Source organism: Phyllobacterium myrsinacearum (assembly GCF_002980555.1).
Taxonomy (GTDB): Bacteria; Pseudomonadota; Alphaproteobacteria; order Rhizobiales; family Rhizobiaceae; genus Phyllobacterium; species Phyllobacterium myrsinacearum.
Map to the genome: position 1 here is coordinate 112961 of NZ_PVBT01000008.1, position 114795 is coordinate 227755.

Sequence of the window (114795 nt, forward strand, 5' to 3'; positions counted from 1 at the left end):
CCATGGCTTGCGCGTCCGCACGCTGACTTTGCCGGACCTCTATCTCGATCATGCCAAGCCGGAAGCCATGTATGCACGTTCGGGGCTCGACCGGGCTGGCATCGTCCGGACCGTTTTCGGAGCGCTCGGCCGCGACGATCTGGCAGCACCGGCCAGGGCATAGGCGGCAATGCGGCTGGATCAACTGCTTGTCGAAAAGGGCCTGTTTGCCAGCCGTTCGCGGGCAAGAGACGCAATTGTGCGCGGCACGGTCACCGTCGACCATTCGGTTGTCACCAAGCCCGGAGCAACGTTTTCCGATGCCGCCGTCATTGGCGTTGACGACCCGGCAAGCGGTTACGTCTCACGTGCAGCATTGAAACTGATTGCCGGTCTTGACCAGTTTTCAATCGATGTGCGTGACCGCAGTGCTCTGGATATCGGTGCGTCCACCGGCGGTTTTACCCAGGTCCTGCTGGAACGCGGTGCAGCGCACGTCATTGCCGTCGATGTCGGTCACGACCAGCTGCATGACAGCCTGCGCACCGATGCGCGTGTCAGCAATCTCGAAGGCTTGAATGCACGGGTGCTGTCCCGCAACCATCTGGGCGGGCAAAGAATCGGGCTGGTGGTGTCGGATGTCAGCTTCATCTCGCTGAAACTCGCTTTGCCGCCCGCATTGGAACTGGCAGAGCCCGGCAGTCACTGCGTCCTCCTCGTCAAGCCGCAGTTCGAGGCCGGCCGCGAGGCAATCGGCAAGGGTGGCATTTTGCGCGATCCAATGGATGGCGAACGTGCCGCAAATGATCTAAGGAACTGGCTGGATGGATTGCCGGGCTGGAAAGCCCTGGGGCTGTGCCCTTCGCCCATAGAGGGCGGCGATGGCAATCGCGAATATCTTCTGGCCGGTTTGAAGAGAAAAGATTGAAGAGCTGATGAGCACGCGCGTAACAATTGAGCGGATGGGCGCCGGTGGCGATGGCATTGCCGCAACCACGGCAGGCAGTGTCTATGTACCATTCTCGCTGCCGGGCGAGATTGCCAATGTCGCGCTGGAAAATGGCCGTGCGACGATGATGGCGCTGCTCGAGGCATCGGCGGAGCGGATCGATCCCGCCTGCCGTCATTTCGAGGAATGCGGTGGCTGCGCGCTCCAGCATTGGCAGGAGAGTGCCTACCAGGACTGGAAGCGTTCCCTGGTGCAGGAGGCGCTTGGCGGGCGCGGATTGCAGTTCAAGCTCGATCCGCTCATCCCCTGCGCACCGCAGACCCGCCGCCGGGCAGTCTTTGCCGTGCGCACGAGTGACCATGGCGCCGTTCTCGGCTTTAACCGGCACCAGAGCCACGAACTCATCGACATCAGCGAATGTGCGGTCACCGTTCCGGAAATCGTTGCACGGCTGGATGATCTGCGCGAGATCGTTGCGGTGCTGGGCGGCGGCATGAAGCCGTTCAAGCTGACCGTGACCGCGACGGCATCCGGCCTCGACATCATGGCCTCGGGCTGCGGTGCCCCGGATGCAGCCAAGCGTCACGCCCTGACCAATCTTGTGCTGAAGAAGGGGTTTGCCCGGCTGAGCTTCGAGGGTGAAATCATCGTCGAGCCGAAAAAGCCGCTGGTGCATTTCGGCAAGGTTCCGGTCTATCTTCCGGCCGGCGGGTTCCTGCAGGCAACCGTCGAGGCGGAAGAGGCCATGGCTGCGCTGGTGACGGGGCATCTGGCAAAGGCAAAGAAATCCCTCGATCTGTTCTGTGGCTCCGGCACGTTCGCGCTGCGGATGGCGGAAAAGTCAGCCGTTCATGCGGTGGAGAGCGAGCAGGTCGCGCTTGATGCACTGGACCGTGGCGCACGTCATGTTCAGGGCCTGAAGCCGGTCAGTGTCGAGCGCCGCGATCTGTTCCGCCGGCCGTTTCTGGCGCGTGAGCTTGCGCCCTATAGCGGGCTGGTCTTTGATCCGCCGCGTGCGGGCGCCGAAGCGCAGGCCATCGAGATTGCAAAATCGAATGTGCCGAAAGTGGCAGCCGTCTCCTGCAATCCGGTGACGCTCGGGCGCGATCTGAGCATCCTCGTCAAGGGCGGCTACAAGATTGACCGCGTCGTGCCGATCGACCAGTTCCTCTGGTCGTCGCACGTCGAAGCGGTGGCGCTGCTCTCGAAGAAATAGACAAGAGAAAACGGCGGATCAGACCGCCGTGCCGCCCACGGTCATCTGGTCCATGCGCAGATGCGGCTGGCCGACGCCGACCGGCACCCACTGGCCGCCCTTGCCGCAATTGCCCATGCCCGTGTCGAGCTGCAGATCGTTGCCGATCATGGAAATGCGCTGCATGGCGTCCGGGCCATTGCCGATCAGCATCGCGCCCTTGACCGGCGCGCCGATCCTGCCATTCTCGATCATGTAGGCCTCGGTGCAGCCGAACACGAACTTGCCCGACGTGATGTCCACCTGGCCGCCACCGAACGACACCGCATAGATACCGTTCTTGACCGAAGCAATGATCTCTTCCGGTGTCTTGTCGCCATCAAGCATATAGGTGTTGGTCATGCGGGGCATCGGCGCGTGCGCATAGGATTCGCGCCGTCCGTTTCCGGTGGGTTGCATGCCCATCAGGCGCGCGTTCTGCCGGTCCTGCATATAGCCGACGAGAATGCCGTCATCGATCAGAACAGTCTTGTTGGTCGGCATGCCTTCGTCATCGACGGTCAGCGAGCCGCGGCGCTCGGAAATCGTGCCGTCATCGACCACGGTGACACCTTTCGACGCCACCCTCTGGCCGAGCAGGCCGGCAAAAGCCGAGGTCTTCTTGCGGTTGAAGTCGCCCTCGAGCCCGTGGCCGACGGCTTCATGCAGCATCACGCCGGGCCAGCCATTGGACAGGACAATATCGAATGTTCCCGCCGGGGCAGGGATGGCCTCGAGATTGACCAGCGCCTGGCGCAGCGCTTCATCCGCTGCATGCTGCCATTTCTCGGTGGTGATGAACGCGCCGAAACCGCTGCGTCCGCCGGTTCCGTAGCTGCCGCTTTCCTGCCGGTCGCCATCACCGGCGACAACGGACACGTTGAGCCGGACCATGGGGCGGATGTCGCGGACAAAATGCCCGTCGGCACGCAGGATCTCGACCTGCTGCCACGATCCTGCCAGCGAAACGGACACCTGGCGGACCTTCGGGTCCTTGGCGCGCAGATAGGCGTCGATTTCCTGCAGCAGTTTGACTTTGACTTCGAAGCTGGGCGAGCCAATCGGGTTTTCATCGCCGTAAAGGCTGCGGTTGGTTCCGGGAGGAGCCGCGGTATAGGCGCCGGCATAGCCGGCGCGCACGGCCGAGGCTGCATCGGCAGCGCGTTTGAGCGCGCCAAGCGAAAGCTCGCCCGCATGCGCATAGCCGACGGCTTCACCGGCAACGGCGCGCAGGCCAAATCCCTGGTCCTGATGGAAGGTCCCGTTCTTCAGGCGGCCATTGTCGAAGGTAAGGCCTTCCGATTCCCGATATTCGATGAAAAGCTCGCCGTCATCGGCGCCATCAAGGCTTTGCTTGACGGTTTCGAGGATTTTTTCGCGCGGCGCGTCAAAACTGTCGATGAGGCTTTTCATGATCATTCATCCGTTCAGGTGATTATGAAGCGGATGTAGGGCCTCGCCCGGCCCGCTACAACAGAAAACTTATGGCGCGATCAGGGAAGGGCGTCGAAACCTTCGCCGAATCCATTGAGTTCGACGGGAATACCGATGCCTTCTTCCGGCGTCTGGAAGACGATGAAGGTTGCAGCCTTGCCAGTCTTGAAGGTCTGGACAAGCTGATCTTCCAGGATGACTTCCGCATAGCAGCCGTCTTCGAAGCAGCGGACGAAATAGGCGCGGCCGATATCCTTGCCATCCACGTTCAGGCCGAGACCGTTGGGCAGAAGCACGCCGAGCGGCGCGAGCACGCGCAGGATCTTGGCCTTGTTGTCGGCGGTTTTGAGAACCACGACCGAAAGACCCATTTCCGGGCGATCCGCTGCGACGACATTCTGAATGAGAGCGCACTGCTCTGATTTTGCGCCTGCCGGCGTGTCGCACAGGATCGACCATGCGCCGTGAGTGGATTTGACCGTGCCGCTCTGCTGTGCTGCCATGGCACCGCCGGAAAAACCGGCAATGGACAGGGAAAGCAGACCGAGGGCGATGCTACGTAGCGCGAAAGAGGACATGTAGGCTCCAAAACGAATCATCCAGACGTTAAACCGCCACGGCCCGGATGAAAAGAATACCGCTCAAACACTCCCCAGCATACAGCGGCTCTGTCATCTCTGGTGTAATGCAAAAATGGCCGGATTGTGAGCCCACCCCGTGTCGCGGGCCAAAATCGTCGGGAAAATGAAAAAAGACACGTCTTTACAAGATGCTGTCATCCACAGGCAGCGCGCTGCGCGCAAAAATGCCGCACGGCATCACGTTCGCCTTCCTTGCGATGTAGGCTAATGTGTGATTTGAACGCGGCATATCTCCGGGCCAGTCATGAAGCCCGGTCTTAACGTATGGAATTGAAGCTTCATTCGGGAGATTTCTAGGTGAAGAAGAACATTGTCACGCTGATGGGTGTCCTGGGGGGCCTGTTGAGTGCCGGTACTGCATATGCTGCACAGCCCGAGCCTTGGCAGATGACGTTCCAGCCAGCTGGATCTGCCATTATGGAGCAGATCATCTGGTTCGAGCACTATACATTGTGGTTCATCGTCCCGATTACACTGTTCGTGATGGTCCTTCTGGGCTGGGTCATGATTCGCTACCGCGCCAGTGCCAATCCGGTTCCGTCCAAGACGAGCCACAACACGGCGGTGGAAGTGGTGTGGACCGTTGGTCCGGTCGTTATCCTTCTGTTCCTGGCAATTCCTTCCTTCCAGCTTCTGACCGCGCAATATTCGCCTGAAGAAGCCAAGATGACCATCAAGGCGACGGGTTACCAGTGGTATTGGGGATATGAATACCAGGTGGGTGATGCGCCTGTCTCCTTCGACTCCGTCATGCTGAAAGATGCTGATCGCGCTGCCGCAGGCAAGGAAGACCGCAAGGCCTATCCGCGTCTGCTTGCTGTTGACAATGAAATGGTTGTTCCCGTGAACACGACCGTTCGTCTTCTGGTAACGGGTGCCGACGTGATCCACTCCTTCTCGATGCCGGCCTTCGGCGTGAAGATGGATGCCGTCACCGGCCGCAGCAACGAAACATGGTTCAAGGCGGATAAGGAAGGCATGTATTATGGTCAGTGCTCGCAGATTTGCGGCAAGGATCATGCCTTCATGCCGATTGCGATCCATGTGGTTTCGCAAAGCCAGTATGATGCGTGGTTTGCTGCTGCCGGGAAGGATCTTCCGGGCGCATACAAGACACTCACCGCTAAAATCGACGCAGACAAGAACATAAACGTAGCCGGCAACTAAGCTGGTTGACGCGAATTATTGAGGAACGGGAGCACTTTGATGGCAGGTTCTGCAGCTCACGAGGCCCATGACGCTCATAAGCCGACAGGCTGGACGCGCTGGGTTTATTCGACCAACCACAAGGATATCGGCACGCTCTATCTGATCTTCGCGATCGTTGCCGGCATCATTGGCGGTTGCCTTTCGATCGCCATGCGTGCCGAGCTTCAGCAGCCCGGCATCCAGATTTTCAGCGGTCTTGCATCGATGGTCTACGGCTTCCAGGGTGATGCCGCCATCGATGGTGGCAAGCAGATGTACAATGTGTTCTCGACGGCACATGGTCTGGTCATGATCTTCTTCATGGTCATGCCGGCGCTGATCGGCGGTTTCGCCAACTGGATGGTTCCGATCATGATCGGTGCACCTGACATGGCCTTCCCGCGCATGAACAACATCTCGTTCTGGCTGCTTCCGCCTGCGCTGCTTCTGCTCCTCCTGTCCATGTTCGTTCCCGGCCCTGCCGGCGGCTATGGCACGGGTGGCGGCTGGACCATCTATCCCCCCTATTCGACAACCGGCCAGCCCGGTCCGGCGATGGATTTTGCCATCCTGTCGCTGCACATTGCCGGTGCATCGTCGATCCTGGGTGCGATCAACTTCATCACCACGATCTTCAATATGCGTGCGCCTGGCATGACGCTGCACAAGATGCCGCTGTTTGCCTGGTCCGTGCTGATCACCGCATTCCTGCTGCTGCTGGCTCTGCCGGTTCTGGCGGGTGGTATCACCATGCTTTTGACCGATCGCAACTTCGGCACGACATTCTTCTCGCCGGAAGGCGGCGGAGATCCGCTGCTCTTCCAGCATCTCTTCTGGTTCTTCGGTCATCCTGAAGTGTACATCATGATCCTGCCGGCCTTCGGCATCATCAGCCACATCGTCTCGACTTTCTCGCGCAAGCCGATCTTCGGTTACCTCGGCATGGCCTATGCCATGGTTGCCATCGGCGTGGTCGGCTTCATCGTCTGGGCGCACCACATGTACACCGTTGGCCTGTCGCTCGACACACAGCGCTACTTCGTCTTCGCGACGATGGTCATCGCCGTGCCGACGGGCGTGAAGATCTTCTCGTGGATCGCGACCATGTGGGGCGGTTCCATCGAGTTCAAGCCGCCGATGGTCTGGGCAATCGGCTTCATCTTCCTGTTCACCGTTGGCGGTGTGACGGGTGTGCAGCTGGCCAATGCCGGTCTCGACCGTGCGATGCATGACACCTACTACGTGATCGCGCACTTCCATTACGTGCTGTCGCTGGGTGCCGTGTTCGGAATTTTCGCGGGCTGGTACTACTGGTTCCCGAAGATGACCGGCTACATGTACAACCACACCATTGCGCACACGCACTTCTGGGTAATGTTCGTCGGTGTCAACCTGGTGTTCTTCCCGCAGCACTTCCTCGGACTTGCCGGCATGCCGCGCCGCTACATCGACTATCCCGATGCATTCGCCGGCTGGAATGAAGTATCGTCCATCGGTTCCTACATCTCCGGTGTTGCCGTGCTGATCTTCCTCTTCGGTGTCTTCGAGGCTTTTGCCAAGAAGCGTGAAGCCGGCGCCAACCCCTGGGGTCCAGGTGCGACCACGCTGGAATGGCAGCTGTCTTCGCCGCCGCCCTTCCATCAGTGGGAACAGCTTCCACGCATCAAGTAAGAATACAACCGGGCCGCTGAACCCCAGCGGCCCGGGCATCTTCAAGTTGAAACGACTGAAACAACAAGACTGATCGAATGGCCCTGATTGAGAAAAACGCAACTGTAGATACCGCGATTGGCCTGTCTGAAGCCAATGCGTCGGACTATATTGCCTTGCTCAAGCCGCGCGTGATGTCGCTGGTGGTCTTCACCGCCATTGTCGGCATGATGGCTGCACCCGGCCATATCAATCCCATTCTCGGTGTTATCGCCATTCTCTGCATCGCCGTTGGCGCCGGAGCCTCGGGCGCGCTGAACATGTGGTACGATTCCGATATCGATGCCGTGATGAAGCGTACCGCCAATCGCCCCATTCCGGCCGGCCGGATCACGCGTGAAGAGGTGCTGACCTTCGGTCTGCTGCTGTCCGCGTTCTCCGTGGTCACGCTCGGCCTTTTCGTCAATCTTCTCTCGGCGTTCCTGCTGGCCTTCACCATCTTCTTCTATGCGGTGGTCTATACGATGTGGCTGAAGCGCTCGACGCCGCAGAACATCGTTATCGGCGGGGCTGCGGGTGCATTTCCGCCCATGATCGGCTGGGCTGCCGTGACCAATTCGGTCGGCATCGAAAGCATCGTGCTGTTCCTCATCATCTTCCTGTGGACGCCGCCGCATTTCTGGGCGCTGTCGCTGTTCATGTCGGATGATTACGAGAAAGCCAAAATCCCGATGATGCCCAACGTCATGGGTGAAGCGTCGACGAAATTCCAGATTTTCCTCTACACGCTGCTGGTGGCGCCGGTTGCAGTGCTGCCGTGGGTCATGGGCTTTGCCGGGATTGTCTATGGCGTGTTTTCCATTGGCGCCGGTGCACTGTTCCTTTTCTACGCCTGGACCGTTTGGCGCGCGCCGGTTGGCGCGCCGATGATCAAGCCGGCCAAGAAGATGTTCGCTTTCTCGATCTTCTATCTCTTCAGCCTCTATGCCGTGCTTCTCGGCGAAATCCTTGTGCGCAAAGCACTTTTCCTGGCAGGTGCATGACATGAGTGATGATCGCGTTACACTGACACCCAAACAGAAAAGGGCGCAGCGCAGCCGCTCCATCGCGCTTGCTCTTGCCTTGGCCGCGTTTGTCATCCTTGTCTATGTCGGCACGTGGGCCAAGCTTGGTGCCAGGATACTTGAACGGCAAATGTGATGAGCGCTCCTGTGGAAGATAACCAGATAACAGCGGCAAGCACGCCTGAATCCAAGCGCCGGGTTTCCGACCGGACAATTGCGATTTCCTGCCTTGCCTTCTTCTTCGGCATGGTCGGCATGGCCTTTGCCGCCGTGCCGCTCTACGCCATGTTCTGTCAGGTGACCGGTTATGGTGGTACGACCCAGCGGGTCGAGCAGATGTCCGATACGATCCTCGACAAGAAGATCACGGTTCGTTTCGATGCCAATACCTCTGACGGATTGGCATGGCAGTTCAAGCCTGTGCAGCGCGAAGTGACGATGAACATTGGCGAGACCAAGCTCATTCACTACGAAGCGATCAATAAACTGGACAAGCCGTCGGCTGGCCGCGCAGCCTTCAACGTCACGCCGCAGGCGGCAGGTGCCTATTTCAACAAGGTGGAATGTTTCTGCTTTACCGACACTGTCCTGAAGCCCGGCGAAGACATGCAGATGCCCGTCGTGTTCTTTGTCGATCCGGATATCGTCAATTCGGAAGAACTCAAGGGCGTCAACACGATTACGCTGTCCTATACATTCTTTCCGATCGCGATGCCGGCACCGGTTGCTGCCAGTGCGGATGTGAAGAAAGACAAGCCGTCGGGACAGCTTTGAACTTGCGCTGACATTTTGTCAGTGGCTAAACAGATGAATAGAACTTGCGGGGGTTAAAATGGCCGAAGCGCACACAAAGAACCACGACTACCATATTATTGATCCAAGCCCATGGCCGTTCCTTGGCTCCGTTGGTGCGTTTGTCATGGCTATCGGCGGTATCGCTTACATGCGCTACCACAGTGGCGGTGAGCTGCCGCTTTTCGGGCATAACCTGGCGCAGCCATGGCTGTTCTTCATCGGCCTCGTCATCGTTCTCTACACCATGTTCGGCTGGTGGTCTGATACCATCAGGGAGAGCAAGGAAGGGCACCACACCCGCGTCGTATCCCTGCATCTGCGCTATGGCATGATCATGTTCATCGCGTCGGAAGTGATGTTCTTCGTTGCCTGGTTCTGGGCCTTCTTCGATGCCAGCCTGTTCCCGGGCGAAGCGGAGCAGGTTGCCCGTGCGGCCTTCACCGGCGGCCATTGGCCTCCCAAGGGCATTGAAGTTCTCGACCCGCTGCATCTGCCGCTGTACAACACCATCATCCTGCTGCTGTCAGGCACGACGGTCACCTGGGCGCACCATGCGCTGATCCACAAGGACCGCAAGGGCCTGATCACCGGCCTGACGCTGACGGTCCTGCTCGGCATGCTCTTCTCGTTCGTGCAGGGTTACGAATACATGCACGCACCGTTCGCGTTCAAGGATTCGATCTACGGCGCGACCTTCTTCATGGCCACGGGTTTCCATGGCTTCCACGTGATCATCGGAACGATTTTCCTGCTGGTCTGCCTGCTGCGCGCCATGCGCGGTGATTTCACTCCGCAGAAGCATTTCGGCTTCGAGGCTGCCGCCTGGTACTGGCACTTCGTCGACGTGGTCTGGCTGTTCCTGTTCTTCTCGATCTACGTCTGGGCCTCATGGGGCGCGACGCTGGCCGTCGAATAAGCAAGCCGCTGCAAACAGAAATAAAGAGGGCGGTCATGGAAACATGGCCGCCCTTATTGTTTGGCATGATCTCAATGCGGGGCGGGTGCTTCAACTTATCGACTGGACAGGGGGAAGCAATGCCGTCACTAATCGCGCAATGGATGAAATCTGGACGCTGGTCCAGGATGGAACACCGATCGAGACCAACCCATGAGTGAAGACAGAGCCCTTTATCCGCCAGTTGACCCGTTCAGGGCAGGCGTCAAGGCGCGTTGCCCCCGCTGCGGACAGGGCAGGCTGTTCGATGGCTTTCTGACCCCGGCCCGGCAATGCTCCAGCTGCGGGCTCGATTATTCCTTTATCGATTCGGGCGATGGTCCGGCCGTGCTGGTGATGCTGCTGATCGGGTTTATCGTCGTCGGGCTGGCGCTGTGGATGGAAGTTACGCTCGATCCGCCGCTTTGGGTGCATTTCATCCTGTGGATACCGCTGGCGCTTGTGCTTTGTCTCATGGCCTTGCGCTGGATGAAAGGTGTCCTGATTGCCCTTCAATACAAGCACAAGGCTGCGGAAGGGCGCCTTGATAGTCCCGCTGCCCATGAGTGACGTCGCAATACCAGCAAAATCTGCCCGGTTTCCATGGATCACGCTGAGTCTCAGCGCTATCCTCTTTGTCATCCTGATCGGGCTGGGTACCTGGCAGGTGGAACGCCTGCAATGGAAGGAAGCGCTGCTGGCAACCATCGCCGCGCGCACCCACTCCGCGCCGCAACCCCTGGCTGAGATTGAAAAGATCTGGGCACAGGATCATGACGTCGAATACCGTCCCGTGACTGTCACCGGGCGTCTGCTCAATGACCGCGAACGGCATTTCTTTGCCACCTATGAGGGTTATTCCGGTTACTTCATCTATACGCCGCTGCAACTCGACGATGGCCGGGCGGTTTTCGTCAATCGCGGCTTTGTGCCCTACGACCAGAAGAATGCGTCGACGCGCCAGCAGGGTGAAGTGGCGGGACCGGTGACCGTTACAGGGCTTGCCCGCAATCCATTGGCTGGAAAACCGTCCTCCATCCTTCCCGACAATGATCTCGTCAAGAACATCTATTTCTGGAAAGACCTGTCTGTTATGGCGGCGCAGTCCAGCATCAATCCCGAACAGCTCGTGCCGTTTTTCATTGATGCTGATAAAACGCCCAATCCCGGCGGCTTTCCCATCGGCGGCGTCACCATCATCGATCTTCCCAACAGCCATCTGCAATATGCGGTCACGTGGTATGGTCTGGCGGCGACGCTGCTCGCCATCGTGATCATCTCGATGGTGCGGCGCAGGCAGGGCGACAAAGCAGAAACTCAACCTTCGGACTTGACTTCCCGTTGATTGCCGCCCAATTCCATGGGCACATCAAACGCTTCGACTTCCGCGAGACCTATGACCATGGCTGACAAGAAACCACTGACAATCCGCCTGTGCGGACCGCGCGGATTTTGCGCTGGAGTGGATCGCGCCATCCAGATCGTTGTCCTGGCGCTGAAGAAATATGGTGCGCCGGTCTATGTCCGGCATGAGATCGTCCACAATCGCTATGTCGTGCAGGGCCTGCAGGCGCGCGGTGCCGTTTTCGTCGAAGAACTCGACGAAATCCCGGCAGAACATCGCAGCCAGCCCGTGGTTTTCTCCGCGCACGGCGTACCGAAGTCGGTGCCGGAGGACGCGGAACACAAGAACCTCTTCTATCTCGATGCCACCTGTCCGCTTGTCTCCAAGGTGCATAAGCAGGCCATGCGGCATCAGCGGCTTGGACGCCATGTCATTCTGGTCGGCCATTCCGGTCATCCGGAAGTCATCGGAACGATGGGGCAACTGCCGGAGGGCGCGGTAACATTGATCGAAACCATTGAAGACGCGGAGACGTATCAGCCGGCGGACCCCAAGAACCTCGGCTTCGTGACGCAGACGACGCTGTCCGTCGACGACACCGCCGGCATCATTGCCACTCTGCAGAGCCGCTTTCCGGATCTGACCGCACCGGCGGCCGAATCCATCTGCTATGCCACGACAAACCGGCAGGATGCGGTGAAGGCGGCAGCGCCCGGCTGCGATCTCTTCCTCGTCGTTGGTGCGCCGAATTCATCCAATTCGAAACGGCTGGTGGAAGTGGCGGAGCGGTCGGGTGCGGTGCAATCGCTGCTGGTGCAGCGGGCGGCGGATATCGACTGGGATCTGATCGGCGATATTGCGACCGTCGGCCTCTCCGCCGGTGCATCCGCGCCTGAAATCATTGTCGATGAAATCATCCAGTCCTTTTCGGAGCGCTATTCCGTGTCGATTGACCTTGCCGAGACGACCATCGAAACCGAGAATTTCCATGTCATGCGCGATCTGCGCGATGTGGAACTGACCAGCGGCGACATGGCATTCGTCAACGGAAGTCACTGATTATGGCTGTCTATACCGATATCAACGAAATCGATCTCGCGCACTTCCTTCGGGATTATGACATTGGCGAACTGCTCTCCTACAAGGGCATTGCCGAAGGTGTCGAGAATTCCAACTATCTGCTGCATACCAGCAAGGGATCCTACATCCTGACGCTCTATGAAAAGCGGGTGAACAGCAATGATCTGCCGTTCTTTCTGGGGCTGATGCAGCACCTGGCACGCAAGGGGATCAGCTGTCCCTTGCCGGTCGGGCAGAAAAACGGCTCCAGCATAGGTGAACTCGCGGGGCGCCCGGCCGCTATCGTGACCTTCCTGGAAGGCATGTGGATGCGCAGGCCCACGGTGCAGCACTGCCACGCGCTGGGAGAGGCACTGGCGCGCATGCACGTGGCCGGTGCAGATTTCCCCATGCGCCGCACGAATGCGCTCTCCGTCGCTGGCTGGCGGCCATTGTGGAACAATTCAAAGGCCAATGCCGACCGGGTCGAGCCGGGCCTTGCCAGTGAGACGGAAGCCGATCTGGCATTTTTCGAAGCCCATTGGCCGCAACATCTGCCGGCCGGTGTTATTCATGCCGACCTTTTCCCGGACAATGTGTTCTTTCTCGGCGACAAGCTTTCCGGCCTGATCGATTTCTATTTCGCCTGCACGGATCTGCTTGCCTACGATGTCGCGGTCTGCCTGAATGCCTGGTGCTTTGAAAAAGACCATTCGTTCAATCTGACCAAGGGCACGGCATTGCTGCGCGGTTATAATTCCGTGCGTCCCCTTTCGGTGGAGGAGGCGGACAGCCTGCCCATCCTCGCGCGCGGCTCGGCCCTGCGTTTCATGCTGACCCGGCTCTATGACTGGCTGACGGTTCCCGAGGGCAGCTTTGTCGTCAAGAAAGACCCGATGGAATATGTCCGCCGCATGCGCTTCCATCGCCAGATCAAATCCGCCGAAGAATATGGCCTGCTGCCAGCGGGTGCCGCCTCGTGAAGTCGATACAGGTTTTTACCGATGGCGCCTGTTCCGGCAATCCCGGCCCCGGCGGCTGGGGCGCTGTCCTGCGCTGGAACGGCAATGAGAAAGAGCTTTCCGGCGGTGAAGCCGATACCACGAACAACCGCATGGAGCTGATGGCCGCCATTGCCGCGCTCAATGCGCTGAAGGAGCCTTGTTCCGTCGATCTCTATACGGATTCGGTCTATGTCCGTGATGGCATTTCCGGCTGGATCGAGGGCTGGAAGCGCAATGGCTGGAAAACCGCCGCGAAGAAGCCCGTGAAGAATGCCGAACTTTGGCAGGCTCTCGATGAGGCGCGCAAGCGCCACAAGGTGGTCTGGCACTGGGTCAAGGGCCATGCGGGCCATCCGGAGAACGAGCGCGCCGACGAGCTTGCCCGAACCGGCATGGCGCCGTTCAAGAACAAATCCTGAGCAAACAAAAGGGCCGGTCAGACCGGCCCCTTGCATGGGTTGGCTCTGGCGCTGTTTACAGCTGGCCGAGCAGCGTCGCTGCGCTTGACGTCACTGCCTGACCCGGCGAATCCTCGATGTTGAGTTCCTTGACCACGCCATCCTCGACAAGCATGGAATAGCGCTTGGAGCGCACGCCCATCGTGCCGGCGGCAAGGTCGATATCAAGGCCGACCGCCTTGGTGAAGGTCGCATTGCCATCCGAAAGGTACTGGATCTTGCCTTCGCCATTGGTGGCCTTGGCCCAGGCGCCCATCACATGCGGATCATTGACGGCGACAACGGCGATGGTGTCGACACCCTTGGCCAGAATGGCATCGCGGTTTTCAAGATAACCCGGCAGATGGTTCATGCTGCAGGTCGGGGTGAAGGCACCCGGTACAGCGAACAGCACCACCTTCTTGCCCTTGAACAGCGCGTCCGAGCTGACTTCGCTGACACCGTCATCGGATTTTGTCTTGAACGTGGCGTCCGGCAAACGCTCGCCTACCTTGATTGTCATGAATTGGCTCCATATGAACAAAACTAGCCCTATGGAGATAGGGCGTGCATGATCAAAAGTCGAGGGTGGGCAGGTGCTATTCCTGTGCCTCAAGCTTGCCTGAAACCGCTTTCTCACCCTGGACCAGAGTGTAGTTCAGCGTCACGGCCTTCTTGTCCTTGCCGGTGAGGACCGGCACCGAAAACACGGCGGTCGCCGCCTCGCGGCTTTTCAGTTTCGCCATGCCGAACGTCACGCCGCCTTCGCCGGCAACGAAGAGGTCGGACTGCGGCTGATCTGCCGGCAATTGCACCGTGATCTTGACATGGTCATCCCTGCGCACGGCACTTTTCACGCCGAACGATGCCGAGGCCTTGTCAGGCAGGGCTGCAAATGCATCGCTGACAAGCGTTTTTGTCAGCGCGTCCGACGGGCTGTTGTCGATGGAAATATCGAATTCGGCGGTCACCGGAATGCAGATCGCCTCGCAGATGCCAAGAAAGGCATGGCCCTTGAACTGGGCTGGCTTGGACGGGTCGGCCAATGTCAGGATGACCGGCAGTGCGACAGATTTCTTGTAGCCTGCCCATTTCGAATTGCCGTCCTCAAACCGGTGCGGGGCGGGAAACCCAAGCGAATAGGTCTTGATGTTGCCTTCCTGCGAGAGCGCCAGTTCCGGCGGCACACCGGCATCGCCAGGTTCGCGCCAATAGGTTTTCCAGCCGGGATCAAGATTGATCTGCACGGCGCCGTGGACTTCGCTTACGCCCTTCTGGGGATTGTCGACGATCAGCCGGACACTGCCTCCGGGGGTCTTTGTCCAATCGGAGTTTCCAGCCTGCGAAGGCGAGGCAAAGGCGGCAGCACTCAATGCTGCAGCGAGAAAAATGGGCATGGTCGTGTTCATGCGCGGACCATTGCAGGCCTTTTCGGCCTTATCAAGGATGTCACGGAATTTGCTCATCATTTCTATGTGAGGCGTCCGTTATTTCCCGGGCGAAAGCGCCCGAACTCCGGCTCTTTTTACAATTCCTCATTCAAAGCCGTTGTCATTTGCGCAATCCTTGATACCTTTGTTCGATGGATATTTTCAGAACGGCGAACAAAGAGACCGGATTTCTGAATGGTCAATTCCTGCTGGCGATGCCGGGAATGGACGACAGCCGGTTCGCGCGTTCGGTCATCTATGTCTGTGCGCACTCGGAAAAGGGCGCCATGGGGCTGATCATCAATCGCCCGCAGGAGATGGAATTCTCCGACATTCTGGTGCAGCTCGGCGTTCTTGATGAACATCAGGCCATCATGCTGCCCGACTGCACCCGCGATTTCATCGTGCGCAATGGCGGACCGGTGGAGATGCGCCGCGGCTTTGTCCTGCATTCCGACGATTATCTGACGGATTCCACCATGCCGGTCTCCGAAGAGATTTGCCTGACCGGCACGGTGGATATACTGCGCGCCATATCCGGCGGGCGTGGTCCGCGCTGTGCGCTGATGACCCTGGGCTATTCGGGCTGGGCGGCGGGGCAGCTTGAAAACGAGATCGCCAACAATGGCTGGCTCACTTGCCGTGCGCCGCAGGAATTGCTTTTCGACACCGACCTTGAAAGCAAGTACGACCGCTTGCTGGCGCATATGGGCGTTGATCCTTCACGCCTCGCCAGCGTTGCCGGCCACGCCTGACCCTACGATGCCTTTGACTGCTGGAACTGCTCGCGCAGCAGCTTTGTTGCGACATCGAGCGTCAGCGGCGGGCTGAACATGAAGCTTTGCGCGTATTCGCAGCCCATCTGGCGCAATTGCAGCGCGTCGCTCTCATTCTCGATGCCTTCGGTAACAACAGAAAGGCCGAGATCGTGGGCCATGCTGATCATCGAACGCAGCAGCGTGACTTTCTGCGGCTGTTCGGCCTTGAGGAATGATCGGTCGATCTTGATCATGTCGAAGGGGAACGAGGTGAGGTAGGAGAGGGATGAATAGCCGGTTCCGAAATCGTCCAGCGATACACCGACACCCATGGCCTTGATGCTGGAAAGCACATGCGCGGATCGCTCGGGATTCTCCATCATCAGGGATTCCGTCAGTTCCAGTTTCAGGCTGGCCGGATCGATCTGTGTCTGGGTCAGCACCGAGCGCACATCGTCGATGAGATCCTGCCGGATCAGCTGGCTGCTCGATATGTTCACCGAGACAAACAGCGGCGTGGCGCCGATGGTGCGCTGCCAATTGACGAGGTCTTCCGCTGCATGCTGCATGACGAACAGGCCAAGCTGCACGATCAGCCCCGAGCTTTCGGCAATCGGGATGAATTCGGATGGCGGAATCGAGCCGCGGCGCGGATGATCCCATCGCATCAGGGCTTCAAAACCGGCAATGGTGTTGTCCTCCAGCCGCACGATCGGCTGATAGGCAATGTGAATTTCGTGGCGTTCGAGCGCGCGGCGCAGGTCGGATTCGAGCTGCAGCTTGTCGCTGCCCACGGCCCGGAACGCCGGACGGAAGGGTTCGATCCGGTCGCCGCCAAAGCGTTTCGCCTGGAACATGGCAAGCTCGGCGTCCTTCACGAGGTCTTCCGGTGAGGCGGTGCTGCCGCTGGTCCAGGTGATCAGGCCAAGCGATGCGGTCAGGACGATTTCGCGCTTGGCGAAGGCAATGGGCGCGCGGATGGCCTGTTTGACGGCTTCGGCAAAGGCGGCGATGCGGGCAGGCTCGACTTCCGATACCAGGATAAGGCCGAACTGGTCGGCGGAGAGGCGGCTCAACGTGTCCTGCGGCCGCAGGAGACGATGCAGGCGCCGCGAGACGGTCAGAAGGAACGTATCGCCTGCCGACATGCCGAGCCCGTCATTGACCTGCTTGAAGCGGTCGATATCGATGATGAACACGGTCGGGCGGATCTTGCTTTCGGTCTGCGCCATGGTGATGACCGAGCCGAGGCGGTCGAGGAACAATTCACGGTTGGGCAGGCCGGTCAGATTGTCGTGGACAGCGTCGTGCAGCAGGCGTTCTTCTGCCTTTTTCTGCTCGGTCACATCGATGAGGGTGCCGACGCAGCGGACAATCTCACCGTCGGAACCGATCACCGGGCGGGCTTTCAGCGTGTACCAGTAGTAGTGGCCGTCATTGGCGCGCAGGCGGAAAGTCTGCGAGATGCGGCCGCGGCGGTTTTCCAGAATGACGTCGAGCGTGGTGCGGAAACGGTCGCGGTCGTCGGCATGCAGCGTTGGCAGCCAGTTGCGCACGGCGCCGTGCAGCGAACTCGCCGATGCACCGAGGAAATTGGTAAGGTCCGGCGTCGTGACGACGCGGTCGCGCGGCACGTCCCAGTCCCAGACGATGTCGCCGGAACCGATGATGGCCAGCGCCTGCCGTTCCACATCGGAGAACAGCCCCTGCTGCAGGGCACCACCGGAAAAGGCGTGCTGCATGACGGTGAACCCGATGAGCAGGACGATCAGCACCAGCCCGCCGCCGAGCGCCGGCTGGACGATGTCATTGGCCAGAATGCCGGAGACGGTCAGCCAGCTTCCCAGCAGCCATACAAGCAGGAGCAGCCAGGTCGGTATGAGCATGATCGCCCGGTCGTAACTGCGGAATGAAAAGAAGCCGATGAGAACGATGCCGGCAATGACGGTCAGGGCAAAGGAGAAGCGGGCAATACCCGACGCGATGGGCGGATCGAAAATAGCCACGCCGGAGAGAATACCAAGGCCCAGAATCCAGGTCAGCGCGCCGTAACTGAAATTGTCGTGCCAGCGGTTGAGATTGAGATAGGTGAAAAGAAAGATCACCAGCGTTGCCGCCAGCGCCACTTCGGTGCCCGCCCGCCAGACCTGTTCGTTGCCCGGTGTGATCTCGATCAGCTTGTTCCAGAAGCCGAAATCCACACAGATATAGGCAAGAACCGCCCAGGCCATGGCTGCAGTGGCTGGAAAGAGCGACGTTCCCTTGACGACAAAAAGAATGGTCAGAAACAGGGCGAGAAGACCGGCAATGCCGAGCAGGATGCCGCGGTAAAGCGTGTAGGAATTGACCGTGTCCTTATAGGCATTGGGCTCCCACACATAGACCTGCGGCAGGTTGGGCGAGGCAAGTTCGGCGACAAAGGTAATGACCGAACCGGGATTGAGGGTGACCAGGAAAATATCGGCATCTTCGCTGGCCTGCCTGTCGAGGGCAAAGCCCTCGCTGGGGGTGATGGAGGTAATGCGCGTCGAGCCGAGATCCGGCCAGATGAAACCCGATCCGACCAGGCGGAAGTGCGGGGCGACGATCAGGCGGTCGATCTGTTCATCGGTGGGATTGGCCAGCGAAAATGCGGCCCAGTCACCGGTCGAGCGGCTGTCATTGGCCTGCACCTCGATGCGGCGGACAATGCCGTCGGTGCCGGGCGCCGTGGAAATCTGGAAGGTCTCACCCTGGTTCCGGTAAATCTCGACGGCCTTGGACAGGTCGAGTGCGGTGCTTTCCTTGGTGATCTTGATGGTTTCAAAGGCGCTGGCAGCCGACAGCATGGACATCATCAAAAAGATGAGGACAAAAATCCTCGATAAGCCTTTCAGCATGTGTCCGGTCAATGATGCCACGAATTCAACCTTTATTATTTAGCACGCACATCGTCTTCTATGAGCGAGAAGAGCAGATGGTCTTGCCACATACCATTTATTTTCAGGTAGGAGCGTAGCAGTCCTTCCCTCTGAAATCCGGCTTTTTCGAGAAGGCGGATCGATCTTTCATTGCTTGGAATACAGGCGGCTTCCAGCCGGTGCAACCGGACTTTGGTAAAAGCATGGGATATCAGCAGGCGCAACGCCTCGCTCATATAGCCCTGACCGGCATAGGGCGCACCCATCCAGTACCCAATCATGCCGTTTTGGCCGACACCCCGCCGGATATTGCCAAGCGTGATGCCGCCGAGCAGGCGTGAATCTGAATTGTGGAAAAGAAAGAACGGATGCGCCGTTCCTGCGGCCGCTTCGTCGTCATAGTGCCGTATCCGGTGGCGGAATGCGCTGCGCTCCAGATCGTCGTCCGCCCACAGCGGTTCCCACGGCGCGAGGAAATCCCGGCTCAGCGCGCGCAGATTGGCCCAGGCCCGATAGTCGGAAATCTGTGGCGGGCGCAGATAAAGCCTTTCGCCCTGCAGCAAGGGCGAAGCACTTTTCAGGAAGGGCAGGGCGATCATGGCGGTATGCCGCTGACGCTCTAGACCGCTATTTTCCGTGGGCTTGGCGTTGCCGATGCCAGCCCATGTCGAATATCAGGGAACTTCATCAATGGGGCGATGGGACCAACGGCAGCCAAAGTCGGCGATGCGTCGATGAACAGCCGTCCGGCAAGATCGGTCAGGCGTTCCGTGGTGATCTTGGACAGGCGCTCCACCAGTTCTTCGGTGGAAACCGCATGGCCATAGAGCAGCATCTGGCGGGCAATCTGCCCGGCGCGGCTTGCCGCGCTCTCATGCGACATCAGCAGGCTGGCGCGGTACTGCGCCCGTGCGCGGTTCAATTCGTCCTGCCCGATGTTGCGCGCCGCTTCATGCAATTCGTTGATGATGACGGGGACGAGCTTTTTCAGGTGGCTGCGTCCGGTTGCGGCATGAATGCCGAAAACGCCGGTGTCGGAGAATCCCCAATGGAAGGCATAGACCGAATAGCACAGCCCGCGCTTTTCCCGCACTTCCTGAAACAGCCGTGAGGACATGCCGCCGCCAAGAATCATGGCAAGGAGCTGCGAGGCATAGAAGTCGCGCACGTGATAGGCGCGGCCCTCGAAGCCGAGAACGACCTGCGCATCCATCAATTCACGCTGCTCGCGGAAATCTCCGCCGACATAATGGGCGACATCGGGTTCCGGCGCCGTCGTCTTCGCCCGGAAAGAGCCAAGGCGGCTTTCGACTTCGCGCACGAAGTCGTCGTGCTTGACGCCGCCGGCCGCCACAACGACCATGCGTTCGGCGCTGTACTGGTCATCCATATAGCGGCGCAGATCGGCTGACGAAAAGGACTGGACGGTTTCCGGCGTGCCAAGAATGGTGCGCCCGATCGTCTGGTTGCGGAAGGCGGTTTCGGTGAACCGGTCGAAGACCACATCGTCGGGCGTGTCATGCGCCGCGCCGATTTCCTGCATGATCACGTTTTTCTCGCGTTCCAGCTCTTCCGCATCAAATTTGGAGCTGTTGAGAATATCGGCGAGAATATCGATGGCCAGCGGCATGTCATCGCGCAGGACGCGGGCATAGAAGGATGTCGTTTCGACGCTGGTGGCGGCATTGATCTCGCCGCCCACATCCTCGATATCGGCGGCTATTTTCCAGGCGGAGCGATTTTCCGTTCCCTTGAAGGCCATATGTTCCAGAAGATGGGCAATACCGTGCTGATTGCTCGCCTCGTTACGTGATCCTGCCTTGACCCAGATGCCAAGGGCTACACTCTCCACATGCGGCATTGTCTCTGTCGCAATCGTCAGACCGTTGGAGAGGCGACTGATTTCAACGCCCATTCAATGCTCCTTACCTTGCCGCTCTTGAACGTCGGCTGACATACTCTTCCACATTTCTAAGGTCATTGGGAAGTACCGTATACTGTTCTTTTCGCTGCATGAGGTCACCGAGCCAGAGCGGAAGCGCCGGATGAACGCCGCTTGCGGCTTCCACCGCGTCGGGAAATTTGGCCGGATGCGCCGTCGCAAGAACAATGCTGGGTACGCCGGCGCCGGCTTTTTCGCGTGCGACCTTCAGGCCGATGGCCGAGTGCGGATCGAGCAGGTAGCCCGATTGTGCAAGAACATCCTTGATCGCAAGGGCGGTATCGGCTTTTGTCGAGCGCCCCGCATCGAATTCGCTGCGGATTTTCGCAAGCGGCGCGTCGGCAATGGTAAAGCTGCCGGACTGCTTCAGACCGTCCATCAGGCGGCGAACAGCGGCGGCATCGCGTCCATGCGCTTCGAACAGCAGGCGTTCGAAATTCGATGAAACCTGAATGTCCATGGACGGCGAGGTGGTGTGCTGCACGCCGCGTGTTTCATATTTTCCCGTCTCGATCGTCCGGGTCAAAATATCGTTATCATTGGTTGCAATCACCAGCCGGTCGATGGGAAGCCCCATGCGCTTGGCGACATAGCCGGCAAAAATATCGCCGAAATTGCCGGTCGGCACCGTAAAGGAAACCGGCCGGTCCGGACTGCCAAGGGCAACTGCCGCGGTGAAGTAATAAACGATCTGCGGCATGATGCGCGCCCAGTTGATCGAGTTGACGCCCGACAGCGAAAGTGAGTCGCGGAAGTTCAGATCGTTGAACATGCCTTTGACCAGAGATTGGCAGTCATCGAAATTGCCTTCGATTGCCAGGGCATGCACGTTGGACGCCGCCGATGTCGTCATCTGCCGCTGCTGCACCGGCGAGACGCGGTTGTGCGGGAACAGGATAAAAATGTCCGTGCGGTCACGGTTGGCGAAGGCTTCGATGGCGGCGCCGCCCGTGTCACCGGACGTGGCGCCGACAATGGTCGCGCGCTGGTCGCGTTTGGCAAGGATGTAATCCATCAGCCGGGCGAGCAGTTGCATGGCCACATCCTTGAATGCAAGGGTGGGGCCATGGAAAAGCTCAAGGACGAATTCGTTGTGGCCGGTCTGGATCAGCGGGCAGACAGCCTTATGGCGGAACGTTGCATAGGCTTCGTGCACCATGCGCTCGAAATCCGCCTGATCGATATCACCGGCGATGAATGGGGTGAGGACGCGGATGGCCACGTCTTCGTAGCTTTTGCCGCGCAAGGCGCGAATCTCGTCAAGGGAAAGTTGTGGAAATTCCTGCGGCAGATAAAGGCCGCCATCGCGCGCCAGACCAGCCAGAAGGGCATCGGAAAAGCCCAAAACCGGTGCTTCTCCGCGAGTGCTTGCATATTTCATATCATTCGCCTTTTGTACCGCGCTTGCGAGCCAGCCAACACCTGTGGCAGAAAGCTGGAAAGCACCGTCGCATTCTTACCTTACCGTTGGTATAGAACAGGTCCGTTCGTCAAGGAAAGTTCAGTTCATGAAGTCAGAAACACATAAATCTCTGCCCTTCTATCACGTTTGCGGCATGATTTTCGCTGTGGGTCTTGCGGGATGCTCCACAAGCGGTACCAAGGACGCATCGAAGGATCCGGCAGTGCAGGAGGCGCAGGCGCGCATCACCGCAACGGAACTGACTGCCTATTGTCCGACGGTGACCATCCGCGAGGGAACAGCCATCTTCAACAATTACGGCAAGGCGCCCAAAGCGCCGGAAAACCTGATCTATCAGGCCTCGATCGCCGACGAGACGCGTTCCTGCCAGCGCAACGGCGGTACGCTCGGGATGAATGTCGCCATTTCCGGCAAGGTCGTTCCCGGCCCGAAATTCAGCCCCGGCACGCTGACCATGCCGATCCGCGTTGCTGTCATGCAGGGATCGAATGTGCTGTATTCCAAGCTCTACCGGCAGCCGATTTCGGCGACCGATACCTCGGCTGCATCGCAGTTCATTTTCAACGATCCCAATGTCAGCTTCCCGACGCCGACAGCGAAGGACATTCAGGTCTTCATCGGATTTGATGAAGGCCCGGATGATTCCCAGGCAAAGACGAAGACCAAAAAGAAGAAGTAAGACAAGCCAGGCACAACCGGCTTTATGAAAAAGGCACCGCTTTGGCGGTGCCTTTTGTTTTGATCCTAGACGGCCTCGGACCAGACGGCCATGGCCTCGATAACGGCAGGGAGGTCGCGGTGACGGCTGATGACGGTTTCAGCGCCCGCATCGGTCAGCTTGTCTGCATGACCCGGATAGGTATGGGCGCCGCCGGTAAAACCGATAACGCGCATACCGGCGGTCACGGCCGCATGCACGCCATGCGCGGAGTCTTCGATGACGATGCAGCGGGCAGGATCGACGTTGAAATGCTTGGCGGCGTAGATATAGACATCCGGCGCCGGCTTTGACTTCCGGGTTCCCACTTCGCGCGCCGAAAAAATATTCGGAGCGAAGAGATCGTAGAGCGTGCTTTGCTCCAACATCATCTTCAGCGACGCGCTGGTCGAGTTGGATGCAATGCATTTGGGGTATTTGAGCGCGGCGGCAACCTGTTCGATACCCTCGATGACATTCAGTTCATGGCGCAGCTTGTGGTCCATCTGGCGGGCGGATTCCTCGATCAGCGACGCGGAAATCGGAACACCCGATTCTTTCTCCACCTGAATGAGGATGTCGGTCCAGGTCAGTCCGGCAAAGCGCTCGGCAATGGCCTCGGCTTCAATCGGATAGCCCGACTCCGTCAACAGTTTTGATTCGACTTCGGCGGCCAATATCTCTGAATCGACGAGCACGCCATCGCAGTCGAAAATGATCAGCTGGGGTTCCATTACGTCATACCTGTTCGTGAAAAATGGCTGCATCGTGCAGCTTTGGGTCAAGTCTGGGGGATTACCGGCATCGACTACACTCTTATTGGCGGTGCGTCAAAGAAAAGCGCACTGTTTTCATTCACGGATATCTGTCGGCTTTAACGCGATGTTTACCCTGCTCGGTAACCATAAGGTCAGTTCAGTAACGCGTCTCCAGTAATCGAGTATCCCATGTCCGTTGTTCGTCTCGTCAATGACCTGCCCCAGGCTGCGCCGCAATCCTCCTGGCTCGACACGATCCTGAAAGGCGACTGTGTTGCCGCCCTCAATCGTCTTCCCGACCATTCGATCGACGTCATCTTTGCCGATCCTCCCTACAATCTGCAGCTTGATGGCGATCTGCATCGCCCGGACCAGTCAAAGGTCGATGCCGTGGACGATCATTGGGACCAGTTCGACAGTTTCCAGGCCTATGATGCCTTCACGCGCGCCTGGCTGCTTGCCTGCCGCCGCGTTCTGAAGCCGAACGGCACGATCTGGGTCATCGGCTCCTATCACAATATCTTCCGCGTTGGCGCCACCATGCAGGATCTCGGATTCTGGATGCTCAACGACATCATCTGGCGCAAGAACAACCCCATGCCGAATTTCCGCGGTCGCCGTTTCCAGAACGCGCATGAAACCATGATCTGGGCGTCTCGCGACCAGAAGAGCAAGGGCTACACCTTCAACTACGAAGCGATGAAGGCCGCCAATGACGATCTGCAGATGCGGTCCGACTGGCTGTTTCCCATCTGCACCGGTGCGGAGCGTCTGAAAGATGAGAATGGCGACAAGATTCACCCGACCCAGAAACCGGAAGCCCTCCTGGCCCGTCTTCTCATGGCTTCGTCCAAGCCCGGCGATGTCATTCTCGATCCGTTCTTCGGATCGGGAACAACAGGCGCGGTTGCCAAGCGCCTTGGCCGTCATTTTGTCGGCGTTGAGCGGGAACAGAAATATATCGACGCGGCGATGAGCCGGATTGCCTCGGTCGAGGAACTGGGCGGTGCCGAACTCAAGGTGATGACCGGCAAGCGGGCCGAGCCGCGTGTTGCCTTCGGCAGCATCGTCGAAGCGGGGCTTTTGAAGCCGGGTGTGGTCCTGAGCGATGCCCGCCAGCGGCATGCAGCCATTGTCCGCGCCGACGGAACGGTTGCCAGCAATGGCGATGCTGGCTCGATCCATCGCATGGGCGCCAAGGTGCAGGGTTTTGATGCCTGCAACGGCTGGACGTTCTGGCACTATGAGGAGGACGGCAAGCTCAAGCCGATCGACGATCTGCGCAAGCAGGTCCGCGACGGAATGGCTTCCGCCGGCGTTTGAATTCCAATCCGATCGGACGTGACCTCCAGTACCGCTCTGATCCAGGAACGCCCAGGGTACCCGCCCTGGGCGTTTCGTTGTCTGCGGCGGATCAGACGCGGATGCCGAGGCGGTTGAGGTCCGCGCGCAGCGTTTGCGGGTTGATGAACTGTACCGACTGCCATCCGGCCGCCTGCGCCCCGGCAACATTCTTGGCGCTGTCATCGATGAACAGCGTGGCGGCGGGATCAACGCCGAATGTTGCGACGTGATGGTCATAGATCGCCTTGTCAGGCTTGATCAGACCGATATCGCCCGAGATGGTGACGCCGCGGCTTTCCGTCAGGAAGGGGAAACGCTGCCAGGCTTCGCGCAGCGTATCGGAGGCGAAATTCGTCAGCATCGTCACATCGTGCCCGTCGGCGATCAACTGGCGCATGATGACCACGCTGTCGTCGATGGGGTGGGTGATCATCTGGTGCCAGTTCTGCCGGAAGGCACGGATCTGGTGCTCGCGGTCGGGAAAATCCGCGATCAGCAGCGCTTCGGCATCAGCCCATTTGCGGCCGCGGTCCTGTTCGATGTTCCATTCGTGGGTGCAGACATTGTCGAAGAACCATTTGCGTTCGGCCGCATCCGGGATGACACTGCGGAAAGCAACATCGGGATCATAGTGAATAAGAACCTGTCCGATGTCGAAAACGATATGTTTGACGGGTGTCATGCCTCTTTCCTTCTTTTCGCGAAAGCATCCGGTATGGCGGCAGCAATGGCTTTTTTCATCACTGTCGGCAATGCCTCATTGTCCAAATTCTCCACGCTGATCCACCAGCCATTCCCGCCGGCCGGCTTGCGCACGTTCCGGGCCTCGTAGATCGTCAGGCGCAGTTCAAAATGCGTGAAAATATGGGTTATTGTGCCGCTGGGCACCCATTGGGCGGTGAAGGGAGCCGCATCGATGCCCGTTTCGCCATCGATTCGGGAGGTCCATTCCGTCGTCGGCACCTCGGTCATGCCGCCAAGCAATCCCGTTTGAGCCCGTCCGCGCAGATAGACTTCGCCGTCGGCGGAAATGGCGATGAACGCCGCGCCCAGCCGGATTGGCTTTGCCTTTTTGGGCGCCTTCACCGGGAAAAACTCCGGGTCGGTGGTTTTCAGCGCCTCGCAATGGCCGTTGATCGGGCAGATCACGCAGGCTGGCCGCTTGGGTGTACAGATCGTCGCACCGAGATCCATCATCGCCTGCGCAAAGTCACCCGGCCGCTCGCCGGGTGTCAGCACCTGCATCAGCTGCCGGATTTCGGGTTTTGCAACGGGCAGGGGCGTCGACAGGGCATAGAGCCGCGTGATGACACGCTCGACATTGCCGTCGACAACGGCAACCGGCAAGCCAAAGGCAATGGATGCGATGGCGGCCGCCGTATAATCACCGATTCCCGGCAATGATTTGAGCCTGGCAAGATCGGCCGGAAATTGTCCGCCGAAGTCCGCTGCCACGATATCGGCGCACTTTTTCAGGTTGCGCGCACGGGAATAATAGCCCAGCCCGGCCCATACCCGCATCACGTCATCCTGGCTGGCCGCAGCCAGGTCCGTAACGGCAGGCCATTTGCGTATGAAGCTCAGGAAATAGGGCTTTACCGCCTCCACGGTTGTCTGCTGAAGCATGATCTCCGACAGCCAGATGCGGTAGGGATTAGCTACAATTCCCGACTTGTGATCCCTTGGTGTTATGCGCCAGGGTAAAATGCGATGGTGGTCATCATACCAGGCGAGCAGCTTATTCGTTATTGGTTGCATCAATTCAAAACTGCTTTACAGGGAGGTGGAGTGACATTTCTCATGAAACGGTTGCGAAAGTAAATTCAAGAACATTCGGATTCATAAATGTTCCCAGCTCAGTTGACCAACGCCCTGCTGCTCCCCACAAAAGGGCGTCTCATCGGTATTGATCGCAACAATCGCATTTTCACGTTCCTGTTTGCACTTTTCCCCGGCTTGCTGGTCAGCGGAACCTCGGTAACACTGGTCTGCGCCTTTCTCTGGGCGATCATCTCCCTGGTTCTGCGGCGCTTTCCCTATCGGATGACGCGCCAGGACCGTATCATCGCCTGGATTTTTACCGCCTATGTCCTGGTGACGGTTTTCGTGGTGCTTCTCAGCCCGAATCTGGCGAAGGGCGCCGAATATCTCTTGAAGATGATCCCGTTCCTGGCGGTCTGGGCCATTATCCCCAGGCTCAAGGTGAGTCTCGACGGGCGCATCGTTTCGTTCTTCGTGACCGGCGCTGGCTTCGGGATGATCGGCGCCTTGATTTACAGCATCGTCCAGATGCTCCTGCATGAAAGCCGTGCCACTGGCGGCGCCGGCAATGCTGCGGTTTTCGGGCTTTTCGCCGTGCTGTTCGGCAGCATCGCGCTGCTCAACGTTCACTCGGAGAGCAAAACCGAGCGGCTGATTGCCGTTGCGGGTTTCACCTGCGGGTTGATCTGTGCTTTCCTTTCCGGCACCCGGTCGGCCTGGCTGGTCATCCCGTTTCATTGCGCCATCCTGTTCTGGTACCTGCGCGGCCAGACCCTGCCGTCGATCAATCGAACCGTGAAACTGCTGATGGCGCTTTTGCTCGTGGTGGTGGCTCTTGCGGCTGTCCCGAAGATCATGGATCGCTACAGCGCGCTGCAGACCGATATCGTGCAGCTGGATGAAGATCCCAACAATATCAGCTCGCTGAGCGCCCGGCTTCTGCTGTGGAGCGGCGCTGAAAAAGCATTTCTCGCGTCCCCGCTGATCGGACAGGGCCCGCAAAACCGTATGCAGTCGGTCAACGAGGCTTTGAATCTGCCTCCCGAGAAGTACATGGTGTTCACCCATGTCCATAACGGCTTTTTGAATGCGGCAGTCGATGGCGGCGTGCTGGGGGTTCTCGCACTGCTCCTGCTGCTGTCGGCGCCCATTGTCGCCGCGCGTCTGAAGGAGCCCGGACCCGGGCGGGACTTGACGACGGCGCTTTCCTTGCTGCTCGTGACGGCTTATGTGATCACCGGAATGTTTGGCATCATGTTCGGCCACGATGCGACCGACGCGGTTTTCATCTACGTGACGCTGCTCATCTGCACGATTTCCGGTCCGACGCCCTATCTGTCGGTGCGGGAGATCGCGGACCGCGCCGAACAGGACAAAGCCGCGCTGGCGGTATAGTAATGGGTTGAGGATAAAGTTCTGACATGAAAGCGATTGTTACCGGAGCGGCAGGCTTTATCGGCTTTCACGTGGCAAAGCGGCTCGCCCGGGAGGGTTTCGAGGTCGTCGCCATCGACAATCTCAATGATTACTATCAGGTGGCCCTCAAGGAAACCCGCCTGTCAGCGCTGGATGGATTGTCCAATATCCGCTTTGTCCGCGCCAATATTGCCAGACCGGAGGAATTGCGTGCCGCGATTGCAGGCGACACCGATGCGGATGTCATCGTGCATCTGGCGGCTCAGGCAGGCGTGCGCTACTCCGTCGAAAATCCGGCTGCCTATGTCGATGCCAATGTTCATGGCCAGGTGAGCGTGTTTGAACAGGCCCGCGTGATGCCGAAGCAGCCCCCCGTCGTCTATGCAAGCTCGTCGTCGGTTTATGGCGCCAATACCAAGGTGCCGTTTTCCGAGAGCGATCCGGTCAATCATCCGGTGTCGGTCTATGCGGCGACAAAGCGCTCGGCGGAGCTGCTGGCCTACTCCTATGCGCACGTCCACAAGATCGCTTCGACGGGCCTGCGCTTCTTCACGGTCTATGGCCCCTATGGCCGGCCGGACATGGCGCCGTGGCTGTTTACGGACGCCATTTCAAAGGGCGAGCCGATCAAGGTCTATAATCACGGCAAGATGGCGCGCGATTTCACCTTTATCGACGATATCGTCAGCGGCGTCCTCGGTGCGGTGAACCGCATCCTGTCCAATCCGGCGGAAACCGCCCCGGTCTACAATCTCGGCAACAACAATCCGGTGGCCTTGCTCCGCTTTATCGAAATCATCGAGCAGGCGGTCGGCCGGGAAGCCATCAAGGCGTTTGAGCCAATGCCCCCGGCGGATGTCGAGCGCACCTATGCCGATATCGGTCTTGCCACGCGCGATCTGGGCTTTTGCCCGAAGACGACGCTGGAAGAGGGTATTCCCCTGTTTGTTGAATGGTTTCGCGGCTATAATGGCCGCTGACGCTTCCATTCCGGACATGCAAGGCAGTTTAAACGATGAGCGATGACCGCAAGCAAAGGGGATTCCGGCCATTGGCCGACCCCGCATCGGGCGTGCTCGATCCTGTCCTGCGCAAGCGGGCAGGGATTACCATTGAACTCGTTCAGGCCTGGGAAGAGGTGGTCGGTCCGGCTCTCGGTGACCAGTCGCGGCCCCTGAAGCTCCTGTGGCCGCGCCGGGCCCATGAGGACGATCCGTTCCAGCCGGCGACGCTGGTGATTGCCTGCCAGGGGTTTACCGCCATGCGCATCCAGCACGAGACCGGCGAAATCATCAGCCGGGTCAATGCCTTTCTCGGCTTTGCCGCGGTCGGCCGCATCAAGATCGAGCAGAAGGCCATCACGCTGCCCGCGCCGAAGCGGCGGCCATTGCCGCCCGTCGACGCGGCAACCAGGGGGAAGATCAGCCGTGTCGTCGAAGCCATCGAGGACGACAGCCTGCGCGAGGCGCTGGAACGGCTGGGGCAAAGCATCCATGCGGAAAAGATCAAGCGCTAGCCTGATCGCGGTTGGTTTGTCGTACCACGCACCGGAGGTTTTGCAACCATCAATATACAAACTCACAGCCTAACCCCTTTCACCTGCTCCACTTTCCCATTATGGTCCGCAATGAGGCCGGTCGAAACGGATCGGTCTTGGGGCGTAGAAACTCCTTCCAAGAGCGGTCGGTGTCGACCGCAAAGGCACCTCCTCAGCCCTATGGCCGGGGAGGCCCCGGCGTATGTCCAGAGCTTCGGCTTAAAGGCCGTGGCGGTCGTCTCTTGGCGATTTTCTAACTCCCCGGTCACCAGAGGATAAGCCTCGGGTGACCGCTTTCCTCTGGATGGACAAGGGAGTGCGGCATGACCGATTACAATTTCTGGCAGGATTTGTTCGATACGTACCAGTCATTGTCGGACTGGCTCAAGATACTATGGCTGATCGTTCCGCCCGCCTTCGTGCTGGGGCTGGTGGCGCTGACACTGCGCTTTCGCATTGAGAGCAGGAGAGTGGAAAGACGTTTTGACGGTGAGCTGGTCTATTCCATCCACCGCGATGCGGGCAACCAGCTGCATGTCGTCAGCCATGTCAGGCAGGCGGGAGATAATCCTCCGCTGCTTTTTCTCGATCAGGGCGACCGCGATGCTTTTGATTACACGGACCACCCATCGTCTTCATCCTCGGGTTAAGCCCGGGATGACGGAGGGGCGATGTCCAATGATTGACGGCGTGCGATTGTGTTCTGCTTGGTTTTTATTCCCGCTCAGATCACGAAAAATTCAAAGACAGATGGCAAGCTCTGCCTTAAAGAGACTGCCATAGGGCTCTACGGAGTCAAACAACGCATAATCAACACCGGAGACAGGTGATCCTTATGACTGACATGCTGACACGCCGAAACATTCTGACCCTCGCGGCCGTATCGACGGCGGCGCTCGCTGTGACTGCGGGCAACCCTGCATGGTCAGAAGATGCGGCCAAGCCCGCCGCCACACCGGTGCCCGGCACGCCCGCCGACGTCAAGATTCCGGAATCCGCCGGGAAGGTCGATCCGGCCAAGCTGATGGAACAGGGTCCTCTCAAGGATATCGTGATGGGCAAGGCCGACGCTCCGGTCACCATCATCGAATATGCGTCCATGACCTGCCCGCATTGCGCGCACTTCACCGTTGCCACGCTGCCGGCGATCAAGGAAAAGTACATCGACACCGGCAAGGCCAAGCTCATCCTGCGCGAATTTCCGTTCGATCCGCGCGCTGCCGCCGCCTTCATGCTGGCCCGCTGCGCCCCGGAAGACCGCTACTATCCGCTTGTTGATGTCCTGTTCAAACAGCAGGAACAGTGGGCCGCATCGGCAAATGCCGTAGAACCTTTGATGCAAATCTCCAAATTGGCCGGTTTTACACAGGAGTCGTTCAACGCTTGCTTGACGAACCAAAAACTTCTGGATGATGTGAATGCATCGCGTGACCGCGGAGCCAAGGATTTCGGCGTCAATGCTACGCCGACCTTCTTCATCAACGGCACGAAATATGCAGGAGCCCTATCGGTTGACGAAATGTCAGCGATTATCGACGGTCTACTCTGATAGCTGCCTGTTGAATTCAGGCGGACGCCTTGCCGCGTCCGCCCTTGCGGTATCGTGCGGGAAGGGCCTCTGATGCGCTTCACGAAACTCCGCCTCCTCGGTTTCAAATCCTTCGTCGAGCCCGCCGAATTCGTCATTGAAAGCGGATTGACCGGCGTTGTCGGCCCCAATGGCTGCGGCAAGTCCAATCTCGTCGAAGCCCTGCGCTGGGTCATGGGCGAAAGCTCCTACAAGAACATGCGCGCCTCCGGCATGGATGACGTCATTTTCTCCGGCTCCGGCACGCGCCCGTCGCGCAATACAGCCGAAGTCACGCTGTTTCTCGACAATCACGACCGCAGCGCCCCCGCAACCTTCAACGATGCCGATGAGCTGCAGGTGTCGCGCCGCATCGAACGCGAGGCGGGTTCGGTCTACCGCATCAACGGCAAGGATGCCCGCGCCAAGGACGTGCAGCTGCTGTTCGCCGACCAGTCGACCGGTGCGCGCTCGCCATCGATGGTCGGGCAGGGCCGTATCGGCGAACTGATCCAGGCCAAGCCGCAGGCCCGCCGGGCACTCCTTGAAGAAGCCGCCGGCATATCCGGCCTGCACACCCGCCGCCATGAAGCGGAGCTGCGCCTGCGGGCAGCGGAACAGAATCTGGAGCGGCTGGAAGACGTCGTCGGCGAACTGGAAACCCAGATTGAAAGCCTGAAGCGGCAATCGCGCCAGGCCAACCGGTTCAAGAGCCTGTCGGCGGATATCCGCCGTTCCGAAGCGATCCTCCTGCATTTGAAATGGGCTGTTGCCAAACATCAGGAGGCCGAGGCGCAATCGGCTTTGTCCGCCGCGACCTCAGGCGTCGGTGATTTCGCCCAGGTCCAGATGAACGCCGCCAAGGAACAGGCAATCGGCGCGCACAAGCTGCCTGACTTGCGCGAGGCGGAAGCCAAGGCTGCCGCGGCCCTGCAGCGCCTGACCATCGCCCGCTCGCAGATCGAGGAAGAAGCCCAGCGTATCCGTGCCCGCCAGTCGGAGCTGGAAAAGCGTCTGGCGCAGCTCACCGCCGATATTGCCCGCGAAGAGCAGATGGTGCGCGACAATGCCGACATTCTGGCGCGTCTCGACGCGGAAGAACGTTCGCTCAACCAGGACAACGCCAATGCGGGCGAACACGAACTGGAGACCCGCGCCGATTTTGAACGTGCGGATGCCAAGCTGAGGGAAAGCGAAGCGGCGCTTGCCAAGGTAACCGCTGAACGCGCCGAAGCAACTGCTGAACGGGCGCAGATCGAACGCAATTTGCGCGAAAGCACAGAACGCCGCGACCGCCTTGCCCGCCAGATGGGCGACGTGGAGCGTGATCTTGCGGCCATCACGGCGCAGATTTCCGCGCTTGCCGACCCTATCGAGAAGCAGGCGCTGGTTGAAGCCGCCGAGGCAACGCTTGAGCAGGCGGAAGAAGGCGCCCTGGCTGCGGAAGCGGCTGTCGAAACGGCGCGCCGCACGGAAGCGCAGTTGCGCCAGCCGGTGCAGGATGCCCGCAGCAATCTCAACCGCATCGAGACTGAAGCCCGCACCTTGGCCAAGATGATCAATGTCGGCGGCTCGGACCTGTTTCCTGCCGTTGTCGAAGCGGTAAAGGTCGAAAAGGGTTTCGAAATCGCGCTTGGCGCGGCGCTCGGTGAAGATCTCGACGCGCCGCTGGATCGCAGCGCCCCGGTTTTCTGGGGTGATATTGATGGTGCCGGGGATGATCCCACACTGCCCGCCGGGCTTAAATCCCTCGCCAGTGTGGTCAAGGCACCGCACCAGCTGGCCCGCCGTCTTGCCCAGATCGGCATTGTCGATGAAGCGGACGGCGCGCGCATTCAGGCATCGTTGAAACCGGGACAGCGGCTGGTCAGTCGTTCCGGTGCGCTGTGGCGCTGGGATGGCTATACCGCAAGCGCCGATGCCCCGACGCCCGCTGCCCAGCGTCTGGCGCAGAAAAACCGCCTGGCCGAGCTGGACATCGAGGTTGTCGAAGCGACGAAGCGCCTGCGCGAGGCTGAGGCTGCGATTGCTGGGGCAGAAGCTGCCGTGCGCCAGTCGGTCGACAATGAGCGCACGGCCCGCGATCATTGGCGCGCCATGCAGCGGGCTGTCAGCGATGCGCGTGAGGCGCTTGCATCAGCCGAACGGGCTGCCGGCCAGCTTTCCAGCCGCCGCGCCGCTCTGGATGAAGGCAAGGCCCGCCTCGCCGAAACGCTTGAGGAAACACAGGAACAGTTTCTTGAAGCTGAGGACCGGCTCGCGCGCGCGCCGGATCTGGAAGAGGTCAATATCCGCCTCAGCCAGCTGACCGCGGAAGTCATGACCGACCGGGCAGCGCTCGCCGAGGCACGCGCCGTGCATGAGGGCCTGCGCCGCGAGGCCGAGAACCGCATGCGACGTCTGGAGTCCATCGGTTTTGAGCGCAGGAACTGGAATGACCGCGCGCTGAATGCCGACCGTCAGATCGAATCCCTGACCGAGCGGCGGCAGGAAGCGGAAGAAGAATTTGCCGATCTGGTCGATGCGCCGGATGAAATTGCCGAGCGCAACCGGGCACTGCTGTCGCAGCTCTCGCAAGCGGAAGCGTTGCGCAAGGAGGCGAGTGACCGTCTGGCCGTTGCCGAAGCGCGCCAGCAGGAACTCGACCGCGCCGCTACCGATGCCATTCAGGCGCTGGCCACGGCGCGCGAGGGCCGGGCCCGGTCGGAAGAGCGTCTTGCCGCGGCGCAGGAACGCCGCCACGAGGCCGAAACCCGCATTGGCGAAGCTCTCAACTGTGCGCCGCATGAAGCCATGAAGCTGACCGGGCTCGGCCCCAATGATCCGCTGCCGGATGTCGATGCGACGGACCGCAATCTGGAGCGGCTCAAGATCGAGCGCGAGCGGCTCGGTGCCGTCAACCTGCGGGCCGAGGAAGAGCAGGAAGAATTGTCAGCGCGGCTTGAGGCGATTGTCAGCGAGCGCGAAGACATTATCGAAGCGGTCAAGAAGCTGCGCCAGGCGATCCAGAGCCTTAACCGCGAGGGACGTGAACGGCTGCTTGCGGCGTTTGAGGTGGTGAATGCGCAGTTCCAGCGCCTGTTCACGCATCTGTTCGGTGGCGGCACGGCCGAGTTGCAATTGATTGAATCGGAAGATCCGCTGGAAGCCGGTCTGGAAATTCTTGCCCGCCCGCCCGGCAAGAAACCGCAGACCATGACGCTCTTGTCCGGCGGCGAGCAGGCATTGACGGCGATGGCGCTGATCTTTGCAGTGTTCCTGACCAATCCGGCGCCGATCTGCGTGCTCGACGAGGTGGATGCGCCGCTCGATGACCACAATGTCGAACGCTTCTGCAACCTGATGGACGAGATGGCCGCATCAACGGAAACCCGTTTTGTCGTCATCACCCACAATCCGATCACCATGGCGCGCATGAACCGTCTGTTTGGTGTCACCATGGCCGAACAGGGCGTCAGCCAGTTGGTGTCGGTCGATCTCCAGACCGCCGAGCAGCTGCGCGAGGCGAGCTGATACCAGACTGCTTCAAGCTTGAAATGACGAAGGATTTCAAAGATTAACGCGGATTTACTCTGCTAATCGATTTGAATGGTGCAATGCAGCATTTTTTGGTGGTGCTTCGCGAACCTATCGAATAGACCTTCTTCAGCGCTTTGCGGCGCGTGGACGGCGGCATGGGAGGCTGCAATGGTGAAGTGGGTTTACACATTCGGTGACGGCAAGGCGGAAGGCTCTGCCGGTGATCGCAACCTTCTGGGCGGCAAGGGGGCCAATCTGGCCGAGATGTGCGCGCTCGGGCTGCCGGTCCCGCCCGGATTTACCATCACCTCCGAGGTCTGCAGCTGGTTCTACGAGAACGGCCATCAGTATCCCGGCACGCTCGAAGCCGATGTGAAGAAGGCGCTTGGCCATATCGCTGCGGTGACGGGCCGCGATTTCGGCGATCCGTCCAAGCCGCTGCTGGTGTCCGTGCGTTCCGGTTCCCGCGCCTCCATGCCTGGCATGATGGACACGGTGCTCAATCTCGGTCTCAACGATCAGACCGTGGAAGCCATCGCCCGCGAATCCGGCGATCCGCGCTTTGCCTATGACAGCTATCGCCGTTTCATCCAGATGTATTCCGACGTGGTCATGGGGCTTGACCATTCGGTCTTCGAGGAAATCCTCGAGGACACCAAGGCCAATCTCGGCGTCGAGATCGATACGGCGCTGTCGGCCGATGACTGGAAAGGCATCATCGACCTCTACAAGGCGAAAATCGAGGAAGAGCTGGAAGAGCCATTCCCGCAGGACCCGGAAAAGCAGCTCTGGGGCGCGATCGGCGCTGTTTTCTCCAGCTGGATGAACACGCGCGCCATCACCTATCGCCGCCTGCACAACATCCCGGAAAGCTGGGGCACGGCCGTCAATATTCAGGCCATGGTGTTTGGCAATATGGGTGAGCGTTCGGCAACGGGCGTCGCCTTCACGCGCAATCCGTCGACCGGCGAAAAGAAGCTTTATGGCGAGTTTCTCGTCAATGCGCAGGGTGAGGACGTGGTTGCGGGCATCAGGACGCCGCAGAACATCACGGAAGATGCACGCATTGCCGCCGGTTCCGACAAGCCGTCGCTGGAAAAGCTGATGCCGGCCGCCTTTGCCGAATTCTGCGCCGTGTCCGACCGCCTGGAAAAGCATTACACCGACATGCAGGATCTCGAATTCACCATCGAGAACGGCAAGCTGTGGATGCTGCAGACGCGATCCGGCAAGCGGACCGCCAAGGCCGCTTTGAAAATCGCCGTTGAAATGGCAAATGAAGGCCTGATCACGCGGGAAGAAGCGGTTTTGCGCATTGATCCGGCTTCGCTCGATCAGCTGCTGCATCCCACGATCGATCCTTCGGCCAAGCGCAATGTCATCGGCAGCGGGCTTCCGGCATCGCCGGGTGCGGCGACCGGCGAGATCGTGTTCTCGTCGGAGGATGCCGAACAGCTGAAGTCGGAAGGCCGCAAGGCCATCCTCGTGCGCATCGAAACCAGTCCGGAAGACATTCACGGCATGCACGCCGCCGAAGCCATCCTGACGACCCGTGGCGGCATGACCAGCCACGCGGCCGTGGTGGCGCGCGGCATGGGCAAACCCTGCGTCTCCGGTGCGGGTTCCCTGCGCGTCGATTACCGCAATGAAACCCTGCTGGCCGCCGGGGTGTTGTTGAAGAAGGGCGACATCATCACCATCGATGGCGGTATCGGCCAGGTGCTCAAAGGTGCCGTTCCGATGCTGCAGCCGGAATTCTCCGGCGATTTCGCCAAGATCATGGAATGGGCCGACACGACGCGTCGCATGAAGGTGCGTGCCAATGCCGAAACGCCGAATGATGCGCGCATGGCGCGCTCCTTCGGGGCCGAGGGCATCGGTCTTTGCCGTACCGAGCATATGTTCTTTGATGGCGAGCGCATCATTGCCATGCGCGAAATGATCCTGGCTGACAGCGAGAAGGGCCGCCGCGCCGCGCTCGACAAGCTGTTGCCGATGCAGCGCGCCGATTTCAAGGAACTGTTCGAAATCATGAACGGTCTTCCCGTGACGATCCGGTTGCTTGACCCGCCGCTGCACGAATTCCTGCCGAAGACGGAAGAGGAAATCGCGGAAGTTGCTGCTGTCATGAATGTCAGCCCGGAGAAGCTGCGCGAGCGCACCGACAGCCTGCACGAATTCAACCCGATGCTCGGTCATCGCGGCTGCCGCCTGGCCATTTCCTATCCGGAAATCGCCGAAATGCAGGTGCGGGCGATTTTCGAAGCTGCCGTGCAGGCGGCGGAAGTCACTGGCGCGCCGGTCGAGCCGGAAATCATGGTGCCGCTCGTCGGCCTGCGTGCCGAACTTGATTTCGTCAAGGCCCGCATCGATGCGGTTGCCGCTGATGTGATGAAGGAAGCGGATATCAGGATCAATTACCTCGTCGGCACGATGATCGAACTGCCGCGCGCAGCGGTACGTGCGCATTCGATTGCCGAGGTGGCGGAGTTCTTCTCCTTCGGCACCAACGATCTGACGCAGACAACCTTCGGTATTTCGCGCGACGATGCATCCGCCTTCCTGATGACCTATCAGATGAAGGGCATCATCCAGCAGGACCCGTTCGTCTCCATCGATGTGGACGGCGTCGGCGAGCTGGTGCGCATTGCCGTGGAAAAGGGCAAGGCAACCCGCCCGGACATCAAGCTGGGCATCTGCGGTGAACATGGCGGCGATCCGGCTTCCATTCACTTCTGCGAAGAGACCGGCCTTGACTATGTCTCCTGCTCGCCGTTCCGCGTACCGATTGCGCGTCTGGCGGCGGCGCAGGCCTCGGCCAAGCAAAAATAACGCATTGGCCCTGTTTGCAGGGCCGGTGCCGCATTTTGGACGTGATCTGCGCGTATCTGCGCGAAATTCTCAACATTGGTCAAACATCGTGCGCTCAGCCTCTGCCATCATCGCTGCTCTTCTCCTGGTCACGCCTGCGGGGATCGCAACGGCGGGGGATCATCCCGCGCCGTTCGTCGAGCCGAAGCTTTACGTCGCCAAGGGTGGCGCCGCTGCGCCGCAGGTGGCTCTGACGCTGGATGCCTGTTCAGGCCAGACGGACCTGCGCATCCTCAACACGCTGGTTGAAAACCGCATCCCGGCAACGATCTTCGTCACCGCCCGCTGGATGCGGCACAACGCCGAGGCGCTTGCGGTCATGAAGGCGCATCCCGACCTGTTCGAACTGGAAAATCACGGCTTCAACCATATCCCCGCCATCGACAACCAGCCCACCATGTTCGGGTTGAAGACGGCAGGCTCGGAAGCCGCCATCCGCAGCGAGATCCAGGGCGGTGTCGACGCCATGCTGAAGGCCTCCGTCGCCAAGCCGGTCTGGTATCGCGATGCGACTGCCCGCTACAGCGAAAACGGTATCCGCATCATCCATGAGATGGGCTACCGGGTGGCCGGTTATTCGCTCAATGCCGATATGGGGGCCTCGCTGATGGCCGGGCTGGTGGAAAAGCGTATTGCCGCCGCCAAAGACGGTGATGTGATCATTGCCCATATCAACCAGCCGGGCCGGGTGGCCGGTGCCGGCGTTGCCAAGGGTGTTTTGGCCCTGCAGCAAAAGGGTTTTCGCTTCGTGCGCCTGCAGGACGTGCCCGTTTCCGCCCAGCCGGTGCGCTCCGGGGTCTGAGCAAAACCGGCAGCGAAAGACCGCTGCCGGTTTTGATTTTTCATAGTCGCATCTATCCCACGGTTGCCGCAGCTGGAAAACCATGGCTTCGCGCCCGGACGGCGGCGATGAAGGCGAGGGCAAGCAGTACCAGCAGCACCCATGAGAACGAGGTGACGCCGGTTGTTTCCAGGAGGAAGCCGCCGATGATGCCGCCACCGGCAATGCCGATGTTCCAGACGGTCACAATCATTGATTGTGCAACGTCCGCCGCATCGCCTGCGGTTTTGGCCGATGCGGTCTGGAACAGGGTCGGCACGCCGCCATAGGTCACACCCCATATGGCGAAGCTGAGATAGACCATCGTGCTGTTGGCGGACCAGATGGCAAGGAGCACCGCCGCCACGGCAAAGGCCGCGATGCAGATCAGCGTCAGTTCACGCAGCCAGCGGTCGATCATCAGGCCGATCATCCATGTACCGAGAATGGCGGACAGGCCAAAGACGAACAGCACCTTGTCGATGCTTCCGGCGAGCCCGGCGGGAACCAGAAACGGTGCGATGTAGGTATAGAGCACGTTATGGGCCACCACATAGGTCAGCGTGACAAACAGCACGGCTTTGACGCCTGGAATGGCGAAGACGCCGGAGATCGGCAATTGCTTGCCCGCTTCCTGACCGGGAAAGTCCGGCAATTTCCAGATGGTCCAGCCGACCAGCAGCACGGTGAGGCCGCTCATGATCCCAAACGTGTATTGCCAGCCGACAAACGCGCCCAGAAATGTCCCGGCGGGCACGCCGAGAGACAGCGCGACGGGCGCGCCAAGCATGGCGACGGCCATGGCCTTGCCTTTCATGTGGTCGGGCACCATGCGCCCGGCATAACCGGCAACCAGCGCCCAGAGCAGCCCGGCAAAGACACCCGCAAAGAACCGGGCGCCGAGCGTCAGCGTGTAGCTGGTGGAAACCGCCGTGACCGTGTTGACGATGGCGAAGCCGCCGATGGCGCTCAAAAGCAGCGGCTTGCGCCGCCATCCGCGTGTGGCCGCGGTCAGTGGGATAGCGGCGATGAGAGAGCCGAGGGCGTAGATGGTGACGAGCTGGCCCACCAGCGATTCGGGCACTGCCAGGCTGGCGCCCATCTGGGGCAGCAGGCCCGCGGGCAGGGCCTCGGTGAGGACTGTGATGAAACCGGCGGCTGCGAGGGCAAGCAGGCCGCTGAGCGGCAGCCGGAAGGACGAGGCGGGAGGAGCCTCGTCCAGCGATGTTGTGATCGATGTCATGTCTTTGCCTGGGTCAATGAGTAAGGGGTTGGGGAGTAAGGGGTTGGGCAGGCGGAGAGGCGTTGCTCTTGCAGTGCAAAGCTTCACACCTGCTGGGGAAACCGAACCTAGTCATCTTCGCAAAGCGGAAAAACAGGCTATAGTTCCTTTCACAAGCGACATTTTTGTCGGCAATAAGGAGGTGATGTCGATGGATAATCTGGGTTCATGGAATGCCTTCGTGCAGGCCGCCGAATACCGCAGTTTCGTCGCCGCCGGCCGCCACCTCGGTGTTTCCCCCTCTGCCATCGGCAAATCCATAGCGCGGCTGGAGGAGCGGCTTGGCGCCCGGCTTTTTCACCGCAGTACCCGCAGCATCACGCTGACGCCCGAAGGCTCGCTGTTCCTGGAGCGGTGCCGCCGCATTTTCTGCGAGATCGAGGCGGCTGAACTGGAATTGTCGCAGGCCAATGAGGCGCCGCGCGGCAGGTTGCGTGTCAGCATGCCAATTGCGGACCGGCTGATGATGCCGGTGCTGTCCGCCTTCATGCGCGCCTATCCCGACATCGAGCTGGACATTGACTGCTCGGACCGGCTGGTCGACGTGATCGAAGACGGTTTCGACGCAGTCCTGCGCACCGGCGAGCCGAATGATTCGCGGCTGATGACCCGGGTGCTCGGTTCGTTCCGCAAGCGCCTCGTCGGATCACCGGACTATTTCGCACGCATGGGAACACCGGAAGTGCCGGAGGACCTGTTGCGGCATCATTGCCTGTTTTACCGCTATCCGACCACCGGGAAACTGCAACTCTGGCCGCTGTCCCGCGATGGCAGGGATGTCGAACTCGACCTGCCTGCGACCCTTGTCTGCAACACGTCAGCACCGCAGATTCACATGGCGCAGGAGGGGCTTGGCATCGCCTGCCTGCCGGATTTCACCATAATGGATGAGCTGCGGGCTGGAACGCTGGTCAGCGTTCTCGATGACTTCATCCCGTTTTCCGGCACGTTCCGCGTGCTCTGGCCATCGAGCCGCTATCTCTCGCCCAAGCTGCGGGTGTTCGTCGATTTCGTCGCCGAACACCTCGATCTTGCGCCGGTCAGGGGCTGAAGATCAGCACGAGATAGACGAAGAAGATCATCAGATGCACCGCACCTTCAAGCACGGTCGTGCGCAGGCCGGAAAAGGTCAGGGTGCCGAGGATCAGCGTCACCGCCAGCAGGGTCATTTCGGTGGATGACAGTCCGAGAATCGCGGTCTGGCCGGTCAGCAGGCTGATGGCAAGCACGGCCGGCACCGTCAGGCCGACGGTCGAGGTTGCCGCGCCGAGGCACAGATTGACGGCGCGCTGCAATTCGTTGCCCGAAACGGCGCGAAGCGCGGTGATGGCTTCCGGCGTGAAGACAATGGCGGCGATCAGCAAGCCGCCGAGGGCCGTTGGCGCGCCGAAGCTGGCAATGCCATGGTCGAGCAGCGAGGCCAGGCTCTTTGACAAGAGCACGATCGGCAGGATGTTCAGGATCAGCAGCAGCGTGTGGCCGCCAATGGATCCGGCAGGTTTCGCGTGGGGCGCTTCGGCCTCGGGGGATGCCTGCAGAACGTCTTCATCTCCCTTGGGATAGACAAAGAAGTCGCGGTGCCGCCCGGTCTGCAGCACGAGGAAAATCACATAGAGGGCGATGGTGAAAATCGAGAAGAACACCGATTGAACCACGGTGAGGGAGCCGTTGCTGGTGGAAACCGTGAAGTTCGGCAGGATCAGCGGGATGACCGTCAGCGGAATGATGACGATGAGATAGGATGCCGCGCCCTGCAGATTGTAGCCCTGCTGGCCGTAGCGCAACCCGCCAATGAGCAGGCCAAGGCCGACCACGCCGTTCAAAACGATCATCAGCACCGCGAACATCGTGTCGCGGCCGAGCGTCGGCGCGTCCGAACTCAGCATCACGGCGCTGATGAGCACCACTTCGATGATGACGATGGAGAGGGTGAGAATGAGCGTTCCGAGCGGTTCGCCCAGCAGTTCCGCCAGTTCCTCCGCTTCATGCACGACGCCGAAGGCCGACCAGATGATGACGCCGAACAACCAGACAAACAGAAACGAAGCTTTCATCACCGAACTCAGATCGGCCATCCAGCCATATCCGAAAACGAGAAAGGCACCCACTGTTGCCCAAGCGACTATCAATCTGATCCATCCGGATATCATCGGCCCTCCTTCATCGGGTTGAGGTAGCAAGTCATCGTGCGGAATCTATACAGGAAATTGCCGGCGATTTTACGATTTTCTGACGCTTTATCAGAGATTTCGCTTTGCCAGCGAACGCTTGCCGGTATCGCTGCCGCTGCAATCACGCGCTTATGACGCAAGGCTTGCTTGTGTCCGCGGTCCGGTCTGCCTAACTTGCACCTGACGGGACCCGCGGGTTTCCCGATGGATTGCAAACACTCCAAGGAGAATGAAATGCAGCTTGGCATGATTGGGTTAGGGCGCATGGGCGCCAACATGGCGCAGCGCCTCATGAAGCGTGGTCACGCCCTTGTGGTTCACGACACCCGTGCCGAAAGCATGGCGGACCTGCAGAAGCAGGGCGCGACCGGGACGGTCGTGCTGGAGGAATTCGTCTCGCTTCTGGCCAAGCCGCGCGCCGTCTGGCTGATGCTGCCCGCCGCCGTCGTCGACAGCGTCCTCGCCAGGCTTGTGCCCCTGCTGGATGCGGGTGATATCATCATCGATGGCGGCAATTCCTATTATCACGACGATATCCGCCGTGGCGGCGAATTGAAGACAAAAGGCCTGCACTATGTCGATGTCGGCACCAGCGGCGGCGTCTTCGGGCTTGAGCGCGGCTATTGCCTGATGATCGGCGGCGAAAAGGACGTGGTGGAGCATCTCTCGCCCGTGTTCGCCTCGCTGGCGCCGGGCGGCAATGACCCGGCAGCGCCAGCCGTGGCTGCGCCGGGCAAGAGCACGGCTCCGCTCGGTTATCTCCACTGCGGCGCCAATGGTGCCGGCCACTTCGTCAAGATGGTCCATAATGGCATCGAATATGGTTTGATGGCAGCCTATGCGGAGGGCCTGAACATCCTGCGCAATGCGGATATCGGCCTGCGCTCGCATGAGGTGGACGCGGAAACCACGCCACTCCTGCATCCGGAGCATTACCAATACAGTTTCGACCTGCCGCAGATCGCCGAGGTCTGGCGCCGTGGCAGCGTGATCAGCTCCTGGTTGCTGGATTTGACCGCCGACGCGCTGAACGACGACCCGACCCTGTCGAATTTCCAGGGGCGCGTCTCCGACTCGGGTGAGGGGCGCTGGACAGCCATCGCCGCCATTGACGAGGCCGTGCCCACGCCGGTTCTCAGCGCGGCGCTGCAGGAGCGTTTCAGCTCGCGCGGCAATGCCGACTTCGCCAACAAGGTGCTGTCGGCCATGCGCAGCGAGTTTGGCGGCCATGTGGAGAAACCCGCTTCCAAAACCTGAGGCCCCGTGCGCAGCTGGTCCGGCCTCGCTATCAGGCCGGACCAGAGTTATCAGTAAATTACGCAGAAATTTTCGAACTATTGTTTTTGTATTTTGCTATTTGTTTCAACATTTTCATTGGCGGAAGCCTGGCATCTCGCATGTAGCGAAACTGTGATCTAACACCCGTAATATCGGTAAGTTCCGGCTTTTCGTTCGATCATTCAATGGTGAACGCAGGATATGTTTCGTGTATTGCGAAATGATTTTTGTGTTCTTATAAAGCAATCCTGCAGCGCGATCGGCCCAGGATTTCAGACCGGCAGCGCAGCAGCGTCACATCATTTTGGAGATACTCATGACATCGAAACTCTGCAGTGGAGTCTTCGCGGCACTCATGTTCATGGCCGTTTTCATCGCATCGTCCGCCCATGCGGCAGACAAGCCGGGCTGCAAGGATCTCCCCGGTATCAAGCGCTTTGAAGGGTCGTCGATCATGTTGTGCGACGCGCGCAACTTCGCGGAATATACCCTGCCGACCGGAAAATGGGTCAAGAACGAGGATGACTCCGCCAAATCGGATTTTGCCAGCAAGGAAGCACTGGAAGGCCGTCTGACGCAGAATGTCTATTCCGTCCCTGCCGGACCGTCCTCGGCCGAAGTGTTCCGCAACTACATGAACGATCTGCAATCGGCGGGCTACAAGGTCCTGTTCCAGGCCAAACAGGCCGACACCTATCAACTGGAGAACGTCTTTGGCGAAAAAGGCCCCGGCGGCCAGCTTTTCGGCTACAGCCCGGACGAGGCGCGTTATGTGGCGGCCGTCAAGGAAGAAGGCGGCGTCAAAACCTACATCGCGCTCTATGTCATCGAATTCGAAGACGGTTATGTGCCGGAATTCGACGCGGTCAAGGGGCAGGTCTATGTCCGCCTCGACTCGCTTCAGGTTGGCAAGCTGACCGATGAGATGGTGGTGGTTTCCGCTTCGGAAATCAGCAAGAGCCTCGATACGGCGGGCAAGGTTCTGCTCTACGGCATTCATTTCGATTTCAACAAGGCGTCCATCAAGCCGGAATCGCGTCCGAGCCTCGATGAGATCGCCAAGTTTCTGAAAGAGCAGCCGAACGAGAAACTCGATGTGGTCGGCCATACCGACAATATTGGCGGCGCTGATTTCAACATGCAGTTGTCAAAGGCGCGGGCCGATGCGGTTGTTGCCGATCTGGTCAGCACCTACAGTGTTGCGGCCAACCGCCTCCAGGCGAAGGGAGAGGGCTTGCAGTCGCCTGTCGCATCGAATGATGACGAAGCCGGACGGGCCAAGAACCGCCGCGTGGAGCTTCATCGCCAGTAGCGTTGGCGTGCTGTTGGACAGAATGGGAAAGGCGGTTCATCGAGCCGCCTTTTTGCTGTGCAGCGACTGCCCGTCAGTTTGGCCGCACGCTGGCTTCACGGTTGCAGTCCCCGCCGCAGGCGTCGGGCGAAACAAACTGCATGGTGAAGACCTGGCCGCCAATGCCCTGCGCCAGTTCCGGTGACAATGTCAGTGGTGTGCAATGCTTGACCGCCGAAATGGCCGCGTCGACAAATGATTTGCGCGCCGCAGCGTCCTTGCCCGGAAAATCGATCGCCGTGGCCCGGGGCGGGCCAATCAGCGAACCGTCGCGCTTGAAGCTGAAGCTGAGCGTCACCGTGGATTTTTGTGAACCCTCCGGTGCTGTCCAGCAGGCATGAAGCGCTTTGCCGACATCATCCATGGTGGTCAGCGGGCCGGCCAGCGCATAGGGGGTGGTGGAGAGCGTTATGGCGAGTGCCAGAGACAGGCGATTGAAAAGCTGTGTCATGATCCCAGTTGCTCCTTTTGAATGTCCAAAGACGGTGCACTTGAGTCCATCAGCAGAATACCACCAAAAGCTCTTTTCAGAGAGTAAAAATACTATCTAAGGTTGAACATTACTGGTGCAATTACAGGAATTTACCTCGTTTTCGGAGTTTGACACGAACATGTGATGGCGGGTGGCCGGTTTAGGCCGTTTCCGCCATCGCATTTCTTTGAAAAACCTCATGCAGCCTTGATCGGGCGCGGTCCGGTATAGCGCGATTGCGGGCGAATCAGCCGGCCATGCTGGGTCTGCTCCCTTGCATGGGCGATCCAGCCGCCCACCCGCCCCATGGCGAAGACGCTGGTAAAGCTGTCCCTGGGAAAACCAAGCGTTTCCAGCAGGAGTGCCGTGTAGAATTCCACATTGGTCTTGAGCGGGCGGTCGGGCTTGCGGCGTGCGAGGATGCGCAAAGCCGCCGCTTCGACGCCCTCCGCCAGCTTGAAGCGGCCCGCGCCATGATTGCCCGTTCCGGCCAGCCGCCGCAGCGCCTGCATCAATGCATCGGCGCGCGGATCACGCACCCGGTAGATGCGGTGGCCAAAGCCCATCAGCCGCTCGCCGTCATCCAGTGCCTTTTCCAGCCAGGTTTCGGCGTTGTCGGGTGTGCCTATGGCGTCGAGCATATCGAGAACCGGTCCCGGTGCACCGCCATGCAGCGGTCCCTTGAGCGCGCCGAATGCCGCCAGCACGGAGGATACCAGTCCCGCATGGGTGGATGCCACCACGCGTGCCGCAAATGTCGAGGCATTCATGCCGTGGTCGCTGACCGTGACGAGATAGGTATCGAGCGCGGCGGCTTCCTGCGGCGTGACGGTTCGTCCGTGCAGCATGTGCAATATATCCGCGGCATGGCTGAGCGAGGGGTCCGGCGCGACAGGCGTCTGCCCGTTCTTCAGCCGGATGAGCGCCGGCGTGAACACGGCGGGAGCCGCGATCAGGCGCAGGGCGGTGGCAAGGTCATCGCCATCGGTGAATTGGGCGGTCAGCGCACGCACCGCATCGGTGACCGGCAGCGTGAGCAAGGGTGCGGCAGCGTCGGGGATCGTGCGGAAAATCTCCTGCCGGGCAAGGCCGATGCGTCTGCGCAGGCCATCCGCATCGGGCTTTTCGTCAAAGGCATCCGACAGCAGCAGCGCCAGCAGTTCCTCATAGGAGACAACGCCGGCCAATTCATCCAGCGACCGGCCGCGAATGATCAATATGCCTCCAAGCCCGTCAACATCCGATAGCGTGGTTTCTGTGGCGACAACATCATCAAGACCGTTTTTCATGGCAAACTCCAGTTTTTGTTTCCGCCACAGGATGATATGCGCTATGATTGACGTCAATCTTGACGTAAATGATCAATGTGAGGTTCCATGGCGTGGTTGACGGCATCGCAGGCGCTGGCGGCCCTTGGCGTTCAGCCGCAGACCCTTTACGCCAATGTCAGCCGGGGGCGTATTCAGGCCAAGCCCGATCCGCAGGACCCGCGCCGCAGCCTTTACAAGAGCGAGGATGTGAAACGCCTCGCCGGGCGCAAGGCCGGGCGGCGCACGGTGGCCAATGTCGCTGCCGAGGCCATCGGCTGGGGTGATCCGGTGCTGCCATCGAGCATCTCGACCATTGCCGACGGGCGTCTGTGGTATCGCGGCAGGGATGCGTCCGCGCTGGCCGTCACATCGACGCTGGAACAGGTTGCAGCGCTGTTGTGGGAGACGGACGGCATCGCCTTCCCCCTGCCAGCCCATGCCGTGCACCTGCCGGACCGCCCGCTGGAAGCGGCGATGGTTGCCCTTGCCCGGCGCGCCGCAACGGATCTGCCTGCCTATGGGCGGTCGCGTGCCGTGCTGATTGCCGAGGCATCCGGGATTCTTGCTGACGTCGTCGCGGCGATGCTTGGTGCTGACAACGCCGGCCTGCCTGTCCACATCCGTCTGGCGCGGCTGTGGCAGGCCCCGGCGGCGGAAGACTGCATCCGCCGGGCGCTGGTTCTATTGGCCGATCATGAGCTCAACGCCTCGACCTTTGCCGCCCGCGTGGCCGCCTCGACCGGAGCGCCGCTTTCGGCTGGTATGCTTGCCGGTCTTGCCACGCTGACCGGACCGCTGCACGGCGAAGCCTATCTCAGCGTCCAGGCCCTGGCCCGTTCCGCACAGGCCGCCGGCACGGAGCATGCGGTGCGCGAATCCCTGGCCCAGGGCAGGGCCATCCCGGCCTTTGCGCATCCGCTCTATCCCATGGGCGATGAGCGTGCCAGGGCCCTGCTGGAGCAGTTCAAACCGGGACCGGTCTATCAAGAGATCCGCGCGGTAACGGAGCTGTTGACCGGCGAGCAGCCCAATATTGATTTTGCCCTCGCAGCCATGACGGATGCCTTTGCGCTCCCTCCGCCTGCACCGGTCATTCTCTTCGCCATCGCCCGTTCCGTTGGCTGGATTGCCCATATTCTGGAACAGCAGTCGATGAACCAGCTCATCCGCCCGCGTGCCCGTTATACCGGCCCGCCTTTGTCCATGACCTGACGCCTGCCATCTGGTGCCTGGAAAAAAATCGGGCGATATGTCGATATTGGCGAACCCCGCTCGTCGTGTCACCGGAGCGAGGGTTTTTCAAGCGCTGGACCATCCGGCCGCCCCATCCGAAGGAGAAACGGCAATGCGATTCATGATTCTGGTGAAGGCCACGAAAGATTCGGAAGCTGGCGTCATGCCCCCCGAAGAATTGTTCAGCGCCATGGCCGACTATCACGAGCAGCTGGCGAAAGCGGGCGTGCTGCTCGACGCCAATGGGCTTCAACCGACTTCAAAGGGCTGGAAGATTCAGTATTCCGGCGGCAAGCGGACGGTGATCGACGGGCCGTTTACCGAAGCCAAGGAACTGGTGGCAGGTTACACCATCATCCAGGTGAAGACGCGCGAAGAGGCGATTGAATGGGCCAATCGTTTTCCCAATCCGCATCTGGACAAGGGCGAGATCGAAATCCGGCAGATGTTTGAGCTTGAAGATTTCGGCGAACTCGAAGCCATCGACCGCTTTCGCGAGATGGGCGCTGGCCAGAAGACCTGAGCCCGGCAGCGCGATCTTGCGCGGCGGCGCCGAAGGTGATGTGATCGGTCCTTATGACCACTGCTGCAGAAACCCATCGCGCCATCGAAACCGTATGGAAAATCGAGCAGGCCCGGATCATTGCCGGGCTTGCCCGCATTGTCAGGGATGTCGGGCTTGCCGAGGAACTGGCGCAGGAAGCGCTGATCACCGCACTGCGTCACTGGCCGTCGGAGGGCATCCCGCGCAATCCCGCCGCATGGCTGATGGTTACCGGCAAACGCCGGGCCATCGACCATTTCCGCCGCAACAAAATGCTCAGGCGCAAGCATGACGAATTGGGCTATGATGCGGAAATCGAACAGGCCGCCATGCCGGATTTCGACACGGCGCTCGACGATGACATCGGCGACGACATGCTCAGCCTCATCTTCACCGCCTGCCATCCTGTGCTATCGGCCGAGGCGCGCACGGCGCTGACCCTGCGCATGATCGGCGGGTTGACGACGGAGGAGATTGCCCGTGCCTTTCTCACGCCGGAGGCAACCGTCGCCCAGCGCATTGTCCGGGCCAAGCGCACGTTATCCGAGGCGAACATTCCCTTCGAGGTGCCGCGCGGCAAAGACCGGGGTGAGCGCCTCGCTTCGGTGCTTGCGGTGCTTTACCTCATCTTCAACGAAGGCTATTCGGCGACGGCAGGGGATGACTGGATCAGACCGCAGCTGGCACAGGAAGCCATGCGGCTGGGGCGCATCCTTGCCGGGCTGATGCCGGATGAACCGGAGGTGCACGGGCTGATTGCGCTCATGGAAATTCAGGCCTCGCGTTTTGCCGCGCGGGTCGGACCGTCGGGTGAACCGGTCCTGCTGCTCGACCAGAACCGGGCGCGCTGGGACCAGCTGCTGATCCGGCGCGGGCTTTCGGCTCTGGAACGGGCCGAAAACCCGAATGGCACGTATGGTGCCTATGGCCTGCAAGCGGCGATCGCTGCCTGTCATGCGCGGGCACGCACGGCCGGGGAGACCGACTGGGTGCGGATTGCCGCGCTCTATGAACTGCTGGCCCGGCTGACGCCATCACCCGTCGTCGAGCTGAACCGGGCTGTGGCTCTTTCCATGGCCTTCGGGCCACAGGCCGGGCTCGACCTCATCGACCAGCTGGCCGGTGAACCGTCACTGCAGGGGTATCACCTCCTGCCAGGCATTCGCGGCGATCTCTTGCTCAAGCTCGACCGGCCCGATGAGGCGCGGGTTGAGTTCGAGCGGGCCGCAGGTCTCACACGCAATGCCCGCGAGCGTACAATCCTGCTGGAGCGCGCCGCTTCCTGTGCCTAGTGTTGCAGTGAGAGCTTCATGCCCTCATGGCTGGCGACAAATCCCAGTGCTTCATAGAAGCGCGCGGCGTCGGGCCGGGTCTTGTCGGTGGTGAGCTGCACCAGGCCGCACTGGCGTTCGCGGCAGGCGTCGATGGCCCATTCAAACATGCGCCGGCCGAGACCGCCGCGCCGGTGCGTTGCCGCGATCCGCACGCTTTCGATCTGCCCGCGCCACATGCCGGTGCGCGACAATCCGGGGATGAAGGTGATCTGGGCACAGCCGACAACCTGCGCTCCGTCTGCCGCCACAACCAGAAGCTGGTTCGGGTCGCTGTCGATGGCGGCAAAGGCGGCGTGATAACGCGCATCGATGGGATCGCAGACAACCTCGCGCTGGCTGCCGAGCGGATCATCCGCCAGAAGCGCGACAATGGCAGGGAGATCGGCTGTTGTGGCCTTGCGGATGAGGGGGTCGGTCAATACGGCTCTCCGGCGATTCTCGGTATGGACAGGATTAGCCAAAACCGGCTGCAAAACCAATGTGTGATTGGGCCCGTTGAACACAAGCTGGCCGGACCCGGGGCGGCGGAGGAGTCCGCGGCGCGCAATCTCCCCCCTGACTGCCGCCCCCGGCGTCACCAAAACTTCACACAACAGTCAAACGGCAGAGATGCGCGGCACCTATTCCTGCGGGCTCGATCCACGTACTCGAATCTCAGGTGAACCCCATGCGACCTCTATTTGCCGCTCTGCTTTCCGCTTCCTTTCTGATTCCTGCCTCGGCCCTGGCCGCGGATCAGGAATTCAAGGCGAAACTCGTCTCCCATGCCATCCTGCCCGCCAACACGATCATCAAGGCACCGGACGATGCGCCGGAACACCTGAAGACGTCGGGCAAGTTCACCACCGCCGACCGCAAGCGGGCGGAAGGTCTGGCGACCGTTCCCGGCAAGGACGGGGTGCGGCTGACCGGCCTCAGCCTGCCGTTCGACGGCCAGCCGGTACAGGGATTTTCCGGTATCAAGGCGGTCGGTGACGGCACCTACTGGTCGCTGTCCGATAACGGTTTCGGCACCAAGCTGAATTCGCCCGATGCCATGCTGATGCTGCATCATCTCGCTTTCAATTGGGACAAAGGCACGGTCGAGCGCAAGGAAACCGTGTTCCTGCGTGATCCGGACAAGAAAATCCCGTTCCCGATCGTCATGGAAGGCAGCGATACCCGCTATCTCACCGGCAGTGATCTCGATGTCGAATCGATCCAGCCCGTCGCCGACGGCTTCTGGATCGGCGAAGAGTTCGGCCCCTATCTCGTCAAGGTGACCCGCGACGGCAAGATCACCGACGTCATCGCCACCAAGGTCGGCGATCGCGCTGTTCGTTCGCCAGACAATCCGGCCATCACCCTGCCGGCCAATCCGACGCTGAAGAACCCGGCATTCAACCTCAAGCGCTCCGGCGGCTTTGAGGGGCTGGCACAGTCGAAGGACGGCAAGAAACTCTACGGCCTGCTCGAAGGCCCGCTGTTCGGCGATGACGGCGTGGTGGAAAAGGTCGACGGCCAGCCGGCGCTGCGCGTCATCGAATTCGACGTTGCATCGAAGAACTGGACCGGCCGCAGCTGGCTTTATCCGCTGGCACCGGGCGGCGAGGCGATCGGTGATTTCAACATGATCGATGACACGACTGCGCTGGTGATCGAACGCGACAATGGTGCGGGTACCGCGGCAAAGGCCTGCGCCGACCCGAAGACGCCAAAGCCCGATTGCTTCGATGTACCGTCCAAGGTCAAGCGCATCTACAAGATCGAAATGACCGACCAGAATGTTGGCGCCGCCGTGCGCAAGATCGGCTACATCGATCTTCTCAACATCGCCGATCCTGACAACAGGAAGCGCCAGGGCGGCGGCGAGGGCTTTTACGACATGCCGTTCGTCACCATCGAGAATGTTGACGTCGTCGATGCCAGCCACATCATCGTCGGCAACGACAACAACCTGCCGTTCTCGGCCGGACGTGCCGTCGACAAGGCCGATGACAATGAATTCGTCCTGCTGGAAGTCGGCGATTTCCTCAAGGCACGCTGAAATGATTTCGGGGCGGCGCGAGCCGCCCCGGCTTTTTTAAGATCCAGGTTTATTGTGCGCGCAGATTGTTCTTCGCGACATGCTCTTCCGTATCGGCCAATGCCAGTTCGAAGCGGTTGAAAAGCTCGTTCAGCTCCGCTTCCGTGATGATCATCGGCGGGCAGAAGGCGATGGAATCGCCGATGGCTCGCAGCACCGCGCCGTGGCCTTCGAGGAAGCGGGCGAGCTGTGCGCCGACGCCGTGCGCCGGATCGAAGGAGCGTTTGGTTGCCTTGTCAGCCACCAGTTCCACCGCGCCCATCAGGCCGGAATTGCGCACTTCGCCGACCAGCGGATGGTCGATGACCTTTTTCAGGCGTGCTTCGAAGGTTGGCGTCAGGCTGCGCACATAGTCGACAATATTGCGGCGCTGGTAGATTTCGATGGCCTTGACCCCGAGCGCACAGCTCAAGGGGTGGCCGCCATAGGTGAAACCGTGGCCGAAGGTGCCGATCTGGGCGCTGTGATCCACATAGGCCTGGTAGACGTCTTCGGGCACCAGCACGGCGCCGAGCGGCGCATAGGCCGATGTCAGCTGCTTGGCCGCCGAAATGGTTGTCGGCGTCATGCCGACAGTCTGGCTGCCCCACCAGTGGCCGGTGCGGCCGAAACCGTTGATGACCTCGTCGGCGATGATCAGGATGTCGTGCTCGCGCAGGATCGGTTCGATGGCGGCGAAATAGCCCGATGGCGGCACCAGTACGCCGCCCGCTCCCATCACCGGCTCGGCAATGAAGGCGGCGATGGTGTCGGGACCTTCGCGCTCGATCATGTCGCGCAGCGAATCGGCAAGGCGCGCCACGAATTCCGCCTCGCTTTCGCCTGCCTGGCCGAAACGGTAGTAATGCGGACAGTCGGTGTGCAGGATGCCTTCCACGGGAAGGTCCCAGCCCTTGTGATTATAGGGCAGGCCGGTCAGCGACGCGGCCATGATGGTCACGCCATGATAGGCCTTGACGCGCGAGATGATCTTTTTCTTTTTCGGCCGGCCCAGCGCGTTGTTGTAGTACCAGGCGAGCTTGACCTGCGTGTCATTGGCTTCGGAGCCCGACGAGGTATAGAAAACCTTGGAGATCGGAACAGGCGCAATTTCCTTGAGCTTTTCGGCAAGCTCGATCGCCGGTTCCATGCCCTTGCCGCCGAAGAGGTGGTAATAGGGCAGCGTGCGCAGCTGCTCGGTCGCCGCGTCGATCATTTCCTCGTCGCCAAAGCCGAGACCGGCGCACCACAGGCCCGCCATGCCCTCGATATATTCCTTGCCCTGCGTGTCATAGATATAGACCCCCTTGGCATGGCCCATCACCAGCGGTCCTTGATCCTGCAATTTATGGAGAGGGGTATAGGGATGCAGGATCGAATCGATATCGCGCTGCTGGACATTTGTAAGGGGGCGGCTGCTCGCCATTTGCTGACTCCATCTGTGAGGGATGGAGCGAGCTTAGCCAGACTTGCCGGAAAGAGCAAAGCGGCTTGCGAAAGAAAACACCGCCTGCGCCGTTATTCCGGGCGAAGGCCCTTCATCACGGCCGCGTAATCCTTGCCGAGCCGGGTGAGCAGCGTGGTTTCATCGTCTTCGGCCGAAACGGCAAGGCTGGTGCCGTCATTGCCCAGCATGACAAAAACAAGCTGGTCGGCGGCGCCGTCCGATACGGAAATGGCGGCAATGCGCTGCTGGTCTCCGTCCTCCGGCGCGCGAATGTTGAAAACAACCTCCCCGCCGACGAGGGCCGCAGCCTTCTGCAAAACGCCTTCGAAACCGTCGGCAACAATATCCTGTGCGCCAAGCGCCAGTTCGATCTCGACAACTTCAAGCGAAACCGCTTTGCCAGTCTCAGGCATTCTATCCGGCCTCGTCATTTTGCGTTGTAAAAGCGGCTTGCTTGCCCGCCTTCTATCCTGCCCTGAATCACCGGGGCGATGATGTCAGCTATGTGACAGCCGATCTACTCATAAAGTGTAAACGGTTGAGATGGTTCGATGGTGTGGCCGGTTGCTGGATATTGCCGGATTTTGCGCTAAGGTGTGATCAAGGCATCCTTTCGTGCGGGCATTCACGTCCGATGGCCCCATATGAATTTAAGAACCAGTTTCATTTTTCAGACACGGCATTTTCAAACGCATATTCATTGATCGGAGGGGATTTTGAAGTCTCGATTTTATCCGTTGTTTTCATTGCTGCTTCTCGTTGGCTGTTCCGATACCGAACAGCCTGCCCCAAGCACGGAGTCGCCATCCACATTCGCCGCAGACCAATTCGACGAGTTGAAGAACCAGATTGCCAGGCTTACGAATGAGAATGCTGATCTTGCCGTGAGCGAAGCCGAAAGAGCACGGCTTCAGGGTGAGCTTGATCGTCTGAAGGCTACGGAACAGGCACGGTTGCAGTCCGAGGCCGAACTTTGTCAGTGATGCATTCCAGCTGACGCAAAGTTGCTCATTTTTCAATAAATCAAATTATTTCAATATATTATCAAATCAGGACGCCAATATGGAAAGACGTGATTTTATCAAGATGCTCGGCATTGCCGGCGTCAACACCGCCGCCTATGCGGCATGTTCCACCTATATGCAGGAAGCACTGGCAAGTACGACCATTGTCAAAGATATGCTAACCGCTTCGGCTCATTGCCGGAAGGGATCGCTCGCTGATATCGAGCACGTTGTCATCCTCATGCAGGAGAACCGGTCCTTCGATCACTACTTCGGCACCTTGCGCGGCGTACGAGGGTTTGGTGATCCCCGGCCATTGCAGCTGCGCAACGGCAAACCTGTATGGGAGCAATTGCAAGACGGTGACTACAGCAAGGACGGGAGCATTACAAAGCCGTATCAACTGCCGCAGGGTGCCACGCCCGACGGGGAGGGCGCTGCGGGTGGTGTTTTTCTACAAGACCCGGCCCATGACTACAAGAGCGGTCTTGCCGCGTGGAACAACGGCCTGATGGACCAGTGGATACCGCAGAAGGGTATTGTGTCGATGGCCCATTATACCGAGCGGGATATTCCGCTTTATTTCAAGCTGGCCAGGGCCTTTACCATTTGTGACGCCTATTTTTGCTCGCATAACGGCGCAACCGACTCCAACCGCAGTTATTTCTGGACCGGGACATGCAACGGTAAGGCCGCCAATTCGTATTTCAGCGGTATCGGGAATGGTCCTCGGTCCGACTGGAAGTCCTATCCTGAGAGTTTGGAAGAACGCGGTGTCAGCTGGAAATTCTATCAGGACGGTTTGAAGTGGACAACAGACCAATTTGCCGGAAATTACGGCGACAATACCCTTGAATATTTCAAACAATACAAGGAGAAAACCACTGCCATTTATAAAAAAAACCAGAGCGTCAATTCGGTTTTAAGGACTGAGGTCAATACGCCGTCGCAATTCGAAAAGGATATCAGCGACAACGCGCTCCCCGCAGTTTCGTGGATCGTTGCCCCGGAGGCTTTTTGTGAACATCCGAAATATCCACCGCACTTTGGCGAGTATTATGTAAATGAGATTTTGCGGGCGCTCCTGGCCAACAAGGACGTCTGGAAAAAGACGGCACTGTTCATAACCTATGACGAGAATGGCGGCTTTTTCGATCACGTGCCACCACCTGTGCCCCCTGTGACCGGCATGGATTTTTTTGCATCGGCAGGCCTTCCTGCCAATTTTTTATCGGAAGGCATAAAGATAACCACGACGAAATCAAACGAAGCAGGGAAAGAAGAAGGACGTGATTTCAATTCGGAAAATGCCAGCAAGGATAAGCCGAATGATGCCAAAGAAACTGAAAGTGAAAAGCAAGAGCGGGAGTCCACGCGGCCCTTAGGCATGGGCATGCGCGTCCCGTTGCTGGTTATTTCTCCATGGAGTGCGGGCGGGCGTGTTTGTTCCGAAGTGTTTGATCATACCTCATTTATATCGTTCCTTGATACCTGGATCGAAAAACGCTTTGCTGCAAAGGGGGAATATTCCAAAGGGCCTAGCTTTCCGAACGTGTCTTCCTGGCGAAAGGCCATCGCTGGCGATCTGACCAGTACGTTCAATTTCAACAGCGAGGCAACGGAGGCGATGGATACATTCGTTGATAAAACGGTGCCAACGAAAATTTTCACCAAAAAAGAACAAACAGACGCAAAAGCAAAAGAAAAAGCTTACTTCTCCCCACAAAACTCGGACGTCAATGCCGATCCGGATGTCAACAAGCCAACGGCGATGAAGCAGGATCGAACACAATGCGATCTGTTGCCGGTGGATTATGATTTTCAGGTCAGCTTTGCAGTTTTGCCAGCCCGCGGATCTTTTCCCGCAAGCCTAAGGTTTTCATGCGTCAATGCAGGAAAACTGGGTGTGTCGCTTACGCTTTACACCTATGATCAGCTGGGTACCACGTTTCTCTATAGCATGGAAGGAAAGCGGCCAGGCGGCTATCAGGTCACGCTCAAAGACAACTTATTTCTTTTAAATGCGCAATCCGACTATCGCTGTGCCGTGCATGGGCCTAACGGCTATCTGGTCGAGGCTCTCGGCAACCTGGAAAGTCCCACCGAGGCTGCCTTCAATTTCCATTACAACCTGTCGCGAGATGAAGGCGGCAAAATACTCAGCTTTCATTTTCCAAATTGGCCCACGGCCAATGGAACACTCAAACTGATCAACGCCTATACCGGTAAGGAAACGATGATTCCCAATGGCACCAAGCGTGTTGATGTCGCCACCGAGGACGGCTGGTACGATGTGTCCTTCGTCGATGCGGTGAACACGGACAGCAAGTTTCTGCGCCGCTATGCCGGGCATATCGAGAACGGCAAGATGAGCAGGACCGATCCCGCCATCGGGATGATCTATGACGAGGTGACGCGAGTTTATATCCCGGCTGTGGTCTAGCGGGCAGGAGCCTTGGCAACGGCACGCACCCGCAGAGCCTGCCGTTCCAATGCTTGTCTCATGGGGGAAATACGGTTAGCTGTTCATGTCAGTCACAGACCAGCCATGACAGGACTCCATGCGACACCACATTCGACGCCGCCAATCGATTTCCGCCAAATGGTCGGTGCGGATTGCGTTCCTGTCGGCCATTCTGTTTGTCCTGTCCGGCCTCGGGCATCGCTTCGAGCGAATCGAAACACCGGAGTTTCTCTGGCTGCTGGCCATCGTGGCAGCCCTCGCGGTGCTGGCGCTGCTGCTTGCCATCAAGGGATTCACCAGCCTGTGGCGCCGCGGCGACCGCGGCGGACCGTCGGCCTTCTGGGGCGCGGTGATCGCGCTGGTGGTGCTCGGGCCATTTGTCACGACGGTCTATCAGGCAATGACCCTGCCGGCGATCTATGATGTGTCGACGGATGTCACCGAGCCGCCGGCACTGTTTGCCCTTGCCGGTCAGCGGACGGACCGCATGAACCCGCTGGTCAACGATCCGCACGGCCGCGCCCTGCAGACCAAAGCCTATCCGGAAGTGACGGGCCGCCGCTACGAAGGTTCGCCCGACCGCATTCTCGACGCCGCCGTGACGGTGATCACCAACAATGGCTGGACCATCATCGATCAGAAGGGCGTGCCCGGCGATGACGAGGAAATACTGATGGAAGTCGTGGCGCGGACCTGGCTGCTGGGCTTCACCAGCGATGTGGTCATCCGCCTGAGCGACGAGGGCGAGACCACCTATGTCGATATGCGATCGGTCTCGCGCTACGGTATTCACGATCTCGGCGAAAATGCCAGCCGCATTGCCCAGTTCATGGCAGATCTCGATGCGCAGGTGCAGAACGCCCAGCCTGAAGAAGACACCACTCAACCGGCCCAGTAAACGCCATCGATGGAGGCATTGCCCTCGGTGTGCACCTTGCCGCGGGCAACGAGATCTTCCAGATGGGCGAGTACCGACAGTCCCGCCGCGCCGTGCAGGCGCGGGTCGGTTTCCCGGTAGATGACCTTGACCATGGCGGCGATCGTCCGGTCGCCAAGCTTGACCCGTTCGAGCACGGCGCGCTCGCGCATCTTGCGGTGGGCTTTCAGGCCGCGCACGAAGGTTTTCGGCTTGGTCACCGCACCGCCATGGCCGGGAAGATAGACCCGGTCATGCCGCTCGAGGAGCCGGTCGAGCGAGGCCATATAGTCTGACATCGAGCCATCGGGCGGCGCCACGATGGAGGTGGCCCAGGCCATCACATGGTCGGCGGAAAACAGGATGTCCGTTCCCTCAAGCCCGAACACCACATGGTTGGCCGTATGGCCGGGCGTATGGATGGTCCGCAGCGCCCAGCCATCGCCTGCAATGACGGAATTGTCGGCAGCGGCGATATCGGGCACGAAGTCATAATCGCCGCTGGCATCGAGCAGGTTGATTTCGCCGGTGTGCAGCGGCCGGGCCGGGCGGTGCGGACCTTCCGCCACCAGCGTAGCGCCAAGCTCATCTTTCAAAACCGTCGCGAGCGGCGAGTGGTCGCGGTGCGTGTGGCTGACAAAGATATGGCTGACCGGCCGGCCGGCGATGGCATGCAGCAGCGTCGCGTGATGGGCCTCGTCAAGCGGACCGGGATCGATCAATGCCAGCGTATCGCGGCCGATCAGATAACTGTTGGTGCCGAAAAAAGTGAAGGGGCTGGGGTTGTTGACCGTGATGCGCTTGATATCAGGCGCAATCTCGACGGCCTCGCCATAATGCGGCGCAAAAGAACTGTCGAAAACGAGGGACATGGGAGCGTGCGGACCTTGTGTATGGCCTTGCGCATATTGCACAGCGGCGTCATCCCCAATATACCCGTTTCAACGCGTGGCGAAAGCCGATCCGGAGGATAGAACATGATTGCTGCCCAGACCCGTTCCCTTGCCGAAACCTTCCAGCCGGAAGGCCAGCTGGCCAAAGCCGTATGGTTTGTCTCGCTTGCCCTCATCGGCACGGCGCTGATGACCCTTGCCGCCAAGACCAAGATCGACATGGTTTTCGTCAATGTCACCATGCAGACCTTTGCCGTCTTCGCCATCGCCGCCGCCTATGGCTCGCGCCTGGCCGTGGCCACCATGGCGCTTTACCTGCTGGAAGGGGCGCTCGGCATGCCGGTTTTCACCGGAACGCCGGAAAAGGGCATCGGCCTTGCCTATATGGTCAGCTCCACCGGCGGCTATCTCATCGCCTATCTCGCCGCCGCCTGGGTTGTCGGTCTTGCCGCTGACAAGGGCTTTGCCCGCAACCCCGTTGTTATGGGCGTCGCCATGCTCGCCGGTGAAGCGATCATCCTCAGCCTCGGCTTCCTCTGGATGGCTTACCTCTTCGGCTTCGAGAAGGCCTTTGCCTTTGGCGTTGGACCGTTCATCATTGCCGATATCCTGAAGCTGGCTCTGGCCGCCGCCATTGTCCCGGCCGTCGGTTCGCTGCTCAAGCGCCGCTGATACCGTTTGTTGGCGCCCCCTCTGTCCGGCGGATAGAGGGGGTGCTTCACTGTTTGTTGAAGAGGCATTCTGTGTCCGATTATCCCCGTGATCTCGTTGGCTTCGGCCGCAATACCCCGGACCCGAAATGGCCGGGCCATGCGCGCATCGCCGTGCAATTCGTTATCAACTACGAGGAGGGCGGCGAAAGCTGCATTCTCGACAATGATCCGGCGTCGGAAAACCTGCTCTCGGAGATCGTTGGTGCGGCGGCATGGCCGGGGCAGCGCAATCTCAACATGGAATCCATCTACGAATACGGCTCCCGCGCCGGCTTCTGGCGGCTGTGGCGCATCTTTACCCGCCGCAACCTGCCGGTCACGGTCTATGGCGTGACGCTGGCCATGGCGCGCAATCCGGAAGCGGTGGCCGCCATGAAGGAGGCCGATTGGGAAATCGCCAGCCACGGGCTGCGCTGGCTGGAATACAAGGATTGTCCGGAAGAGGTCGAGCGCCAGCACATCCTTGAGGCGGTGCGGCTGCACACGGAAGTCACCGGCACACGTCCGCTCGGCATTTATCAAGGCAAGCCCTCGGACAACACGCTGAAGATCGTCATGGAAGAGGGCGGTTTCGTCTATTCCGCCGACAGTTATGCGGATGAACTGCCCTATTGGGTGAAAGGGCCGAAGGGACCGCATCTGATTGTTCCCTATACGCTCGATGCCAACGACATGCGGTTTGCCACGCCGCAGGGTTTCAATACCGGCGACCAGTTTTTCACCTATCTCAAGGACACGTTCGACGTGCTCTACCGGGAAGGGCAGGAAGGCGCAGCCAAGATGATCTCCGTCGGGCTGCATTGCCGTCTTGTCGGGCGTCCCGGACGGGCGGCGGCGCTGGAGCGGTTCCTGGATTATGTGCAGGGGCACGAAGGGGCCTGGGTGACGCGGCGCATCGATATCGCCCGCCATTGGCACGAGCATCATCGTCCGGACACTGCGGTATGACCATCCCTCTGCTTGCCGTCCAGCCGCTGACCCGCGCGGCGTTCGAACCCTTTGGCGATGTGATCGAAACCGATGGCGCTGAAGTGCGTCTGATCAACAATGGCACCACGCAGCGCTTTCACGATCTGGCCAAGGTGGATGTGACGGGCGCGCAGGCGCGGGTTCTGGTCAACATCTTTCGCGGACAGGCTTTCGCTGCGCCCATCGACATCGCGATGCTCGAGCGCCATCCGCTGGGCAGCCAGGCCTTCTATCCGCTGCAGGAGCGGCCGTTTCTCGTCGTCGTGGCGCAAGACGATGCGGGCCGCCCCGGCCAGCCCGTGGCGTTTCGGGCGCAGGGCAACCAGGGCGTCAATTACGGCCGCAATGTCTGGCACCACCCGCTGATTGCGCTGGACGCGGTGTCTGATTTCCTTGTGGTCGACCGTGGCGGTGCAGGGGACAATCTGGAAGAGTTTTTCTTCAAGGATATGGTTTATCGGATCGAAACAATCTGAACCGCGGCACCACGAACGTCCCTCTGCCCCTTGACGCTTCATCGCTGCCGGATGAAGCTGTGCATCATGTCACAAACGATCAAATTTTTCCTCAATGGTCAAAAACAGCAGGCGTCGGTCCGGCCGGATATGACGGTGCTCGGCTGGCTGCGCAGCGCGCCGCGCCTGACGGGAACCAAGGAAGGCTGCGCCGAGGGCGACTGCGGTGCCTGCTCGGTGCTGATCGGCGATCCCGCGGGTGATTCGGTGCATTATCACGCCGCCAACAGCTGCATTCTCGCCATGGGCCAGATCGACGGGCGGGCGCTCGTCACCGTCGAGGGGCTGAAGACCGGCGATCTGCATCCTGTACAGGCGGCAATGGCAGAAAACGGTTCGTCGCAGTGCGGCTTCTGCACGCCGGGCATCGTCATTTCTCTGGCCGGTCTTGCCGCCAGCACGGCACATCCCGATGACCACGAAATCCACGATGCGCTGGCTGGCAATCTCTGCCGCTGCACCGGCTACCGCCCTATCGTTGAAGCGGCGCGCAAGGTGACAGGCGCAGCGATACCGGGCCCCGAAGTGACGGCCTTTGCCAGGATGGAGCCGCAAAAGGCGATAACGGCCGGTGGTTCGACGTTCCATCAGCCGCAAACGCTGGCGGAGCTTCTGCAACTGCGCAAGGACAGACCGGATGCTCTGCTGCTCGGCGGCGGCACCGATCTCGGCGTGGCGCTGGCCGATTACCATGCGGACTGGGACGAGGTGATCTCGCTGGCGCATGTGCGGGAAATGCGGGCCATCGGCGAGACGGGCAATCACCTGAGTTTCGGTGCTGCCGTGACCTGGGAAGAGGTATTGGCGCGCGCCGCCGGTTCCTATCCGTCCTTTGCCACGCTTATTCGGCGTTTCGGCTCAACCCAGATCCGGTCCATGGGAACCATTGGCGGCAATATCGGCACCGCAAGCCCGATCGGCGATGGCCCGCCTGCCTTGATCGCGCTGGGCGCCGACGTGGAATTGGCCTCGCTCAACGGCCGCCGGTTCATGGCTCTGGAGGATTTCTTCCTCGATTACCGCAAGACGGAACTGCGCGCCGATGAGGTGATCGCATCGGTCTCCATCCCCAAGCCGAAGCCGGGGCAGGATTTTCGCGTCTACAAGATTTCCAAACGCTATGATCAGGATATCTCGACGGTCTGCGCCGCCTTTTGCATCACCCGCGAGGATGGCCAGGTGCGCAGCGCGCGCATTGCCTTTGGCGGCATGGCGGCAACGCCGCGCCGGGCGCAGGCGGCAGAGCAGGCGCTGGTCGGCACGCAGTTCGATGCAAAGGCGGTCGAAGCTTGCGCCGCAGCAATCACCGCTGCTTTCAAACCGCTCAGCGACTGGCGCGGCAGCGCGGATTACCGTCTGCAGGTGGCGGCCAATCTGGCCGAACGGTTCTGGCGGGATGTCTCCGGCGAGACCGTGGAGGTGATGGCACTGTGACCGATAACTCTCCCCACATCGTCCAGCGCAGCATCGTCGGCAAGGGTATTGCCCATGATTCCGCCGCACGCCACGTGGCGGGCGAGGCGAACTACATCGACGACATGCCCGAACTGCCGGGCACGCTGCACGCGGCCTTCGTGCTCTCGCCGGTCGCACACGGACGGCTCAGATCCATCGATCCGGCTCAGGCGCTGGCGATGGAGGGCGTGGCCGGTGTCTGGTGGGCCAGGGATGTGCCCGGCCACAATGAGGTCGGGCCGATTTTGAATGGCGAAACGCTGTTCGCCGAGGACATCGTCGATCATGAAGGGCGGGTCATCGCCGTCGTTGCCGCCCGCGATTTCGAAACGGCCTATCGCGCCGCAAAGAAGGTCAAGGTCGACATCGAACCGCTGGAGCCGGTGCTGGATATCGAGGAAGCCCACCGGCGCGGGAGCTATGTCCTGCCGCCGCAGGAAGTCATCGACGGCGATGCCGCGAAAGCGATTGCCGGTGCGCCGCATATCCTGTCCGGTACGCTGCATATGGGCGGGCAGGATCACTTTTATCTGGAAACCCAGATTGCCTATGCCATTCCCGGTGAAAACGGTGAGATGCTGGTGCACTCCTCGACCCAGCATCCAACGGAGGTGCAACACCATGTGGCGCTGATCCTCGGCCTGCATGCCAATGCAGTGGAATGCCAGGTGCGGCGCATGGGCGGCGGTTTCGGCGGCAAGGAAAGCCAGGCGACGATCATCGCCGGGGCGGCGGCACTGGTGGCTGCCAAGACCGGCAAGCCGTGCAAGCTGCGGCTGAAACGCCGCGATGACATGGCGGGAACCGGCAAACGGCACGATTATGTGGCCAACTGGAAAGTCGGTGTCGATTCCCGCGGCCGCATTCGCGGGCTGGATGTGGAATATCTCGCCCGCGCCGGAAACCTGCCCGACCTCACCGGCCCTGTCATCACCCGCACGCTGACGCACACGGACAATGCCTACCATATTCCCCATGCCCGGTTCATCGGCCATGCCTGCAAGACCAATACGGTTTCCAACACCGCCTTCCGGGGGTTCGGCGGGCCGCAGGGCATCCTGACCATCGAGAACATCATCGATACCATCGCGCGGGAATTGCAGCTCGATCCCAACACTGTCCGCGCCATCAACTATTACGGCGATGAAACCGGCGCGGTGACGCCCTATGGCCAGCCGGTGGAAGACAACCGGTTGATCGAGGTGACCGAAGCGGTGCTGGCCTCGGCCGACTGGCGCCTGCGGCGTGCCGAGATCGACGCGCACAATGCCGCCAATCCGGTCATCCGCCGGGGGCTGGCGATGATGCCGGTCAAGTTCGGTATTTCCTTCAACCTGACATCGCTCAACCAGGCCGGTGCGCTGGTGCATGTCTATCTCGATGGCTCGATTTTCCTCAACCATGGCGGCACGGAAATGGGGCAGGGCCTGTTCGTCAAGGTGGCGCAGGTCGTGGCGGAAGTCTTCCAGGTCGAACTCGACATGGTGCGCATCTCCTCCACCGCGACAGGCAAGGTGCCGAACACCAGTGCCACGGCCGCATCCACCGGCTCCGATCTCAACGGCATGGCGGCCTTCAAGGCGGCCACGGCGATCAAGGCGCGCATGACCGCCGTTGCCGCCGAACATTTCGGCGTGCAGGAAGCGGCCATCGTCTACCGTGAAGGCCGCGTCCACGCCGACAATGAATCCATATCCTTCGGCGAACTGGCCAAGATGGCCTGGCTCAAGCGGGTGCAGCTGTCGGAAGCCGGGCATTACGCCACGCCGAAAATCCATTGGGACGGCAAGACGATGAAGGGTAGGCCCTTCTTCTATTTCACCTATGGCGCGGCGGTGACGGAAGTGGCCGTCGATACGCTGACCGGCGAGACCCGTTGCCTGCGCGCCGATATCCTGCAGGATGTCGGCTCGCCGCTGAACCCGGCGATTGATCTTGGCCAGATCGAGGGCGCCTTTGTCCAGGGCATGGGATGGCTGACCTGCGAGGAACTCTGGTGGGACAAGACGGGCAGGTTGCGCACCGTCGGGCCCTCCACCTACAAGATTCCCGGATCGCGCGATGTTCCGCCGGAATTCAATGTACGCATTCTCGACAACGCGCCCAACCGCGAGGAAACGGTGTTTCGTTCCAAGGCCATCGGCGAGCCGCCGCTGATGCTCGGGGTCTCGGTCTGGCTGGCTATTCGTGATGCCATTGCCTCGCTGGCGCAGAGTGCTGTCGCGCCCCGGCTCGACGCGCCCGCGACGCCGGAAAACGTGCTGCGTGCGGTGAACGCCCTCAAACAACGCTTGAAGAAAGATCGCGATGACTCTCGATGAACTGAACGATGCCGCGCCCGAGACCTTCGTCAAGGCGCTGGGCGGCATCTTCGAGCATTCACCCTGGGTTGCGGAGGCGGTGGTGCCGCTGCGGCCCTTCGCCAGTGTCGAACTGCTGCATGCGGCCATGACGGGCGCCGTCGACAAGGCCGGGCAGGTGGCGCAGCTTGGCCTCATCCGTGCCCACCCGGACCTTGCGGGCAAGGCCGCCCGCCAGGGCAGCCTGACGGCACACTCGACCAGCGAACAGAAGAGTGCCGGGCTCGACCGGCTGACGGATGCCGAATTCGATGAATTTCACCAGTTGAACGACGGTTACCAGCGGCGGTTCGGCTTTCCTTTCATTCTCGCGGTGCGCGGTCACGACAAGCATTCCATCCTGGCGGCATTCAGGACGCGGTTGCAGAACAATGCCGGCGAAGAGGTGGCCGAAGCCCTGCGCCAGATTGCGTTGATCGCGCGGTTCCGGCTCGACGATCTGATAGTTTGAGAGGTCATCCATGGGAAAACTGTCCACACATGTGCTGGATACGGCGGCAGGGTGCCCGGCCGCAGGTATGAGGCTGACGCTCCACCGGATCGATGCGGATGAAACACGGCATGTGCTGAAGAAAGCGGTCACCAATGCCGATGGCCGTACCGATGGCTTGTTGCTGTCGCCGGATGAAATGGCGGCCGGGCGCTACGAACTCAGTTTTTTTGTCGAGGCATATTTTCGGGCAAAGGGCATTGAGTTAGCGCAACCCGCCTTTCTCGACGTGGTGCCCATCCGCTTTGCCATTGCGGATGTGGCGGCGAATTACCACGTGCCGCTCCTGGTGACGCCATGGTCCTACTCGACCTATCGTGGCAGCTGAGGAAAGTTTTGCAGTGCAGTGCCGTGGGCAGCGCTCATCCGTAAATCCCGATCACGGTATATCGCCTGCGCTCTTCGGCTTTAAATATGAGCAGATTGCTGGATGATACCGGTGAAACCATGGGACAGGAGAGGGTTACATCCCCGCCCGCGCTGTTGCCCAGCAACACCCCATCCTGCGGAAAGGCCCCGCCAAGCTGCTTTTGCATGAGCGGCGAAAGATCGAGAGCGATGGTCTGGTTTGCCGGATCGGACGTCTGGATCGCATCGCCCGCGGCCCATGACCGGATATGGGCGGGATTGCTGACCTGCAGCTGTTCGGCTGCGGTGTCCCATTTCACCCAGGCGGACTGCGCCGGCGATTTCGCGGTGTTCCAGATGCGGATCATCGCGGAACCGCGCATGCTGGAGGCGAAGATGCCCGCCGCCGCCTTGCCTTTCAGCGACAGAAGGTCGGCGGAGACGGAGGCACAGACGGCACTACCCGTAGCGGGTTCGAGAACGGCGGTACCGCCGCCATCGGGTAGAAAAATCAGGCCGGACAGTTTTTTGCCTGTCCTCGGCTGGACGATGCCGCCGGGAAACTGCACGGCGCCGGAGCTGCTGTCGGCAAGCATGATATCCCGCCAATCCTTGCCGTCGATGCTGGCCTTGATGGAAAAATTCCGGTTCCAGATCGTGCCGATCTCGACGCGGCCCTGATAATCCGACTGGAAAAGAATGGATGCGAGCTGCTGATCGCCCGCCTTGTTGATTTTCAGCTGATGTCCGCTGCCCGCATGGTCGAACAGCGAGGCGGGGCTTTTCACGCACAGGCGGTTCGTATCATCCGCCTGCGCGTGGATGCCGACGCGGTCGACGGGATTTGTTGCCGGGCGGCAATCGGTCCATTGCCCCTGGCTGAAAACGGCAAGGCTGGTCTCGGCGATGATCCACGCGTGCCACCCGTCCCGCGGCTCGGCCGGCGGCTCCGTCAGCGTTCTGCTGACCACGCATAGCTGCACCAGGGCATCCAGTGCCCGGATGGCCTCGTTATGGGTAACGTGTTTCTGTGCCTGCGACGGTGCGATGTAGGGGAGCTGAAGATTGGGTGTCTGGTCCATGGGGCGTTGTTCCATCATTGGGAAAAGGCCAAGGATAAACGCTGCCAGTCTGTGTTGGATAAAGTGGCTGAAAGGACAACGGCCGATTGACCGCCAGACGATGATTGCATTTATGTAACCCTATGTTACTGGTCTTGAAACTATTGGGGAATCTAAGGATGGGCATCTTCATCTCACAAATGCCTCAAATTGGACTTTAAGAAAAATCGCAGTTTCTCATGTCACCCAGGCATACCGTAAGCACCGAGGATCAATGAAATTGGAAAATTTTCGGCAACGCATCGCCATGATGCCGCGTCGTTATAAGCAGGTGCTCCTTGTCAGCTTCGACATGGTGGTGCTGACATTTGCGGCCTGGTTCAGCTATGTGCTGCGGTTCAACACCCTGTTTATGCCCAATACCGAGCAGGCGATGCTGATGATCGCCGCCCCTCTGATCGCATCGCCGGTGTTTATCCGCTTTGGGCTTTACCGGGCGGTTATTCGATATCTGCCTGACAAAGCCATCTGGACCATGATGCAGGCGGTGAGCTTTTCAGTCATCATCTGGGTGGTCGTTGCGTTTCTGACCCAGATGACCGGTGCGGAAGGCGTGCCGCGCGCTGTCCCCTTTCTCTACTGGGTCCTCGCCGTTGTCCTGATTTGCGGCAGCCGCTTTGCCGCCAAATGGCTGCTGTGGAGCCCGATCCGCGAAAAGCTGCTGGCCCGGCAGTGCCTGATATTCGGCGCTGGCGATGCGGGGCGGCAACTGGCCAATGCGCTGCGCAGCCAGAATGAGGTTTTCGTCGCCGGTTTCATCGATGACGACGCCACGCTGCATGGCATGGACATCCTCGGCATCCGCGTCTATCCGACCGCGCAGATCGAAGAGCTGATCGATAATTTCGGCATCAACGAAATGATCGTGACCACCTCGTCGCTGAGCGGCAATCAGCGCCGTTTGCTGATGGGCAAGCTCAAGTCGCTCAATGTCAAGGTGCGCATCCTGCCGGCGATTTCCGACCTGACCGCCGGAAAATACATTGTCAGCCATCTGCGCGATATCGATATCGACGATCTTCTGGGGCGCTCGCCGGTGCCTGCCGACCCCGACCTTCTCGACAAGACGGTGGAAAACCGCGTCATTCTGGTGACCGGCGCCGGCGGTTCCATCGGTTCGGAACTCTGCCGGACGATCGTCAAGCTGGCTCCGGCCAAACTCGTGCTGTTCGATGTGAATGAGCACAGCATCTACCAGCTTCACCGCGAACTCGCCGGTATCAGCGATTGCGTGCTGGTGCCTGTTCTTGGCTCGATCAGCGATGGATCGCTGCTCAAGGTGGTGCTCGAACAGCACAAGGTCGAGAACGTCTACCATTGCGCCGCCTACAAGCACGTGCCGCTGGTCGAGGAAAACGTTGTCGAAGGCGCGCGCAACAATGTCATCGGCACCAGCGTTCTGGCTGCTGTGGCGCGCGAGGCGGGTGTGCGCAATTTCGTTCTCATCTCGTCTGATAAGGCGGTGCGTCCATCCAATGTCATGGGCGCAACCAAGCGTTGGGCCGAGTTGATCGTCCGCTACCACGGCGATGTGGCGAAGACGCACGGCACCGGCCAGATCTTCACCTGCGTCCGCTTCGGCAATGTCATCGGTTCCAGCGGTTCGGTCGTTCCGCTGTTCCGTGAGCAGATCGCCCATGGGGGTCCGCTGACGGTCACCCATGACGAGATGACCCGCTATTTCATGTCCGTCCGCGAGGCGGCGGAACTGATCATTCAGGCTGGCGCATTGTCGGAGGGCGGCGACATTCTGCTTCTGGAAATGGGGGACGCCGTGCGTATCCGTGACCTCGCCGAAAACATGATCCTCCTGGCGGGACTGTCGGTGAAAGACGCCAAAAACCCCCATGGCGATATCGAGGTCATCACGATCGGCATCCGCGACGGCGAAAAGCTGCATGAGGAACTCTTCTACGATCCAACAGGCGTTTCGGCGACGAGCCATTCGAAGATTCTGCGCGCCAGGCGGCGGGTGGCGCCGGTCGATCATCTGCCTGCAGCGGTCGACGAGCTGCGCAGGCTGATCGCGGAACAGAATCCCGACGCCGTGCGCGCTCTGCTTTTCGAGAAGGCCGTCAGTTAACGCAGGACCTCAATCTTGGCCAGATTCCCGTGCAGAAACACCTGCACTGGTTTCACCGAAACAGACACAGAGCGGGATAGCGGTTGTTGAAAAGGGCTCCATCATCGGGAACGGTTGCCGTTCTCCTGGAAACCTTCAATGGTGCCGCATTTCTCGATGCGCAATTGGCCTCCATCGCCGCGCAAACCTATCCCGATATCGATCTGTGGATATCGGATGACGGGTCGACGGACGGCAGCCGGACGATCCTGCAGCAATGGGCGCGGCGCTGGACCAAGGGCCGGATGACGCTGTTGCACGGTGCGGGCGAAGGGCGAAGCGAAAATTTGCGCTCCCTGATCACCAATCCCGCCATTCAGGCGGACTATTATGCCTTTGCCGATCAGGACGATATCTGGGAGCCGGAAAAGCTTGCCGCCTCCATCCGCTGGATCGAGCACAATGCCTTTGCCGTGCCGTCCGTCTTCTGCTCCCGGACGCTTACCATCGCCGAAAATGGCGCCATCCTTGGTTCGTCGCCGCTTTATGCACGCCCGGCGGAATTCCGCAATGCGCTGGTCCAGAATATCGCCGCTGGCTGCACGATGCTTTTCAACCGCAAGGCGCACGATCTTCTCGCGGCGTCGTGCCGGACAACGCAATTTTCCAGCCATGACTGGTGGTTGTATCTGATTGTCTCCGGCGCCGGTGGTGTGGTGCATTTTGACCCGCAGCCGCTGGTGCGTGACCGCCAGGCCCGTCAGGGTGCGGGATGGCAGGGGCAACTGGCTGCCTTGCGCGCCCGCTTTGCCGTCCGGTTCGCCGATCGGGCCGATCTCAACATTCAGGGGCTGGTGCGCAACCGGGATCTGCTGACGGCCGAAGCGCAGGCGACCTGCGATCTCTACTGGAAGGTGCGATCGGACAATGTCATCCGGCGCATTCTGGCGCTGTATCAGTCGGGCGTTTACCGGCAGACCCTTCTGGGCCAGATCGGGCTTTATCTCGCTGCCATCTTCCGCAGGCTCTGATCAGGCCACTGTCCGTCTGCGGAAGCGCAGGAGCACGGCACAGACGCAAACAACCGCTGCCAGAATGCCGGCAAGCCGGAGCGCAATGCTGGTGGAGCTCGCTGCCAGAGCGCAAATGCCCAGAATGACATTCAGCCCGGCCACCGTGAGCACAACCTGCCAGACGCTCCATCCCGCACGTTTGGCAATCTGATAGGCGTGCTTGGAATGGGCGGCGAAAATATTGTCGCCCTCGAGCAGGCGCTTGATCAGCGTCGTCGTCGCATCGGCAATGAAAAACAGCGGCAGGATCAGCCCGGTGGCAATGCGCATGTCGCGCGCGGCCATGAAAAAGGCAAGGCCGCAGAGCAGGCCAAGCGGCAGGCTGCCGGAATCGCCGAGAAAAACCGTGGCCTTGGGGCGATTGAACAGGGCAAAACCCGCCAGTCCTCCCGCTATGGCTGCCGCGATGCTGCCGCAGGCCATGCCCGCCAGGCCAAAGGCCGCGAACCCCGCGAGAAAGGCAAGCGGAATGCCCATGCCGGACACGACCATCAGGTCGAGGCCGTCCATGAAATTGGTCAGGTTGATGAAATAGACCAGCGCCAGAACAAGCAGGCCCCGTTCAAGCAGGACCGGAAAAAAATCCGGCAGCAGGCGAAAATCCGGGCCCAGGCCATAGACGCAAAGGCAGGCTGCGGTCAGCTGCGCGATGATCCGGATGCTTTCCGGCAGGTGATGCCGGTCGTCGAGCATCCCCGTGATCCAGAGGATCAGCGCGCCGATGGTCGCGGTGACGAGAAAACGCTGGTCGAGACCTGCCTGGGCGGCGAACAGCCAGAGAAGCACCAGGGTGACCGGCACGATGGCAAGGCCGCCAAGCTGGCGCGCAGGCTGGGTGTGGTTGGAGCGCTCATTGATGCCGGCGGCCAGGAAATGGCTGGGCAGCAACCGGATGAGACCGGCCAGCAGGAGCATGGTGCCGATGGTGGCGGCAAGGACGAGGGTCAGGATGAGGGGCAAGAGATGTCGTCCTCAATTTGCGTGTCAGTCGATTGTTCACACCCTTGTCATGAAAATAATGCCGAAACAATTGTGAAAGAGCGACAAACTGGGCAATCATTCACGTTGCGCAAGCCGGAACCAGAGGTTATAAGGCCGCGCTGTCCTGCGGTTGAATGCACCCGCATCGGCATTTTGGGGCGTAGCCAAGTGGTAAGGCAGCGGTTTTTGGTACCGCCATTCCCTGGTTCGAATCCAGGCGCCCCAGCCATGTCACAGCAATATCCAAGCCATTGAATATATTTACATAAGCGGAATCAGTCCCGTTCGGCTGCGCCGTTCCCCGGCAACACCGACTGTGCAATCCGCAACCCGGAATCAATGGTCGGTTCCCAGCCTGTTGATTCCAGCAGGGCGGCGCTTGCCACGAGATTGCCGTTGAGGGTTTGCCAGCGCTGCTGCTGGCCGGTCAGGATAGCGGCGAGGTGCAGGAGACCGGCGGGAATGCTGACCAGTCCGGCATCGCGGCCCAGGCCCTGCCGGATCGCCGTCACGATTGCCGCCGCTGTCATGGGTTTCCGGTCCGCGACGATGTAAATGCCGCCATCCGTATTCGTGCTGTGCAGGCTGTGCAGGATGGCGCGGCACAGCGCCGAGCGGTCAAGCACCGAACGCTGTCCCGTCAGTGATTGCAGCGGCAGGGGTATCTTGCGGGCCGCCAGCCTGATCAGGGCCGCCATGTTGCCCTTCACGCCGGGACCGTACACGAGGACGGGACGCAGGATGGTAAAGTTGCGCCTTGGCATGGTCCCGGCAATTTCCGCCTCGGCGGCAAGTTTGGCCCGGCCGTAATCATCGCTTGGCCGGGGTGGCGACAGCTCGGTGACCAGACCCTCCTGCGTGGCGCCCGCTTGCGCCCGGATTGACGAGAGGAACACCAGTTTTCCACCGATCGCCTGATCCGCAGCCCTGGCGAGTTTGGCGGCAAGGACACAGTTCACATCGTGGTAGAGCTGTGCCGCCTCCGGCAGCCGCGTGTGAGCGATGGCGGCCAGATGCACCACATGATCGAAACCGGCGAGCAGTCGCGCGAAATCCTCGTCAGGTGCGGCTGGCGAAGGGAGAGGGATCGTTTCAATCGGGAGGGTCGCCGGGCTTGCCAGCGAGCGCGAGGCACCCGTCACCTGATAACCGGCGGCCATGAGGTAAGGCACAAGCTCCTGTCCGATGAAGCCGGAAGCGCCCGTGACGAGGACCTTGCCCTTGACCATTATGTGAAACCCCATTTCTGAACGCCATTCATACCAAGAGGTATCGCCGGGGATCAATGCACCAAACCATATTCATGCCGGGGGCGCTCGAATTCCCGCCGCAGCTGACGAAAATTACGTGACAATTCAATATCCCGGTAAACATTTGTTCAATCTCGGTTGAGTCGTATTGACAAGTCCCGCATGATCCGAAATGTTAAATGAAACGTTTCATGAAGCATGAATCGCAGGGAGAAGCACATTTGCGCCGGTTTGGGAGAACCTTGGGCGCAGATTGATCTGACAGCTTTTGGCATCACGCTGCGGCACCCGTCGGGGGGGCAGGCCGGGTTTGGTGTGCATGGTCGGGCCAAAGCATTTTTCCGCGGCATGAGAAGGATTTCAGGGCGGGCGCTTCGCGCACGGCCGGGATAATGCAAGACAAAACCAAGGGAGGATAAACCTGTGAAAAAACTGCTCGCTTCACTCGCCATCGTCGCGGCGCTTGCCACGCCGGCCATGGCTGACAGCGCCATCGATACATCCAAGGTCAAGAAGGAATACGTCACTTCCGCCAGCGGCAAGACCTATTCGATTGCCACGGTCGTCAAGGTCGATGGCATCGCCTGGTTCGACCGCATGCGCACCGGCGTTGAACAGTTCAAGTCGGAGACCGGCGCGGATGCGTGGATGGTCGGCCCGAGCCAGGCGGATGCCGCCGCGCAGGTGCAGATCGTGGAAAACCTGATCGCGCAGGGCGTCGATGCCATCTGCATCGTGCCGTTCTCGGTCGAAGCGGTTGAGCCGGTTCTCAAGAAGGCGCGCGATCGCGGCATCGTCGTCATCGCGCATGAAGCCTCCAACATCGTCAATGTCGACTACGAGCTTGAAGCCTTCGACAACAAGGCCTACGGCGCAAAGCTGATGGAAGTTCTGGCTAAGGACATGGGCGGCAAGGGCAAGTATCTTGCCACCGTCGGCAGCCTGACCTCGAAGTCGCAGATGGACTGGATCGACGGTGCCATCGAATACCAGAAGAAGAATTTTCCCGAGATGTCGCTGGCGACGGAACGTCTGGAAACCTATGACGATGCCAATCAGGACTATACCAAGCTGAAGGAAGCCATGACTACCTATCCGGACGTCAAAGGCATCCTGGGCGCGCCCATGCCGACATCCGCCGGTGCCGGCCGCCTGATCGCCGAAGGCGGCCTGAAGGGCAAGGTCTTCTTTGCCGGTACGGGTCTGGTTTCGGTTGCGGGCCAATACCTCAAGAATGGCGACATCCAGTACATCCAGTTCTGGGACCCGGCCGTTGCCGGTTACGCCATGAACGAACTGGCCGTCATGGCGCTGGAAAAGAAGAACGGCGAGATCAAGGCCGGTCTTGATCTGGGTCTGCCCGGTTACAACAGCCTGCTTGTGCCCGATGCATCCAAGCCGAACCTGCTCTATGGTGCAGGCTGGGTCGGCGTAACCTCGGCCAACATGGGCGATTACAACTTCTGATCGCTATTGTTTGATGGCGGCGGGCGTCCGTATGGACGCCCGCCGCCTCAACACTGTGTCGGCACCGGAGAGAGCATGAGCGAACACCTTCTGGAACTGAAAAATATCGGCAAGCGCTTCGGCGGCCTCGTGGCGCTGGATGCTGTCTCGCTCGCGATCAAGCCGGGTGAAATCCACTGTCTTGCCGGAGAGAACGGTTCCGGCAAATCGACGATCATCAAGATCATGGCCGGCGTCTACCAGCCGTCCGATGGTGAAATCCTGATCGATGGCAAGCCGGTCTCCGGCATGACGCCCGCCCAGTCGGTGCAGCATGGCATTCAGGTCATCTATCAGGATTTTTCCCTGTTCGGAAATCTGACCGTTGCCGAAAATCTGGCGCTGAATACGCTGCTGCTGGAGGGCAAGCGCACCGTGAACTGGCGCCGTGTGCGTGAACTTGCCGAAAAGGCGCTCGCCCGGCTTGGCGTGACGATGGATCTCGACGCCGATGTCGAGACGCTGCCGACATCGGGCAAGCAGATCGTGGCGATTGCCCGTGCCGTCATGGCCGATGCGCGCCTGATCATCATGGACGAGCCGACGACGGCGCTGACCCGGCATGAGGTCGACGCGCTGTTCCGCATTGTGCGCGATATCCAGGCGCAGGGCATCGCCGTGCTGTTCGTCAGCCACAAGATGCGCGAAATGCTGGAGATCAGCGAAAGGCTGACGGTCCTGCGCAACGGCAAGAAGGTCGCCGAAGGCCCGATCGGCGATTTCGACGAGCCTGCAATCACCCGCGCCATGACCGGGCATGACCTTACCGATCAGGTCTATCGCTGGCAGCCGACAAAGGGCGATACGCTGCCGCGCCTCGACGTGCGCAATCTCAGCATTGCCGGCAGCCTCGATGATATCAATCTGACATTGCATGCGGGCGAGATTGTCGGCCTGTCCGGGCTCATCGGCTCCGGCCGCACGGAACTGGCTCTGGCCCTGTTCGGCATGCATCCGAAATTCACAGGGACCGTGAAGGTCGACGGCACCGGCGTGCATCCCAGGACGGTGCAGGAAGCCATTGCCAGCGGCCTGGCCTATGTGCCGGAAGACCGGCTGACCGAAGGCCTGTTCCTGACCCAGTCGATCGAGCGCAACATGCTGGCGACATCCATCGACAATTTTGTCCGCGGCCTGTTCATCGACCGCAGCAAGACGGCGAAGGCAACCACCTCGATGTTCGGCGCCATGCAGATCGCGGCGCCCGGACCCTATACACCCGTCAACCATCTTTCCGGCGGCAACCAGCAGCGCGTGGTGCTGGCGCGCTGGCTGTTGACGGGTGCGCGGGTGCTCATCCTCAACGGCCCGACCGTCGGTGTCGATGTCGGCTCCAAGGCGCAGATCCATCGCAAGATCCGCGAACTTGCCACCCAGGATGGCCTTGCCGTGTTGATGATATCGGACGATGTGCCCGAACTGGTGCAGAACTGCAACCGCGTCATCATCATGCATCGCGGCCGTTTCGTCGATGAAATCGGCCCTGATGTTTTGGATGAAGACACTCTAAACGACCGCCTGAAGGCCTTGAAATGACTCTGTTTCGCCGATCCGAATTCATCATCGCCTGCATCCTCTTTGCCGCCATGATCATCATTGGTCTGATCAACCCGGCCTTCTGGTCGCTGGATAACCTGTTCGGGCTCCTGCGCAGCAACGTCATCATCGGCATCATGGCGCTCGGTGTGCTTGTGGTGATGATCTCGGGCGGCATCGACGTGTCGTTCACCGCCTTTGCCGCCGCCGCCATGTACCTGACCATCAAGCTGATGATCTATATCGGCTATGAGGGCGTGTTTCTGCCCTTCGTCGCGGCGACGCTCATTGGCCTGTTTCTCGGCGCGTTCAATGCGTTTTTCATCCACACATTCCGGATGATCCCGTTGATCGTGACATTGGGCACCGGCAGTGTCGTGCGCGGATTGCTGCTTGGCCTTGTCGGCACCAGTGTCATCAACATCGACAAGATGCCCCAGCAGCTGATCGCGTTTGCCAAGACCGACCTTGTCAGCCTGACCTCGGCCACCGGCACCAATTTCGGCCTGACGGCGATGATCCTGATCTATCTCGGCCTTGCCCTCGCAACCCATCTTTTCCTGCGCCACACCATGGCGGGCCGCAGCATTTTTGCGCTGGGCGGCGCGCCGGAAGCGGCGAGCCGTGTCGGTTTCAACACCCGCCGCACGCTGTTCTTCGTCTATTGCTTTGCCGGGGCGCTTGCCGGCTTTGCCGGTCTCCTGCACGGCTCGATGATCTGGCTTGCCAATCCGCGTGATTTCGCCGGGCTCGAGCTTGATGTCATCGCCGCTGTGGTGCTTGGCGGCGCCTCGATCTTCGGCGGGCGCGGCAGCGTCATCGGCACGCTGCTCGGGGTGTTCATGCTTGTCATGGTCAAGAACAGCCTGATCATCATGAAGGTCGACACCACGTGGCAGCGTGTCGTCGTCGGGCTGATCATTATCGTTGCGACAGCGCTGACCGCCTGGCGCGACCGCAAGAAACTGGTGTGAGAGCAGGGAACGTCATCATGCAAAACAGCTCATTCGCCAAGCGCATTCTCGGACAGGACCGCAACATCCTGCAACTGCTCGTCATCACCGTGCTCGTCTTCGCGCTGATGTCCTATCTCAACCCGGACAAGTTCCTGCGCTACTACAATTTCGAGTCCATCACCTACATCATGCCGGAACTCGGCATCCTCGCCATTGCCATGATGATCGCCATGCTGACCGGCGGCATTGACCTTTCGGTGGTGGGTATCGCCAATCTCGCCGGTATCCTTGCCGGTGTGTTCTTCCATTCGGTGATCGTCGGTACCAGCCAGTCCACCGGCATGGTGCTGCTGTATACCGGCATCGGCGTCCTGATGGCGCTCGCCATCGGCCTGCTCGCCGGAGTGCTCAACGGCTTCCTCATCTCGAAACTGCGCATCACGCCGATCCTGGCGACGCTGGGCACCGGGCAGATCTTTACCGGCCTTGCCGTGGTCCTCACCGGCGGCCCGGCGATTGTCGGTTTCCCGGATGCCTGGAACTTTATCGGCAACGGCAAGATTCTGGGCATCGCCACGCCGTTCATCCTGTTTGTCATCGTTGCGGGTGCTGTCGCTGTCCTGCTGACGCGCACCACCCTCGGCGTCAACCTGATGCTGATCGGCACCAATCCGCGCGCCGCCATCTTTGCCGGTCTGCGCAAGGACCGGATGATTTTCTACTCCTACATGATGACCGGCCTGCTCGCCGCCATTGCCGGGATCATCCTGTCGGGCCGGACCAACGCGGCCAAGTCCGATTATGGCGCATCCTATCTCCTGCAGGCCATCCTGATCGCCGTGCTGGGCGGTACCAATCCGGCTGGTGGTAAGGGCAGGGTGCTCGGGGTTTCCATTGCCCTGATCGCGCTGATGCTGCTGTCGTCCGGCTTCCAGATCCTGCGTTTTTCCAACCATCTGATCGACTTCATCTGGGGTGGTTTCCTGCTGCTGGTCATCGCGCTCAACGCCTTCAGGAACAGTGACAGGTAGGGCATGTTTCTTTCGCGAAATCATTGATATAGAGCAATTTCAAACACTACGGATAAGGCAAGGAATACACATATGGCTCGTCGCATTGCAGTCGTCGGCAGCAACATGACCGATCTCGTCACGTCGATCATCCGCATGCCGGCGCCCGGCGAAACCCTGGAAGCACCGGCATTTGCCATGGGGTTCGGCGGCAAGGGTGCCAATCAGGCCGTGGCGGCCGCCCGGCTCGGCGCCGAGGTGATGATGGTGACCAAGGTGGGCGATGACGTGTTCGGCCAGAGCACCATCGACAATCTGAGGAACAACGGCATCGACATCAGCCATGTCGGCATGGTGGCCGGGCAGTCCAGCGGCGTCGCGCCGATTTTCGTCGACGAAACAGGCGAGAATTCGATCCTGATCATCAAGGGCGCCAACAATGATCTCAAGCCCGCTGATATCGATGCGGCGGCCGAAGACCTGAAGCAATGCGATCTGATCCTGATGCAGCTGGAAGTGCCGCTGGAGACAGTCTATTACACCGCTGTCTTCGCCGAGAAACACGGTATCGAGACCATTCTCAATCCTGCTCCCGCCGCGCCCGGCCTGGATGCTGCAAAGGTTGCCAAAGTCACCTTCGTGGTGCCGAACGAGAGCGAGCTGGCGCTTCTGACCGGCATGCCCACCGACACGGATGAGCAGATCGAACAGGCCGCCCATGCGCTGATCACCCGGGGCATCCGCACCGTGATCGTTACGCTCGGCTCGCGCGGCGCGCGGCTGATCACGGCGGACAAGTCGACCATGATCGAACCGGTCAAGGTCAAGCCGAAGGACACGACCGGCGCCGGCGATGCCTTCATTGGCAGCTTTGCCCGCTTCTATGTCGAGACCAGGGAGCTGGAAGCGTCGCTGCAGAAGGCGGCGCTTTATGCGGCGGATTCGATCACGCGTCCGGGCACGCAGAAATCCTATGCGACGACGGCAGAGTTCGAAGCCTTCGTCGCTGCCACCAGGGCATAAGGCCAATACCTGCAAGAATGAGGAAACAACCGTGCTGAAAAATCTCGATCCGCTGCTGAATGCCGATGTCCTCTATGCGCTGAAGTCCATGGGGCACGGCGATCGCCTGGTCATTTGCGATACGAATTTCCCCGGCGATTCCATCGCCCGGCAGACCCGCCTCGGCCGCCTGCTGCGGATCGATAATGTGAGCGCGCCGCGCGCCGCCAGGGCCGTACTGTCGGTCATGCCGCTCGATACCTTCATCGACGATGCTGCCGCGCGCATGGAAATCGTCGGCAGCCCTGACGAGATACCGGATGTGCAGAAGGAAATGCAGGCGGAAATCGATACCGCCGAGGGCAAGCACTGGCCGATGGTGTCCATCGACCGCATGGCCTTCTATGAGCATGCCAAGAACGCCTATTGCGTCATCGCCACGGGCGAGCGGCGCTTCTATGGCTGTTTTATCCTCACCAAGGGCGTGATTGCGCCTGATGCAGTCTGATGCAATCTAGCGCGGCGGCGCCGTCGAACCGCGCACCACCAGCGTTGCCTCGAGATAGTCATCCTGCAAAGGCCCGTTGTCGGTACCCGTGATGGCGGCAAACGCCCGCGCGGCGATCTGTTCGACGGGCTGGCTGATGGTGGTCAGGCGCGGCGTCACCAGATTGGCCAGCGGAATATCGTCGAACCCGATGATCGACACGTCGTCCGGCACCTTGAGGTCGAGATCGCTGGCGGCACGCAGAAGACCGATGGCCTGCTGGTCGCTGGCCGTGGCAATGGCGGTCGGGCGCTCATGCGGCGGACGGTCGAGCAGGAAGCGCCCGAGCGTTTCGCCCGACGCATAGTCGAAATGGCCCTCGACCGGCTCGCAGCGCGCGCCCGTCGTGCCAAGCAGGTTGAGGAAACCGGCGCGCCGTTCGCGCGAAACCGGCGCATCGGCGGAACCGGCGATATAGGCAATGCGCTCATGGCCAAGCGCCACGAGATGTGCGGCGGCAAGGCCCGCGCCCCGGTAGTGGTTGACGGATATGAGCGGGAGGCCGGCAAAACGCCGGTCAACGGCGACCGTCGCCACGTCGCTGCTCCAGCCCTTCGAGGCGCCGAACTGCGTCGGCACGACGATGAGGCCGGTGGGATAGCTCTTGAGCAGGCTGTTGATCTGCGCCAGTTCGATCTTCGGATCGTCATTGGTGATCGACAGGAGCACGGAGAAACCGGCCTGCGAGGCAATCGCCTCCACATGCTTGGCCAGTTCGGCAAAGAACGGGTTGGTGATATCGGGAATGACGAGGCCGATCATGTCGGTGCGGCTGCGGCGCAGGCCGCGTGCGACGCCGTTCGGGCGGAAATTCAGCTCGCGGATGGTGGCTTCCACCAGTTCACGCAGTTCCTTACCGACGGTCTCGTTCTTCGCCAACACGCGTGAAACCGTGCCGACGGAAACATTGGCCCGTGCTGCTACATCCTTGATGTTGACCATCTTCCCATGCCTGACCTGTTGCGGGTGCCGTGTGAAGCCGGCAACGCCATATATCCCCTATGCTTTCGTCAATCTTTCACGATATTTGTCAAGGATTACTGCAAGGATAATCACAAATCCGGTGATCATCTGGCGCATGAAATCGCTGAGGCCGAGCAGGATGAGGCCATTGGCGAGCACGCCGATGATGCAGGCGCCAAGCAGTGTGCCGACAATGCTGCCGCGCCCGCCGCTGAGGCTGGTGCCGCCAATGATGACGGCGGCGATGGCATTGAGCTCAAAACCGATGCCGATGATCGGGCTGGCGATGTTCAGGCGGGCCATGTAGATGATCGCGCCGATACCGACGAGCACGCCGCAGATGGTGAATGCCGCCACCTTGTAGAAGAACACGTTGTGGCCGGCGAGGCGGGCCGCTTCCTCATTGTTGCCGATGCCGTAGAGCACGCGGCCGAACACGGTCTTGGTCAGCACGAACCAGCCGATTGCCACCAGCACCAGCGCAATCAGGAACAGGAGCGGAATGCCGTAGAAGGTCTGCGAGCCGAAGGCATTGAAGGCGGCCGGGAAGGAATAGATGGTCGATGCATTGGTGACCTGCAGCGCCGCGCCGCGGGCAATGTTGAGCGTTCCCAGCGTGACGATGAAGGAGGGGATCGCCCACCAGGCGCTGATCAGGCCGTTGAGGAGGCCGAAGCCGATACCGGCCACGATGGCGCTGATGGTGGCAAGAAACACCGCGACTGCAGGGTCGAGCCCCGGCAGGGTCATCACCGTGCCCGCCACCACGGCGCAGAAGGACAGGACGGAGCCGACCGAAAGATCGATGCCGCCAATGAGGATGACGAAGGTCATGCCGATGGAAAGCACAAGGTTGATCGTCACCTGCGTCAGGATATTGGTGACATTGCTGGAGGACAGGAAGTGCGGTGTGAAGGAAAACACGATGATCAGCGCAATGAGCGCGATGCCGATGCCCGCTTCGCGCAGCACGGTCTTGGTCGTGGTGGCGATGGTTTTGCTGCCCGCCTGTGCCGTGGTCAAATCAGTGGTGTCCATGGTTGCGTTCGTCCTTGTAGGCAAAGTTCAGGATGCGCTCTTCGGAAAAGTCCGCGCGTGCCACTTCTCCGGCAATGCGGTGTTTCGACATGACGAGAATGCGGTCGCTGAGGGTGATGAGCTCGGGCAGTTCCGAGGAGACGATAAGCAGCGCCAGCCCCTTTTCCGAAAGGCCGCGCAGCAGCGCATAGATTTCGGCCTTGGCGCCCACATCGACGCCGCGGGTCGGTTCATCGAGCAGCAGGATTTTCGGGTTGTTCGCCAGCCATTTGGCCAGGACGACCTTTTGCTGGTTTCCACCGGAGAGCGTGGAGACCGCATCGGCGGTGTCGCCATATTTCAGCCTGATCTCGTCGCCGAGCGCGCGCGTCAGCCGGGTTTCCTCGCGCTTGTCGAGAAGGCCGAGCCGCGAAACCTTGCGCAGGCTCGCCAGCGTGACATTGGCCGCAATTGCCATGCCGAGGATCAGGCCCTCTTCCTTGCGGTCTTCCGTGACGAAGCCGATGCCGTCACGAATGGCCTGCTTGGGATTGCGGTAGCGGCGCGGCTGGCCGTCGCGTTCAATCGTGCCGGAGAGAGGCAGGTCGGCGGCGAAGATCGAGCGCAGCAGTTCGGTGCGGCCGGAGCCGACCAGCCCGGCGATCCCGAGGATTTCACCGTAATGCAGGTCGAACGAAACGCCTTCCGCGTGCGGCGAAGCGGGATGGCGCAGGTTGCGCAGCGAAAGCGCTGTGCGGCCGCCCGTGTCGAGATCGCGCGCGGTGGCCATGGCGGCGGCAAGCTGGCGCCCGACCATGTTGGTGACCAGCTGATCGGTTGTCGTTCCCGCAATATCCGCCGTCATGACGGATTCGCCGTTGCGCAGGACGGTGACCCGGTCACAGATCGAGAACACCTCGTTGAGGTGGTGCGAGACAAACACGACAGCGACGCCTTTGGCCTTCAGGGCGGCGATGATCTGGAACAGCCGTTCGGTTTCGCGCGCGGTCAGTGTTGCGGTCGGCTCGTCGAGAATGAGAATGCGGCTTTCGCCCATCAGCGCCCGGGCGATTTCCACCAGCTGGCGGTGCGCCACGCCGAGGGATTCCACCGGACGGCGCACATCGACGTCCCCCAGACCGATGGCATCGAGCGCCTTGCGGGCTTTTGCGTAGAGCGTGGGATAATCAACCATGCCGAACGCCTTGCGCGGCATGTCCTCAAAGCAGATGTTTTCGGCTACGGAGAGGTAGGGCAGCAGATTGAATTCCTGGTGCACCACCTGAATGCCTGCCTTCTTGGCATCGCCCGGCGTGTGCGGATCATAGGTCTCGCCGCCCAGCGTGATCGACCCGGCATCCCGCTGGATGATCCCGCACAGGATTTTGATCAGCGTCGATTTGCCCGCGCCATTTTCGCCGACGAGCGCATGCACTTCGCCGGGGCGCAGCGAAAAGCTGACGCCGTTGAGGGCGACAACGCCGCCAAAGCGCTTCTTGACGCCGGAGAGTTCAATCACCGGCGCAGCACCGGCCGGTGCCGGAGCGGCCGCGCCTGCCATGTCAGGGTTTTCCATGATCATCGACCCGGTTGGCGGCTGTGCCGGAGCAGGCACAGCCGCGGTTCTACCCCGTGTTACTTCACGTCGTCCGATGTCACGAGCTTGATATCGGTCTTGACCCAGCCTTCGAGCGGCTTGCCGCCAGCCACCACACCAAGCGCCTTGTCGATGGCGTTGGCGGCCATCAGCTGGCCGAACTGGTCGACCGTGGCAAGCAGCTTCTTTTCCTTCAGCAGCGGCTGGACCGCCGGGATGTTGTCAAAGCCGACAACTTCGATCTTGCCTGTTTTACCAGCCGCTTCGATGGCCTTGACGACGCCGAGAACCATGGAGTCATTGGCCGCCATCACGCCCTGGATATCCGGATGGGCGGTCAGCATATTGGAGAATACGGTGTTGGCTTCTTCGGTTTCCCAATGGGCGGTGCGCGAGTCGAGCAGATCGAGCTTGCCCGCAGTGACGGAGTCCATGAAGCCGAGCTTGCGCTGGGCCGCATTGTCGGCACCCGGATTGCCTTCGATGATGACGACCTTGGCGCCCGCACCCAGTTTCTTGGCCAGCGCATCACCGGCCATCTTGGCGCCTTCGCGGTTATCGGGGCCGACAAAGGCGAGCTTCAGGCCTGCCTCCTGCTTGGCCTTGTCATCCAGCGCCACGTCGAAATTGACGACGGTGATACCGGCATCCACGGCACGCTTGATCGGCGGCACGAGCGCACGGGAATCGGAGGGGGCAACAACGATGGCATCGACCTTCTGGGTGATGAAGCTCTCGATGGCATTGATCTGCGTCTCGACATCGGTCTCGGACTGCATGCCGACGGCCTTCAGCGTGTAGTCGCCGCGCTTGGCCTCGTGGGCCTTTGCACCCTCAAGCATGTTCTTGAAGAATTCGTTGGCGAGGGACTTCATCACGAGCCCGACGACAGGTTTATCGGCGGCATAGCTGGCAGCCGGCATGGCGAGCGTGCCGGCCAGGACGCTGGCGGCGATAAGACGTGCGAATTTCATTGTATTCCTCCCAGAATGACAAAAGACGTTCAACGGTTTGCCACGTCCTCCAACATGGCGATGAAACGTTTCATTGCGCGGGCGCAATAGCCTCGTCCCAGCGCAATAGGAGCCCGAAGATGAGCGGGATGTCAATATGAAACGTTTCATTCGAGAGATAGGCAGACGCGGGCGAACGGAACGCTGACTAACGAAGCTTACAGATAATCCGCGACGCGGTTGGCAGCCCAGTGGTAAAAACTGCCGGGAACAAGCGGCTGGTTGGTCGGGTCTTTCTTGTGGACGTGGAAGCCGATGAAATCCGGATGGTCGAGCGGTTCGAGGCCATAGGCCGGGTCAAAGATGCGCAGGGCATCGCGGGCCGTCCAGTAATAGAAGTTTTCCTTCGGCGCGGCATCCTTGAAGAAACCGTAACGCTTGGCCATGCGCGAAATGCCGTCATTGGCGAAGGCGGTGATGCCGATGGTGGCGGGCGTTACCTTTTGTCCGGTCATCCGGAACCATGCCGGGCGCATGACGCGGCGGCGGAAGCCCAGCCATGGCGGAACCACGACCGTTCCTTCCATATAGGTATCGAACTCGCCGATGACGGGGTTGTCCGGCGGCAGATACATCGCCGATACACCGAGGCGGAAGTGGTTCTCCCGGGCGAGGTAAGGCTTGTCGGTCGCCGGATGAAACTGTTTCATCAGGTACATGTCGGTATCAAGCCAAAGGCCCTGCTGTTTCTTCATCAGCGTGACGCGAAACAGGTCGCTGAACTGCGATACGACGTGACCGGGGTTCTCGATATCGGGAAAATCCGGGTCGATGCGCCGAAGATATTTTTTGTCCAGTATCGGCGCCGCATCGCAAATCTCGATGCCCTTGGGAAGGTTTGCAATCTCGTCGAACGCGTAGAGCTTCACCCGCTGTCCGGTCATCACCATCGATGCCAGACAGACCCGGTCCACCTCCCGAAGGCGCGGGCCATACCAGAAGGTGCAAATATCCATGAACTATTCCAGCGGAAAAAAGTGTTAAAGTGCCAGTCCATCTATGAGAGTTGCTGATCCTGGTCAATCGCATTGTTAGACTAAAGTCGTAGATGGTTGGCCGCATTTCAACGGCATAAATGGTGAGGGAAGGCAGGGCCGGGGGCCGGCAAACCGGCTGGATCAATTTTCCACGGTTTGGCTTTTTTGAAAAAGCCGGGCTCCTGCTTTCAGCTTCACTGGAATGAAGTTCTGCCATTTATCGTAGCGGCAGCAATAAATTGGCGCGAATTTCCCCCGGCTTGTGAAACCATCCTTTTCTTCCGGCGAAGCGTTCCACTATGGTTGCCGCCAGTATCGGCACATCGTAAGACGCCGAAAAACAGTGGACAGTGATTTTCATGACCAAGAGCCTGACGCATCTTCAGCGTCTTGAAGCCGAAGCGATCCATATTTTCCGCGAGGTTGCCGCAACATTCGCCAAGCCGGTGATGCTGTATTCCATCGGCAAGGATTCCTCCGTGATGCTGCATCTGGCGATGAAGGCCTTCTATCCGGCCAAGCCGCCATTTCCCTTCCTGCACGTGGATACCACGTGGAAATTCAAGGAGATGATCGCGTTTCGTGATTCAGAAGCCAAACGTCTCGGCTTCGACCTGCTGCTGCACAGCAACCAGGAAGGCATCGACCAGGGCATCAGCCCCTTCGTGCATGGATCGAACACCCATACCCACATCATGAAGACCGTCGCGCTGCGGCAGGCGCTCGACAAATACGGTTTCGATGCAGCCTTCGGCGGCGCGCGGCGCGACGAGGAGAAGTCACGGGCAAAAGAGCGCATTTTCTCCTTCCGCAACGCGCAGCATTCCTGGGACCCGAAGAACCAGCGCCCGGAAATGTGGAAGATCTACAACACGCGGGTCGCCAAGGGCGAATCCATCCGTGTCTTCCCGATCTCCAATTGGACAGAGCTGGATGTCTGGCAATACATCCTGCAGGAGAACATTCCGATCGTTCCGCTGTATTATGCCGCACGGCGGCCGGTGGTAGAGCGCGACGGCATGCTGATCATGCGCGATGACGAGCGCATGCAGCTGCTGCCCGGCGAAGAGCTGCAGGAGAAGCTTGTTCGCTTTCGCACGCTGGGATGCTATCCCTTGACCGGTGCGATTGAATCCGATGCGGTGACCTTGCCGGAAATCGTCAGCGAAATGCTGATCGCCCGCACCTCCGAACGGCAGGGCCGCATGATCGACAAGGATGAAGCCGGTTCGATGGAGAAGAAGAAGCGCGAGGGCTATTTCTGATGAACACCATTGCCCCGATCGAGGCTTCCGCTGCCGAGGAAATCCGCGCCTACATGGCCGAACAGGAAAAGAAATCGCTGCTGCGCTTTCTCACCTGTGGTTCGGTCGATGATGGCAAGTCGACGCTGATCGGCCGTCTGCTCTACGACACCAAGCTGATCTTCGAGGACCAGCTGGCCGCCCTGCAGAACGACAGCCGCAAACATGGCACCAATGGCGAGGACATCGATTTCGCGCTGCTGGTCGATGGTCTGGAAGCCGAGCGCGAGCAGGGCATCACCATTGATGTCGCCTACCGCTTCTTCTCGACGCCCAAGCGCAAGTTCATTGTCGCCGATACGCCCGGCCACGAGCAATATACCCGCAACATGGCAACCGGTGCTTCGACCGCCGATCTTGCCATCGTGCTTGTCGATGCGCGGCAGGGTATTTTGCGGCAGACACGCCGCCACAGTTTCATCGCTTCGCTGCTGGGCATCCGCAACATCGTCCTGGCCATCAACAAGATCGATCTCGTCGATTACTCCCAGGCCATTTTTGACCGGATCGTCGCCGACTACCAGGATTTCGCCGGCAAGCTCGGCTTCCAGTCGATCCAGCCCATTCCGCTCTCCGCCCGCTTTGGCGACAATGTCATTTCCGCCTCCGCCAATATGCCCTGGTACAAGGGCCCGGCGCTGCTCGAACATCTCGAAGACGTGCCGCTCGCCAATGCGGACGAGGAGCGTCCCTTCCGTTTCCCGGTGCAATACGTCAACCGGCCCAATCTCGACTTCCGCGGCTTCTCCGGCACCATCGCCTCCGGTGTCGTCTCGCCGGGGGACGAGGTGGTGGTTGCCAAGTCCGGCAAGTCTTCGCGCGTCAAGCGCGTCGTCACGCTGGACGGCGACCTTGACCGGGCTGTTGAAGGACAGGCGGTGACGCTGGTGCTCGAGGATGAGGTCGAGGTGTCGCGCGGCAACATGCTGGTTGCGCCCGGCGCCCGCCCCGAGGTGGCGGACCAGTTTGCCGCGCATCTCGTCTGGTTTGCCGAACATGCGCTGATCCCCGGCCGCTCCTATATCCTGCGCACGGAGACCGATCAGGCGACAGCCACGATCACCGATCTGAAATACCGAATCGATATCAACAGTTTCGCCCAGGAAGCGGCCAAATCGCTTGACCTCAATGAAGTGGGCGTCGTCAATATTTCAACACAGGAGCCGATTGCCTTCGACCCCTACAAGTCGAACCGCTCGACTGGCTCGTTCATCCTGATCGACCGCCTGACCAATGCGACGGTCGGTGCCGGCATGATCGATTTTGGCCTGCGCCGCGCATCGAACGTGCATTGGCAGGCGCTGGATGTCAGCAAGGCGTCACGTGCCGGCCAGAAGAACCAGAAGCCGGCGGTCATTTGGTTCACCGGCCTGTCCGGTTCGGGCAAATCGACGGTTGCCAACCTGGTGGAGAAGCGGCTCTCCTCGCTTGGCAAGCACACCTATATTCTCGATGGCGACAATGTGCGGCACGGGCTCAACCGCGATCTTGGCTTCACCGAAGAGGACCGGGTGGAAAACATCCGCCGCGTCGGCGAGGTGGCCAAGCTGATGGCGGATGCCGGGCTGATCGTGCTGGTCTCATTCATTTCGCCGTTCCGTTCGGAGCGGCGCATGGTGCGCGAGTTGCTGGACGACGGCGAATTCCTCGAAGTGTTTGTCGATACGCCGTTTGAGGAATGCGCGCGCCGGGATCCCAAGGGGCTCTATGCCAAGGCGCTGCGCGGCGAGATCAAAAACTTCACCGGCGTCGACTCGCCCTATGAAGCGCCGGAGAATCCGGAACTGCACCTGCACACGGTCGGCCGCACGACGGAGGCACTTGCCTCGAAGGTGGAGAAGCTGCTGGTCGAGCACGGTATCATCTTCAATTATGATCAAAGCTCGTGGTCGATTTAGGCAATGCCTGATTTATTCACCCCCCTCTGTCCTGCCGGACATCTCCCCCACAAGGGGGGAGATCGGGCTTCATTTCTGTTTCGATCAATTCTGAGACAGTGCAGTGTCAGCAAAAGCGTCGATGCCGATGTGATCTCCCCCCTTGTGGGGGAGATGGGCGGCAGCCCAGAGGGGGGTGTATGACGTTAATCCTCAAGCCCCTCGATCATGCCGCCCTGCTTGCCGTCCTGGAAACAGTGGCCATTGCCGCCGGGCAGGAAATCCTGCGCATTTACGCGGAGGGCTGTGATTTCGCGCTGAAGGATGACCAGTCACCCGTCACCGAAGCCGATCATGCGGCGGAAGCCATCATCCTGGCGGCTCTGCGCAAGGCGACGCCCGACATACCCGTCGTGGCGGAAGAGGAAATCTCCGGCGGCCATGTACCCGGCGATCTCGGTGCGCGCTTCTATCTGGTGGACCCGCTCGACGGAACGCGGGAATTTGTCAGCCGCAACGGAGATTTCACCGTCAACATCGCGCTGATCGAAAACGCAGCGCCCGTTCTCGGCGTTGTCTATGCCCCGGTCCGCGGCGTGCTGTTCACCGGCGGCACTGCCGGTGCGCAGGAGATCACGGTCGGCGAGGGCGGTGCGGTTACCGCGCGCAAGGCCATAGGCTGCCGCGCCAGTCCGCACGATCTCATTGCGGTTGCCAGCCGCTCGCACCGCACGCCGCAAACCGATGCCTATCTGGAAAAATTCCGTATTGCCGACTGTGTGTCCGTCGGATCATCGCTGAAATTCGGCCTGCTGGCGCGCGGCGAGGCGGATATTTACCCGCGTTTCGGCCGGACCATGGAATGGGATACGGCGGCGGGCGATGCGGTCCTGCGGGCTGCGGGCGGGATCACGCTCACGCTCGACGGCAACCCGTTGACCTATGGCCGCCGCAACCAGGCCGACGATGCCGATTTCGCCAATCCGGATTTCGTGGCTTGGGGGAAGCTATAACCAGTTTTCAATTTGAAGCCCGGGCACGCGGCTGAATTCTTTTACATTGTCTGTCACCAGCACGGTACCGGTCGCGCAGGCATGGGCTGCGATCAAAAGATCATTCGGTCCGATTGGTTTTCCTGTCGCCTCAAGTTCTGTGCGAATACGGGCGTAGTGTGCGTCTGCGGGGCTTTCGAATGGCAGGATATCGATGATCGCAAGCAATTCTTCAATGATCGCGCGCAGCCGTGCCGAGCCCTTTTTGTCCGCACCATAGCGAAGCTCGGCGGCAACGAGAATGCTTGTGCACACTGTCTTGCTGTGCTGTCTGACCTTGTCCGTCAGACGGTCATTCTGATTGCGCAGCAAATTTGAAATCGTATTGGTGTCGAGCATATGGCTGTGTGTCATAAATCAATCTCGCGAAGGGGAAGAAGACCTTCATCGACATCGGGAAACTCTTCATCAATCGGTTCGAGATGTGCGAGAAACTCACTCAAGGACCGCCGCGTGACCGGTTCGATGATCAACCGGTTTCCTTCGCGGTGCATGATTGCGGTGTCACCCGGCATTTCGAATTCAACCGGGATCCGCACAGCCTGATTTCGGCCATTGCGAAATAATTTTACCTGACGTTCTTGCATGGCAGGACCTCGCTCTATCTTGGCATATGCCTTAGCATAGGCCAATCCCTTCCACTGTACAAGGATCGCTACCCCGCTCGCTTCCGCAACAGAATCGTCACCACAAAAAACGCGCCGATGGAACTGGTAACGATCCCGATGGGCAGTTCCTGCGGCGCCAGCAGCAGACGGGCCGCAAGATCGCTGAGCAGGATCAGCAGGGCGCCGAGCAGCGCGCAGGTGACGATCAGTCCCGCGTGCAACTGCCCGGAAAAACGCCGGGCAATGTGCGGGATCATCAGGCCGACAAAGCCGATGACACCCGCCACCGAGACAAAGATCGCGGTGGAGAAAGCGCAGACGATGAACACCGTGTTGCGCAGGCGCGTCACCCTTATGCCAAGGCTTTCCGCCGTGTTTTCGCCCGCCAGCAAGGCATCGAGATTGCGGTCGTTGTACAGGGCGTAGATGAGGACGGCGGCAAGCCCGGCGAGGGCGAGCGGCAGGTTTTCCCAGCGGGCAAGGCCGAGGCCGCCAAGCGTCCAGAACATCACCGAATGCGCGGCGCGCTGGTCGCCGGCAAACACCATGTAATTGGTGAGCGCAGCGAAAAGGAAAGAGACGGCAAGGCCCGCCAGGATCAGCCGTTCCGGCCCCTGTCCCTGCACGCGCCGCACCAGCATGAGCACGACGATGGCCGCCAGCATGCCGCCGCTGAACGCGGCAATCGGCAGGGTCCAGATGCCGAAGCGGTCGCCGATGACCGTAATCACCGAGACCGCTCCGGCCGCCGCGCCATTGGAAAGGCCGAACAGGAACGGATCGGCGAGATCGTTGCGGGTAACGGTCTGCAGCAGCGCGCCAATGATGCCGAGCCCAGCGCCAACGCAGATGGCAAGGATCACCCGCGGCAGGCGCAGGTCGACGATGATCTTGCCGACCGGACCGTTGACGGCGGTATCGGAGAGACCGGCGGCATGGGCGACGGCGCGCAGGACGTCACTGAGCGGAATGACCGTTGCCCCATAGGCAATGGACACGAGGGCGAGGGCCAGAATGGCCATCACCCCAGTCATCAGTGTCAGATGCTGACGGAAAGGCAGATGCACTCAGAAGGCTTCCGGATGCATGGCCTTGGCCATCTTGGCGATGGCCTCGATATTGGCCGGTCCGGGCGTCAGTTCCGCATAGCGCAGGGCGACGAAGCGGTTGTTCTTGACCGCGTCGGTTTCCTTCATCGCCGGGTGGGACTTGAGGAAGTCGAGCAGCTTCTGGTAACCCGCATCATCCTGATAATCGAGGAGCACAAGGAATTCCGGATTGCGCGTGGCCACGGTTTCCCACGAGGTGGTGCCCCAGCTGGTGTCGAGATCGGCCATGATATTGGTGCCACCGGCTTCGCTGATCATCGCGGTCGGAATGGCGAACTTGCCCGCCGTAAACGGCTTGTCCTCGCCGGAATCATAGAGGAAGACGCGGGTGCCGCTCTTGTCGCCGATCTTGGTCTTGATCGCAGCAAGTTCGGTCTTCCAGCCGCTGATCAGCGTGTTGGCTTCCTCTTCCTTGTCGAAAATCTTGCCGAGCTTTTCCATATCGCCATAGAGCAGGTCCATGGTGGCGGCGGGCCGGTTCTTGTCGAGATGAATGCAGCTTTCGGTCAGTTCCAGCGTCTTGATGCCGTGCGGCGCCAGCGTGTCGGGGGTGACTTCGCCACCCGGTTTCATGCCGTAATTCCAGCCGGCGAAGAAGAAATCCGGTTCCGCCGCAATGAGATTTTCAAGGGTCGGGTATTTGGGCGCAAGCTCGGGAATGGAGCCCAGCTGCTTCTTGAAGGCGTCATCGAGTTTATACCAGCCGGTAATGCCCGATACCCCGACCATCGAGGATTGCAGGTGCAGGGCAAAGGCCATTTCACTCATGTTAATGTCCTGGATGACAGCGCGCTTGGGTGCGGCCTCGAAGGTGACGGGTTTGCCGCAACTGTCGACCGTCACGGGAAACGCCCATGCGGGGGCTGATAGCGCCGACAAGGCAAGGGCGAGCAGCATTCTTTTCATCACATTCTCCGTAGCTGAGCAGTTTGTTTTGTTGTTGGCTCTGGTGCTTCGAACACCATGAGGTCGCGATCCTGCGAGGGGTGGCGCAGGCGCAGGACATCAAGATCAAAGACGTCGCTGACGATGCGCGGCGTCAGCGTTTCATCCGGCGTGCCAGCGGCGACGAGCTGCGCGGCGTGCATGACGGCGACGTGGGTGGCGAACGGCGCTACCAGCGGCAGGTCGTGCAGCACCGCTATGACAGTCACATCGAGGCCGGCGACCAGCGCCAGCAATTCGCTGCGCGCCTTCGGGTCGAGATGATTGGTGGGTTCGTCGAGAAACAGGATGTCCGGCTGCTGGGCGATGGCGCGCGCCAGCTGCACACGCTGCCTTTCGCCGCCGGAGAGCGAGCCGATGGGACGGCGCGAATATGCGGCGATCCTGGCGCGCACCAGGGCTTCGGCAACGATATCCCGGTCCCTTGCCTTGGTCAGGGTGCCCGTGTGCGGGATACGTCCAAAAGATACGTAATCATCCACCAGCAGTTGCGGGTCCGGCATGTCGGTCTGGCCAACAAAGGCAAACCTTTTGGCCCGTTCTTTGGGCGGCAGCCGGTCTATTCCCGCGCCATCGAGGTGGATGCTGCCGCAGGAGGGGCGCAGCAGACCGGCCAGCATGCGCAGAAGCGTTGATTTCCCCGCGCCGTTCGGCCCGATAATGGCAAGGCGGGCGCCGCGTGCGATGTCGAGCGACACCTCGTCCACCAGCGTCTGGCCGGCGGTGCGGAACGTCACCACGTCGGCACGCAGGATGGCATGGTTCATGGGTGGATATGCGTGACTGCAGGCAAGGCACATGGCGTCAAATCCCAAGCGGTAAATGTCGTTGCGTCATCGCGGACGCGTCATTCTCGTACAGTAACGTTATAACATTGGTCAATGCCTGATGTGTCATAGGTGCGCCGGAATGCGTGCGAGGGTCTTGTCCCAAAGGCCCTGCGGGCGCTGCGATGCCTTGGACCAGCCATCGGTGAGCGTGTGATACATCCGGGCGAAGTCCAGAAGATCGGCAAAGTTCGTGGCGGGATCGATGTCGCCGAAGAGGTACTGCGCCTTGCCGGGCCCCCGGAAGGCGACGGTACAGGGATGTTCGCAACCGGCCATGCAGGCAACGCCATGCACCTCGTAGCCGAGCTTGCCATCGAGTTCGGCCTGCAGCCTTGCGGCAAGGTCCTGCCCCGGCCGTGACAGGCCATCGGCAGCCTTGCACAGGGTGCAGACGATAATCTGGTGATCAGGACTTGGCGTGGTCATGCCGGTGCTTTGCCTTGTGGACAAAGGTCAGGGGAACGCGGCCAATGCACCATCGCGACAAGGCGGGAGAGGACATCGCATCGCTCCCGGCACACCCCGTCCGGTTCGAATTACAGATGTGATGGCAGGTCTCCTGGCTCGCGGGTCTCAGCTTCGCCTTGCCTTCCCGGCCTTTCGGTCAGTGGCATGTCAGGCATCGCTCGCCGCTTACAGTTGCGGGGGCAGCCACGGTCTCGGTCCCTTTTGGGTACGCCTCACCGTGTTCCCTTTTCATCTCCCGCGTTGTCTTGCGGAAGAAACCATCGGCGCGGATGCTATGCGGCCCGCCGCGCAGTTGCAAGCATGTTTATGCGGCAATTTTTGAAGCTGCCAAAATTTTTGGCAAATGAAAGATTTCAATTGGCCGGTAACGCGTTAGAGTGCTGGGAGCATTTGTGGGAACACGGCTTTTTTTGAATCAGATTTTTGAGGCGACATGGCAATTCACGCAGCAGTCTATCATCTGACGCATTACAGATATGACCGGCCCATCATGCTCGGGCCACAGATTATCCGGCTCCAGCCGGCGCCCCATTCCCGGACCAAAGTTCTCAGCCATTCCCTGAAAGTCAGTCCGGCCAATCACTTCGTCAACCTGCAGCAGGATCCCTACGGCAATTTCCTCGCCCGCTTTGTCTTTCCCGAGCCGGTGACGGAGCTGAAGATCGAGGTCGATCTCGTCGCTGACATGACTGTCTACAATCCATTCGATTTCTTCGTTGAACCCGTCGCCGAGACATGGCCCTTCAGCTATCCCGAAGAGATCAGCGACGACCTGTCGATCTATATCAAACCGGAACCGGCCGGACCTCTGGTTTCAGCTTTCCTTGCAACCATCGATCACAGCCCGGCGAACACGGTGAATTTCATCGTCGATCTCAACGCGCGCATCCAGCGTGAGATCGGCTATGTCATCCGCATGGAAACCGGTGTTCAGGAGCCGGACACCACCTTGAACCTGCGCGCGGGATCGTGCCGGGATTCAAGCTGGCTGCTGGTGCAGGTCCTGCGCAATCTCGGTTTTGCCGCGCGGTTCGTCTCCGGCTATCTCATCCAGCTGAAACCCGATCTCGTCGCCATCGATGGTCCCGCCGGCACCGACAAGGATTTCACCGATTTGCATGCCTGGTGCGAAGTCTACCTGCCGGGGGCAGGCTGGATTGGCCTCGACCCCACCTCCGGGCTTTTGACCGGCGAGAGCCACGTGCCGCTTGCTGCCACCCCGCATTACCGCAATGCGGCACCGATTTCCGGCATGGCGGAATTTGCCAATGTGGAATTCGGTTTCGATATGCGCGTGACGCGCGTGTCCGAGCACCCGCGCATCACCAGGCCGTTTTCCGACGAATCCTGGACTGCGCTCGATGCGCTCGGCGAACAGGTCGACGCGATCCTGAACGAGAGGGATGTGCGCCTGACCATGGGCGGCGAGCCCACCTTCGTGTCCATCGATGATTTCGAATCGGGCGAATGGAACACCGATGCCGTTGGGCCGACCAAGCGGGAAAAAGCCGACAGGCTGATCCGGCGACTGCGCGAGCGTTTTGCGCCGGGCGGGTTTCTGCATTACGGGCAGGGCAAATGGTATCCGGGCGAGAGCCTGCCGCGCTGGACGTTCTCACTCTACTGGCGCAAGGACGGCAAGCCGATCTGGGTCAATCCCGACCTGATCGCTCCGGAAAACAGCAAGGCTGACGTCAAGCCGGAAGATGCCGGGAAACTCCTTGTCGCGTTGGCGCAGGAGCTGGGCGTTGAACAGGAGATGGTGGCGCCTGCCTATGAAGACCCGGCGGAATGGATCGTCAAGGAGGGCAATCTTCCCGATAATGTCGATCCGTCCAACTCGAAGCTGAAAGACCCGGAGGAACGCAGCCGCATCGCCCGGGTTTTCGAGCGGGGCCTGACCGAGCCAAGCGGTTTTGTCCTGCCGGTCCAGCGCTGGAACAGCCAGGCCTCCGGCCCGCGCTGGCGCAGCGAGAAATGGAAGACCCGGCGCGGCAAGCTGTTTCTGGTGCCGGGGGATTCGCCCGTCGGATACCGCCTGCCGCTCGGCGCCCTGCCGCATGTTCCGGCTTCGGAATATCCCTATATCGTGCCGGTCGACCCGTCGGTGGATCGCGGCGTGCTGCCGGACCCGGCACCGCAGGTGCGCGAGAACATCCTTGCGGTTGCCTCTTTCACCGCTGATGAAGGCAACCAGCAGGAGCGGGTGGAGCAGGAACTGGGGGAAATCGGCGGGGCCGTGCGCACCGCCATATCGGTCGAGCCGCGGGACGGGCGCCTCAGCGTGTTCATGCCGCCGGTGGAGGCGCTCGAGGATTATCTGGAACTGGTTGCGGCGGCGGAAGCCGCGGCGCACAAGCTCGGACTGCCGGTCCACATCGAGGGCTACAGCCCGCCGCAGGATCATCGTATCAATGTCATCCGCGTTGCACCCGATCCCGGTGTAATCGAGGTCAATATCCATCCGGCTGCCAACTGGCGCGACTGTGTAGACACAACGACGGCAATCTATGAGGAAGCCCGCCAGACACGCCTCGGTGCCGATAAATTCATGATCGACGGCCGCCATACGGGCACCGGCGGCGGCAACCACGTGGTGGTCGGCGGTGAAACACCGGCCAACAGCCCGTTCCTGCGCCGTCCTGATCTCTTGAAAAGTCTCGTCCTGCACTGGCAGCGCCATCCCTCGCTGTCTTACCTCTTCTCCGGCCTGTTCATCGGGCCGACGAGCCAGGCGCCGCGCATCGACGAGGCGCGGCACGACAGTCTCTACGAGCTGGAGATTGCGCTTTCGCAGGTGCCGCGCCCAGGCGAAGGCACGCCGCCCTTGCCCTGGCTGGTGGACAGGCTGTTCCGTAATCTGCTGGTGGATGTCACCGGCAACACGCACCGTTCGGAAATCTGCATCGACAAGCTGTTTTCGCCCGACGGTCCGACCGGCAGGCTCGGCCTGGTCGAGTTTCGCGGTTTCGAGATGCCGCCCAATGCGCGCATGAGCCTTGCCCAGCAATTGCTGATCCGCGCGCTGATTGCCCGGTTCTGGAACAATCCGATACAGGGCAGTTTCGTGCGCTGGGGCACGGCGCTGCATGACCGCTTCATGCTGCCGGCCTATGTCTGGCAGGATTTCCTCGATGTTCTCGCTGATTTGCGCGAGCACGGGTTTGATTTCCGGCCGGAATGGTTCGAGGCCCAGCTGGAGTTCCGCTTCCCCTTCTGCGGGGAAATCGAGAATGAGGGCGTGAAGCTGGAAATCCGGCAGGCGCTGGAGCCGTGGCATGTGATGGGCGAGCAGGGCGCCATCGGCGGCACGGTGCGCTTTGTCGATTCCTCGGTGGAACGGCTTCAGGTCAAGGTCGACGGTTTCAATCCTGCCCGCTACAGCGTGGCCTGCAACGGGCGCGAGGTGCCTCTGGCGATGACAGGCAGCCAGGGCACGGCGGTTGCAGGCGTGCGCTACAAGGCGTGGCAGCCACGCTCCGGCCTGCATCCGATGATCCCGGTCAACACGCCGCTGGTTTTCGACATTTACGACCAGTGGTCGCAGCGGGCGATCGGCGGTTGCGTCTATCATGTCGCACACCCCGGCGGGCGTAGCTATGATACGTTTCCGGTCAATTCGAACGAGGCGGAGGCGCGCCGGCTGGCGCGTTTCGAGCCGCGTGGCCATACGGCCGGCGGATATGAATTGCGCAGGGAACAGCCATCGGGCGAATTTCCGATGACCCTTGATCTGAGAAGGCCGAGGCATTGAGATTGTGGGATTGATGCAAAGAGAGATTTCACAGCCCAGAGGGGGGTATTGCAGCCAATGTCCCAGGTGAGCAAATCACGGCCACTCTCCGGTCTCCTAGCCGGCTACAGGCCGCTGCAGGGCGTGGCGGACGAGATGATCGATCCGAGCGGGGTTGTGCGGCCCGGCTGGGAAAGACTGCTGCGCTCGCTCGACACGCTCGGCCCCGAAAAACTCGCCACCCGCTTTGCCCGCGCCAACCAGTATCTGCACGATGCGGGCGTGTTTTACCGCGTCTATGACGAGACCGGCACGCAGGAGCGCGAATGGCCGCTCGCCCATGTTCCCCTTCTGATCAACGAAGATGACTGGCGCGCCATCACCACGGGGCTGGCCCAGCGTGCCGATCTCCTTGAGGCTGTCGTTGCCGATGTCTATGGCGATAACCGGCTGGTGCGCGACGGCGTGCTGCCGCCTGATCTGATTGCCTCAAACCCGGAGTTCCTGCATCCCGTCGCCGGCATCAAGCCGGCCAGCGGGCATTTTCTGCATTTCTGCGCTTTCGAACTTGGACGCGCGCCCAATGGCCAGTGGTGGGTGCTGGGCGACCGCACGCAGGCGCCCTCGGGTGCCGGGTTTGCCCTGGAAAACCGCGTTGCCACCACCCGCGCCCTTTCGGATATTTCCGGCGCGATGAACGTTCATCGCCTTGCCGGTTTCTTCAAGGATTTCCGTGATTCCCTGCAGGGCCTGATCCATGATCCCGCAGGGCGCGCGGCTATTCTCACGCCCGGGCCGAACAACGAAACCTATTTCGAACACGCCTATATCGCCCGTTATCTCGGCATCATGCTTCTGGAAGGCGACGACCTGACCGTGAGCAAGGGCCGGGTCATGGTGCGCACTGTGTCGGGTCTCAAACCCATCGACGTTCTGTGGCGGCGCATGGATGCCGCCTATATGGACCCGCTGGAGCTGAAACCGGATTCATGGATCGGCACGCCCGGCATGGTCGGCGCGCTGCGCCAGCGCTCCGTCTCGCTGGTCAATGCGCTGGGATCGGGCATTCTCGAAACCCGTGCGCTTTTGGCCTTCCTTCCCGCCATCTCGAAAGCCCTGCACGACCGTGATCTCGCCCTGCCCAGCATCGCCACCTGGTGGTGCGGCCAGGAGAAGGAGCGCCAGCACGTCATGGACCGGCTCGACCAGATGATGGTCGGTCCGGCATTGTCGACGCGGCTGCCGTTCGAAGACGTGCAGGCGACGGTTCTGGGGGCGGCGCTGGACGATGCGGCGCGCCAGGCCCTGTTACAGAGGCTCAAGATCGACGGGCGCGGACTGGTCGGGCAGGAGGCCGTCAAACTGTCGACAACGCCGGTCTATGTGGAGGGCAGGCTGGAGCCGCGTCCCTTTGTCCTGCGCGTCTTTGCGGCGCGCCATGGCGATGGCTGGAGTTTCATGCCGGGCGGTTTTGCCCGCGTCGGTTTCACGCTCGATACGGCGGCAATCGCCATGCAGCGCGGCGGGCAGGCGGCGGATGTATGGATCACCAGTTCGGCGCCCGTGCGCCGGGACACGCTGCTGCCGCGCGAGGACGACGCCTTCCGCCGCAATGTGCCGGGCACGCTGCCGAGCCGTGCGGCGGAAAATCTGATGTGGATGGGGCGTTACATCGAGCGCGCCGAAGCCACGGCGCGCATCCTGCGGGCCTGCCATGCCCGCTATGCCGAGACGGCCAATGCGGAATTGCCGCTTCTGACGGAAATGCGCGATCATCTCAAACCCCTCGGGATTGATCTGGACGAGGCCATTCCGAACGGCCTCTTGCGCTCCATCGATGGCGCGATGCTCAGTGCCGGCCGCATCCGCGACCGTTTTTCGCCCGATGGCTGGCTGGCCCTGCGCGATCTGTCGAAGACGGTCCACCGGTTTCAGGGGGTGGTGTCGCAGGGCGATGACGGCACCCGCGCCATGACCATCATCCTGCGCAAGCTTGCCGGGTTCTCCGGTCTGGTGCACGAGAATATGTATCGTTTCACCGGCTGGCGTTTTCTTGAAATCGGCCGCAGGCTGGAGCGCGGCATCCAGATGGCGCGCATCCTGGCGAACCTGTCGCGGCACGAGGCGCCGGAGGGCGCGCTGGAAATGCTGCTCGAGATCGGCGACAGCGTCATGACACACCGCAGGCAGTACAGCGTCTATTCCGGCCGCCTCAGCGTGCTCGACCTGCTTGCACTCGATCCGCTCAATCCGCGCTCGATCATTTTTCAGCTTGATGCGCTCAAAACCGAGTTCAGCCTCTTGCCGCAGCGCGAGGCAGGGGCACATATGCCCGCCTTTTCCAAGGATGTGCTGCGTCTGCACACACAGCTTGCCATCATGGAATCGAGCGAACTGACGGCAGATACGCTTGACGGTCTCGCCAATGAAATCGGCGCCTTGTCCGATACCATCTCCGATCTGTATTTTGCCTGAGGAAACGCGGAATGCTTTACAATATCCGCCTCCATCTGCATTACGACTATGAACGTTCCGCAGCGGGCGGCCGCCATCATATCCGGGTGATGCCACAGACGCTTCCGGGCATCCAGCGCGTGGTTGCCTCCAGCCTGTCCTTTGATCCTGCGGCGACGGAGCGCTCGGACTTTACCGATTTCTTCGCCAATACGGTGACCTCCATCGTCTACCGCAACCCGCATGAAACCCTCGACGTGACGATGACGGCCCGCATCAACGTGGCGCGGCCGCAGACCATGCTTGACGTTTCCCCTGATCTTTCCGGTCTGACTCGGGAAATACGCGGCGTCTGGTCAGTGGCGTCCGACGCGCCGCATCACTTTCTGACATCCAGCGCCCATGCGGGCATCGATGCTGACATGACAGCCTATGCCGCCGCGAGCCTTGGCAGGACGCGGACCGTCATGGAGGCAGCGGGTGATCTGTGCAACCGCATCCACGCGGATTTCACCTATGATTCCGACGCCACCAATGTGCGTACCACGGCGCGGGAGGCATTCGCGCTGCGGGCCGGGGTCTGTCAGGATTTCAGCCACATCATGATTGCGGGCCTGCGCGGCATCGGTATTCCGGCAGGCTATGTCAGCGGTTTCCTGCGCACTATCCCGCCACCCGGCAAGGAGCGGCTGGAAGGTGCCGATGCCATGCATGCCTGGGTGCGCGTCTGGTGCGGGCGCGAGGCGGGCTGGCAGGAGTTCGATCCCACCAATGCGATGATGGCAGGCAATGACCATATCACCGTCGGTTACGGCCGGGATTATGCCGATGTCTCGCCCATCGTCGGGGTGCTGAAAACCAGCGGTTCCCAGGAAGCGAAGCAATCGGTGGATGTGATCCCGCTGGAGTAAACGGATTGACAGCGCTTTTGTCCTTCGCGTCACCATTATTGGAATAGTTTTTCTTGGTTTCCGGCAAACGGGAGAATATGGTCTGCTTCAAGTGCCATTTGCGCCGGTGAATGGGATGAAATTTCGAAGTGCGATCCATGCTCCCCATTCCACCGCTGATGCTGACCACAGGTCCGGTTCCCGCCTATCCGCAAGTGCTTGCCGCGCTCGGAAAGCCTGTTCTTTATGACTATCATCCCGCCTTCCAGGCCTTCTATGCCGAGGTGATCGAAAAGCTGCGGCTGGCGCTGCGGCAGGACACGGCGCCTGTTATCATGCAGGGGGAGGCCATTCTCGGTATCGAAGCAGCCGCTGCCGCGCTGATTGCCCGTGACGATGTGGTTCTGAACCTTGTCTCCGGTGTCTATGGCAAGGGATTTGCCGGCTGGGCCGCGCGCTATGGCAAGGAGGTCGTCGAACTTGCCGTGCCCTATGATGATATCATCGACCCGCAGGCGGTGCGTGCGGCGCTGCGCCAGCGCCCGGATATCAAAATTGTCTCGCTTTGCCATCACGACACGCCGTCCGGCACGCTCAATCCGCTGCGGGAGATTGGCGCCGCCGTTGCCGAACACGGCGCCTATCTCATCGTCGACGCGGTGTCGTCCTTCGGCGGACTGGATGCCCATCCGCAGGAGGCGCATGCCGACATCTTCATCACCTCGCCATCGAAATGCCTGGGCAGCACGCCGGGTCTCAGCCTCATCGGGGTGAGCGATCGGGCCTGGGCCAAGATCGAGGCCAATCCGGACGCGCCACGCGGCTCGTTCCTCAGCCTTTTGGGCTGGAAAGGCGCTTCGGAGCCCGACAAGCCTTTTCCGGTGACGCCGTCCATTGCGGAAATCTATGCGCTCGACGCGGCACTTGACCTCTATGCCGCCGAGGGCGCCGAAAACGTCTGGGCCCGCCATGCGGAAACGGCTGAAATCACCCGCAACGGCCTGCTGGATCTCGGTCTGGAACTCTGGCCGAAAAAGCTGGAATACTGCGCGCCGACAGCCACCGCTTTCAAGCTGCCCGATGGTTTCAGCGATACCGCTCTGCGCGACCGGTTGCGCGACGAGCACGGCATCCTCCTGTCGCTCGGCCGTGCCGATACATCGGGCAAGCTGCTGCGCGTCGGGCATATGGGCGCGTCCGCCAAACCCGATTTTGCCCGCGCCACCATTGCCGCTCTCAGCCAGATTCTGTCCCGCCCCCTCGGCCAAACCTATGCATAAGAGGATCGCAAGCATGTCCCGTATCCTGTTGAACCGCCGCGCCTTTCTCAATCTGACCGCCAGCGCCGCCGCGCTGACCGCCATGCCGGGTCTTGGCTGGGCGCAGGGGGAAACGCCTGTCAAAGGCGGGCGTCTGATCGTCGCCGGGGACAGCGAACCGGCCAATCTCAATCCTGCCATCGTTGCCTCCAATGGCGTGTTCTTTGTCGCCAGCAAAATTGTCGAGCCGCTGGCCGAACAGTCCTATGACGGCAAGGACGGCCTGTCGCCGCGCCTGGCCACCGCATGGGAAGGCTCGGCCGATGGCCTGACCGCAACGTTCAAACTGCGCGAAGGCGTGACATGGCACGACGGCAAGCCGTTCACTTCGGCCGATGTCGCCTTCTCCGCGCTGGAAGTGTGGAAGAAGCTGCAGAATCTTGGCCGCGTTGTCTTCAAGAATCTCGAGAGCGTCGAAACGCCGGATGACCACACGGCCGTCTTCAAATTCTCGCAGCCGACGCCGTTCCAGCTCATCCGCAATGCGCTGCCGGTGGTGACCTCCGTCGTACCAAAACACCTCTATGAAGGCACCGATATCGCCAAGAATCCGGCCAATGAAGCACTGGTTGGCACCGGCCCGTTCAAATTCGGCGAACACAAGCCGGGCGAATATTACCTGCTGAAGCGCAATGAGGCGTACTGGCAGAAGGATCAGCCGCTGCTGGATGAAATCGTCTACCAGATCCTGCCCGACCGTTCCTCCGCCGGCAATGCGCTGGAGGCCGAACAGATCCAGCTTGCCGCCTTTTCCGCCGTGCCGCTTGCCGATCTCGCCCGCATCTCCAAGGTGCCGGGCCTGAAGGTCTACGCCAATGGCTATGAAGGGCTGACCTACCAGCTCATCGTCGAGATCAACCACCGCCGCAAGGAACTGGCTGATCCGCGGGTGCGTCAGGCGCTTGCCCATGCGATCGACCGGGATTTTGTCGTCAAGACGATCTTCCTCGGCTATGCCAAGCCGTCGACGGGACCGGTTCCCGCCTATGACAAGACGTTCTACGAGCCAGATGTGGCTGCCAATGCCTTCGATCCGGCCAAGGCGGAAGCGCTGCTAGACGCCGCAGGCTACAAGCGAGGCGCCGACGGCAATCGTTTCACGCTGAAACTCCTGCCCGCACCATTCTTCAATGAAACCAAGCAGTTCGGCGACTATCTGCGCCAGGCGCTGGCCAAGGTGGGCATCGATGCGCAGGTGGTCAGCAACGATACACCCGCCCATCTGAAAGCGGTCTATACGGACCATGATTTCGATATCACCGTGGCTACGCCGGTCTACCGTTCCGATCCGGCGATCTCCACGACGATCCTGTTCGAAAGCGGGCTGCCCGCCGGTGTGCCGTTCTCCAACCAGTACGGCTATGCCAATGCGGATGTGGACAGGCTGATCAAGGATGCCGCTTCCACCGTGGATAGCGACAAGCGCGCTGGCCTCTACAAGCAGTTGCAGAAGGTGGTGGCTGAGGATCTGCCGCTGATCAATGTGGCCGAGTTCTCGTTCATCACGGTTGCGCGCGATACGGTGCAGAATGTGTCGGACAATCCACGCTGGGCGGTGTCCAACTGGGCGAATATCTGGCTGAAGGGGTAGGGCGGCGGACTTGCTCTTGGCATAAAGCCGCATCTTCCCTCCTGAACACAAACCCGTTTGTCTTCCGGCATTATTGGCTCTAGGGTCCAGACCCATTAATATGACCTGTCGGAGCCTTTCTTGCCGCCTCTTGCATTCTTTTTCCTGAAACGCCTTTTGGGTGCGATTCCGGTTCTGGCCGTTGTGCTCGTCGGCAGCTTTCTGCTGCTGGAGGCGGCATCCGGTGACGCGGTGGATTCCTACGTGGCCCGTTCCGGCGGCATGGATGCCGGCCAACTGGCGCAGTTGCGTCAGGCATGGGGCCTCGATCAGGGGCCATCCCATCGTTTCATCGCCTATGTCTCGGCACTCGGCCATGGCGATCTCGGCTGGTCGACGGCGTTTCAGCGCCCTGTATTGTCGGTGATCGCCGAACGGTTGCCGGTGACGCTGCTGCTGATGGGCGTTGCCACGGCACTTGCCTTCTTCCTCGGTTCGCTGCTCGGCGTCATCGCCGGTGCGAAACCCGGTTCCCTGCGCGACCGGTTCCTGTCCATCGGTTCGCTGGCGCTGTATGCCGTTCCCGGCTTCTGGCTGGGGCTGGTGCTGATTGTGATTTTTGCTGTCGATCTGCGCTGGCTGCCGGTCGGCGGCATCGAGACTATCGCATCCGGCAAGAGCGGATGGGCACGCATGACGGATATCGCCGCGCATCTGGTGCTGCCGGTCGCCTCGCTCGCCATGGTTTACCTCGCGCTTTATCTGCGCCTGATGCGCGACCGCATGAGCGAGGTCTGGCGCGATCCCTTCGTCACCGGCCTGAAGGCGCGCGGCCTCAGCCGTGGCCGCATCGTCTGGCGGCACGTGGCGCGCAATGCGGTCCTGCCTGTCATCACCATGCTCGGCCTGCAGGCGGCGGTCATGCTGGGTGGCAGTGTGGTGGTCGAAAGCGTTTTTGCCATTCCAGGGTTCGGGCGGCTGGCGGCGGAGGCTGTCTCGCGGCGTGACACGCCGCTGCTGCTGGGTGTCATCCTGTGCAGTGCCGTCACGGTGATTATCGCCAACCTGCTGGTCGATCTGGCCTATGGCAGGCTCGATCCGCGCGTGAGGGTCGGCCGATGAGCGTCTGGCGGCGTCTCAACCTTGAAGGGCGTGCCGGGCTGGTGCTGCTTCTGGCGCTGGTTCTCATGGCTTTGCTCGCCCCCTGGATCGTGCCGGGCGATCCGCTCGCCATCGTCGGCGAACCCTTGGCTCGGCCTTTTGCATCGCAGGCGCATTGGCTGGGGACTGACCGTCTTGGCCGCGATGTGCTGTCGGAACTTCTCTACGGCACGCGCACGACGCTGCTGGTGGCGTTCTTCTCGGCTGCGGCAGCGCTCGTCATCGGCAGTCTGGTCGGCACGCTGGCAGGGTTTCTCGGCGGCATTGCCGATGCCGTGCTGATGCGGATCACCGAGGCATTCCAGACGGTTCCAGGTTTTCTGCTGGCGCTGGCCACAATCAGCGTGACCGGGCCGAGTGTCCCGACCCTCATTCTGGCCATCAGCCTCGGCACCTGGACGCAGGCGGCGCGTGTCACCCGCGCGGAGGTGCTTTCCCTGCGCGAGCGCGATTTCGTGGCCGCCGCCCGCACGCTCGGCATGCGGCCGCTGGAGATAGCCTTCCGGGAAATATTGCCCAATGCCTTTGGTCCCGCCGCCTCGCTGGCTGCCATTTCCGTGGCTGCGGCCATCCTCATCGAAGCCGCCCTGTCGTTCCTCGGTTTCGGCGATCCGAACCGGGTGACCTGGGGCAGCATGATTGCCGAAGGGCGCACCGTGCTGCGTGCAGCGCCTTATCTTTCCATCGTGCCGGGACTGGCGCTGGTGGTCACGGTTCTCAGCGTGCATCTGATCGGGCGCGGCCTGTCGCGCAGTGAAAGGTTTCTCCAGCCATGAGTGAACCGTTGCTGCGCGTGGAGAATGTCGGCGTTACCTACGGCAAGACCGTGGCACTGGCGGATGTCTCGCTCGACCTTGCGCGAGGAGGGCGGCTGGCTTTGATCGGTGAAAGCGGCTCGGGCAAATCCACCCTGGCCATGGCCATTGCGGGGCTTCTGCCAAAACAGGCCCGCCAGACCGGCTCGATCGTCTTTCCCGGTGCATCGGCACGGCCGCGTCTTGGCCGGGATATCGGCGTGGTGTTCCAGGATCCGGGCGGCAGCCTTGATCCGGTCATGAGGGTCGGCGACCAGATTGCCGAGGTTATCCGGGCGCATGAGGACACCAGCTGGATCGCCGCACGGGTGCGTGCCGCCGATCTGATGGACCGGGTGCGCATTCCAAAGGCCCTGTCGCGCCTCAACAGCTATCCGCACGAGTTCTCCGGCGGCCAGCGCCAGCGCATCGCCCTCGCATTGGCGCTGGCGGCCAATCCGTCGCTTGTCATCGCCGATGAGTTGACCAGTGCGCTCGATACGGTGGTGCAGCGCCATATCGTCAACCTGCTGGATGAGCTGGTGCGCGAGGACGGGCTGACGCTGCTGTTCGTCACCCATGATATCGCGCTGGCATCCGAACGCGCCGACCAGATCGCCGTTCTCTACAAAGGACAACTCGTCGAACAGGGCGCCGCAGCCGATGTTCTTGGCCAACCCGCGCATCCCTATACCAAGGCGCTGATCGGCGCGCACCTGTCACTGGACACGCCGCGGCAAAAGCGGCTTGCCGAGATCAACCCCGACAGCCTGAACCTGCCATGAGTGAAACCGACAACGCCACTGTCCTGGATGTAAAGGATGTTGCCAGGCGCTTTGGCGACCGCAATGCATCGGGACTGAAAGATATCCGGTTGACCGTGAAACGCGGTGAAACGCTGGCACTGGTCGGTGCATCGGGATCGGGCAAGACGACGCTCGCCCGCCTCATCATGCGGCTGGGCAAGCCGGATGCGGGATCAATCCACCTGTGCGGGCACGATATCACGGCCCTGCGCGGCGAAGCCCTGCGGCTGCTGCGCCCGAGATTCCAGATGGTGTTTCAGGATCCGCTGGCGGCATTCAATCCGCGCGCCACGGTCCGGCGCATTCTGGAAGATCCGCTGCGGTTGCACGATCTGGCCCCGCGGGACAGCTATGGCCAAGTTATCGCCGCCGCGCTCGAACGGGTGGGGTTGAGCCCCGATCTGATGCAGCGCAGCCCGCTGGAACTGTCCGGCGGCCAGCGCCAGCGCATTGCCATTGCCCGGGCGATCGCCACCCGGCCCGACCTGATTGTTCTGGACGAGCCGGTGTCGGCGCTCGATGTTTCGGTGCGGGCGCAAATCCTCAATCTCCTGCTCGACCTGCAAGAGGAAACCGGTGTGTCCTATCTCTTTATTTCCCACGATCTTGCCGTGGTCCGGGCCGTGGCCGACCGCATGATCGTGCTGGACGAGGGCCGGATTGTCGAAAGCGGCGAGACCGAGCGGATTCTCGCTGCCCCGCAGGCCGAAGCAACCCGGGTTCTGATCGATGCCGTGCCCAGACTGCAGGTTTCCGCCAGTTGACACTCCGGTGGTGGCCGTTCCGGCAATAAAAATCCGCGCCCAGACATCGCAGACGGCCGATTGGTAAAATTTGTTTAAAAGGTCGTCAGTCAATACAACCTATGGTAGAAGATTCGCGTCGCTTCGCCCAATAGTTCAATTTTTAGGGATGTCCTTCGTACGAAATTAGCCCGCAAACGCTAGTGTCGCAGGAAGTGGAATTGAGGTTGAGAATTGTACGCTGAATATTTCCCTGTCTTTGCCGATCTCGTCCATCGTCTTGGGTTGGTTGCCCTGGTCAGCATGGCCTATGGCTCCATCATCCGTGCTTTCAACCTGCCCTGGACACGCGGCCTGATGGTTGGGTTTCTGTTCGGCGGTGCAGCCATCATTTCCATGCTCGACCCCGTCATCGTCGATGAGGGCATCATTGTCGATGCGCGTTCCATCCTGCTGGCGCTCAGCGCGCCGTTCGGCGGCGTGGCGGCTGTGCTGGTGTCGACGGCTCTAACGATCCTGTCCCGCGTCCTGATCGGCGGAGTCGGCGTGCATGCCGGTGTCGTGGGCATTGTCATCATCGGCCTGATCAGCCTGATCTTCACGCTGGTCTACCGGCCCCAGACCTATTCCTGGAAACATTTCCTCATACTCGGCCTGACGGTTCCGCTCTATACGCTGAGCGTCTTCATCCTGCCATTCGAGCAGGCGCTGCCGATCTTCCAGCGCATAGCGCTGCCGATGCTGACCTTGAGCGTTGCCGGGATTTTTCTCATCTCGATGTTCCTGCACCGGGAGCGTCTGCGTGTCGACCGGGTGAAGACGCTGGAGGTGGACGCCCATACGGACCCGTTGACCAACCTTGCCAACCGCCGCCTGTTTGACCGGGTGGCGCGGCGCACCTTCCGCAAGGCGGCATCGACCGGCGGCGACGTGTTTTCGCTCGTCATGATCGACATCGATTCATTCAAAAGCATCAACGATCATTGGGGCCATTCCAATGGCGATCTGGTGCTCGTGGAAATCTCCACCATCATTCGTTCGCTGGTGCGCAAATCCGATCTGGTCGCCCGCTATGGCGGGGAGGAGATTGCGATCCTGATGCCATCAGCCACTGCCGTTGAAGCCATGGCGATGGCCGAAGCAATCCGGCGGCGCGTCAACGAGACCTTTTTCGACCTCGGGCGCACGCAGGCCCATGTCACCGTCAGCGCCGGTGTCGCCACCTTCACGGCGCAGCACCAGTCGATGACGGAACTGATTGAAGAGGCGGATGTGGCGCTCTACCGGGCCAAGCGCCTCGGCCGCAACCGCATCGAACTGGCGGCCATGGCCGCCTAGGGGCTGGCCCCTAACGCTGCCCCAAAGCATTGGTGATGGCAGCGCAGCGTTGCAGCGCCCAGTGCATGTCGCCCTGCGCCCCGTCGATGGCGCTCTCATGGACTTGCTGCAGTCCGATGCGCAGCTGATAACAGGCGAGGACGGTTTTGTCCTGGACGAGATCCGGCCGGTGAGCCTCGAAATAGCGTGCCTGCTGCTCCATGCAGTCCAGCCATGGCCGCCAGAACAGGATATTGGCGATATCGTAGAGCGGGTCGCCATACATGGCTTCCGACCAGTCGATCACACCGGTGATATGACGGCCATCGGTCAATACATTGTTCGAACCGAAGTCCGCATGCACGAGTGCCCGCACATCGGGGCAGTGCCGGGCCAGTTCGGCGCAGCGTCCGGCCATATCCGCGGCCCGGTCATCGCCGGTCAGGCTGGCAACAAAGCTCCAGTCATAGCCCGACACGGCGGACAGGAATTCCGCCCAGCTGGCATTGCGCCCGTTTCCCCCCGCATCGAACGGGCCATAGCCGCGTGCCGGTCCGACGCCGGACAGGGCGATGGCCTGCAGGACATCGGCAACCGGAGCAAGAACCGGCGGCAGATCCTGCGGCGGCAAATCCTGCAGGGTGACGCCTTCGGCCATGTTCGAGACACAAAACCCGTTGCCGTCATCAAGAACGCCATGAGCGACAATGGCCGGAATGGGCAGCGCGGGCGCAGAAAAATGCCGGCTCGCATAGGCGTCCTTGGCAAATCCGTCAGCGGACCGGTTGATGCGCAGGACAAAGCGCTCATTGCCCAGATCATAGCGGAAGGCACGCGAATCCTCGCCTTCCGTGATCGGGACGAGCCGGACTGTCTCGCCCGTCAATTGCCGGAGCTTGCCTGCGGCGGCGGCCAGTGAAATGTCAGGTTTTTGCATGACGGGGAAGGCGGTCAGGCGCCGCCGGCTTTTCCGCGTTCGTGCACGATCCGCGCCATGGCCTGCGCTTCGGGGCCTTCCCCCTGCAGGCCCTCGGCAACACCGGTCCTGTCGGCCTCAGCCCGGTTCTGGCTGACTTTCCATTTGCCTTCGATGCGTGTGATCGGGATTTCAACGCCGATAATGCCTTTCACCTGCCCGGCAATGAATGGCTCGGGCGCATCTTCCACGGCCCATGGCTGGGCGCGGCCGCCTTCCTGCGTGCGGGTGAGGCTGCCGATCTGGCGGCGCAGCCATTCGGGATCGTCCTGTATCTGCGGTGTGCCCCAGACCTGGACAACCACATAGTTCCAGGTTGGTACAACCTTGCCGTGCTCGCGCTTGGCCGCATACCAGGACGGCGTGATATAGGTGTTGGGGCCCTGGAAAATGACCAGCGCCTCGGCACCCGCCTGCAATGCCGCCACCTGTTCGTTGGCCTTGGCCAGATGCGCGCGAAGGGTTCCGTTCGGCCCCGCATCCGCGTCAAGTTCGAAGGGGATGAGATTTGCCATCAACCCGTGTTCGCCGCCGGTCACCAGCATGGCCAGCGGGTGTTTGCGGATCAATTCATGCATCACGTCAAGGCGGTCTTCACGAAACGCGGGTGGTCTGTACATGGATTGCTCCGGTCTATCGGTTACGGCTTCATGCCGTGCACGGCGTTTGCGGGGAATAATAGTGCATCGGCGCGGCGGCGCAAGGCGCATGCAAGCCCGTGCCCGCCGGCAAGCAGGAATCTGGATTTTCCCGCTTGCTATTTCACGGCGCGTCGTAAGATGATGAAGCGAGAAACAAGAAATGTCCCGAGGGCTCATGATGGACGAAGAACCCGAACTGGTTGTGTCGCGTTTGTCGAAGGAGTTCACGCGCGATGGAATCACCGTCAGTGTCGAGATTTACCGGCTTGCCGAGCAGAGCGAATGGACGCTGGAGGTGGTGACCGAAGACAAGGATTCCATTGTCTGGGATGACCCGTTCGAGACGGACCAGGCTGCATATGACGAATTTCTGCGTGCGGTCGAGGAAGAGGGGCTGGCCGGCCTGATCGATCCCGATGGCGGCGATACGCTGCACTGACATGCCCCCGGCATGTCTGCAGACCGGGCATTGGCTTGGGAAGCTCTTGAAAACACTGGTCGGAGTGAGAGGATTCGAACCTCCGACCCCGTCGTCCCGAACGACGTGCGCTACCAGGCTGCGCTACACTCCGTGACCAGCGATGCGGGGTATATACCGCCGAGTTTTTATGCCTGCAAGTGTTTCATAAGCACTTCTTCAATTATACCCATGCAAACATAAACCATGTTCTGGAAATGGGTGAACCGGCCTTGTGATCGCTGCTGAAAGTCTTGTATCGATAAAATACGGATGATGCGATGTATCGCAAAGTCTGCCGGAAGAGAGCTAATTGTATATCGGACGAGATATCGACTGAAACAATGGGGTTGCATGCAATGACATCGGGAATGAAGCGTATTATCAGCTTTGTAATGAGTGGCGGTGTTGGTTCAAGGCTCTGGCCTTTGTCGCGCGAAGACTTTCCCAAGCAGTTTCATAATCTTTCCGGTCAAGGTTCTATGCTGCTGCGTACCGTCAAGCGCATGAGTGCTCGCGGCGGCGATGTGGCCGTTCCGGTCTATCTGCTCGCTTCCGAACGGCATGCCGACCGCATCAGCCAGGATCTTTCCGGCGTCGATCTGGCGGGCGGACGGGCGATTCTCGAACCCATGGGCCGCAACACCGCCGCCGCCGTCGTGCTGGCAACCGAGATCACGCTGCGCGAACATGGCGATGATCTGGTGCTTGTCGTTCCCTCCGACCACGAAATCACCACGGACCGCGATTTCTGGAATACCGTGGAAGCGGGAACCGATGCGGCCATGGCCGGCCGGATCGTTGTCTTCGGCATCCAGCCGGACCGGCCGGAGACGGGCTACGGCTATATCGAGGTCGGGCCGCAGAACGCCGACACGCGCGATGTCATCCGTTTCGTGGAAAAGCCGAATGAGGCAACCGCGATCCAGTATCTCGAATCAAAAAATTTCCTCTGGAATTCCGGTATTTTTCTGTTCCGCGCCAGCGCCATGCGCGACGCGTTCCGGGCCCATGCACCAAAGATCTGGGACGGGGCCGTCACGGCGCTCGACGCGGCGACAAGCAATGTCTCAGGCACCTACCTGCCGCATGATCTCTACGCCGAGGTGCCGTCCATTTCCGTTGACTATGCCATCATGGAACATGCAAAGGACATTGCGCTGGTCCCGGCGCGTTTCCGCTGGAACGATCTCGGATCGTGGCAGTCCCTGCTCGAAGTCAGTTCCAGCGATGGCAGCGGCAATGTGATTGTCGGCGACGTCGTGGCCATCGATTGCGAGAACAGCTACCTGCGCAGCAATGGCCGCCTGCTTTCCGCCATCGGATTGCGCGATCTGGCCGTGGTGTCGACCTCCGATGCGACATTCGTCGCGCCCGTCACCGAAAGCCAGAATGTGCGCAAGATCGTCGAACAGCTGGAAAAGACCGGGCGGCTCGAAACCAAGTTCACCCCGGCGCAGGACCGGCTGCCGCAGGTCGGCGCTTATGAAAAGCGTGTGCGCCACTGGCTGTTCGAGGAGACGCTGCCGCTGTGGTCGACGGTCGGCGTTGACCGGCGTTATGGCGGTTTTCATGAGGCGCTGACCTTTGACGCCACCCCCATCGTCAAGACCAAGCGGATGCGCACCACGGCGCGGCAGATCTATGCCTTTGCCGTGGCGCACGAAATGGGCTGGGACGGCCCGGCCCATGATCTGATTGACCACGGCATCCGCTTCATCACGGCCAATGGCCGCACGAAACGCGGCGGCTGGGTCAAGACCTTCAACCCAGACGGCACGGTGCTTGACGGGGCGGAGGATGCCTATGACCAGTCCTTCGTGCTTCTGGCGCTGGCGCATGCCCATCGGGCCGGCCATCCGCAGGCGCTGGGTCTTGCCACGGAAACCTTTGCCTTCATCGACGAGTACCTCGCCGATTCCAAGCTGCGTGGTTTCCTGGAAATGCCGGGGGATACCGGTCTGCGCCGCTCCAACCCGCATATGCACCTGCTGGAATCATTCCTTGCCTGGTACGATGTGACGGGGAACCGCGATTATCTGCAGCGCGCCGCGCGGATCGTCGATCTGTTCCGGCATCACCTTTTCGATGCGGAGACATGGACGCTCGGCGAATATTTTACCGATGACTGGGAGCGCGCTCCGGGCGAAAAGGGCGAATGGACCGAGCCGGGGCATCATTTCGAATGGGCCTACCTCCTGTCCAACTTTGCCAAGGCGTCGGGCCAGAAAGACATCATCCGCCACGCGCGCAAGCTCTATGCCTCGGCTATTGCCAACGGGCTGAACCGGACCACGGAACTCGCCTATGGCGCTGTATCCCGGCACGGCCTGCCGCTTGACACCAATTCACGCAGCTGGCCGCAGACCGAGGCTGTGAAAGCCGCCATCGCGCTTGACGGCAATGGCGGGCCGGACCTTAAGCCGGAGGTCGAGGCGCGGGTGGGCCGCCTGTTCCGCTGGCATATCGAACAGGCGCCGAAGGGCCTGTGGATCGACCTGATCGATGAAAAGGGTAGGGCGCGGGCCGAAGAGGTGCCGGCATCGATCTTCTATCATCTCGTCTGCGCCCTGACGCAATATGTGGATTACATCGGCAAGGCTTAATCCGGAGCTTGCACGGGCCAGGCCCGCATGGCGGTTTCGGCAATGCCTATCAGTTCTTCGACGGTCGCGCCGTCGCGCGCCTGCACGGACATGCCTTGAATGATGGTGCCATAAAATCGGGCCAGCTGGCGCGTATTGGTGGTCTCCGGCAGTTCGCCCGTGCCGATGCCCTTGCGGATATAGTTCTCGATCATATCCAGACTGCCGCTGCGCATGGCAGCCAGACTAGCGGCGACCCCTTTCACTTCCGATGCGCAGGAGAGGACCGCCGTCGAGATCATGCAACCGCCCGGGCCTGCGGTAAACGTTTCCGCCGCGCCGCGCAACAGACGTCTGATCCCGCCATAAACCGTCTTTTCCTCCGTCAGTGCTGCGGGGAAATAGGCGCCGAAACTGCTCCGGTAGAGGTCGAGGACTTCGGCATAGAGCGCTTCCTTCGACCCGAAGGCCGTGTAGAGACTGGGCGGGGTAATGCCCATCGCCGCCGTCAGGTCATTGATCGACGTGCCCTCGTAGCCGTGCTCCCAGAAAAGCTGCAGCGCTTTCTCCCGCGCCGCTTCCCGGTCAAAGCTGCGCGGACGGCCGCGCTTGCGGCCGGGTTCTTCAACGGTGCTGTCAGATGGCTCGTTTATTTTCATAGTGACCACTAATAAATTGTTGACGCGAAGCAGGCTTGTGCTAGTTCTATTATATAGCGACCACTATTAAAAAGGAACAGGCCGATGAACATACCAGTTGCAACAGCCCTGACAACACTTGCCTTGACCGCTCCGGCACTGGCTGTACAGGCCGGTTTCAAGGACCGGCTCGACGCCGTGATTGATCGCGCCATCACTGATCAGACCATCGTGGGCACCGTCATCCTGGTCGCCGAGGATGGCAGGATCGTCTATCGGCGTGCTGCCGGATTTGCCGATCGCGAGGCCGGGGTGCCGATCAGGGAGAATGCCATCTTCCGCTTTGCATCGATGACCAAGCCGATTGTCGCGGTTACAGCCCTGCGGCTGGTGGAAGAGGGAAAGCTGAAGCTCGATGATCCCGTCACGCAATATCTGCCGGATTTCCGGCCAAAACTGGCTGGCGGCCGCGAACCTGTCATCACCATCCGGCAGCTGATGGATCACACGTCTGGCCTGAGCTATGGCTTCCTTCAGCCCGCCGACGGCCCCTATCGCAAGGCCAACATATCCGATGGTCTTGACCAGCCGGGGCTCTCTATCGAAGAAAATCTGCGCCGGATCGCAACGGTGCCCTTGTCGTTTGAACCCGGCACCGGCTGGGAATATTCGGTTGGCATCGACGTGTTGGGCGCCGTGCTTGCCAAGGCCACGGGCAAGACGCTACCCGAGCTGGTGAGCGAAAACGTCACCGGAAAGCTGGGTCTCAAGGATACGGCATTCCGCGTGAGTGACCGGGCAAGACTGGCGGTAGCCTATGGCGATGCCCAGCCGCCGGTGCGAATGGACGGACCGCATGTCGTGCCGTTTTTCGATGGCGGCGTCAGCTTTGTGCCGGACCGCATCTTCGATCCCGCTTCCTACGCGTCCGGTGGTGCGGGCATGGCCGGGACCGCCGATGAATATATGAGCTTCCTCGAAACCCTGCGCAAGGGCGGCTCGCCCCTGCTGAAGGCCGCCAGCGTCAAGCTGCTGTCTGACAACCAGATTGGCGATATCGTCGTGACGGCCACGCCGCCGGGCTGGGGTTTCAGTCTCGGGTTTTCCGTTTTGAAAGATCCTGCGGCGGCGGGCTCGCCGCAATCGGCAGGCACCTGGCAATGGGGCGGTGTCTATGGCCAGTCGTGGTTTGTCGATCCTGAGCGCAAGCTTACCGTCGTTGCGCTGACCAATACGGCCCATGCCGGCATGATGGGGGCATTTCCCGATGGCGTGCGTGACGCCATCTACGGCAAATGATGGACATGGCGGGACAGATCAATGTCCCGCCTCCACGCCTCAATAGGGGCTTTCGACCTTGCCGGTTTCCACATAGACCGACTTGATCTGGCTGTAGTGATAAAGCGCAGCCAGACCGTTTTCACGGCCGACGCCGGACTGCTTGAAGCCGCCAAACGGCATTTCAACCGGGGCGAGGTTGTAGGTGTTGATCCAGCACGTGCCCGCCTTGAGCTGGCTGATGACGCGGTGGGCGCGGGACAAGTCCCTGGTAAAGACACCGGCGGATAGTCCGAACTCCGTATCGTTGGCGCGGGCGACAACCTCGTCCTCGTCCTTGAAATCGAGCACGGCCATGACGGGCCCAAAAATTTCCTCCTGCGCGATGGTCATGCCATCGGTGACACCGGTAAAGATCGTTGGCTCGACATAGCAGCCGCCTTCAAAACCCTGCATCTTCGGCACGCCGCCGCCAAAGGCAAGCGTCGCCCCCTCGGCCTTGCCCTTTTCGATATAGGCAACAACCTTGTCGCGCTGCGCCGCATTGATCAGCGGTCCCAGATGGATGTCCGGATCGAGCGGATCGCCGAGGCGAATTGCCTTGGTGCGCGTCACCAGCCGGTCGAGGAACCTGTCCTTGATGCCCTTCTGGACGAAGACGCGGGTGCCGTTCGAGCAGACCTGTCCGGTGGAATAGAAATTGCCGAGCAGCGCGCCGCCAACGGCGTTCTCCACGTCCGCATCGTCGAAAATGATCAGCGGCGACTTGCCGCCGAGCTCCATCGTGGCATGCTTCATGTGCGAACCGGCCTGTGCCAGCACTTTCTTGCCCGTGGGCACCGAGCCGGTCAGCGAGACCTTGGCGACAAGAGGGTGGTCGACGAGCTGCGAGCCGACATCGCCAAATCCCTGCACAACGTTGAAAAGACCGTCCGGCAGGCCCGCCTCCTTGTAGATTTCCGCCAGGGCGAGCGCCGATAGCGGGGTGTTTTCCGACGGCTTGAAGATCATGGCATTGCCCGCGGCGAGCGCCGGGGCCGATTTCCAGCCTGCGCCCTGAATCGGATAGTTCCATGCGCCGATGCCGACGCATACGCCGAGTGCCTCGCGTCGCGTATAGGCGTAGGAGCCGCCAAGCTCGATCATCTCGCCATTGAAACCGGCGATGATGCCGCCGTAGAATTCCAGGGCATCGGCGGCCGAAGCCGGATCGGCAACCAGTGTTTCCTGAATGGCCTTGCCGGTATCAAGCGTTTCCAGTTCGGCGATCTCGGCATTGCGGACGCGCAGAAGGTCCGCCGCGCGGCGCAGGATGCGGCCGCGTTCCACCGGCTTGAGCGCTGCCCAGGCGGGCTGAGCGGCCGCCGCAGCCTGCACGGCCTGTTCGATCAGGGCCGGCGTTGCGCCAAACAGTTTTGCGATGATTTCGCCGGTCGCCGGATAGATCACATCGAGCGGCTTGCCGGCCTTGTCCTCGACGAAGCGGCCATTGATGAAATGCGATGCCTTCGGCTGCGCGCGCATGGTGTTCTCCTGAAGTTTGTTCATTCTTATATTACTCACCCCCCTCTGTCCTGTCG

The 114795-nt window shown here is 60.6% G+C and carries 103 protein-coding genes, 2 tRNA genes and 1 riboswitch (1 of these 106 running past the window's edge); of the genes, 67 read left to right on the forward strand and 38 right to left on the reverse strand.

The window, feature by feature from the left end; translation table 11 throughout:
* The 3 genes in view from dxs to C5750_RS22565 are tightly spaced (at most 7 nt apart) and all read left to right on the forward strand, a layout consistent with a single transcriptional unit that may run on beyond the window.
* Positions 1-163 carry the 3' end of a 1-deoxy-D-xylulose-5-phosphate synthase gene (dxs, locus tag C5750_RS22555; protein ID WP_105736993.1) on the forward strand. It extends 1757 nt beyond the left edge of the window, so the window shows 163 of its 1920 coding nt (coding positions 1758-1920); the start codon falls outside the window, past its left edge; the stop codon is at positions 161-163.
* A gap of 6 nt (positions 164-169) precedes the next feature.
* Positions 170-907 carry a TlyA family RNA methyltransferase gene (locus C5750_RS22560; RefSeq protein WP_105736995.1) on the forward strand — a complete coding sequence of 246 codons (738 nt, stop codon included), beginning with the start codon at positions 170-172 and terminating at the stop codon, positions 905-907.
* A 7-nt stretch (positions 908-914) separates the two neighbouring features.
* Positions 915-2144: a class I SAM-dependent RNA methyltransferase gene (locus C5750_RS22565; RefSeq protein WP_105736997.1), complete on the forward strand. Its 1230-nt coding sequence runs from the start codon at positions 915-917 to the stop codon at positions 2142-2144.
* Between the two features lie 18 nt (positions 2145-2162).
* Here the strand turns inward: C5750_RS22565 and tldD are convergent, their stop codons facing one another.
* Together tldD and C5750_RS22575 are read right to left on the reverse strand one after the other, a co-directional pair.
* Complete coding sequence (gene tldD / locus C5750_RS22570) at positions 2163-3575, reverse strand: metalloprotease TldD (RefSeq protein WP_162800181.1); 1413 nt, start codon at positions 3573-3575, stop codon at positions 2163-2165.
* Positions 3576-3655: 80 nt separating this feature from the next.
* A complete protein-coding gene (locus tag C5750_RS22575) occupies positions 3656-4174 on the reverse strand; it encodes an invasion associated locus B family protein (RefSeq protein ID WP_223611539.1) in 519 nt (172 codons plus the stop codon).
* A 384-nt stretch (positions 4175-4558) separates the two neighbouring features.
* Between C5750_RS22575 and coxB the strand changes: the two genes are divergently transcribed.
* The 12 genes from coxB (at position 4559) to rnhA (ending at position 13695) form a co-directional block, all read left to right on the forward strand.
* On the forward strand, positions 4559-5404 hold the full coding sequence (gene coxB, locus C5750_RS22580) for a cytochrome c oxidase subunit II (RefSeq protein WP_105737343.1): 846 nt from the start codon (positions 4559-4561) through the stop codon (positions 5402-5404).
* A 39-nt stretch (positions 5405-5443) separates the two neighbouring features.
* Positions 5444-7096, forward strand: a complete 1653-nt coding sequence (gene ctaD / locus C5750_RS22585) for a cytochrome c oxidase subunit I (RefSeq protein WP_105737001.1) — start codon at positions 5444-5446, stop codon at positions 7094-7096.
* A gap of 77 nt (positions 7097-7173) precedes the next feature.
* On the forward strand, positions 7174-8118 hold the full coding sequence (gene cyoE / locus C5750_RS22590; RefSeq protein WP_105737003.1) for a heme o synthase: 945 nt from the start codon (positions 7174-7176) through the stop codon (positions 8116-8118).
* 1 nt (position 8119) lies between these two features.
* Positions 8120-8275, forward strand: coding sequence for a hypothetical protein (locus C5750_RS26680; RefSeq protein WP_165401776.1), 156 nt, complete (start codon positions 8120-8122; stop codon positions 8273-8275).
* Positions 8275-8913, forward strand: coding sequence for a cytochrome c oxidase assembly protein (locus tag C5750_RS22595; RefSeq protein ID WP_105737005.1), 639 nt, complete (start codon positions 8275-8277; stop codon positions 8911-8913). Before C5750_RS26680 ends, C5750_RS22595 begins: the two co-directional genes overlap by 1 nt.
* A gap of 58 nt (positions 8914-8971) precedes the next feature.
* Positions 8972-9850, forward strand: a complete 879-nt coding sequence (locus tag C5750_RS22600) for a cytochrome c oxidase subunit 3 (protein ID WP_105737007.1) — start codon at positions 8972-8974, stop codon at positions 9848-9850.
* A gap of 43 nt (positions 9851-9893) precedes the next feature.
* Positions 9894-10046, forward strand: coding sequence for a hypothetical protein (locus C5750_RS26685; RefSeq protein ID WP_158531300.1), 153 nt, complete (start codon positions 9894-9896; stop codon positions 10044-10046).
* On the forward strand, positions 10043-10438 hold the full coding sequence (locus C5750_RS22605; RefSeq protein WP_105737009.1) for a DUF983 domain-containing protein: 396 nt from the start codon (positions 10043-10045) through the stop codon (positions 10436-10438). The genes C5750_RS26685 and C5750_RS22605 overlap by 4 nt, the downstream gene beginning before the upstream one ends.
* A complete protein-coding gene (locus C5750_RS22610) occupies positions 10431-11213 on the forward strand; it encodes an SURF1 family protein (RefSeq protein ID WP_105737011.1) in 783 nt (260 codons plus the stop codon). The genes C5750_RS22605 and C5750_RS22610 overlap by 8 nt, the downstream gene beginning before the upstream one ends.
* A 57-nt stretch (positions 11214-11270) precedes the next feature.
* Positions 11271-12272 carry a 4-hydroxy-3-methylbut-2-enyl diphosphate reductase gene (gene ispH / locus C5750_RS22615; RefSeq protein WP_199538016.1) on the forward strand — a complete coding sequence of 334 codons (1002 nt, stop codon included), beginning with the start codon at positions 11271-11273 and terminating at the stop codon, positions 12270-12272.
* A 2-nt stretch (positions 12273-12274) separates the two neighbouring features.
* Complete coding sequence (locus tag C5750_RS22620) at positions 12275-13255, forward strand: homoserine kinase (RefSeq protein WP_105737016.1); 981 nt, start codon at positions 12275-12277, stop codon at positions 13253-13255.
* Positions 13252-13695 (forward strand): ribonuclease HI, encoded by a 444-nt coding sequence (gene rnhA, locus C5750_RS22625; RefSeq protein WP_105737018.1) that lies wholly within the window; start codon positions 13252-13254, stop codon positions 13693-13695. The genes C5750_RS22620 and rnhA overlap by 4 nt, the downstream gene beginning before the upstream one ends.
* Before the next feature lie 55 nt (positions 13696-13750).
* Here the strand turns inward: rnhA and C5750_RS22630 are convergent, their stop codons facing one another.
* Complete coding sequence (locus C5750_RS22630; RefSeq protein WP_105737020.1) at positions 13751-14236, reverse strand: peroxiredoxin; 486 nt, start codon at positions 14234-14236, stop codon at positions 13751-13753.
* A 76-nt stretch (positions 14237-14312) separates the two neighbouring features.
* Positions 14313-15179, reverse strand: coding sequence for a protein-disulfide reductase DsbD domain-containing protein (locus tag C5750_RS22635; RefSeq protein ID WP_158531299.1), 867 nt, complete (start codon positions 15177-15179; stop codon positions 14313-14315).
* A 116-nt stretch (positions 15180-15295) separates the two neighbouring features.
* Between C5750_RS22635 and C5750_RS22640 the strand changes: the two genes are divergently transcribed.
* Entirely contained in the window at positions 15296-15898 is a 603-nt protein-coding gene (locus C5750_RS22640) for a YqgE/AlgH family protein (RefSeq protein WP_105737024.1), read from the forward strand.
* Between the two features lie 2 nt (positions 15899-15900).
* On the opposite strand, the gene C5750_RS22645 is transcribed toward C5750_RS22640, so the two are convergent.
* From C5750_RS22645 to thrC, 4 genes are read right to left on the reverse strand one after another with little or no spacing between them, the layout of a single operon-like run.
* Positions 15901-18780, reverse strand: a complete 2880-nt coding sequence (locus tag C5750_RS22645) for an EAL domain-containing protein (protein ID WP_105737026.1) — start codon at positions 18778-18780, stop codon at positions 15901-15903.
* Between the two features lie 35 nt (positions 18781-18815).
* Positions 18816-19400: a GNAT family N-acetyltransferase gene (locus tag C5750_RS22650; protein WP_105737028.1), complete on the reverse strand. Its 585-nt coding sequence runs from the start codon at positions 19398-19400 to the stop codon at positions 18816-18818.
* 20 nt (positions 19401-19420) lie between these two features.
* Positions 19421-20716, reverse strand: a complete 1296-nt coding sequence (locus C5750_RS22655) for a M16 family metallopeptidase (protein WP_105737030.1) — start codon at positions 20714-20716, stop codon at positions 19421-19423.
* Between the two features lie 10 nt (positions 20717-20726).
* Positions 20727-22124: a threonine synthase gene (thrC, locus tag C5750_RS22660; RefSeq protein ID WP_105737032.1), complete on the reverse strand. Its 1398-nt coding sequence runs from the start codon at positions 22122-22124 to the stop codon at positions 20727-20729.
* Between the two features lie 127 nt (positions 22125-22251).
* On the opposite strand from thrC, the gene C5750_RS22665 reads away from it, so the two are divergent.
* On the forward strand, positions 22252-22845 hold the full coding sequence (locus tag C5750_RS22665) for a hypothetical protein (protein ID WP_245421214.1): 594 nt from the start codon (positions 22252-22254) through the stop codon (positions 22843-22845).
* A gap of 65 nt (positions 22846-22910) precedes the next feature.
* On the opposite strand, the gene C5750_RS22670 is transcribed toward C5750_RS22665, so the two are convergent.
* Complete coding sequence (locus tag C5750_RS22670) at positions 22911-23597, reverse strand: HAD family hydrolase (protein WP_105737034.1); 687 nt, start codon at positions 23595-23597, stop codon at positions 22911-22913.
* Positions 23598-23810: 213 nt separating this feature from the next.
* On the opposite strand from C5750_RS22670, the gene C5750_RS22675 reads away from it, so the two are divergent.
* Positions 23811-24944 carry a site-specific DNA-methyltransferase gene (locus C5750_RS22675; RefSeq protein WP_105737036.1) on the forward strand — a complete coding sequence of 378 codons (1134 nt, stop codon included), beginning with the start codon at positions 23811-23813 and terminating at the stop codon, positions 24942-24944.
* Between the two features lie 91 nt (positions 24945-25035).
* On the opposite strand, the gene C5750_RS22680 is transcribed toward C5750_RS22675, so the two are convergent.
* Together C5750_RS22680 and mutY are read right to left on the reverse strand one after the other, a co-directional pair.
* On the reverse strand, positions 25036-25647 hold the full coding sequence (locus tag C5750_RS22680; protein WP_105737038.1) for an HAD family hydrolase: 612 nt from the start codon (positions 25645-25647) through the stop codon (positions 25036-25038).
* Positions 25644-26723, reverse strand: coding sequence for an A/G-specific adenine glycosylase (mutY, locus tag C5750_RS22685; RefSeq protein ID WP_105737347.1), 1080 nt, complete (start codon positions 26721-26723; stop codon positions 25644-25646). Before mutY ends, C5750_RS22680 begins: the two co-directional genes overlap by 4 nt.
* 87 nt (positions 26724-26810) lie before the next feature.
* On the opposite strand from mutY, the gene C5750_RS22690 reads away from it, so the two are divergent.
* From C5750_RS22690 to C5750_RS22725, 8 genes are all read left to right on the forward strand, one after another.
* A complete protein-coding gene (locus C5750_RS22690; protein ID WP_105737040.1) occupies positions 26811-28121 on the forward strand; it encodes an O-antigen ligase family protein in 1311 nt (436 codons plus the stop codon).
* A gap of 26 nt (positions 28122-28147) precedes the next feature.
* Positions 28148-29122: an SDR family NAD(P)-dependent oxidoreductase gene (locus tag C5750_RS22695; protein ID WP_105737041.1), complete on the forward strand. Its 975-nt coding sequence runs from the start codon at positions 28148-28150 to the stop codon at positions 29120-29122.
* Between the two features lie 35 nt (positions 29123-29157).
* Positions 29158-29658: a DUF721 domain-containing protein gene (locus C5750_RS22700; protein WP_105737044.1), complete on the forward strand. Its 501-nt coding sequence runs from the start codon at positions 29158-29160 to the stop codon at positions 29656-29658.
* Positions 29659-30002: 344 nt separating this feature from the next.
* Positions 30003-30329, forward strand: coding sequence for a hypothetical protein (locus tag C5750_RS22705; protein ID WP_105737046.1), 327 nt, complete (start codon positions 30003-30005; stop codon positions 30327-30329).
* Positions 30330-30514: 185 nt separating this feature from the next.
* Positions 30515-31228 carry a DsbA family protein gene (locus C5750_RS22710; protein WP_105737048.1) on the forward strand — a complete coding sequence of 238 codons (714 nt, stop codon included), beginning with the start codon at positions 30515-30517 and terminating at the stop codon, positions 31226-31228.
* 72 nt (positions 31229-31300) lie between these two features.
* Complete coding sequence (gene smc, locus C5750_RS22715) at positions 31301-34759, forward strand: chromosome segregation protein SMC (RefSeq protein ID WP_105737050.1); 3459 nt, start codon at positions 31301-31303, stop codon at positions 34757-34759.
* A 174-nt stretch (positions 34760-34933) separates the two neighbouring features.
* Complete coding sequence (ppdK, locus tag C5750_RS22720) at positions 34934-37597, forward strand: pyruvate, phosphate dikinase (protein WP_105737052.1); 2664 nt, start codon at positions 34934-34936, stop codon at positions 37595-37597.
* 85 nt (positions 37598-37682) lie between these two features.
* Complete coding sequence (locus C5750_RS22725) at positions 37683-38438, forward strand: polysaccharide deacetylase family protein (RefSeq protein ID WP_425350513.1); 756 nt, start codon at positions 37683-37685, stop codon at positions 38436-38438.
* Between the two features lie 52 nt (positions 38439-38490).
* Here the strand turns inward: C5750_RS22725 and C5750_RS22730 are convergent, their stop codons facing one another.
* Positions 38491-39699, reverse strand: a complete 1209-nt coding sequence (locus C5750_RS22730) for an MFS transporter (protein WP_105737056.1) — start codon at positions 39697-39699, stop codon at positions 38491-38493.
* A 190-nt stretch (positions 39700-39889) separates the two neighbouring features.
* On the opposite strand from C5750_RS22730, the gene C5750_RS22735 reads away from it, so the two are divergent.
* The gene (locus C5750_RS22735; protein ID WP_105737351.1) at positions 39890-40789 is read left to right on the forward strand and encodes a LysR family transcriptional regulator; all 900 of its coding nucleotides are present in this window, start codon (positions 39890-39892) and stop codon (positions 40787-40789) included.
* Here C5750_RS22735 and C5750_RS22740 read toward each other — a convergent pair.
* Positions 40779-41813 carry a calcium:cation antiporter gene (locus C5750_RS22740; RefSeq protein WP_245421215.1) on the reverse strand — a complete coding sequence of 345 codons (1035 nt, stop codon included), beginning with the start codon at positions 41811-41813 and terminating at the stop codon, positions 40779-40781. The two genes, C5750_RS22735 and C5750_RS22740, sit on opposite strands and share 11 nt — an antisense overlap.
* A gap of 330 nt (positions 41814-42143) precedes the next feature.
* Between C5750_RS22740 and gnd the strand changes: the two genes are divergently transcribed.
* Together gnd and C5750_RS22750 are read left to right on the forward strand one after the other, a co-directional pair.
* A complete protein-coding gene (gene gnd, locus C5750_RS22745) occupies positions 42144-43166 on the forward strand; it encodes a phosphogluconate dehydrogenase (NAD(+)-dependent, decarboxylating) (protein ID WP_105737058.1) in 1023 nt (340 codons plus the stop codon).
* A 337-nt stretch (positions 43167-43503) separates the two neighbouring features.
* Positions 43504-44499, forward strand: a complete 996-nt coding sequence (locus C5750_RS22750) for an OmpA family protein (RefSeq protein ID WP_105737060.1) — start codon at positions 43504-43506, stop codon at positions 44497-44499.
* Between the two features lie 73 nt (positions 44500-44572).
* On the opposite strand, the gene C5750_RS22755 is transcribed toward C5750_RS22750, so the two are convergent.
* Together C5750_RS22755 and C5750_RS22760 are read right to left on the reverse strand one after the other, a co-directional pair.
* Positions 44573-44902, reverse strand: a complete 330-nt coding sequence (locus tag C5750_RS22755) for a hypothetical protein (RefSeq protein WP_245421224.1) — start codon at positions 44900-44902, stop codon at positions 44573-44575.
* Positions 44903-45207: 305 nt separating this feature from the next.
* Positions 45208-46299, reverse strand: coding sequence for a citrate synthase/methylcitrate synthase (locus tag C5750_RS22760; RefSeq protein ID WP_105737064.1), 1092 nt, complete (start codon positions 46297-46299; stop codon positions 45208-45210).
* A gap of 87 nt (positions 46300-46386) precedes the next feature.
* Here C5750_RS22760 and C5750_RS22765 point away from each other — a divergent pair, with 87 nt between their 5' ends.
* The 3 genes from C5750_RS22765 to C5750_RS22775 all read left to right on the forward strand — a co-directional run bounded on the left by C5750_RS22765 (position 46387) and on the right by C5750_RS22775 (position 49389).
* Positions 46387-47532: a citrate synthase gene (locus C5750_RS22765; RefSeq protein WP_105737066.1), complete on the forward strand. Its 1146-nt coding sequence runs from the start codon at positions 46387-46389 to the stop codon at positions 47530-47532.
* 133 nt (positions 47533-47665) lie between these two features.
* Entirely contained in the window at positions 47666-48076 is a 411-nt protein-coding gene (locus tag C5750_RS22770; protein ID WP_105737068.1) for a YciI family protein, read from the forward strand.
* A gap of 53 nt (positions 48077-48129) precedes the next feature.
* Positions 48130-49389, forward strand: a complete 1260-nt coding sequence (locus C5750_RS22775; RefSeq protein WP_105737070.1) for an RNA polymerase sigma factor — start codon at positions 48130-48132, stop codon at positions 49387-49389.
* On the opposite strand, the gene C5750_RS22780 is transcribed toward C5750_RS22775, so the two are convergent.
* Complete coding sequence (locus C5750_RS22780; RefSeq protein ID WP_105737071.1) at positions 49386-49850, reverse strand: GNAT family N-acetyltransferase; 465 nt, start codon at positions 49848-49850, stop codon at positions 49386-49388. The genes C5750_RS22775 and C5750_RS22780 overlap by 4 nt on opposite strands.
* A gap of 248 nt (positions 49851-50098) precedes the next feature.
* Between C5750_RS22780 and C5750_RS22785 the strand changes: the two genes are divergently transcribed.
* Complete coding sequence (locus tag C5750_RS22785) at positions 50099-51457, forward strand: esterase-like activity of phytase family protein (RefSeq protein WP_105737073.1); 1359 nt, start codon at positions 50099-50101, stop codon at positions 51455-51457.
* A gap of 49 nt (positions 51458-51506) precedes the next feature.
* On the opposite strand, the gene C5750_RS22790 is transcribed toward C5750_RS22785, so the two are convergent.
* Together C5750_RS22790 and C5750_RS22795 are read right to left on the reverse strand one after the other, a co-directional pair.
* A complete protein-coding gene (locus C5750_RS22790; protein ID WP_105737075.1) occupies positions 51507-52901 on the reverse strand; it encodes an aminotransferase in 1395 nt (464 codons plus the stop codon).
* Between the two features lie 92 nt (positions 52902-52993).
* A complete protein-coding gene (locus C5750_RS22795) occupies positions 52994-53335 on the reverse strand; it encodes a hypothetical protein (RefSeq protein WP_105737077.1) in 342 nt (113 codons plus the stop codon).
* 649 nt (positions 53336-53984) lie between these two features.
* On the opposite strand from C5750_RS22795, the gene C5750_RS22805 reads away from it, so the two are divergent.
* Positions 53985-56369 (forward strand): phosphocholine-specific phospholipase C, encoded by a 2385-nt coding sequence (locus C5750_RS22805; protein ID WP_105737081.1) that lies wholly within the window; start codon positions 53985-53987, stop codon positions 56367-56369.
* A gap of 118 nt (positions 56370-56487) precedes the next feature.
* A complete protein-coding gene (locus C5750_RS22810) occupies positions 56488-57288 on the forward strand; it encodes a DUF1499 domain-containing protein (RefSeq protein ID WP_105737083.1) in 801 nt (266 codons plus the stop codon).
* On the opposite strand, the gene C5750_RS22815 is transcribed toward C5750_RS22810, so the two are convergent.
* Positions 57273-58178: an MBL fold metallo-hydrolase gene (locus C5750_RS22815; protein ID WP_105737085.1), complete on the reverse strand. Its 906-nt coding sequence runs from the start codon at positions 58176-58178 to the stop codon at positions 57273-57275. The genes C5750_RS22810 and C5750_RS22815 overlap by 16 nt on opposite strands.
* Before the next feature lie 105 nt (positions 58179-58283).
* On the opposite strand from C5750_RS22815, the gene C5750_RS22820 reads away from it, so the two are divergent.
* The 7 genes from C5750_RS22820 (at position 58284) to uraH (ending at position 65029) form a co-directional block, all read left to right on the forward strand.
* A complete protein-coding gene (locus tag C5750_RS22820; RefSeq protein WP_105737087.1) occupies positions 58284-58871 on the forward strand; it encodes a biotin transporter BioY in 588 nt (195 codons plus the stop codon).
* 71 nt (positions 58872-58942) lie between these two features.
* Positions 58943-59860: an allantoinase PuuE gene (gene puuE, locus C5750_RS22825; RefSeq protein WP_162800180.1), complete on the forward strand. Its 918-nt coding sequence runs from the start codon at positions 58943-58945 to the stop codon at positions 59858-59860.
* Positions 59857-60357 (forward strand): ureidoglycolate lyase, encoded by a 501-nt coding sequence (locus C5750_RS22830; RefSeq protein ID WP_105737091.1) that lies wholly within the window; start codon positions 59857-59859, stop codon positions 60355-60357. Before puuE ends, C5750_RS22830 begins: the two co-directional genes overlap by 4 nt.
* Positions 60358-60423: 66 nt before the next feature.
* Entirely contained in the window at positions 60424-61830 is a 1407-nt protein-coding gene (gene xdhA / locus C5750_RS22835; protein WP_105737353.1) for a xanthine dehydrogenase small subunit, read from the forward strand.
* On the forward strand, positions 61827-64172 hold the full coding sequence (gene xdhB, locus C5750_RS22840) for a xanthine dehydrogenase molybdopterin binding subunit (protein WP_105737093.1): 2346 nt from the start codon (positions 61827-61829) through the stop codon (positions 64170-64172). Before xdhA ends, xdhB begins: the two co-directional genes overlap by 4 nt.
* Entirely contained in the window at positions 64159-64662 is a 504-nt protein-coding gene (uraD, locus tag C5750_RS22845) for a 2-oxo-4-hydroxy-4-carboxy-5-ureidoimidazoline decarboxylase (RefSeq protein ID WP_105737095.1), read from the forward strand. Before xdhB ends, uraD begins: the two co-directional genes overlap by 14 nt.
* 10 nt (positions 64663-64672) lie before the next feature.
* Positions 64673-65029, forward strand: a complete 357-nt coding sequence (uraH, locus tag C5750_RS22850) for a hydroxyisourate hydrolase (protein WP_105737097.1) — start codon at positions 64673-64675, stop codon at positions 65027-65029.
* Positions 65030-65063: 34 nt separating this feature from the next.
* Here the strand turns inward: uraH and C5750_RS22855 are convergent, their stop codons facing one another.
* Positions 65064-66131: a DUF2793 domain-containing protein gene (locus C5750_RS22855; protein WP_158531298.1), complete on the reverse strand. Its 1068-nt coding sequence runs from the start codon at positions 66129-66131 to the stop codon at positions 65064-65066.
* A 253-nt stretch (positions 66132-66384) separates the two neighbouring features.
* Here C5750_RS22855 and C5750_RS22860 point away from each other — a divergent pair, with 253 nt between their 5' ends.
* Positions 66385-68253, forward strand: coding sequence for a nucleoside-diphosphate sugar epimerase/dehydratase (locus C5750_RS22860; RefSeq protein ID WP_105737101.1), 1869 nt, complete (start codon positions 66385-66387; stop codon positions 68251-68253).
* Between the two features lie 86 nt (positions 68254-68339).
* On the forward strand, positions 68340-69263 hold the full coding sequence (locus tag C5750_RS22865; RefSeq protein WP_105737103.1) for a glycosyltransferase: 924 nt from the start codon (positions 68340-68342) through the stop codon (positions 69261-69263).
* On the opposite strand, the gene C5750_RS22870 is transcribed toward C5750_RS22865, so the two are convergent.
* Complete coding sequence (locus C5750_RS22870; protein ID WP_425350514.1) at positions 69264-70220, reverse strand: MraY family glycosyltransferase; 957 nt, start codon at positions 70218-70220, stop codon at positions 69264-69266. It lies immediately after the preceding gene.
* A 220-nt stretch (positions 70221-70440) separates the two neighbouring features.
* Between C5750_RS22870 and C5750_RS22875 the strand changes: the two genes are divergently transcribed.
* A tRNA-Gln gene (locus tag C5750_RS22875) sits at positions 70441-70515 on the forward strand.
* A 46-nt stretch (positions 70516-70561) separates the two neighbouring features.
* On the opposite strand, the gene C5750_RS22880 is transcribed toward C5750_RS22875, so the two are convergent.
* Positions 70562-71530 (reverse strand): NAD-dependent epimerase/dehydratase family protein, encoded by a 969-nt coding sequence (locus C5750_RS22880; RefSeq protein WP_105737107.1) that lies wholly within the window; start codon positions 71528-71530, stop codon positions 70562-70564.
* 429 nt (positions 71531-71959) lie between these two features.
* Here C5750_RS22880 and C5750_RS22885 point away from each other — a divergent pair, with 429 nt between their 5' ends.
* From C5750_RS22885 to C5750_RS22910, 6 genes are all read left to right on the forward strand, one after another.
* On the forward strand, positions 71960-73003 hold the full coding sequence (locus C5750_RS22885) for an autoinducer 2 ABC transporter substrate-binding protein (RefSeq protein ID WP_105737109.1): 1044 nt from the start codon (positions 71960-71962) through the stop codon (positions 73001-73003).
* A 75-nt stretch (positions 73004-73078) separates the two neighbouring features.
* Positions 73079-74578, forward strand: coding sequence for a sugar ABC transporter ATP-binding protein (locus C5750_RS22890; RefSeq protein WP_105737111.1), 1500 nt, complete (start codon positions 73079-73081; stop codon positions 74576-74578).
* Entirely contained in the window at positions 74575-75552 is a 978-nt protein-coding gene (locus C5750_RS22895) for an ABC transporter permease (protein WP_105737113.1), read from the forward strand. Before C5750_RS22890 ends, C5750_RS22895 begins: the two co-directional genes overlap by 4 nt.
* Before the next feature lie 17 nt (positions 75553-75569).
* Positions 75570-76565, forward strand: coding sequence for an ABC transporter permease (locus tag C5750_RS22900; RefSeq protein ID WP_105737115.1), 996 nt, complete (start codon positions 75570-75572; stop codon positions 76563-76565).
* A gap of 72 nt (positions 76566-76637) precedes the next feature.
* The gene (gene rbsK, locus C5750_RS22905; RefSeq protein ID WP_105737117.1) at positions 76638-77567 is read left to right on the forward strand and encodes a ribokinase; all 930 of its coding nucleotides are present in this window, start codon (positions 76638-76640) and stop codon (positions 77565-77567) included.
* A 31-nt stretch (positions 77568-77598) separates the two neighbouring features.
* On the forward strand, positions 77599-78054 hold the full coding sequence (locus tag C5750_RS22910; RefSeq protein ID WP_105737119.1) for an RbsD/FucU family protein: 456 nt from the start codon (positions 77599-77601) through the stop codon (positions 78052-78054).
* A 6-nt stretch (positions 78055-78060) separates the two neighbouring features.
* On the opposite strand, the gene C5750_RS22915 is transcribed toward C5750_RS22910, so the two are convergent.
* The 5 genes from C5750_RS22915 to C5750_RS22935 form a co-directional block, all read right to left on the reverse strand.
* Positions 78061-79035, reverse strand: coding sequence for a LacI family DNA-binding transcriptional regulator (locus C5750_RS22915; RefSeq protein WP_105737121.1), 975 nt, complete (start codon positions 79033-79035; stop codon positions 78061-78063).
* A 57-nt stretch (positions 79036-79092) separates the two neighbouring features.
* Complete coding sequence (locus C5750_RS22920) at positions 79093-80094, reverse strand: ABC transporter permease (protein ID WP_105737123.1); 1002 nt, start codon at positions 80092-80094, stop codon at positions 79093-79095.
* Positions 80081-81649 carry a sugar ABC transporter ATP-binding protein gene (locus tag C5750_RS22925; RefSeq protein WP_105737355.1) on the reverse strand — a complete coding sequence of 523 codons (1569 nt, stop codon included), beginning with the start codon at positions 81647-81649 and terminating at the stop codon, positions 80081-80083. The genes C5750_RS22920 and C5750_RS22925 overlap by 14 nt, the downstream gene beginning before the upstream one ends.
* Positions 81650-81708: 59 nt before the next feature.
* On the reverse strand, positions 81709-82644 hold the full coding sequence (locus tag C5750_RS22930; protein ID WP_105737125.1) for a sugar ABC transporter substrate-binding protein: 936 nt from the start codon (positions 82642-82644) through the stop codon (positions 81709-81711).
* A 197-nt stretch (positions 82645-82841) separates the two neighbouring features.
* Positions 82842-83639 carry a glycosyltransferase family 32 protein gene (locus C5750_RS22935; RefSeq protein WP_105737127.1) on the reverse strand — a complete coding sequence of 266 codons (798 nt, stop codon included), beginning with the start codon at positions 83637-83639 and terminating at the stop codon, positions 82842-82844.
* A 380-nt stretch (positions 83640-84019) separates the two neighbouring features.
* On the opposite strand from C5750_RS22935, the gene cysD reads away from it, so the two are divergent.
* From cysD to cysQ, 3 genes are all read left to right on the forward strand, one after another.
* Positions 84020-84925 carry a sulfate adenylyltransferase subunit CysD gene (cysD, locus tag C5750_RS22940; RefSeq protein ID WP_105737129.1) on the forward strand — a complete coding sequence of 302 codons (906 nt, stop codon included), beginning with the start codon at positions 84020-84022 and terminating at the stop codon, positions 84923-84925.
* On the forward strand, positions 84925-86862 hold the full coding sequence (gene nodQ, locus C5750_RS22945) for a bifunctional sulfate adenylyltransferase/adenylyl-sulfate kinase NodQ (RefSeq protein WP_105737131.1): 1938 nt from the start codon (positions 84925-84927) through the stop codon (positions 86860-86862). Before cysD ends, nodQ begins: the two co-directional genes overlap by 1 nt.
* Before the next feature lie 179 nt (positions 86863-87041).
* Positions 87042-87854: a 3'(2'),5'-bisphosphate nucleotidase CysQ gene (gene cysQ, locus C5750_RS22955; protein WP_105737135.1), complete on the forward strand. Its 813-nt coding sequence runs from the start codon at positions 87042-87044 to the stop codon at positions 87852-87854.
* Here the strand turns inward: cysQ and C5750_RS22960 are convergent.
* From C5750_RS22960 to C5750_RS22985, 6 genes are all read right to left on the reverse strand, one after another.
* A complete protein-coding gene (locus C5750_RS22960) occupies positions 87849-88247 on the reverse strand; it encodes a type II toxin-antitoxin system VapC family toxin (RefSeq protein WP_162800179.1) in 399 nt (132 codons plus the stop codon). The two genes, cysQ and C5750_RS22960, sit on opposite strands and share 6 nt — an antisense overlap.
* Positions 88244-88480 (reverse strand): antitoxin, encoded by a 237-nt coding sequence (locus tag C5750_RS22965; RefSeq protein ID WP_105737137.1) that lies wholly within the window; start codon positions 88478-88480, stop codon positions 88244-88246. Before C5750_RS22965 ends, C5750_RS22960 begins: the two co-directional genes overlap by 4 nt.
* Positions 88481-88548: 68 nt before the next feature.
* The gene (locus C5750_RS22970) at positions 88549-89535 is read right to left on the reverse strand and encodes a FecCD family ABC transporter permease (RefSeq protein ID WP_105737359.1); all 987 of its coding nucleotides are present in this window, start codon (positions 89533-89535) and stop codon (positions 88549-88551) included.
* 33 nt (positions 89536-89568) lie between these two features.
* Positions 89569-90516, reverse strand: a complete 948-nt coding sequence (locus tag C5750_RS22975) for an ABC transporter substrate-binding protein (protein ID WP_105737139.1) — start codon at positions 90514-90516, stop codon at positions 89569-89571.
* The gene (locus C5750_RS22980) at positions 90516-91322 is read right to left on the reverse strand and encodes an ABC transporter ATP-binding protein (RefSeq protein WP_105737141.1); all 807 of its coding nucleotides are present in this window, start codon (positions 91320-91322) and stop codon (positions 90516-90518) included. The genes C5750_RS22975 and C5750_RS22980 overlap by 1 nt, the downstream gene beginning before the upstream one ends.
* 126 nt (positions 91323-91448) lie before the next feature.
* Positions 91449-91811, reverse strand: a complete 363-nt coding sequence (locus C5750_RS22985) for a DUF1636 family protein (RefSeq protein ID WP_105737143.1) — start codon at positions 91809-91811, stop codon at positions 91449-91451.
* A 106-nt stretch (positions 91812-91917) separates the two neighbouring features.
* Positions 91918-92130: riboswitch (cobalamin riboswitch) on the reverse strand.
* 156 nt (positions 92131-92286) lie between these two features.
* Between C5750_RS22985 and C5750_RS22990 the strand changes: the two genes are divergently transcribed.
* From C5750_RS22990 to C5750_RS23035, 10 genes are all read left to right on the forward strand, one after another.
* Complete coding sequence (locus C5750_RS22990) at positions 92287-95607, forward strand: transglutaminase family protein (protein ID WP_105737145.1); 3321 nt, start codon at positions 92287-92289, stop codon at positions 95605-95607.
* 57 nt (positions 95608-95664) lie between these two features.
* A complete protein-coding gene (locus C5750_RS22995; RefSeq protein WP_105737361.1) occupies positions 95665-98061 on the forward strand; it encodes a circularly permuted type 2 ATP-grasp protein in 2397 nt (798 codons plus the stop codon).
* Between the two features lie 11 nt (positions 98062-98072).
* Positions 98073-98951 carry a transglutaminase family protein gene (locus C5750_RS23000; RefSeq protein ID WP_105737147.1) on the forward strand — a complete coding sequence of 293 codons (879 nt, stop codon included), beginning with the start codon at positions 98073-98075 and terminating at the stop codon, positions 98949-98951.
* 137 nt (positions 98952-99088) lie between these two features.
* Complete coding sequence (ppaT, locus tag C5750_RS23005) at positions 99089-100210, forward strand: pyridoxamine--pyruvate transaminase (RefSeq protein WP_245421216.1); 1122 nt, start codon at positions 99089-99091, stop codon at positions 100208-100210.
* Positions 100211-100223: 13 nt separating this feature from the next.
* Entirely contained in the window at positions 100224-101840 is a 1617-nt protein-coding gene (locus C5750_RS23010; protein ID WP_105737149.1) for an ABC transporter substrate-binding protein, read from the forward strand.
* A 120-nt stretch (positions 101841-101960) separates the two neighbouring features.
* Positions 101961-102941: an ABC transporter permease gene (locus tag C5750_RS23015; protein WP_105737151.1), complete on the forward strand. Its 981-nt coding sequence runs from the start codon at positions 101961-101963 to the stop codon at positions 102939-102941.
* Complete coding sequence (locus C5750_RS23020; RefSeq protein WP_105737153.1) at positions 102938-103756, forward strand: ABC transporter permease; 819 nt, start codon at positions 102938-102940, stop codon at positions 103754-103756. The genes C5750_RS23015 and C5750_RS23020 overlap by 4 nt, the downstream gene beginning before the upstream one ends.
* Positions 103753-104559 carry an ABC transporter ATP-binding protein gene (locus C5750_RS23025; protein ID WP_105737155.1) on the forward strand — a complete coding sequence of 269 codons (807 nt, stop codon included), beginning with the start codon at positions 103753-103755 and terminating at the stop codon, positions 104557-104559. The genes C5750_RS23020 and C5750_RS23025 overlap by 4 nt, the downstream gene beginning before the upstream one ends.
* Positions 104556-105344 carry an ABC transporter ATP-binding protein gene (locus tag C5750_RS23030; RefSeq protein ID WP_105737157.1) on the forward strand — a complete coding sequence of 263 codons (789 nt, stop codon included), beginning with the start codon at positions 104556-104558 and terminating at the stop codon, positions 105342-105344. Before C5750_RS23025 ends, C5750_RS23030 begins: the two co-directional genes overlap by 4 nt.
* Positions 105345-105557: 213 nt before the next feature.
* Entirely contained in the window at positions 105558-106661 is a 1104-nt protein-coding gene (locus C5750_RS23035; protein ID WP_105737159.1) for a GGDEF domain-containing protein, read from the forward strand.
* 10 nt (positions 106662-106671) lie between these two features.
* Here the strand turns inward: C5750_RS23035 and C5750_RS23040 are convergent, their stop codons facing one another.
* Positions 106672-107577 (reverse strand): phosphotransferase family protein, encoded by a 906-nt coding sequence (locus C5750_RS23040; protein WP_105737161.1) that lies wholly within the window; start codon positions 107575-107577, stop codon positions 106672-106674.
* 14 nt (positions 107578-107591) lie between these two features.
* Positions 107592-108236: an FMN-binding negative transcriptional regulator gene (locus C5750_RS23045; RefSeq protein ID WP_105737163.1), complete on the reverse strand. Its 645-nt coding sequence runs from the start codon at positions 108234-108236 to the stop codon at positions 107592-107594.
* 181 nt (positions 108237-108417) lie between these two features.
* On the opposite strand from C5750_RS23045, the gene C5750_RS23050 reads away from it, so the two are divergent.
* Positions 108418-108696 carry a hypothetical protein gene (locus C5750_RS23050; protein WP_425350509.1) on the forward strand — a complete coding sequence of 93 codons (279 nt, stop codon included), beginning with the start codon at positions 108418-108420 and terminating at the stop codon, positions 108694-108696.
* A gap of 56 nt (positions 108697-108752) precedes the next feature.
* Here the strand turns inward: C5750_RS23050 and C5750_RS23055 are convergent.
* Positions 108753-108829, reverse strand: a tRNA-Pro gene (locus C5750_RS23055).
* 256 nt (positions 108830-109085) lie between these two features.
* Between C5750_RS23055 and C5750_RS23060 the strand changes: the two genes are divergently transcribed.
* Positions 109086-111320 carry an AGE family epimerase/isomerase gene (locus C5750_RS23060; RefSeq protein WP_425350510.1) on the forward strand — a complete coding sequence of 745 codons (2235 nt, stop codon included), beginning with the start codon at positions 109086-109088 and terminating at the stop codon, positions 111318-111320.
* On the opposite strand, the gene C5750_RS23065 is transcribed toward C5750_RS23060, so the two are convergent.
* Positions 111317-111958 (reverse strand): TetR/AcrR family transcriptional regulator, encoded by a 642-nt coding sequence (locus tag C5750_RS23065; protein WP_105737170.1) that lies wholly within the window; start codon positions 111956-111958, stop codon positions 111317-111319. The genes C5750_RS23060 and C5750_RS23065 overlap by 4 nt on opposite strands.
* 84 nt (positions 111959-112042) lie before the next feature.
* Here C5750_RS23065 and C5750_RS23070 point away from each other — a divergent pair, with 84 nt between their 5' ends.
* Entirely contained in the window at positions 112043-113236 is a 1194-nt protein-coding gene (locus C5750_RS23070) for a serine hydrolase domain-containing protein (RefSeq protein WP_105737171.1), read from the forward strand.
* A gap of 39 nt (positions 113237-113275) precedes the next feature.
* Here C5750_RS23070 and betB read toward each other — a convergent pair whose 3' ends face one another.
* A complete protein-coding gene (gene betB / locus C5750_RS23075; protein ID WP_105737173.1) occupies positions 113276-114739 on the reverse strand; it encodes a betaine-aldehyde dehydrogenase in 1464 nt (487 codons plus the stop codon).
* Between the last annotated feature and the right edge of the window lie 56 nt (positions 114740-114795).

Bases quoted from the DNA above. Each gene is read 5' to 3' on its own strand.
- C5750_RS23040 (WP_105737161.1), bottom strand. From the start codon at position 107,577: ATGCAAAAACCTGACATTTCACTGGCCGCCGCCGCAGGCAAGCTCCGG.
- C5750_RS23020 (WP_105737153.1), top strand. From the start codon at position 102,938: ATGAGCGTCTGGCGGCGTCTCAACCTTGAAGGGCGTGCCGGGCTGGTG.
- C5750_RS22795 (WP_105737077.1), bottom strand. From the start codon at position 53,335: ATGCCTGAGACTGGCAAAGCGGTTTCGCTTGAAGTTGTCGAGATCGAA.
- C5750_RS22920 (WP_105737123.1), bottom strand. From the start codon at position 80,094: ATGGACACCACTGATTTGACCACGGCACAGGCGGGCAGCAAAACCATC.
- cysQ (WP_105737135.1), top strand. From the start codon at position 87,042: ATGACGTTAATCCTCAAGCCCCTCGATCATGCCGCCCTGCTTGCCGTC.
- C5750_RS26680 (WP_165401776.1), top strand. From the start codon at position 8,120: ATGAGTGATGATCGCGTTACACTGACACCCAAACAGAAAAGGGCGCAG.
- betB (WP_105737173.1), bottom strand. From the start codon at position 114,739: ATGCGCGCGCAGCCGAAGGCATCGCATTTCATCAATGGCCGCTTCGTC.
- C5750_RS22995 (WP_105737361.1), top strand. From the start codon at position 95,665: ATGTCCCAGGTGAGCAAATCACGGCCACTCTCCGGTCTCCTAGCCGGC.
- C5750_RS22645 (WP_105737026.1), bottom strand. From the start codon at position 18,780: ATGCTGAAAGGCTTATCGAGGATTTTTGTCCTCATCTTTTTGATGATG.
- C5750_RS22855 (WP_158531298.1), bottom strand. From the start codon at position 66,131: ATGGACCAGACACCCAATCTTCAGCTCCCCTACATCGCACCGTCGCAG.
- C5750_RS22915 (WP_105737121.1), bottom strand. From the start codon at position 79,035: ATGGTCAACATCAAGGATGTAGCAGCACGGGCCAATGTTTCCGTCGGC.
- C5750_RS22970 (WP_105737359.1), bottom strand. From the start codon at position 89,535: ATGACTGGGGTGATGGCCATTCTGGCCCTCGCCCTCGTGTCCATTGCC.
- C5750_RS22565 (WP_105736997.1), top strand. From the start codon at position 915: ATGAGCACGCGCGTAACAATTGAGCGGATGGGCGCCGGTGGCGATGGC.
- C5750_RS22870 (WP_425350514.1), bottom strand. From the start codon at position 70,220: ATGCTCCTGCTGGCCGGTCTCATCCGGTTGCTGCCCAGCCATTTCCTG.
- ppdK (WP_105737052.1), top strand. From the start codon at position 34,934: ATGGTGAAGTGGGTTTACACATTCGGTGACGGCAAGGCGGAAGGCTCT.
- smc (WP_105737050.1), top strand. From the start codon at position 31,301: ATGCGCTTCACGAAACTCCGCCTCCTCGGTTTCAAATCCTTCGTCGAG.
- thrC (WP_105737032.1), bottom strand. From the start codon at position 22,124: ATGAAATATGCAAGCACTCGCGGAGAAGCACCGGTTTTGGGCTTTTCC.
- C5750_RS22975 (WP_105737139.1), bottom strand. From the start codon at position 90,516: ATGAAAAGAATGCTGCTCGCCCTTGCCTTGTCGGCGCTATCAGCCCCC.
- C5750_RS22810 (WP_105737083.1), top strand. From the start codon at position 56,488: ATGCGACACCACATTCGACGCCGCCAATCGATTTCCGCCAAATGGTCG.
- uraD (WP_105737095.1), top strand. From the start codon at position 64,159: ATGACTCTCGATGAACTGAACGATGCCGCGCCCGAGACCTTCGTCAAG.
- ctaD (WP_105737001.1), top strand. From the start codon at position 5,444: ATGGCAGGTTCTGCAGCTCACGAGGCCCATGACGCTCATAAGCCGACA.
- C5750_RS23030 (WP_105737157.1), top strand. From the start codon at position 104,556: ATGAGTGAAACCGACAACGCCACTGTCCTGGATGTAAAGGATGTTGCC.
- C5750_RS22820 (WP_105737087.1), top strand. From the start codon at position 58,284: ATGATTGCTGCCCAGACCCGTTCCCTTGCCGAAACCTTCCAGCCGGAA.
- C5750_RS22700 (WP_105737044.1), top strand. From the start codon at position 29,158: ATGAGCGATGACCGCAAGCAAAGGGGATTCCGGCCATTGGCCGACCCC.
- C5750_RS22740 (WP_245421215.1), bottom strand. From the start codon at position 41,813: ATGGCCGATCTGAGTTCGGTGATGAAAGCTTCGTTTCTGTTTGTCTGG.
- C5750_RS22705 (WP_105737046.1), top strand. From the start codon at position 30,003: ATGACCGATTACAATTTCTGGCAGGATTTGTTCGATACGTACCAGTCA.
- C5750_RS23025 (WP_105737155.1), top strand. From the start codon at position 103,753: ATGAGTGAACCGTTGCTGCGCGTGGAGAATGTCGGCGTTACCTACGGC.
- uraH (WP_105737097.1), top strand. From the start codon at position 64,673: ATGGGAAAACTGTCCACACATGTGCTGGATACGGCGGCAGGGTGCCCG.
- C5750_RS23070 (WP_105737171.1), top strand. From the start codon at position 112,043: ATGAACATACCAGTTGCAACAGCCCTGACAACACTTGCCTTGACCGCT.
- C5750_RS22930 (WP_105737125.1), bottom strand. From the start codon at position 82,644: ATGAAATTCGCACGTCTTATCGCCGCCAGCGTCCTGGCCGGCACGCTC.
- C5750_RS23000 (WP_105737147.1), top strand. From the start codon at position 98,073: ATGCTTTACAATATCCGCCTCCATCTGCATTACGACTATGAACGTTCC.
- C5750_RS22595 (WP_105737005.1), top strand. From the start codon at position 8,275: ATGAGCGCTCCTGTGGAAGATAACCAGATAACAGCGGCAAGCACGCCT.
- C5750_RS22890 (WP_105737111.1), top strand. From the start codon at position 73,079: ATGAGCGAACACCTTCTGGAACTGAAAAATATCGGCAAGCGCTTCGGC.
- C5750_RS22640 (WP_105737024.1), top strand. From the start codon at position 15,296: ATGGATATTTTCAGAACGGCGAACAAAGAGACCGGATTTCTGAATGGT.
- C5750_RS22830 (WP_105737091.1), top strand. From the start codon at position 59,857: ATGACCATCCCTCTGCTTGCCGTCCAGCCGCTGACCCGCGCGGCGTTC.
- C5750_RS22880 (WP_105737107.1), bottom strand. From the start codon at position 71,530: ATGGGGTTTCACATAATGGTCAAGGGCAAGGTCCTCGTCACGGGCGCT.
- C5750_RS22655 (WP_105737030.1), bottom strand. From the start codon at position 20,716: ATGGGCGTTGAAATCAGTCGCCTCTCCAACGGTCTGACGATTGCGACA.
- C5750_RS22990 (WP_105737145.1), top strand. From the start codon at position 92,287: ATGGCAATTCACGCAGCAGTCTATCATCTGACGCATTACAGATATGAC.
- C5750_RS22785 (WP_105737073.1), top strand. From the start codon at position 50,099: ATGCGACCTCTATTTGCCGCTCTGCTTTCCGCTTCCTTTCTGATTCCT.
- C5750_RS22620 (WP_105737016.1), top strand. From the start codon at position 12,275: ATGGCTGTCTATACCGATATCAACGAAATCGATCTCGCGCACTTCCTT.
- xdhA (WP_105737353.1), top strand. From the start codon at position 60,424: ATGTCACAAACGATCAAATTTTTCCTCAATGGTCAAAAACAGCAGGCG.
- C5750_RS22575 (WP_223611539.1), bottom strand. From the start codon at position 4,174: ATGTCCTCTTTCGCGCTACGTAGCATCGCCCTCGGTCTGCTTTCCCTG.
- C5750_RS23050 (WP_425350509.1), top strand. From the start codon at position 108,418: ATGTCCCGAGGGCTCATGATGGACGAAGAACCCGAACTGGTTGTGTCG.
- C5750_RS22650 (WP_105737028.1), bottom strand. From the start codon at position 19,400: ATGATCGCCCTGCCCTTCCTGAAAAGTGCTTCGCCCTTGCTGCAGGGC.
- C5750_RS22860 (WP_105737101.1), top strand. From the start codon at position 66,385: ATGAAATTGGAAAATTTTCGGCAACGCATCGCCATGATGCCGCGTCGT.
- cyoE (WP_105737003.1), top strand. From the start codon at position 7,174: ATGGCCCTGATTGAGAAAAACGCAACTGTAGATACCGCGATTGGCCTG.
- C5750_RS22750 (WP_105737060.1), top strand. From the start codon at position 43,504: ATGACATCGAAACTCTGCAGTGGAGTCTTCGCGGCACTCATGTTCATG.
- C5750_RS22965 (WP_105737137.1), bottom strand. From the start codon at position 88,480: ATGCAAGAACGTCAGGTAAAATTATTTCGCAATGGCCGAAATCAGGCT.
- C5750_RS22900 (WP_105737115.1), top strand. From the start codon at position 75,570: ATGCAAAACAGCTCATTCGCCAAGCGCATTCTCGGACAGGACCGCAAC.
- tldD (WP_162800181.1), bottom strand. From the start codon at position 3,575: ATGAAAAGCCTCATCGACAGTTTTGACGCGCCGCGCGAAAAAATCCTC.
- C5750_RS22560 (WP_105736995.1), top strand. From the start codon at position 170: ATGCGGCTGGATCAACTGCTTGTCGAAAAGGGCCTGTTTGCCAGCCGT.
- gnd (WP_105737058.1), top strand. From the start codon at position 42,144: ATGCAGCTTGGCATGATTGGGTTAGGGCGCATGGGCGCCAACATGGCG.
- C5750_RS22765 (WP_105737066.1), top strand. From the start codon at position 46,387: ATGGCGTGGTTGACGGCATCGCAGGCGCTGGCGGCCCTTGGCGTTCAG.
- coxB (WP_105737343.1), top strand. From the start codon at position 4,559: ATGGGTGTCCTGGGGGGCCTGTTGAGTGCCGGTACTGCATATGCTGCA.
- C5750_RS22670 (WP_105737034.1), bottom strand. From the start codon at position 23,597: ATGGAACCCCAGCTGATCATTTTCGACTGCGATGGCGTGCTCGTCGAT.
- C5750_RS22960 (WP_162800179.1), bottom strand. From the start codon at position 88,247: ATGACACACAGCCATATGCTCGACACCAATACGATTTCAAATTTGCTG.
- C5750_RS22695 (WP_105737041.1), top strand. From the start codon at position 28,148: ATGAAAGCGATTGTTACCGGAGCGGCAGGCTTTATCGGCTTTCACGTG.
- C5750_RS22675 (WP_105737036.1), top strand. From the start codon at position 23,811: ATGTCCGTTGTTCGTCTCGTCAATGACCTGCCCCAGGCTGCGCCGCAA.
- C5750_RS23010 (WP_105737149.1), top strand. From the start codon at position 100,224: ATGTCCCGTATCCTGTTGAACCGCCGCGCCTTTCTCAATCTGACCGCC.
- C5750_RS22790 (WP_105737075.1), bottom strand. From the start codon at position 52,901: ATGGCGAGCAGCCGCCCCCTTACAAATGTCCAGCAGCGCGATATCGAT.
- cysD (WP_105737129.1), top strand. From the start codon at position 84,020: ATGACCAAGAGCCTGACGCATCTTCAGCGTCTTGAAGCCGAAGCGATC.
- C5750_RS22605 (WP_105737009.1), top strand. From the start codon at position 10,043: ATGAGTGAAGACAGAGCCCTTTATCCGCCAGTTGACCCGTTCAGGGCA.
- C5750_RS22665 (WP_245421214.1), top strand. From the start codon at position 22,252: ATGAAGTCAGAAACACATAAATCTCTGCCCTTCTATCACGTTTGCGGC.
- C5750_RS23045 (WP_105737163.1), bottom strand. From the start codon at position 108,236: ATGTACAGACCACCCGCGTTTCGTGAAGACCGCCTTGACGTGATGCAT.
- ppaT (WP_245421216.1), top strand. From the start codon at position 99,089: ATGCTCCCCATTCCACCGCTGATGCTGACCACAGGTCCGGTTCCCGCC.
- C5750_RS22980 (WP_105737141.1), bottom strand. From the start codon at position 91,322: ATGAACCATGCCATCCTGCGTGCCGACGTGGTGACGTTCCGCACCGCC.
- ispH (WP_199538016.1), top strand. From the start codon at position 11,271: ATGGCTGACAAGAAACCACTGACAATCCGCCTGTGCGGACCGCGCGGA.
- C5750_RS22680 (WP_105737038.1), bottom strand. From the start codon at position 25,647: ATGACACCCGTCAAACATATCGTTTTCGACATCGGACAGGTTCTTATT.
- C5750_RS22925 (WP_105737355.1), bottom strand. From the start codon at position 81,649: ATGGAAAACCCTGACATGGCAGGCGCGGCCGCTCCGGCACCGGCCGGT.
- C5750_RS22610 (WP_105737011.1), top strand. From the start codon at position 10,431: ATGAGTGACGTCGCAATACCAGCAAAATCTGCCCGGTTTCCATGGATC.
- C5750_RS22710 (WP_105737048.1), top strand. From the start codon at position 30,515: ATGACTGACATGCTGACACGCCGAAACATTCTGACCCTCGCGGCCGTA.
- C5750_RS22805 (WP_105737081.1), top strand. From the start codon at position 53,985: ATGGAAAGACGTGATTTTATCAAGATGCTCGGCATTGCCGGCGTCAAC.
- C5750_RS22935 (WP_105737127.1), bottom strand. From the start codon at position 83,639: ATGGATATTTGCACCTTCTGGTATGGCCCGCGCCTTCGGGAGGTGGAC.
- C5750_RS22770 (WP_105737068.1), top strand. From the start codon at position 47,666: ATGCGATTCATGATTCTGGTGAAGGCCACGAAAGATTCGGAAGCTGGC.
- mutY (WP_105737347.1), bottom strand. From the start codon at position 26,723: ATGCAACCAATAACGAATAAGCTGCTCGCCTGGTATGATGACCACCAT.
- C5750_RS22985 (WP_105737143.1), bottom strand. From the start codon at position 91,811: ATGACCACGCCAAGTCCTGATCACCAGATTATCGTCTGCACCCTGTGC.
- C5750_RS22690 (WP_105737040.1), top strand. From the start codon at position 26,811: ATGTTCCCAGCTCAGTTGACCAACGCCCTGCTGCTCCCCACAAAAGGG.
- C5750_RS22755 (WP_245421224.1), bottom strand. From the start codon at position 44,902: ATGGATGATGTCGGCAAAGCGCTTCATGCCTGCTGGACAGCACCGGAG.
- C5750_RS22760 (WP_105737064.1), bottom strand. From the start codon at position 46,299: ATGAAAAACGGTCTTGATGATGTTGTCGCCACAGAAACCACGCTATCG.
- rbsK (WP_105737117.1), top strand. From the start codon at position 76,638: ATGGCTCGTCGCATTGCAGTCGTCGGCAGCAACATGACCGATCTCGTC.
- C5750_RS22775 (WP_105737070.1), top strand. From the start codon at position 48,130: ATGACCACTGCTGCAGAAACCCATCGCGCCATCGAAACCGTATGGAAA.
- C5750_RS22815 (WP_105737085.1), bottom strand. From the start codon at position 58,178: ATGTCCCTCGTTTTCGACAGTTCTTTTGCGCCGCATTATGGCGAGGCC.
- C5750_RS23060 (WP_425350510.1), top strand. From the start codon at position 109,086: ATGAAGCGTATTATCAGCTTTGTAATGAGTGGCGGTGTTGGTTCAAGG.
- C5750_RS22635 (WP_158531299.1), bottom strand. From the start codon at position 15,179: ATGAGCAAATTCCGTGACATCCTTGATAAGGCCGAAAAGGCCTGCAAT.
- C5750_RS22630 (WP_105737020.1), bottom strand. From the start codon at position 14,236: ATGACAATCAAGGTAGGCGAGCGTTTGCCGGACGCCACGTTCAAGACA.
- C5750_RS26685 (WP_158531300.1), top strand. From the start codon at position 9,894: ATGGCCGCCCTTATTGTTTGGCATGATCTCAATGCGGGGCGGGTGCTT.
- C5750_RS23065 (WP_105737170.1), bottom strand. From the start codon at position 111,958: ATGAAAATAAACGAGCCATCTGACAGCACCGTTGAAGAACCCGGCCGC.
- C5750_RS22895 (WP_105737113.1), top strand. From the start codon at position 74,575: ATGACTCTGTTTCGCCGATCCGAATTCATCATCGCCTGCATCCTCTTT.
- nodQ (WP_105737131.1), top strand. From the start codon at position 84,925: ATGAACACCATTGCCCCGATCGAGGCTTCCGCTGCCGAGGAAATCCGC.
- C5750_RS22600 (WP_105737007.1), top strand. From the start codon at position 8,972: ATGGCCGAAGCGCACACAAAGAACCACGACTACCATATTATTGATCCA.
- C5750_RS22735 (WP_105737351.1), top strand. From the start codon at position 39,890: ATGGATAATCTGGGTTCATGGAATGCCTTCGTGCAGGCCGCCGAATAC.
- C5750_RS22730 (WP_105737056.1), bottom strand. From the start codon at position 39,699: ATGACATCGATCACAACATCGCTGGACGAGGCTCCTCCCGCCTCGTCC.